The sequence below is a fragment of the Nonomuraea sp. PA05 genome (genome assembly GCF_008086045.1).
GTDB classification, from domain to species: Bacteria; Actinomycetota; Actinomycetes; order Streptosporangiales; family Streptosporangiaceae; genus Nonomuraea; species Nonomuraea monospora.
Map to the genome: position 1 here is coordinate 56,378 of NZ_VSEY01000016.1, position 113,477 is coordinate 169,854.

106 protein-coding genes, 2 tRNA genes and 1 pseudogene (2 of these 109 running past the window's edge) are annotated in these 113,477 nt (G+C 71.2%); 45 read left to right on the forward strand and 64 right to left on the reverse strand.

Going from position 1 to position 113,477, the window contains the following annotated elements; translation table 11 throughout:
- Nucleotides 1-1,320, forward strand: the 3' portion of a protein-coding gene (locus tag FXF51_RS24920) for a serine/threonine-protein kinase (RefSeq protein ID WP_148437081.1). It extends 516 nt beyond the left edge of the window; only the last 1,320 of its 1,836 coding nucleotides appear in the window; the start codon falls outside the window, past its left edge; its stop codon occupies nt 1,318-1,320.
- 55 nt (nt 1,321-1,375) lie between these two features.
- Nucleotides 1,376-2,761 (forward strand): class II fumarate hydratase, encoded by a 1,386-nt coding sequence (locus FXF51_RS24925; protein WP_148437082.1) that lies wholly within the window; start codon nt 1,376-1,378, stop codon nt 2,759-2,761.
- 1 nt (nt 2,762) lies between these two features.
- Here the strand turns inward: FXF51_RS24925 and trpD are convergent, their stop codons facing one another.
- Nucleotides 2,763-3,809 carry an anthranilate phosphoribosyltransferase gene (trpD, locus tag FXF51_RS24930; protein ID WP_148437083.1) on the reverse strand — a complete coding sequence of 349 codons (1,047 nt, stop codon included), beginning with the start codon at nt 3,807-3,809 and terminating at the stop codon, nt 2,763-2,765.
- Between the two features lie 240 nt (nt 3,810-4,049).
- Between trpD and FXF51_RS24935 the strand changes: the two genes are divergently transcribed.
- From FXF51_RS24935 to FXF51_RS24955, 5 genes are read left to right on the forward strand one after another with little or no spacing between them, the layout of a single operon-like run.
- On the forward strand, nt 4,050-4,802 hold the full coding sequence (locus tag FXF51_RS24935) for a 3-hydroxybutyrate dehydrogenase (RefSeq protein WP_148437084.1): 753 nt from the start codon (nt 4,050-4,052) through the stop codon (nt 4,800-4,802).
- Entirely contained in the window at nt 4,802-6,742 is a 1,941-nt protein-coding gene (locus FXF51_RS24940; RefSeq protein WP_262379810.1) for a helix-turn-helix domain-containing protein, read from the forward strand. Before FXF51_RS24935 ends, FXF51_RS24940 begins: the two co-directional genes overlap by 1 nt.
- A gap of 31 nt (nt 6,743-6,773) precedes the next feature.
- Nucleotides 6,774-8,048 carry an MFS transporter gene (locus FXF51_RS24945; protein WP_148437085.1) on the forward strand — a complete coding sequence of 425 codons (1,275 nt, stop codon included), beginning with the start codon at nt 6,774-6,776 and terminating at the stop codon, nt 8,046-8,048.
- Nucleotides 8,045-9,046, forward strand: a complete 1,002-nt coding sequence (locus FXF51_RS24950; protein ID WP_148437086.1) for an alpha/beta fold hydrolase — start codon at nt 8,045-8,047, stop codon at nt 9,044-9,046. Before FXF51_RS24945 ends, FXF51_RS24950 begins: the two co-directional genes overlap by 4 nt.
- Nucleotides 9,047-10,198, forward strand: a complete 1,152-nt coding sequence (locus tag FXF51_RS24955; protein ID WP_148437087.1) for a tannase/feruloyl esterase family alpha/beta hydrolase — start codon at nt 9,047-9,049, stop codon at nt 10,196-10,198.
- On the opposite strand, the gene FXF51_RS24960 is transcribed toward FXF51_RS24955, so the two are convergent.
- On the reverse strand, nt 10,183-12,180 hold the full coding sequence (locus tag FXF51_RS24960; protein ID WP_148437088.1) for a glycosyltransferase family 2 protein: 1,998 nt from the start codon (nt 12,178-12,180) through the stop codon (nt 10,183-10,185). The genes FXF51_RS24955 and FXF51_RS24960 overlap by 16 nt on opposite strands.
- 114 nt (nt 12,181-12,294) lie before the next feature.
- Nucleotides 12,295-12,990, reverse strand: a complete 696-nt coding sequence (locus tag FXF51_RS24965; RefSeq protein ID WP_262379811.1) for a lytic transglycosylase domain-containing protein — start codon at nt 12,988-12,990, stop codon at nt 12,295-12,297.
- Nucleotides 12,991-13,274: 284 nt separating this feature from the next.
- Between FXF51_RS24965 and FXF51_RS24970 the strand changes: the two genes are divergently transcribed.
- From FXF51_RS24970 to FXF51_RS24980, 3 genes are read left to right on the forward strand one after another with little or no spacing between them, the layout of a single operon-like run.
- The gene (locus FXF51_RS24970) at nt 13,275-13,949 is read left to right on the forward strand and encodes a response regulator transcription factor (protein ID WP_148437089.1); all 675 of its coding nucleotides are present in this window, start codon (nt 13,275-13,277) and stop codon (nt 13,947-13,949) included.
- Nucleotides 13,946-15,361, forward strand: coding sequence for a sensor histidine kinase (locus FXF51_RS24975; protein WP_262379812.1), 1,416 nt, complete (start codon nt 13,946-13,948; stop codon nt 15,359-15,361). The genes FXF51_RS24970 and FXF51_RS24975 overlap by 4 nt, the downstream gene beginning before the upstream one ends.
- Before the next feature lie 8 nt (nt 15,362-15,369).
- Entirely contained in the window at nt 15,370-15,858 is a 489-nt protein-coding gene (locus tag FXF51_RS24980; RefSeq protein WP_148437090.1) for a hypothetical protein, read from the forward strand.
- Between the two features lie 3 nt (nt 15,859-15,861).
- Here the strand turns inward: FXF51_RS24980 and FXF51_RS24985 are convergent, their stop codons facing one another.
- The 13 genes from FXF51_RS24985 to FXF51_RS25045 all read right to left on the reverse strand — a co-directional run bounded on the left by FXF51_RS24985 (nt 15,862) and on the right by FXF51_RS25045 (nt 27,949).
- Nucleotides 15,862-17,130, reverse strand: coding sequence for a PhoH family protein (locus FXF51_RS24985; RefSeq protein WP_148437238.1), 1,269 nt, complete (start codon nt 17,128-17,130; stop codon nt 15,862-15,864).
- A gap of 257 nt (nt 17,131-17,387) precedes the next feature.
- Nucleotides 17,388-18,149: an isoprenyl transferase gene (locus tag FXF51_RS24990; RefSeq protein WP_148437091.1), complete on the reverse strand. Its 762-nt coding sequence runs from the start codon at nt 18,147-18,149 to the stop codon at nt 17,388-17,390.
- 59 nt (nt 18,150-18,208) lie between these two features.
- Nucleotides 18,209-18,706 carry a hypothetical protein gene (locus tag FXF51_RS24995; protein ID WP_262379814.1) on the reverse strand — a complete coding sequence of 166 codons (498 nt, stop codon included), beginning with the start codon at nt 18,704-18,706 and terminating at the stop codon, nt 18,209-18,211.
- A 67-nt stretch (nt 18,707-18,773) separates the two neighbouring features.
- Nucleotides 18,774-19,655 (reverse strand): hypothetical protein, encoded by an 882-nt coding sequence (locus FXF51_RS25000; protein WP_148437093.1) that lies wholly within the window; start codon nt 19,653-19,655, stop codon nt 18,774-18,776.
- A gap of 25 nt (nt 19,656-19,680) precedes the next feature.
- Nucleotides 19,681-20,130: a hypothetical protein gene (locus FXF51_RS25005; protein WP_222871445.1), complete on the reverse strand. Its 450-nt coding sequence runs from the start codon at nt 20,128-20,130 to the stop codon at nt 19,681-19,683.
- On the reverse strand, nt 20,127-20,942 hold the full coding sequence (locus FXF51_RS25010) for a DUF692 family multinuclear iron-containing protein (protein WP_148437094.1): 816 nt from the start codon (nt 20,940-20,942) through the stop codon (nt 20,127-20,129). Before FXF51_RS25010 ends, FXF51_RS25005 begins: the two co-directional genes overlap by 4 nt.
- Before the next feature lie 2 nt (nt 20,943-20,944).
- Nucleotides 20,945-21,850: a TIGR04222 domain-containing membrane protein gene (locus FXF51_RS25015; protein WP_148437095.1), complete on the reverse strand. Its 906-nt coding sequence runs from the start codon at nt 21,848-21,850 to the stop codon at nt 20,945-20,947.
- A gap of 100 nt (nt 21,851-21,950) precedes the next feature.
- Nucleotides 21,951-22,916, reverse strand: a complete 966-nt coding sequence (locus tag FXF51_RS25020) for a TIGR04222 domain-containing membrane protein (RefSeq protein ID WP_148437096.1) — start codon at nt 22,914-22,916, stop codon at nt 21,951-21,953.
- Between the two features lie 75 nt (nt 22,917-22,991).
- Nucleotides 22,992-24,785 (reverse strand): phosphoenolpyruvate carboxykinase (GTP), encoded by a 1,794-nt coding sequence (locus tag FXF51_RS25025; protein WP_148437097.1) that lies wholly within the window; start codon nt 24,783-24,785, stop codon nt 22,992-22,994.
- 261 nt (nt 24,786-25,046) lie between these two features.
- Nucleotides 25,047-25,568: a hypothetical protein gene (locus FXF51_RS25030; protein ID WP_148437098.1), complete on the reverse strand. Its 522-nt coding sequence runs from the start codon at nt 25,566-25,568 to the stop codon at nt 25,047-25,049.
- Between the two features lie 69 nt (nt 25,569-25,637).
- Entirely contained in the window at nt 25,638-26,783 is a 1,146-nt protein-coding gene (locus FXF51_RS25035; RefSeq protein ID WP_262379815.1) for a C40 family peptidase, read from the reverse strand.
- A gap of 137 nt (nt 26,784-26,920) precedes the next feature.
- Nucleotides 26,921-27,421: a transcription elongation factor GreA gene (greA, locus tag FXF51_RS25040; protein WP_148437100.1), complete on the reverse strand. Its 501-nt coding sequence runs from the start codon at nt 27,419-27,421 to the stop codon at nt 26,921-26,923.
- A gap of 108 nt (nt 27,422-27,529) precedes the next feature.
- Nucleotides 27,530-27,949, reverse strand: a complete 420-nt coding sequence (locus tag FXF51_RS25045) for a DUF4307 domain-containing protein (protein WP_148437101.1) — start codon at nt 27,947-27,949, stop codon at nt 27,530-27,532.
- Nucleotides 27,950-28,083: 134 nt separating this feature from the next.
- Here FXF51_RS25045 and mca point away from each other — a divergent pair, with 134 nt between their 5' ends.
- The 3 genes from mca to FXF51_RS25060 are packed head-to-tail and all read left to right on the forward strand — an operon-like array spanning nt 28,084 to nt 29,479.
- Entirely contained in the window at nt 28,084-28,968 is an 885-nt protein-coding gene (gene mca, locus FXF51_RS25050; RefSeq protein ID WP_148437102.1) for a mycothiol conjugate amidase Mca, read from the forward strand.
- A gap of 52 nt (nt 28,969-29,020) precedes the next feature.
- Nucleotides 29,021-29,200, forward strand: a complete 180-nt coding sequence (locus FXF51_RS25055; RefSeq protein WP_148437103.1) for a hypothetical protein — start codon at nt 29,021-29,023, stop codon at nt 29,198-29,200.
- The gene (locus tag FXF51_RS25060) at nt 29,201-29,479 is read left to right on the forward strand and encodes a GNAT family N-acetyltransferase (protein WP_148437104.1); all 279 of its coding nucleotides are present in this window, start codon (nt 29,201-29,203) and stop codon (nt 29,477-29,479) included.
- Nucleotides 29,480-29,483: 4 nt separating this feature from the next.
- On the opposite strand, the gene FXF51_RS25065 is transcribed toward FXF51_RS25060, so the two are convergent.
- Nucleotides 29,484-30,575 (reverse strand): hypothetical protein, encoded by a 1,092-nt coding sequence (locus tag FXF51_RS25065; protein WP_262379816.1) that lies wholly within the window; start codon nt 30,573-30,575, stop codon nt 29,484-29,486.
- Between the two features lie 176 nt (nt 30,576-30,751).
- On the opposite strand from FXF51_RS25065, the gene FXF51_RS25070 reads away from it, so the two are divergent.
- Nucleotides 30,752-32,755, forward strand: coding sequence for a thioredoxin domain-containing protein (locus tag FXF51_RS25070; protein WP_222871446.1), 2,004 nt, complete (start codon nt 30,752-30,754; stop codon nt 32,753-32,755).
- A gap of 11 nt (nt 32,756-32,766) precedes the next feature.
- Here the strand turns inward: FXF51_RS25070 and FXF51_RS25075 are convergent, their stop codons facing one another.
- Nucleotides 32,767-34,740 (reverse strand): transglycosylase domain-containing protein, encoded by a 1,974-nt coding sequence (locus FXF51_RS25075; protein WP_262379817.1) that lies wholly within the window; start codon nt 34,738-34,740, stop codon nt 32,767-32,769.
- 297 nt (nt 34,741-35,037) lie between these two features.
- Nucleotides 35,038-35,517 carry an Lrp/AsnC family transcriptional regulator gene (locus FXF51_RS25080; protein ID WP_148437106.1) on the reverse strand — a complete coding sequence of 160 codons (480 nt, stop codon included), beginning with the start codon at nt 35,515-35,517 and terminating at the stop codon, nt 35,038-35,040.
- A gap of 103 nt (nt 35,518-35,620) precedes the next feature.
- On the opposite strand from FXF51_RS25080, the gene hppD reads away from it, so the two are divergent.
- From hppD to FXF51_RS25105, 5 genes are all read left to right on the forward strand, one after another.
- On the forward strand, nt 35,621-36,730 hold the full coding sequence (gene hppD, locus FXF51_RS25085) for a 4-hydroxyphenylpyruvate dioxygenase (RefSeq protein WP_148437107.1): 1,110 nt from the start codon (nt 35,621-35,623) through the stop codon (nt 36,728-36,730).
- Nucleotides 36,731-36,764: 34 nt separating this feature from the next.
- Nucleotides 36,765-37,208, forward strand: coding sequence for an RDD family protein (locus FXF51_RS25090; protein ID WP_148437108.1), 444 nt, complete (start codon nt 36,765-36,767; stop codon nt 37,206-37,208).
- Nucleotides 37,209-37,254: 46 nt separating this feature from the next.
- Nucleotides 37,255-38,667 carry a M1 family metallopeptidase gene (locus FXF51_RS25095; protein ID WP_148437109.1) on the forward strand — a complete coding sequence of 471 codons (1,413 nt, stop codon included), beginning with the start codon at nt 37,255-37,257 and terminating at the stop codon, nt 38,665-38,667.
- Between the two features lie 74 nt (nt 38,668-38,741).
- Nucleotides 38,742-39,287, forward strand: a complete 546-nt coding sequence (locus FXF51_RS25100; protein ID WP_148437110.1) for an RNA polymerase sigma factor — start codon at nt 38,742-38,744, stop codon at nt 39,285-39,287.
- On the forward strand, nt 39,284-39,934 hold the full coding sequence (locus FXF51_RS25105) for a hypothetical protein (RefSeq protein WP_187414553.1): 651 nt from the start codon (nt 39,284-39,286) through the stop codon (nt 39,932-39,934). The genes FXF51_RS25100 and FXF51_RS25105 overlap by 4 nt, the downstream gene beginning before the upstream one ends.
- A gap of 50 nt (nt 39,935-39,984) precedes the next feature.
- Here the strand turns inward: FXF51_RS25105 and FXF51_RS25110 are convergent, their stop codons facing one another.
- Both FXF51_RS25110 and FXF51_RS25115 read right to left on the reverse strand, forming a co-directional pair.
- Complete coding sequence (locus FXF51_RS25110) at nt 39,985-41,094, reverse strand: ROK family protein (RefSeq protein WP_148437112.1); 1,110 nt, start codon at nt 41,092-41,094, stop codon at nt 39,985-39,987.
- Complete coding sequence (locus FXF51_RS25115; RefSeq protein ID WP_148437242.1) at nt 41,091-42,266, reverse strand: FIST N-terminal domain-containing protein; 1,176 nt, start codon at nt 42,264-42,266, stop codon at nt 41,091-41,093. The genes FXF51_RS25110 and FXF51_RS25115 overlap by 4 nt, the downstream gene beginning before the upstream one ends.
- Before the next feature lie 171 nt (nt 42,267-42,437).
- On the opposite strand from FXF51_RS25115, the gene FXF51_RS25120 reads away from it, so the two are divergent.
- The 5 genes from FXF51_RS25120 to FXF51_RS25140 all read left to right on the forward strand — a co-directional run bounded on the left by FXF51_RS25120 (nt 42,438) and on the right by FXF51_RS25140 (nt 47,551).
- Nucleotides 42,438-43,829 carry a sigma 54-interacting transcriptional regulator gene (locus FXF51_RS25120; RefSeq protein WP_222871448.1) on the forward strand — a complete coding sequence of 464 codons (1,392 nt, stop codon included), beginning with the start codon at nt 42,438-42,440 and terminating at the stop codon, nt 43,827-43,829.
- 63 nt (nt 43,830-43,892) lie between these two features.
- Nucleotides 43,893-44,621, forward strand: a complete 729-nt coding sequence (locus FXF51_RS25125; RefSeq protein ID WP_148437114.1) for a hypothetical protein — start codon at nt 43,893-43,895, stop codon at nt 44,619-44,621.
- A gap of 42 nt (nt 44,622-44,663) precedes the next feature.
- Complete coding sequence (locus FXF51_RS25130; protein ID WP_148437115.1) at nt 44,664-46,622, forward strand: vWA domain-containing protein; 1,959 nt, start codon at nt 44,664-44,666, stop codon at nt 46,620-46,622.
- 61 nt (nt 46,623-46,683) lie between these two features.
- Nucleotides 46,684-47,157: a GNAT family N-acetyltransferase gene (locus FXF51_RS25135; RefSeq protein WP_148437116.1), complete on the forward strand. Its 474-nt coding sequence runs from the start codon at nt 46,684-46,686 to the stop codon at nt 47,155-47,157.
- Between the two features lie 10 nt (nt 47,158-47,167).
- A complete protein-coding gene (locus FXF51_RS25140) occupies nt 47,168-47,551 on the forward strand; it encodes a nuclear transport factor 2 family protein (protein WP_187414554.1) in 384 nt (127 codons plus the stop codon).
- On the opposite strand, the gene FXF51_RS25145 is transcribed toward FXF51_RS25140, so the two are convergent.
- Genes FXF51_RS25145 through FXF51_RS25160 form a run of 4 tightly spaced genes read right to left on the reverse strand, consistent with a single transcriptional unit; the run spans nt 47,484 to nt 51,068 of the window.
- Nucleotides 47,484-48,350, reverse strand: coding sequence for a MerR family transcriptional regulator (locus FXF51_RS25145; RefSeq protein ID WP_148437118.1), 867 nt, complete (start codon nt 48,348-48,350; stop codon nt 47,484-47,486). The genes FXF51_RS25140 and FXF51_RS25145 overlap by 68 nt on opposite strands.
- Nucleotides 48,351-48,399: 49 nt before the next feature.
- Entirely contained in the window at nt 48,400-49,203 is an 804-nt protein-coding gene (locus FXF51_RS25150; RefSeq protein WP_262379818.1) for an alpha/beta fold hydrolase, read from the reverse strand.
- A 33-nt stretch (nt 49,204-49,236) separates the two neighbouring features.
- On the reverse strand, nt 49,237-50,193 hold the full coding sequence (locus tag FXF51_RS25155) for a zinc-binding alcohol dehydrogenase family protein (protein ID WP_187414555.1): 957 nt from the start codon (nt 50,191-50,193) through the stop codon (nt 49,237-49,239).
- Nucleotides 50,194-50,237: 44 nt separating this feature from the next.
- On the reverse strand, nt 50,238-51,068 hold the full coding sequence (locus FXF51_RS25160; RefSeq protein WP_316247637.1) for a helix-turn-helix transcriptional regulator: 831 nt from the start codon (nt 51,066-51,068) through the stop codon (nt 50,238-50,240).
- A 257-nt stretch (nt 51,069-51,325) separates the two neighbouring features.
- Between FXF51_RS25160 and FXF51_RS25165 the strand changes: the two genes are divergently transcribed.
- Nucleotides 51,326-52,702 carry an aspartate aminotransferase family protein gene (locus tag FXF51_RS25165; protein WP_148437121.1) on the forward strand — a complete coding sequence of 459 codons (1,377 nt, stop codon included), beginning with the start codon at nt 51,326-51,328 and terminating at the stop codon, nt 52,700-52,702.
- On the opposite strand, the gene FXF51_RS25170 is transcribed toward FXF51_RS25165, so the two are convergent.
- On the reverse strand, nt 52,687-53,100 hold the full coding sequence (locus FXF51_RS25170; protein WP_262379819.1) for a DUF6292 family protein: 414 nt from the start codon (nt 53,098-53,100) through the stop codon (nt 52,687-52,689). The two genes, FXF51_RS25165 and FXF51_RS25170, sit on opposite strands and share 16 nt — an antisense overlap.
- 139 nt (nt 53,101-53,239) lie before the next feature.
- Here FXF51_RS25170 and FXF51_RS62755 point away from each other — a divergent pair, with 139 nt between their 5' ends.
- Together FXF51_RS62755 and FXF51_RS25175 are read left to right on the forward strand one after the other, a co-directional pair.
- Entirely contained in the window at nt 53,240-53,365 is a 126-nt protein-coding gene (locus tag FXF51_RS62755) for a hypothetical protein (protein WP_262379820.1), read from the forward strand.
- Between the two features lie 10 nt (nt 53,366-53,375).
- Nucleotides 53,376-53,807 (forward strand): hypothetical protein, encoded by a 432-nt coding sequence (locus FXF51_RS25175; protein WP_148437123.1) that lies wholly within the window; start codon nt 53,376-53,378, stop codon nt 53,805-53,807.
- A 3-nt stretch (nt 53,808-53,810) separates the two neighbouring features.
- Here the strand turns inward: FXF51_RS25175 and FXF51_RS25180 are convergent, their stop codons facing one another.
- Nucleotides 53,811-54,950, reverse strand: a complete 1,140-nt coding sequence (locus FXF51_RS25180; RefSeq protein ID WP_148437124.1) for a cystathionine gamma-synthase — start codon at nt 54,948-54,950, stop codon at nt 53,811-53,813.
- A 139-nt stretch (nt 54,951-55,089) separates the two neighbouring features.
- Nucleotides 55,090-55,284, reverse strand: a complete 195-nt coding sequence (locus FXF51_RS25185; protein WP_148437125.1) for a hypothetical protein — start codon at nt 55,282-55,284, stop codon at nt 55,090-55,092.
- Between the two features lie 511 nt (nt 55,285-55,795).
- On the opposite strand from FXF51_RS25185, the pseudogene FXF51_RS63800 reads away from it, so the two are divergent.
- Nucleotides 55,796-56,497, forward strand: a pseudogene (locus FXF51_RS63800) (sensor histidine kinase); the annotation flags it as partial.
- Here the strand turns inward: FXF51_RS63800 and FXF51_RS25195 are convergent.
- Nucleotides 56,420-59,809, reverse strand: coding sequence for a BTAD domain-containing putative transcriptional regulator (locus tag FXF51_RS25195; protein WP_316247638.1), 3,390 nt, complete (start codon nt 59,807-59,809; stop codon nt 56,420-56,422). The pseudogene FXF51_RS63800 and the gene FXF51_RS25195 overlap by 78 nt on opposite strands.
- Before the next feature lie 63 nt (nt 59,810-59,872).
- Between FXF51_RS25195 and FXF51_RS25200 the strand changes: the two genes are divergently transcribed.
- Nucleotides 59,873-60,730, forward strand: coding sequence for an NAD(P)-dependent oxidoreductase (locus FXF51_RS25200; RefSeq protein ID WP_148437127.1), 858 nt, complete (start codon nt 59,873-59,875; stop codon nt 60,728-60,730).
- Here the strand turns inward: FXF51_RS25200 and FXF51_RS25205 are convergent.
- Nucleotides 60,727-62,097, reverse strand: a complete 1,371-nt coding sequence (locus FXF51_RS25205; protein WP_148437128.1) for a cystathionine beta-synthase — start codon at nt 62,095-62,097, stop codon at nt 60,727-60,729. The two genes, FXF51_RS25200 and FXF51_RS25205, sit on opposite strands and share 4 nt — an antisense overlap.
- 128 nt (nt 62,098-62,225) lie before the next feature.
- Here FXF51_RS25205 and FXF51_RS25210 point away from each other — a divergent pair, with 128 nt between their 5' ends.
- The 3 genes from FXF51_RS25210 (at nt 62,226) to FXF51_RS25220 (ending at nt 66,177) form a co-directional block, all read left to right on the forward strand.
- Nucleotides 62,226-63,209 carry an SGNH/GDSL hydrolase family protein gene (locus FXF51_RS25210; RefSeq protein ID WP_262379821.1) on the forward strand — a complete coding sequence of 328 codons (984 nt, stop codon included), beginning with the start codon at nt 62,226-62,228 and terminating at the stop codon, nt 63,207-63,209.
- Between the two features lie 75 nt (nt 63,210-63,284).
- A complete protein-coding gene (locus FXF51_RS25215) occupies nt 63,285-64,628 on the forward strand; it encodes a PQQ-binding-like beta-propeller repeat protein (RefSeq protein WP_148437129.1) in 1,344 nt (447 codons plus the stop codon).
- 331 nt (nt 64,629-64,959) lie between these two features.
- Nucleotides 64,960-66,177, forward strand: coding sequence for an acetyl-CoA C-acetyltransferase (locus tag FXF51_RS25220; RefSeq protein WP_148437130.1), 1,218 nt, complete (start codon nt 64,960-64,962; stop codon nt 66,175-66,177).
- Nucleotides 66,178-66,230: 53 nt separating this feature from the next.
- On the opposite strand, the gene FXF51_RS25225 is transcribed toward FXF51_RS25220, so the two are convergent.
- The 19 genes from FXF51_RS25225 to FXF51_RS25315 all read right to left on the reverse strand — a co-directional run bounded on the left by FXF51_RS25225 (nt 66,231) and on the right by FXF51_RS25315 (nt 84,691).
- On the reverse strand, nt 66,231-66,638 hold the full coding sequence (locus FXF51_RS25225) for a PPOX class F420-dependent oxidoreductase (RefSeq protein WP_148437131.1): 408 nt from the start codon (nt 66,636-66,638) through the stop codon (nt 66,231-66,233).
- A 53-nt stretch (nt 66,639-66,691) separates the two neighbouring features.
- Nucleotides 66,692-66,925: a DUF4287 domain-containing protein gene (locus FXF51_RS25230; RefSeq protein WP_148437132.1), complete on the reverse strand. Its 234-nt coding sequence runs from the start codon at nt 66,923-66,925 to the stop codon at nt 66,692-66,694.
- A gap of 211 nt (nt 66,926-67,136) precedes the next feature.
- The gene (locus FXF51_RS25235; RefSeq protein WP_148437133.1) at nt 67,137-67,931 is read right to left on the reverse strand and encodes a Bax inhibitor-1/YccA family protein; all 795 of its coding nucleotides are present in this window, start codon (nt 67,929-67,931) and stop codon (nt 67,137-67,139) included.
- A gap of 488 nt (nt 67,932-68,419) precedes the next feature.
- Nucleotides 68,420-68,492: transfer RNA gene (locus FXF51_RS25240), tRNA-Leu, on the reverse strand.
- A 49-nt stretch (nt 68,493-68,541) separates the two neighbouring features.
- A complete protein-coding gene (locus FXF51_RS25245) occupies nt 68,542-69,066 on the reverse strand; it encodes a peptide deformylase (protein ID WP_148437134.1) in 525 nt (174 codons plus the stop codon).
- On the reverse strand, nt 69,063-69,575 hold the full coding sequence (locus FXF51_RS25250) for a glycine cleavage system protein R (protein ID WP_148437135.1): 513 nt from the start codon (nt 69,573-69,575) through the stop codon (nt 69,063-69,065). The genes FXF51_RS25245 and FXF51_RS25250 overlap by 4 nt, the downstream gene beginning before the upstream one ends.
- An 80-nt stretch (nt 69,576-69,655) precedes the next feature.
- Complete coding sequence (locus FXF51_RS25255; RefSeq protein WP_148437136.1) at nt 69,656-70,972, reverse strand: NAD(P)/FAD-dependent oxidoreductase; 1,317 nt, start codon at nt 70,970-70,972, stop codon at nt 69,656-69,658.
- 95 nt (nt 70,973-71,067) lie between these two features.
- The gene (locus FXF51_RS25260; protein WP_148437137.1) at nt 71,068-71,862 is read right to left on the reverse strand and encodes a uracil-DNA glycosylase; all 795 of its coding nucleotides are present in this window, start codon (nt 71,860-71,862) and stop codon (nt 71,068-71,070) included.
- Nucleotides 71,863-72,161: 299 nt separating this feature from the next.
- The gene (locus FXF51_RS62760; RefSeq protein WP_262379823.1) at nt 72,162-72,479 is read right to left on the reverse strand and encodes a PadR family transcriptional regulator; all 318 of its coding nucleotides are present in this window, start codon (nt 72,477-72,479) and stop codon (nt 72,162-72,164) included.
- A gap of 83 nt (nt 72,480-72,562) precedes the next feature.
- Complete coding sequence (locus tag FXF51_RS25270) at nt 72,563-73,705, reverse strand: hypothetical protein (protein WP_148437138.1); 1,143 nt, start codon at nt 73,703-73,705, stop codon at nt 72,563-72,565.
- A gap of 168 nt (nt 73,706-73,873) precedes the next feature.
- Nucleotides 73,874-74,827, reverse strand: a complete 954-nt coding sequence (locus FXF51_RS25275) for a Ppx/GppA phosphatase family protein (protein ID WP_148437139.1) — start codon at nt 74,825-74,827, stop codon at nt 73,874-73,876.
- Nucleotides 74,818-75,306 carry a DUF501 domain-containing protein gene (locus tag FXF51_RS25280; RefSeq protein ID WP_148437245.1) on the reverse strand — a complete coding sequence of 163 codons (489 nt, stop codon included), beginning with the start codon at nt 75,304-75,306 and terminating at the stop codon, nt 74,818-74,820. Before FXF51_RS25280 ends, FXF51_RS25275 begins: the two co-directional genes overlap by 10 nt.
- Entirely contained in the window at nt 75,296-75,712 is a 417-nt protein-coding gene (locus tag FXF51_RS25285; protein WP_148437140.1) for an FtsB family cell division protein, read from the reverse strand. Before FXF51_RS25285 ends, FXF51_RS25280 begins: the two co-directional genes overlap by 11 nt.
- 66 nt (nt 75,713-75,778) lie before the next feature.
- Entirely contained in the window at nt 75,779-77,056 is a 1,278-nt protein-coding gene (gene eno, locus FXF51_RS25290) for a phosphopyruvate hydratase (protein ID WP_148437141.1), read from the reverse strand.
- 106 nt (nt 77,057-77,162) lie between these two features.
- Nucleotides 77,163-79,151 (reverse strand): WD40 repeat domain-containing serine/threonine protein kinase, encoded by a 1,989-nt coding sequence (locus FXF51_RS25295; RefSeq protein ID WP_148437142.1) that lies wholly within the window; start codon nt 79,149-79,151, stop codon nt 77,163-77,165.
- A gap of 25 nt (nt 79,152-79,176) precedes the next feature.
- A complete protein-coding gene (locus FXF51_RS25300) occupies nt 79,177-80,112 on the reverse strand; it encodes a MazG family protein (RefSeq protein WP_148437143.1) in 936 nt (311 codons plus the stop codon).
- Nucleotides 80,113-80,114: 2 nt separating this feature from the next.
- The gene (locus FXF51_RS25305) at nt 80,115-80,717 is read right to left on the reverse strand and encodes a SurA N-terminal domain-containing protein (RefSeq protein ID WP_148437144.1); all 603 of its coding nucleotides are present in this window, start codon (nt 80,715-80,717) and stop codon (nt 80,115-80,117) included.
- Nucleotides 80,718-80,747: 30 nt separating this feature from the next.
- Entirely contained in the window at nt 80,748-84,236 is a 3,489-nt protein-coding gene (gene mfd, locus FXF51_RS25310) for a transcription-repair coupling factor (protein ID WP_148437145.1), read from the reverse strand.
- A gap of 92 nt (nt 84,237-84,328) precedes the next feature.
- Nucleotides 84,329-84,691: a signal peptidase I gene (locus FXF51_RS25315; protein ID WP_148437146.1), complete on the reverse strand. Its 363-nt coding sequence runs from the start codon at nt 84,689-84,691 to the stop codon at nt 84,329-84,331.
- Between the two features lie 62 nt (nt 84,692-84,753).
- On the opposite strand from FXF51_RS25315, the gene FXF51_RS25320 reads away from it, so the two are divergent.
- The 3 genes from FXF51_RS25320 (at nt 84,754) to FXF51_RS25330 (ending at nt 87,675) form a co-directional block, all read left to right on the forward strand.
- Nucleotides 84,754-85,473 carry a class I SAM-dependent methyltransferase gene (locus FXF51_RS25320; RefSeq protein ID WP_148437147.1) on the forward strand — a complete coding sequence of 240 codons (720 nt, stop codon included), beginning with the start codon at nt 84,754-84,756 and terminating at the stop codon, nt 85,471-85,473.
- Between the two features lie 109 nt (nt 85,474-85,582).
- Complete coding sequence (cysC, locus tag FXF51_RS25325; RefSeq protein WP_148437148.1) at nt 85,583-86,797, forward strand: adenylyl-sulfate kinase; 1,215 nt, start codon at nt 85,583-85,585, stop codon at nt 86,795-86,797.
- Complete coding sequence (locus FXF51_RS25330; RefSeq protein ID WP_148437149.1) at nt 86,785-87,675, forward strand: sulfite exporter TauE/SafE family protein; 891 nt, start codon at nt 86,785-86,787, stop codon at nt 87,673-87,675. The genes cysC and FXF51_RS25330 overlap by 13 nt, the downstream gene beginning before the upstream one ends.
- Here FXF51_RS25330 and FXF51_RS25335 read toward each other — a convergent pair.
- Entirely contained in the window at nt 87,620-88,648 is a 1,029-nt protein-coding gene (locus tag FXF51_RS25335; RefSeq protein WP_262379824.1) for a glycoside hydrolase family 26 protein, read from the reverse strand. The genes FXF51_RS25330 and FXF51_RS25335 overlap by 56 nt on opposite strands.
- A 281-nt stretch (nt 88,649-88,929) precedes the next feature.
- Here FXF51_RS25335 and FXF51_RS25340 point away from each other — a divergent pair, with 281 nt between their 5' ends.
- The 6 genes from FXF51_RS25340 to FXF51_RS25365 all read left to right on the forward strand — a co-directional run bounded on the left by FXF51_RS25340 (nt 88,930) and on the right by FXF51_RS25365 (nt 95,589).
- Nucleotides 88,930-90,225 (forward strand): Wzz/FepE/Etk N-terminal domain-containing protein, encoded by a 1,296-nt coding sequence (locus tag FXF51_RS25340; protein ID WP_148437150.1) that lies wholly within the window; start codon nt 88,930-88,932, stop codon nt 90,223-90,225.
- Nucleotides 90,226-90,370: 145 nt separating this feature from the next.
- A complete protein-coding gene (locus FXF51_RS25345) occupies nt 90,371-91,669 on the forward strand; it encodes a hypothetical protein (RefSeq protein WP_148437151.1) in 1,299 nt (432 codons plus the stop codon).
- Nucleotides 91,666-92,574: a hypothetical protein gene (locus FXF51_RS25350; protein WP_148437152.1), complete on the forward strand. Its 909-nt coding sequence runs from the start codon at nt 91,666-91,668 to the stop codon at nt 92,572-92,574. Before FXF51_RS25345 ends, FXF51_RS25350 begins: the two co-directional genes overlap by 4 nt.
- A gap of 5 nt (nt 92,575-92,579) precedes the next feature.
- Nucleotides 92,580-93,425: a sulfotransferase family protein gene (locus FXF51_RS25355; RefSeq protein WP_148437153.1), complete on the forward strand. Its 846-nt coding sequence runs from the start codon at nt 92,580-92,582 to the stop codon at nt 93,423-93,425.
- Complete coding sequence (locus tag FXF51_RS25360) at nt 93,413-94,660, forward strand: lipopolysaccharide biosynthesis protein (protein WP_262379825.1); 1,248 nt, start codon at nt 93,413-93,415, stop codon at nt 94,658-94,660. Before FXF51_RS25355 ends, FXF51_RS25360 begins: the two co-directional genes overlap by 13 nt.
- On the forward strand, nt 94,657-95,589 hold the full coding sequence (locus tag FXF51_RS25365) for a sulfotransferase (RefSeq protein WP_148437154.1): 933 nt from the start codon (nt 94,657-94,659) through the stop codon (nt 95,587-95,589). Before FXF51_RS25360 ends, FXF51_RS25365 begins: the two co-directional genes overlap by 4 nt.
- On the opposite strand, the gene FXF51_RS25370 is transcribed toward FXF51_RS25365, so the two are convergent.
- The 12 genes from FXF51_RS25370 to FXF51_RS25425 all read right to left on the reverse strand — a co-directional run bounded on the left by FXF51_RS25370 (nt 95,543) and on the right by FXF51_RS25425 (nt 107,030).
- A complete protein-coding gene (locus tag FXF51_RS25370; RefSeq protein WP_262379826.1) occupies nt 95,543-96,421 on the reverse strand; it encodes a WecB/TagA/CpsF family glycosyltransferase in 879 nt (292 codons plus the stop codon). The genes FXF51_RS25365 and FXF51_RS25370 overlap by 47 nt on opposite strands.
- A 172-nt stretch (nt 96,422-96,593) precedes the next feature.
- Nucleotides 96,594-97,472, reverse strand: a complete 879-nt coding sequence (locus tag FXF51_RS25375; protein WP_148437155.1) for a glycosyltransferase family 2 protein — start codon at nt 97,470-97,472, stop codon at nt 96,594-96,596.
- Nucleotides 97,469-98,365: a sulfotransferase gene (locus tag FXF51_RS25380; RefSeq protein ID WP_187414557.1), complete on the reverse strand. Its 897-nt coding sequence runs from the start codon at nt 98,363-98,365 to the stop codon at nt 97,469-97,471. Before FXF51_RS25380 ends, FXF51_RS25375 begins: the two co-directional genes overlap by 4 nt.
- 86 nt (nt 98,366-98,451) lie before the next feature.
- Nucleotides 98,452-99,714 (reverse strand): sulfate adenylyltransferase subunit CysN, encoded by a 1,263-nt coding sequence (cysN, locus tag FXF51_RS25385; RefSeq protein ID WP_148437156.1) that lies wholly within the window; start codon nt 99,712-99,714, stop codon nt 98,452-98,454.
- A gap of 2 nt (nt 99,715-99,716) precedes the next feature.
- On the reverse strand, nt 99,717-100,631 hold the full coding sequence (cysD, locus tag FXF51_RS25390) for a sulfate adenylyltransferase subunit CysD (RefSeq protein ID WP_148437157.1): 915 nt from the start codon (nt 100,629-100,631) through the stop codon (nt 99,717-99,719).
- A 19-nt stretch (nt 100,632-100,650) separates the two neighbouring features.
- Nucleotides 100,651-101,415: a 3'(2'),5'-bisphosphate nucleotidase CysQ gene (locus FXF51_RS25395; RefSeq protein ID WP_187414558.1), complete on the reverse strand. Its 765-nt coding sequence runs from the start codon at nt 101,413-101,415 to the stop codon at nt 100,651-100,653.
- Nucleotides 101,415-102,854, reverse strand: coding sequence for a sugar transferase (locus tag FXF51_RS25400; protein WP_148437159.1), 1,440 nt, complete (start codon nt 102,852-102,854; stop codon nt 101,415-101,417). Before FXF51_RS25400 ends, FXF51_RS25395 begins: the two co-directional genes overlap by 1 nt.
- A 113-nt stretch (nt 102,855-102,967) precedes the next feature.
- The gene (gene pth / locus FXF51_RS25405) at nt 102,968-103,552 is read right to left on the reverse strand and encodes an aminoacyl-tRNA hydrolase (protein WP_148437160.1); all 585 of its coding nucleotides are present in this window, start codon (nt 103,550-103,552) and stop codon (nt 102,968-102,970) included.
- A gap of 108 nt (nt 103,553-103,660) precedes the next feature.
- Complete coding sequence (locus FXF51_RS25410) at nt 103,661-104,290, reverse strand: 50S ribosomal protein L25/general stress protein Ctc (protein ID WP_148437161.1); 630 nt, start codon at nt 104,288-104,290, stop codon at nt 103,661-103,663.
- Nucleotides 104,291-104,387: 97 nt separating this feature from the next.
- Nucleotides 104,388-105,365 (reverse strand): ribose-phosphate diphosphokinase, encoded by a 978-nt coding sequence (locus tag FXF51_RS25415; protein ID WP_148437162.1) that lies wholly within the window; start codon nt 105,363-105,365, stop codon nt 104,388-104,390.
- A complete protein-coding gene (glmU, locus tag FXF51_RS25420) occupies nt 105,362-106,810 on the reverse strand; it encodes a bifunctional UDP-N-acetylglucosamine diphosphorylase/glucosamine-1-phosphate N-acetyltransferase GlmU (RefSeq protein WP_148437163.1) in 1,449 nt (482 codons plus the stop codon). Before glmU ends, FXF51_RS25415 begins: the two co-directional genes overlap by 4 nt.
- Nucleotides 106,811-106,955: 145 nt before the next feature.
- Nucleotides 106,956-107,030: transfer RNA gene (locus FXF51_RS25425), tRNA-Gln, on the reverse strand.
- A gap of 267 nt (nt 107,031-107,297) precedes the next feature.
- Here FXF51_RS25425 and FXF51_RS25430 point away from each other — a divergent pair.
- From FXF51_RS25430 to FXF51_RS25445, 4 genes are all read left to right on the forward strand, one after another.
- Nucleotides 107,298-108,236: an acyl-CoA desaturase gene (locus tag FXF51_RS25430; protein WP_148437164.1), complete on the forward strand. Its 939-nt coding sequence runs from the start codon at nt 107,298-107,300 to the stop codon at nt 108,234-108,236.
- 67 nt (nt 108,237-108,303) lie between these two features.
- Nucleotides 108,304-109,218, forward strand: coding sequence for a TetR/AcrR family transcriptional regulator (locus FXF51_RS25435; protein WP_262379827.1), 915 nt, complete (start codon nt 108,304-108,306; stop codon nt 109,216-109,218).
- A 118-nt stretch (nt 109,219-109,336) separates the two neighbouring features.
- The gene (locus tag FXF51_RS25440; protein ID WP_148437165.1) at nt 109,337-111,397 is read left to right on the forward strand and encodes an RNA degradosome polyphosphate kinase; all 2,061 of its coding nucleotides are present in this window, start codon (nt 109,337-109,339) and stop codon (nt 111,395-111,397) included.
- The gene (locus FXF51_RS25445; RefSeq protein ID WP_262379828.1) at nt 111,390-112,232 is read left to right on the forward strand and encodes an NUDIX hydrolase; all 843 of its coding nucleotides are present in this window, start codon (nt 111,390-111,392) and stop codon (nt 112,230-112,232) included. Before FXF51_RS25440 ends, FXF51_RS25445 begins: the two co-directional genes overlap by 8 nt.
- A 6-nt stretch (nt 112,233-112,238) precedes the next feature.
- Here FXF51_RS25445 and FXF51_RS25450 read toward each other — a convergent pair whose 3' ends face one another.
- Nucleotides 112,239-113,414 (reverse strand): cytochrome P450, encoded by a 1,176-nt coding sequence (locus FXF51_RS25450; RefSeq protein ID WP_148437166.1) that lies wholly within the window; start codon nt 113,412-113,414, stop codon nt 112,239-112,241.
- On the reverse strand, nt 113,411-113,477 hold the end of the coding sequence (locus tag FXF51_RS25455; RefSeq protein WP_148437167.1) for a CYTH and CHAD domain-containing protein. Its footprint extends 1,412 nt past the window's final position; the window shows 67 of its 1,479 coding nt (coding positions 1,413-1,479); the start codon falls outside the window, past its right edge; it ends in the stop codon at nt 113,411-113,413. The genes FXF51_RS25450 and FXF51_RS25455 overlap by 4 nt, the downstream gene beginning before the upstream one ends.

A 113,477-nucleotide genomic window follows, 5' to 3' on the forward strand; every position in this document is an offset into this window, starting at 1 on the left:
ACCGGCATGGTGATCGGCTCGCCCGGGTACACCGCGCCGGAACGTGCCAGGGGTGAGTACACCGGCCCCGAGTCCGACCTCTGGTCACTCGGCGCCACGCTCTACTTCGCCGTCGAGGGGCGGCCCGCGTACGAGCGGTCCACGATCGCCGAGACGCTGGCGGCGCTGCTCACCGAGAACGCCGACCCGCCCACGCAGGCGGGCCAGCTGCGGCCGGTGCTGAACGGGCTGCTGAACAAGGACTACCGGCAGCGGCTCAGCGCTGCCAAGGCGGAGACCCTGCTGCGCATGGTCGCCGACACCCCGACGAGCGAGATGCCGGTGCTGACGGCCGAGGCTCTTATGGCGCAGGAGGCCGCAATGCCCGATCCGTTCGCCGCTCCGCAGAACCCTGAGCCTGGTGGGCCCGGGGGGCGCGGTCCGGTGGGGCAGCCGCCTTACGGCGCTCCCACGCAGGGGCCCGGCGCTCCCGGCCAGGGTCCTGGTGCTCCGGCGGTGGGTCACGCGATGCAGGGCGTGAGCGGCCCTCAGTCGCCCACCGGCCCGAACGCCTTCAACGGCCCGCCCGCCGCCTACGGCCCGCCCGGACAGCGACCGCCCGCCGCGCAGGGCCCCACGCCGGGACCGGGCGCTCCCTCGGAACAGCAGCCTGGATCGGGCGCTCCCACAGGCCCGCAGCCTCGGCCGGGTGCCCCCGCAGGACCGCAGTCTGGACCGGGCGCCCCCACAGGACCGCAGCCTCAACCTGGCCCGCGGCCCCGACCGGGCGCTCCCACAGGCCCGCAGCCTCGACCGGGCGCTCCCATAGGACCGCAGGCCGCACCCGGCCAGCAGGGCCAGGCGCACGGGCCGAACGCCCCCACGGTGCCGCAGACCGCCGGCGGCGGCTACGCGCAGGGCCGTCCCACCGGGCCGAACGCCCCGGAAGGCGACTACGACCCGGAACGCACGGTGAGCATCGCCCGCCCCAAGGGCCCGTTCCCCGCGACCCAGGAACCTCAGCAGCGCCTCGCCGACGAGGGCTCGAACGCGACGACCCGCATCCCGAAGGGCTCCCCCGGCCAGCAGGTCTACCCGGTCCCCGCGCCTCCGGCGGGCCAGCCCCAGCAGCAGCAACCCCCGTCGGGCCCACCCCGGCAGGGCGCTCAGAACGGCCCGCAGATGGGCGGGCACGGCCTGGGCACGGATCTGTTCGCGATCGCGGGCCAGCCGGAGAAGCCCCCGGCGGGCAACCGCAACGGCATGCTGGTGCTCATGGCGGTGGCCGCCGCGGCCGCCGTGGTGATCGCGGTGCTCATCGTGGCCCTGTTCTCGAGCTGACGCGGCAGGGGGTGCCTCCCGGCCGGAGCGCGCGCCGTGGGTCAGACTGGAAGTCATGAGTGAGTTCCGGATCGAACATGACTCGATGGGCGAGGTACGCGTGCCGGCCGGCGCCAAGTGGCGTGCGCAGACCCAGCGGGCAGTGGAGAATTTCCCGATCTCGGGCCGGCCGCTGGAGCCGTCGCACATCGCCGCGCTGGGTCTGATCAAGGCGGTGGCGGCCGAGGTCAACGGCGAGCTGGGCGTGATCGACAAGGACATGGCCGAGGCGATCGCGCAGGCCGCCGCCGACGTCGCGGAGAACGAGCACGACGGCGACTTCCCGATCGACGTCTTCCAGACCGGCTCGGGCACCTCGTCCAACATGAACGCCAACGAGGTGATCGCGACGCTGGCGGAGGAGCGGCTGGGCAGCCCCGTGCATCCGAACGACCACGTGAACGCCTCGCAGTCGTCCAACGACGTGTTCCCGACCTCGATCCACGTGGCGGCGGCCACCGAGGTGACCTTCCACCTGCTGCCCTCGCTGCGGCATCTGGCGGAGGCGCTGCGGGAGAAGGCGATCGAGTTCGACGGCGTGGTGAAGTCGGGGCGCACGCACCTCATGGACGCGACGCCGGTGACACTGGGCCAGGAGTTCGGCGGGTACGCCACGCAGGTCGAGCACGGCGTGGTGCGCGTCTCGGCGGCTCTGGAGCACGTGCTGGAGCTGCCGCTGGGCGGCACGGCCGTGGGCACGGGCATCAACACGCCGCCGGGCTTCGCCCAGGAGGCGATCGCCAAGCTGCGTGAGGCGACCGGCATCGCGTTCCAGGAGGCGGCCGACCACTTCGAGGCGCAGGGCGCGCAGGACTCCATCGTGGAGCTGTCGGGGCAGCTCAAGGTGGTCGCGGTGTCGCTCATGAAGATCGCCAACGACCTGCGGTGGATGGGGTCGGGGCCGCGCGCGGGGCTCGGCGAGATCAACCTGCCGGACCTGCAGCCGGGCTCGTCGATCATGCCGGGCAAGGTCAACCCGGTGATCCCCGAGGCCACGGCCATGGTCGCGGCCCAGGTGATCGGGAACGACGCGGCGATCACGTTCGCCGGCGCGTCGGGCACCTTCGAGCTGAACGTGCAGCTCCCGGTGATCGCGCGCAACATCCTGGAGTCGATCAGGCTGCTGGCGAACGTCTCGCGCCTGCTCGCCGACCGCTGTGTCTCCGGCATCACGGCGAACGTCGAGCGCCTGCGTGAGTACGCCGAGTCGTCCCCGTCGATCGTCACCCCGCTCAACAAGTACGTCGGCTACGAGGAGGCGGCGAAGATCGCCAAGCAGGCCCTGGCGGAGCGCAAGACGATCAGGGAGGTGGTCATCGAGCGCGGCCACGTGGCCGACGGCAAGCTCACCGAGGAGCAGCTCGACGCGGCTCTCGACGTCCTGTCCATGACCCGGCCTTGATCTACTGGGCCCTGACCGTCCGCGTGGCGTGGGCCCAGCGAGTGAGCAGGGACAGCGCCGCGCCGGAGTCGACGGCGTCGGCGGCCCGCTTGTAGCCGGCGCTCAGCGCGGGCACCAGCTCGGCCGCCGGCGGCGTCCCGTCGGCGGCCACCAGGGCGGCGGCGGCGTTCAGCAGGACGATCTCGCGCACGGGCCCCTGCTCGCCGGAGAGCACGGCGCGGGCCACGGCGGCGTTGTGCCGGGCGTCGCCGCCGCGCAGGTCCTCAGGCGTGGCGCGGGGGATCGACAGGTCGAGCGGGTCGAATCCGGTCTGCGTGACCCGTCCCCTGCGTACCACCCAGATCGTGGAGGGGCCGCAGGTCGTCAGCTCGTCGAGCCCGTCGTCGCCCCTGAAGACGAGCGCGGAGCAGCCGCGCTCGGCCAGCACGCCCGCCATGATCGGCGCCATGGTCGGGTGGTAGACGCCGACGGCCTGTGCGGGCGGCAGGGCGGGGTTGGTGAGCGGGCCGAGGAAGTTGAAGACGGTGGGGACGCCCAGCTCGCGGCGCGGCTGCGAGGTGCGTCTCAGCGCCGGGTTGAAGGTGGCGGCGAAGCAGAACGTGATCCCGACCTCGTCGGCGACGCGCACCACGTCGGCGGGCGGCAGGTCGATGACCACGCCGAGCTCCTCCAGCACGTCGGCGGAGCCCGCCATGGAGGAGGCGGCCCGGCTGCCGTGCTTGACCACCTTGGCTCCGGCTGCGGCGGTCACGACGGCGGCCATGGTGGAGACGTTCACGGTGTTGGCGCGGTCGCCGCCGGTGCCGACCAGGTCGACCGGGTCGCCTGGCACCCGGATCGCCGAGGCCTTGGCCAGCATGCCGTCGGCGAGCCCCGCCACCTCCGCCACGGTCTCGCCCTTGGCGCGCAGCGCGACGGCGAAGGCGGCGATCTGGGCGTCGGTGGCCAGGCCGGACATGATCTGGTCCATCGCCCAGCCGGCCTCACGCGCGGTGAGCGAGGCGCCGTCGAGCAGCGTGGTGAGGATCCGTGGCCAGGTGGTGGTCATGAGTGCCCCTTCTGTCGTCTGTGCTCGACGGGGGGCACCCACTGCAACGGTGACGGCCGCCTCGTCGAGGCGGCCGTGCGCGTATCGCCAGAGGTCCGCCTAGGAGGCGGGCCACCACTGGGACGAGTACGCGATCATGCCCTCACCTTAGCAGACGCCCTTGATCCACATAGGGAGCCATCCAGCTATGTCGCCCGCACCCATGCTTGGCGCGGCACACACCGCATAACCTGTCGAAGTATGGCGAAGGAGCTGACGGGGCGCACCGCGCTGGTGACGGGGGCCGGGGCCGGCATCGGGGCCGCGTGCGCCCGGCGGCTGGCCGCGGCGGGGGCCAGGGTGCTGGTCGTGGACCTGCGGGCGGAGTCCGCGGAGAAGGTGGCCGCCGAGGTGGGCGGCACCGCCGTGGTGGCCGACCTGAGCGATCCCGGCTTCGTGGCGGCGCTGCCCGACGAGCCGGTGGACATCGTGGTGAACAACGCCGGGTTCCAGCACGTGGCGCCGATCGAGGAGTTCCCGCCCGAGGTGTTCGCCACCATGCTCAGGGTGATGGTCGAGGCGCCGTTCCTGATCGCGCGCCGGGTGCTGCCCGGCATGTACGCCAGGGGCTGGGGCCGGTTCGTGAACATCTCCTCGGTGCACGGGCTGCGGGCCTCGCCGTACAAGTCGGCGTACACGACGGCCAAGCACGGGCTGGAGGGCTTGTCCAAGGTGGTGGCGCTCGAAGGGGCGCCGCACGGGGTGACCTCTGTCTGCGTCTGCCCCGCGTACGTGCGCACCGGGCTGGTCGAGGCGCAGATCGCCGACCAGGCCAAGGTGCACGGCATCGCAGCGGAGGAGGTCGTGCGTGACATCATGCTGGCGCCTGCCGCGATCAAACGGCTGATCGAGCCCGAGGAGGTGGCCGAGCTGGTCGCGTACCTGTGCGGGCCCGCCGGATCGTTCGTCACGGGCGTGTCGTTGCCGGTGGACGGCGGCTGGACGGCCCGATAGTGAGCACCCGCTTCCTCGAACTGCTGGCACGGGAGGCCTCCGCCGTCGAGTTCGAGGGGCCGATCATCCAGGCCAGGGCCGCCGGGGCGGACGCGGCGGCGATCGAGGAGCTGGAGCGCGCCAAGGTCGAGGCGCTGAAGGTGCGCGACCTGCTGAAACGGCGGGCCAGGCGCGAGGCGGAGCTGTCGGCGCTGTACGACACGGCCGGCGACCTGGCGGCGCTGCGCGACCTCGACGCCGTGCTGGAGGCCATCGTGCACCGGGCCAGGCAGCTCCTGGCCACCGACGTGGCGTACATGACGTTGCACGACCCCGAGCGGGGCGACACGTACATGCGGGTCACCGACGGGTCCATCTCGGCCAAGTTCCGGGCGTTGCGGCTGGCCATGGGGCACGGGCTGGGCGGGCTGGTGGCGCAGACGGCGGTGCCGTACGCGACGGCCGACTACTTCGCCGACGCCAGGTTCCGGCACCGCGAGCACATCGACGACGCGGTCAAGGAGGAGGGCCTGGTCGCCATCCTCGGCGTGCCGCTGCGGCTGGGGCAGCGGGTGATCGGCGTGCTGATGGCGGCCAACCGCAGCGCCAGGCCGTTCCACCAGGAGGAGGTGTCGCTGCTGGCGAGCCTGGCGGCGCACGCCGCCGTCGCGATCGACAACGCCAGGCTGTTGCAGGAGACCAGGAACGCGCTGGAGGAGCTGTCGCAGGCGCACAGGACGGCCAGGGAGCACGGCGAGGCCGTGGAGCGGGCCGCCATGGCGCACGACAGGATGACCTCGCTGGTGCTGCGCGGTGGCGGGATCGAGGACGTGGCGGCCGTGGTGACCGACGTGCTGGGCGGCTCGCTGGCCGTGCTGGACGACCTCGGCCGGGCCATCAGCGGCGACGTGGGCGAGCTGGACGCCGGGGTGTTCGAGGCGGCGCAGGCGTCCAGGGCGCTGGGGCGCACCGTGCGCAGGGGGGATCTGCTGATCGCGTCGGTGGACGTGGGCGGCGAGCCGCTGTGCACGCTGATCCTGCGCAGCGACGACGCCGACGAGCGCATCCTGGAGCGGGCGGCGCTGGTGTGCGCGTTGCTGCTGCTGTTCCGCAGAAGCGTGGCGGAGGCGGAGGGGCGGGTCAGGGGCGAGCTGCTCGACGACCTGATCTATCGGCCTGGCTCGCCGGGGCTGGCCGACCGGGCGCGGCGGCTGGGCATGGACCTGGGCGCGCCGCACGTGGTGGTGGTCGCCAAGCACGGGGGGCAGCGCGAGCGGGCGGCGTTCTGGGCGTCGTCGCAGGCGACTCTCCGGCACGGGCTGGCGGCCGGGCGGGGTGACGAGGTCGTGCTGCTGCTGCCCGGCGACGACCCTGGAGGGCTGGCGCAGCGGGTGGCTCGCGAGCTGACGTCGTCGCTGCACAGCCCAGCGACGGCGGGCGCGTCATGCGTGGCGCTGCCCGCCGCGGGGCCGCCTCCGCCGGGCTCGGCCGGGCGCGGGGCGCAAGACCAGAGCGCGGCCGGGCAGGTGGCGCACGACGTGGCCGCCGCCTACCAGGACGCGCGGCGGTGCGCCGAGGCGCTGATCGCGCTGGGGCGGGCCGGTGACGGCGCGAGCGCGGCCGAGCTGGGCTTCGTGGGCCTGCTCGTCGGCGACGGCCGCGACGTGCACGGCTTCGTCGGCAGGACGCTCGGCGCGGTCATCGACTACGACGCCCGCAGGGGCACCGCCCTGACGGACACGCTGGCCGCCTACTTCGGCACCGGCGGCTCACCGTCGCGCACGGCCGAGACCATGCACATCCACGTCAACACCGTCACGCAGCGGCTGGACCGCATCGGGAAGCTGCTCGGCGAGGGCTGGCTGGAGCCTGAGCGGGCGCTGGAGATCCAGCTCGCCCTGCGCCTGCACCGGCTCGGCCACACATCCTCCCCTGACACTATGGGACCCGACGCCATATGAGTGACCCCGGTCACAACCTACGGTGACCGGCATGGCCACTTCCATCAAGAAGATCGTCGCCGCGAGCCTGATCGGCACCACCATCGAGTGGTACGACTTCTTCCTGTACGGCTCGGCAGCCGCCCTGGTGTTCAACAAGCTCTTCTTCCCCGAGTCCGACCCGCTGACCGGCACGCTGCTGTCGTTCCTCACCTACGCCGTCGGATTCGTCGCCCGCCCGCTCGGCGGCCTGGTCTTCGGCCACTTCGGCGACCGGATCGGCCGCAAGACGCTGCTGGTCGTCAGCCTGCTGCTGATGGGCGCGGCGACGTTCCTGATCGGCTGCCTGCCGACGTACGAGACGCTGGGCCCGGCGGCGGCGCTGCTGCTGACGTCGCTGCGGCTGGTGCAGGGCTTCGCGCTCGGCGGCGAGTGGGGCGGCGCGGTGCTGATCGTCTCCGAGCACGGCGACACGGCGCGGCGCGGCTTCTGGGCGTCCTGGCCGCAGGCCGGCGCCCCCGGCGGGAACCTGCTGGCCACCGGCGTGCTGGCGGCGCTGGCCGCCTGGCAGTCGGACGAGGCGTTCCTGGCGTGGGGGTGGCGGGTGCCGTTCCTGCTGTCGGGCGTGCTGGTGCTGATCGGCCTGTGGATCCGGCTGTCGATCAGCGAGTCGCCGGTCTTCAAGCAGGCCCCGCCGGAGCTGCGGCCCCCGATCGTCGTGGTGCTGCGGCACCACTCCAAGGACGTGCTCGTCGCGATCGGCGCCCGCCTGGCGGAGAACATCTCGTTCTACCTGCTGACCGTCTTCGTGATCACCTACGCCAAGCAGACCGGCATCGACAACTCGACCGTGCTGACCGCGGTGCTGATCTCCTCGGGCATCCACTTCGTGACGATCCCGCTGTGGGGCGCGCTGTCCGACCGGCTCGGCCGCCGCCCGATCTACCTGGCGGGCGCCGCCGGCATCGGTGTGTGGATCTTCGCGTTCTTCCCGCTGGTGGACACCGGCAACTTCCTGGCGATCACCCTGGCGGTCACGGTCGGCCTGCTGTTCCACGGCATGATGTACGGCCCGCAGGCGGCCTTCTTCTCCGAGCTGTTCGGCACCAGGTCGCGCTACACCGGGGTCTCCATCGGCGCGCAGCTCTCGGCGATCGTGGCGGGCGCGCTGGCGCCGATCATCGCGGTGGCCCTGCTCCAGCAGTTCGGCAGCAGCGTGCCCATCTCCGCCTACCTCGGGGTGGCGGCGCTGCTGACCCTGTTCTCCGTCTACTCCGCGCGCGAGACTCGGGGCAGCGACCTGGCCGAGAGGATCCACGCGCGATGAAGGTCACCACGCCGAGACTCACCCAGCACGTCCTGACCGCCGAGGGCAGGACCACCGGCGAGCCCGTGCTGTTCGTGCACGGCAACGTCTCCTCCGCCGCCTTCTGGCGGGACGCCATGGCCGCGCTGCCCGACGGGTTCCGGCCGCTGGCGGTGGACCTGCGCGGGTTCGGCGGCACGGACCCGGCCCCTGTGGACGCCACGAGGGGCCTGCGCGACTACTCCGACGACCTGATCGAGCTGGTCGAGGCGCTCGGTTTGGACCGGGTGCACCTGGTGGGCTGGAGCCTGGGCGGCGGCATCGTGCTGCAGTTCCTGCGCGACCGCCCGGCCGCCGTCGGGAGCGTCACGCTGGTCAACCCGATCTCCCCGTACGGCTTCGGCGGCACGGAGGGGCTCGGCGGCCGGCTCACGCACCCCGACGGCGCGGGGGCGGGCGCCGGAGCGGCGAACCCGGATTTCGTGGCCCGGCTCCAGGCGGGCGACCTGTCGGATGAGTCGCCCACGTCGCCGCGCAGCGTCTTCCGCTCGGCCTACGTCAACAACCGGCCCGTCCCGGACGAGGACTTCTACGTCCGCGCCATGCTCACCACCCGCGTCGGCGAGTCCCACTACCCGGGCGAGGCCGCCGGCTCGGACGCCTGGCCCCATGTGGCGCCCGGCAAGACCGGCGTGCTCAACGCCATCGCGCCCACCCACTTCCACCTCGGCGACCTGCACGAGATCGACCCCAAGCCGCCCGTCCTGTGGATCAGGGGCGCCGACGACGTGATCGTCTCGGACACCTCGCTGTTCGACCTGGCGCACCTGGGCGCGCTCGGCGTCGTGCCCGGCTCACCCGGCACGCCCGCCCAGCCCATGGTGAGCCAGACCAGGGCCGTGCTGGAGCGCTACGGCCCGTACCGCGAGGCCGTGCTGGACGACTGCGGCCACAGCCCGCACCTGGAGCACCCGGAACAGTTCGCCCGCCTGCTGGCCGAGCACCTGAAGGAGGCGTAGATGCTGGTCGCGCTCACGCTCGTGGCGAGCTTGCTGACACCCGCGAGCGGGCTCACGGTCCCCGGCGCCGAGCACGCCGAGATCGCCGCGCTCGACGACCTGACCACGGCCGGCACCGCGAAGACCGGCCACACCGACCCCGCCGACTGGGCCGGGCTGCACTCGGCCGCCACGGTCAACCCCACCGGCGTGCCCGGCCTCCAGATCGACGGCTACTTCCCCGACACCTCCACCGGCAACGCCACGCACGGCTGGAACCACGACTCCCAGTTCGTCATCAGGCTGCCGGAGAAGTGGAACGGCGGCCTGGTCGTCGCCGGCACCCCCGGCAACAGGGAGCAGTACGCCAACGACTTCACGATCTCCGACTGGGTGCTGTCGAAGGGGTACGCGTTCGCCTCCACCGACAAGGGCAACGTGGGCGTGAACTTCCACGAGGACGGCCGCCGCCCCGGCGACGCCATCGCCGAGTGGAACCACCGCGTCACCCAGCTCACCGTCGCCGCCAAGGCCGTGGTCAGGCAGCGGTACGGCAGGAAGCCCGAGCGCACGTTCGCCGCGGGCATCTCCAACGGCGGCTACCTGGTGCGGTGGCAGCTGGAGAACCGCGGCGGCCTGTACGACGGCGGCGTGGACTGGGAGGGCACCCTCTGGCGGGTCAAGGGCGACAACCTGCTGAACTTCCTGCCGCCCGCGCTGAAGGCGTACCCGGACGAGGCCGGGGTGCGGGCGGCCGGGTTCGCGGCGGGCTCGGAGTTCCTGTGGCCGTTCCACCGGCAGTACTACTGGGAGCTCACCCAGCAGCTCTACCAGAAGGAGCTGGACCCGTCCTACCAGGGCGCCGCGGCGGACTACGACTACGACGAGCGCAAGCCGTACGCCGCCGTCGCGAAGATCGCGCTGACCGGCAGGATCACCAAGCCGCTGATCACCCTGCACGGCACGCTCGACACGCTGCTGCCGATCTCCCGCGACTCCGACGTGTACGCCAAGATGGTCGGCCCGCACCGCCCGTTCCGCTACCACCGGATCGAGGGCGGCAACCACCTCGACAGCCTCGTGGACCTCTACCCCGACAAGCTCAAGCCCGTCCTCCCGGCCTTCAGGAGCGCTTTTGCGGAGCTGGAGGGCTGGGTTCAGTCCAGGAGATAGCGGTGCCTGCCCGCGCGCGCCAGACGCACGATGTGCCGCGCGCCGGGCAGCCTGCGGCCGAGCCGGTGCAGCGCGGTGTCGCGGCCCATGGGTGAGCGGCGCTCGGGATCGACGGCGGCGGCCGGCCGCGTCTCGATCCTGCCCCTGCGCATGTCCAGTGCGAACCGCAGCCCCACCTCCTCGTCGGGTGAGCGCAGTGAGCACAGCCAGCCGCCAGGCCCGAGGTGCTCGGCGCTGGGCAGCACGCGCTTGATCGGCACCTTGGCCACGAGCTGGCCGGCGAGCCTGCCCGGCACCCCGGCCTCGACCAGGGCGGGCGCGCTCACCTCGCGGGCGCGCCTGCCGGTGCTGCGCATGACCAGCTCCAGCGGCGGGCCGCCGCTCGGCGGCACGTACGGGACGGGCAGCACGACGTACAGGTACCGGCCGAGATGCTTGATCACCACGCCGGGCGACACCAGCTTGATCGACTCGGAGAACGAGCGCGGCTCCACGGCCAGCCCCAGCTCGCCGGAGTCGCTCCAGCACGGCACCACCAGCCGCATCCTGGGCCGCTGGGCCAGCACGCCGAGGCAGTTGAGCGGGCCGTCGGGGTGGCTGACGCGGATCCTGGCCTGGTTGGCGCCGCTGAACATGCGCACGTGCACCTCCCAGTGGCCGGGCCGCAGCGGCTCGCCCAGGGCCGCCTTGGTGATGTCCAGCCGGGTCTCGGCCTGGATGCGCACCCGGACCCGGCGGCGGCCCGCCGGGACGCGCTCGACGTGCTGGGTGAGCGGCAGGAAGTGCACGACGCCCGTCTCGGTGTGGCGCACGTACAGCTCCAGGCGGGCCCGCTCGACGTCCTTGGTGATGTCGGTGACGTCGGCGGGCAGCTTCCTGGTCTCCAGCGAGCGCGGCGGGATCCAGTGCAGGCTGTCGCCGTCCACCTGGTACCTGTCGGGCGAGCCGTCGCCCGCCAGCACCTCGGCGGTCAGCCCGAGCACCAGGACGTGCGCGTCCCAGCGCACCTCGGTCAGGTCGGCGCGCAGGCCCGCGCGCCTGGAGGAGTTCGACATGAGCACGATCTGGTCGAGCCTGCCCATCCGGACGTAGGCGGCCACGACGCGCAGGTGCACCGGCAGGTGGGTGTCGAGGTGCTCGGGGAAGCGCTGCTCCACGAGCTTCTGCACGACGCGGAAGTGCATGCCGCGGTCGACGGACGAGTCGGCGAACTTGCTGGTCAGCAGGGGCCGCAGGACGGCGTACCGCAGCCAGTACGCGTACATGCGGTCGCGCTGGCGCCCCTCGCCCACGTAGGTGTCGATGTCGTCGAGCAGCTTGTGCAGCTCCTTGACGATCGCCCGCGGCTCCTCCTCGGCGCCCGGACGCTCCCCGAGGTGGCAGCAGACGTGCTCGGCCAGCACCGCGATGACCTTGGCGTGCAGGTAGGCGCGCAGCACGAACGCCTGCTCCCCCATCCTCCCGCCTGGCACGGCGAAGCCCAGCTCGTGCTCCTCCAGGAAGGCGCGCCGGTAGAGCTGCTCCGGGTGGAGCAGGGTGAGCAGCCGGTCGCGCAGGATGTCGGCGCGGCCGGTGCTGCGCCCGAAGGCGGTCATCGGCGGGCCGTAGTCGCGGATCAGGCGGCCGACCAGCACGTCCGCGTCGGCCTCCACGGCCCTGTCGTGCATGCGCTCGACGGCGTCGCGCTCCAGGCGGTCTCCCGGCTCCAGGAAGTACACGTAATCGCCGGCGGCTGCGGCCAGGCCGACGTTGCGGGCGCGCGAGGGTGAGCCCGTGTACGGCAGGTGCAGCGCGCGGACGTTCTCGCGAACGGCCGCGATGGTGTCCAGGCGCTCGGCGATGCCATCCGTGGAGCCGTCGTCCACGACGATCACTTCGTACTCGTCCGGGGGCATCGACTGGTCCAGCGCGGAGCGAATGCACCCGTCGGCTGTGTCACCCGGATTGTGGACATTGATGATCACACTGACCTTCACACCCATGCGGCCAGCGTGCGCCCGTATACAGGATCGGGCGCGACGGCTTGCCGATTGGGGAAGGAAAGTTGACCCGCTGCGAACTCAGGACTTAAGACCAGCCGACGGACTGCGAGCGGCTCAGTACCAGCCGACGCGCTGCGAGTGGCCCCAGGCGGAGCAGGGAGTGCCGTAGCGGCCCTTGATGTAGCCCAGGCCCCACTTGATCTGGGTGGCGGCGTTGGTCTGCCAGTCGGCGCCCGCGCTGGCCATCTTGCTGCCGGGCAGCGACTGCGGGATGCCGTACGCGCCGGAGTAGCGGTTCATGGCCCGCTCGTTCCAGCCGCTCTCCTTGTGCCAGAGGCTCTCCAGGCAGCCCCACTGGTCGGCGCCGAAGCCGAACGAGGCCAGCATCGCCTTGGCGGTGGCCTTGTTGCTGCCGGGCGAGGGGTCGCTGCCCGGCGGGAAGTTCATGGCGGGGAAGCCGTCGCCGCCGGGGGCCTTCTTGGGCACGACCCAGTCGAGGCCCTTGCCCGCCGCGCCCGAGCGGTCCTTCTTGAGCTTGTCGGCGCGGGCGGCCTGCTCGGCCTCGGCCTTGAGCAGGTCGGCCTCGGGGTCGGGGGCGTAGAGGTCGCCGCTGGCGAGCTTGCCGAGGTCGTCCAGCCCGAACGCCGGCTGCTTCGGCTCGTTGGCGTTCTGGACGGCGCGGTAGGCGACGAAGCCGCCGCCACCGAAGACGATCACCAGCGACAGCGCGGTGACGATGATGCGCTTGGGAGTGAAGCGCGAAGGCCGGCGCGCCGAGGGGAGATCTTCCTTCGGGGGGCGCTCACTCAACTGCGGACCGGGGCTCACGATGCATGAGCTTGCCCTGTCCTGGGGGGTGGTCCGCAACCGAAACGCGGGAATCGCTTGGCGTAAATTTCACCAAGCACCAGGTTAGCCCCGCGTTTCCGAAAAATTGTGACATTGGTCACATTGAGGAGGGCTCCCCTTCAGGCGCCCGTCACCGAAGGGAAGCCGATTCCAGGGTCCCGGGCCATCTTCCAGATCTCATCTGCGGCATGTCACAGTTTGGAGACACATACCGGGTATTCGAGACATGGAATAATAATGTGCGCGTGGCTGGCATCCTCCTCGTAGAAGACGACCCCTCCGTCCGCACGGCTCTGGAGCTGGCGTTGACCCGGCAGGGGCACTCCGTCACGTCGTACGCGACGGGTGAGGAGGCCCTCGACCACATCCGGGCCCGCCGGCCGGAGATCGCCATCCTCGACGTGATGCTCCCCGGCATCGACGGCATCGAGGTGTGCCGCCGCGTGCGCAAGCTCGACCAGCTCCCCGTCATCCTGCTCACCGCGCGCGGCGACGACCTGGACATCGTGGTCGGGCTGGAGGCGGGCGCCGACGACTACGTGGTCAAGCCGGTCGAGCCGCGCGTCCTGGACGCCCGCATCCGCGCCGTGCTGCGCCGCGCCGAGTCCGCCTCCTCCGACCGCATCACGTTCGGCGACCTCGTGATCGACCGGGGCGCGCTCAAGGTCACGCTGGCCGGCAAGGAGATCCACCTGACCCCGACGGAGCTGCGGCTGCTGCTGGAGCTCGTCAGGCACCCCGGCCAGGTGCTCAACCGCCGCTACCTGCTGCGCGCCGTCTGGGACCACACGCACATCGCCGACTCCCGGCTCGTGGACGCCTGCGTGCAGCGCATCCGCGCCAAGATCGAGCCCCGGCCGGCCGAGCCCGTCTTCATCCACACCGTGCGCGGCTTCGGCTACCGGTTCAGCCCCCCGTGATCATCCCCCGTCCCCTGGGGCTGCGCGGCCGCCTGGTCATCACCTTCACCCTCGTCGCCGTCACCGCGTCCCTGCTGGTCGCCACCATCGGGTACGAGCTGGCCAAGACCGCGCTCATCACCAGGACCGAGACGACCTCCATGGAGATCGTGACCAGGGAGCTCGGCAGCATCGGCTTCCCGATCGGCAAGCTGCGGCCTGGCGAGGCCGCGCCCTCCTCCAGGGAGCTGGAGCGGGTGGCCCACGCGCTGGCGGGGCCGGGCCGCAGCGCGCTGGTCGAGTACGGCACCGTCGTCGCCTCCGAGGGCCCCATGTCGCTCAGCGACGTGCCCAACGAGCTGCACGGCAGGGCCAAGCAGAGCCTCGTCACCCAACGCAAGATCATCGACGGCGAGCTGTACCTCATCGTCGGCGCGGAGGTCTACCGCGAGGGCTCCGCCGGGCCCGAGGCGACCGGGCTGCAGGCGTTCGTCTTCTTCCCGATGCGCGACGACGAGCGCCAGCTCGACACGCTCCGGACCACCCTGGCCCAGACCGGCCTGGTCATCGTGCTGATCGCCCTGGTCGTGGCCCTGCTGTCGGCCCGGCAGGTGCTGCTGCCGGTGCGCAGGCTGAGCGCCGCCGCCCAGGCGCTCGGCCAGGGCAGGCTGGACACCCGCCTGCCCGTGCACGGCCAGGACGAGCTGGCGGGGCTCACCGCCCGCTTCAACGACGCCGCGGCGGCCCTGGAGCTGAGCGTGTCGGAGCTGCGCTCCCTGGAGGCCATGTCCCGCAGGTTCGTGGCCGACGTCTCGCACGAGCTGCGCACGCCGCTGACCGCCATGACGGCTGTGGCCGACATGCTCTCCGACGAGGCCGACCACCTGCCCGAGGCGCCCGCGCAGGCCGTGCGGCTGGTGCTCAAGGAGATCGAGCGGCTGCGCGAGCTGGTCGAGCACCTCATCGAGATCAGCCGCTTCGACGCGGGCACCGCCACGCTCAACCTGGAGCCGGTCAACGTCGCCGACTCCATCCAGGACTGCCTGGAGGTGCGCGGCTGGAGCGACCGCGTGACGGTGACCGCCTCCCAGGGCCTGACCGCCAACCTCGACCCCAGCCGGTTCGACGTCATCGTGGCCAACCTGGTCGGCAACGCGCTCAAGCACGGCCTGCCGCCGGTCGTGGTGGCCGCCAGGACCACGGAGAACGGCCTGGAGGTGAAGGTGCGCGACCACGGCAAGGGCATCCCGCGCGAGGCGCTCCCGCACGTCTTCGACCGCTTCTTCAAGGCCGGCGCCGGACGGGCCCGCAGCACGGGCAGCGGCCTGGGCCTGGCCATCGCCCGCGCCAACGTCCAGCTCCACGGGGGCACGATCTCCGTGCGCACCCAGGAGCCCGGCACCCTCTTCACGGTCTGGCTGCCCCACGTATGAAGACCCTCATGAGCGCCGCCGCCCTCCTGCTGGCCCTCACGTCCTGCGGCATCTCGCCCACCGACGTGCAGGACAGGGGCGAGGCCCCCACCGTCAGGATCCCGCCGCCCACCAAGACGATCTACCTGGTCAGGGACGGCAAGCTGACGCGGGAGCCGGCCGACGTCGAGGACGACACCGTGGACAGCGTGCTGGGCGCGCTGTTCGACGCCTCGTCCAAGCCGCTCGGCGACCGGGACACCGCGCTGCGCGGGTTCACGTACCTGCGGACCAGGAACTCGATCAACCCGCCGCAGCGGGACGAGATCCAGCTCCCCCGCACCTCGACGCTGACCGTCTACATCAGCGGCGACGGAACGCTGACCAAGCTCGGCAAGGCGCAGATCGTCTGCACGGCGCAGCAGGACGCGGCGTTCGAGGTGGTGAAGATCGTCCGGGAGAACGAGGGCCGCCCCTCGGTGGACGAGGGGCGGCACACGTGCGGTGAGCTCAAGTGAGCGTCACATGGTGATGTCCTCCAGCATCTCCGTCACCAGCGCGGCGATCGGAGAACGCTCGGACCTGGTGAGCGTGACGTGGGCGAACAGGGGGTGCCCCTTCAGCTTCTCCACCACCGCGACCACGCCGTCGTGCCTGCCGACGCGCAGGTTGTCGCGCTGGGCCACGTCGTGGGTGAGCACGACCCGCGAGTTGGCGCCGATCCGGCTCAGCACCGTCAGCAGCACGCCGCGTTCCAGCGACTGGGCCTCGTCCACGATCACGAACGCGTCGTGCAGTGAACGGCCGCGGATGTGCGTCAGCGGGAGCACCTCCAGCATGCCCCGGTCGAGCACCTCCTCGATCACCTCGGGCGAGGTGACCGCGCCGAGCGTGTCGAAGACCGCCTGGGCCCACGGGCCCATCTTCTCGCCTTCGGAGCCGGGCAGGTAGCCGAGCTCCTGGCCGCCGACGGCGTAGATCGGGCGGAAGACGATCACCTTGCGGTGCTGGCGGCGCTCCAGGACGGCCTCCAGGCCCGCGCAGAGCGCCAGCGCCGACTTGCCCGTGCCGGCCCGGCCGCCGAGCGAGACGATGCCGATCTCCGGGTCCATCAGCAGGTCGAGCGCGATGCGCTGCTCCGCGGAGCGGCCGTGCAGGCCGAAGATCTCGCGGTCGCCGCGCACCAGGCGCACCGACTTGTCGGGCTGCACCCGGCCGAGCGCGGAGCCCTTGGCCGACAGCAGCCGCAGGCCCGTGTGCGTCGGCAGGTCTCTGGCCTCCTCCAGGTCGACGGTGCCCTTGTCGAAGAGCGTCTCGACGTCCTCCGTGGTCACCTGGACCTCGGCCATCCCTGTCCAGCCCGACTCGTGCACCAGCTCGGCGCGGTACTCCTCGGCCGCCAGACCGATCGAGGCGGCCTTGACCCGCATCGGCAGGTCCTTGGAGACAAGGACGACGTCGCAGCCCTCGCTGGCCAGCGAGCGGGCCACCGTCAGGATGCGCGTGTCGTTGTCGCCCAGGCGGAAGCCCACGGGCAGGATGGACGGATCACTGTGGTTGAGCTCTACCCTGATCGTGCCGTCCCCCGTCGGCATCGCCTCGTCCAGCCTGCCGTACTGGACGCGTAGGTCGTCCAGGTAGCGCAGAGCCTTACGGGCGAAGTAGCCGAGCTCCGGATGGTGCCGCTTTCCTTCCAGCTCCGTGATGACCACGATGGGAAGGACCACGTCGTGCTCGGCGAACCGGGTCATCGCCGCCGGGTCGGCCAGCAGGACCGAGGTGTCCAGCACGTACGTGCGCTTGGCCGACTGGTGAGTAGGGTTGCTCGAGGACACTGCCACACGTTCTCCCCCGGGTGCCCCTTGGTGCGGGCACCCTGCAGACGAGGTGGGAATCGGACCGGACCCGCGTCCCCGACCGCGTCGTGCCGTCGGCGCCGGAGTCCGGCCCCCCTCGGCAGATTTGGTGCAAAGGCGGGCCCTCTCCGAAATGTCCGACCTGTGATCGGACACTTCCAACGTTACGTCCTGGATACCCGAATGTCGCGTCAGGAACCGTAACGCCGGTGTCTCGCAGCGTAATCACGCAACGCCCGCAGGAAGTCCACCCTGCGGAAGTCCGGCCAGTACGCCTCGTGGAAGTAGAACTCGGAGTGAGCACTCTGCCAGAGCATGAAACCGGACAAGCGCTGCTCGCCCGAGGTCCGGATGAGGAGGTCCGGATCGGGCTGGCCGCGAGTGTAGAGATGCTCCGCGATGTGCTCGACATCGAGCACCTCGACGAGGTCCTCGATGCTCGCTCCCCTGCTCGCGTGCTCCTGGAGCAGTGAGCGCACCGCATCGGCAATCTCACGTCTTCCTCCATACCCAACTGCAACGTTCACAATCAGGCCCGGACGGTGTGATGACGCTTCTTTTGCATTCTTTAGGACATTAGCCGTGCGGTCGGGTAGCAGATCGAGCGCGCCGACCGGGCTGATCCGCCATCCCTCGGCCACCAGCTCCCGCGTCACGTCCTCGATGATGCGCAGCAGCGGCTCCAGCTCCTCGCGCGGCCGGTTGAGGTTGTCGTTGGACAACATCCACACCGTGACCACCTCGACGCCGGTCTCACGGCACCAGCCGAGCAGCTCGGAGATCTTGTCCGCGCCCTTGCGGTGGCCCGTGGACACGTCGCGGATGCCCATGGCACGCGCCCAGCGGCGGTTGCCGTCGATGATGACCCCGACATGCCGGGGGACGCCGTCCTTCGACAGCTTGGCCTCCAGCCGGTGTTCGTACAGCCGGTAGACCAGATCGCGCAGGCCCACGGAGTGCCTCCCCAGCGGTGCTTATGCCCCATTGGTCGTTTTGCCCCAACAGGCAATTATCACCGGGAATCGCCGTGCCCGCTCCCTCTACACTGTTTCTGCGCCGAGTCTCTACCTTTCAGACACCCTTCCGCCTCATCCACGAGCTGCCGGACGAACACCGACAGCTCCGCCGAGGTCAGCACCGCCCGCATGCCCACGCCCGTGGCGCCCCAGGCCTCCACGTAGGCCCTCCTGGTCAGCCGCCACTCGCCGGGGCCCGGCTGCCACACGGGGATGGTGCGGAGCTGACAGCGCAGCTCACCGCCGCCCAGCCCCGCCCTGGTGCGGTAGCGGAAGGAGAACAGCTCGCTGTCCGGCTCGTCGCAGGGGAAGCGGTCGTCGGGGTCGGCCCAGCGCCGGGAGCCCCGGCGGGCCTCGTCGACCCCGCGCGCCAGGCGCGCCAGCAGGTGCCCGCAGCGCTCCCCGACGCTGCCGTACGGGGCGCCGTCGCGGTGCAGCTCCAAGGTGATCTCGTACGGCGCGCCGACGCTGTCCGTGCACGCGACAGGCGTCACGGTCAGATACGACCCATCGACGCAGCGTAGACCTCCCACGACCCTCCCGTATCCCGCCTTATCGCCGCTAAACCCCCGGCCCCCAGGCGTGCTCCCGCCAGCCCGGCGGCTGGTGCCACTCCGTCCAGCCGTGGCCGGTGCGCCCGTCCTCCGTCTCGTACGCGCACAACGCCCTCGGGAACTCGGCCACCGCGCCCTCGGGCGAGGTCAGCGTCACCGGGGCGAACGCGATCGGGCGCACGGTCGTGGCGCAGCCGGGGAAGTGCAGCACGCTCTCCACCGGCCGGTCCCCGTCGAAGGCGGTGGCCGCCAGGAAGCCCTCGACGTGCGCCAGGTCCCCCTTGCCCGCCAGGAACGCCGGCCAGGGCAGCTCCATGCCCAGGTTGGCGCGCATGCCGTGCAGGTACGTGCCGTCCTCCAGGCGGGCGCTGCTCCACAACCACGAGATCGACCACCAGTCGCGCACGCCCCAGCTGTGGTCACGCTCTCCGTGGCCCTGGAAGGACACCCCGTTCACCGTGCCGGTGACCTCGCAGGGGATCTCGTAGCGCGGGGTGATCGCGTAGCCGTAGACGCCGGCCGCCGAGCGGAACTCCAGGTCCATGGTGAGCTCCGCGGAGCTCAGGTGGATCCGCGCGCGCTCGAAGGGGTCGATGGTGCTGTGACCGGCCGTGTAGCCGGGGCCCGCCACCGCGAGGTCCTGACCGGGCAGCGCCGCCTCGTGGTCGAGCACCGCGGCCCGGTGGCCGTCGGCGGTGACCAGGCAGGCCCAGTACCAGGCGCGGTTCCAGCCGGGGTAGAGGCCGAGACGGACGTAGCCGCCCGTCCGGCCGTCCTCGGAGACGAAGTCGAAGTACCAGGACTCGTTCCACAGCGGCTCGCCGCCGGGCTCGTGCCGCTGCTCGTCCTCCTGGCCCAGGGGCCATTCACCCATGTTGACGATCCGCATGCCGCCTCCCAAGCGCTTGCTGCGATCATCGTATGCCAGGGAGGCGGGACCACCAGCGGCGCCTCGGGGCCTGATCCTCGGGCATCCGGCCGCGCTCGCGCAGCCAGGCGGCGAAGTCGTCGGCGTCCGTGCGGTAGTTCTGCGGGGGTGCGGGGCGGGCGGCGGCGTACGCGGCGAACTCGGCGGCCAGGTCGGGGCCCGCGGCCATCGCGGTGTCCGGGCGGATCCTGGCCACGATGGCGCGGCGCTTGGACAGGAGGCTCGCGGCCTGGGCGCGCATCCGGGCCGGGTCGAAGCCCTCCGGCACCTCCGCCCCCGCGACCAGAGCCGCCACGACCCGGCCCTGCGCCTCGGCCAGCCGCCCGCGCCGCTCCTCGCCCTCGGCCTCCGGGGCGTGCGCGGCTCGCGGGGGCTGCGGCGGCTGCGCCGGCGGCCCCTGTGCGCCGGCCGGCCGCCGCGCCTCCCCCGGGCTCATCCGTCCTCTCCGGCCATCGCCATCGCGGCCCTGATCCTGGACAGCTCGTTCGCCAGCACGGCGTCGCTCGGGTACTCGTCGTCCCACTCCAGCAGCACCCCGGGCGGGCTGACCCGGGAGCACAGCTCGGTGAGCAGGTCGAGCACGACCTGGGGCGCCTCCTTGGTGTGCGTGTCGTGCCAGATGCCGTCGTGCTCGTAGCCGCCGGCCACGTGCACGTAGGCCAGGTGCTCCAGCGGCAGCGTGTCCAGCGCCGCCACCGCCGGCAGCCCGAGGTTGAACTGGTTGGTGTACAGGTTGGCCACGTCGATCAGCAGCCCCACCCCGGTGGCCGCCACCAGCTCGGCCAGGAACTGCGCCTCGGTCAGCTCGTCCTCCGGCCAGCCGAAGAGGGCCGCCACGTTCTCCAGGGCCAGCGGCACGGGCAGCGCGTCCTGGGCCTGCCGCACGTTCTCGACGACGACCTTGAGCGACTCGCGGGTGCGGGGCACGGGCAGCAGGTGCCCGGCCTCCACGCCGCCGCCGCGTACGAACGCCAGATGCTCGCTGACCAGCGGCGCGTCCAGTGCCTGCGCGCACGCGGCCAGGTGGGCCAGCCGGGCCGGGGAGGGCGGCTCGGCGCCGCCGACCCCGAGCGACACCCCGTGCGGGATGACCGGCAGGCCCCTGGACCGCAGCACGCGCAGGGACTCGGGCAGGTGGGCGGGCCTGATGTTCTCGGCGACCACTTCGAGGAAGTCGACGCCCGCCATGCGCTCGATGGTCAGGTCCAGCTCGGACCGCCAGCCGATGCCCACTCCCAGCCCTGCCATGGTCAGCTTCCTCCTCCGCAGCCACCGCCGCCGCAGCCGCTGCTCCCGCCGCAGCTCGACGATCCGCTTCCACAGCCCGAGCCGCCGTACGCTCCGCCGCCGCAGGAGCCCGATCCCACACCGTACGAGGTCCTGCCGGACCGCACGCGCGAGCTCTTCTGCCTGGCGAGCTCGGCACGCAGGCCGGAGTCGCGCACCTCACTCACACCGTAGAGCGCGAGCGGGACGGGCCCTCCCGAGCCCCGGCTCCTGGCCTGCCTGGCCGCGTCCAGGGCCTGCCTGCCGGACGGCGTCAGCTTCGCCCGCAGGCCGCCCCGATGGCCGGCGAGCACCACCTCCGCGCCGATCACCGTGCCGAGGAAGACCAGCGTGGCGAGCAGGGCGTGCAGGCTCGGGGTCAGGGCGAGGGTCAGCCCCTCGATCGCGAAGCCCGCGTACGCCGGCACGGACAGCACCCGCAGCCGCAGGCTCAGCCTTCGGACCTGGACGAACTCGCTGTCCGGCAGCAGCAGCCCCTCTGCCGTGAGGTGCTCCCCCATCCGCTGCATCGTGAGGCTCCGCATGACCTCGGCCCTGAGCGACGCCACCGGCAGGCCCGAGTGCTCGGCCACCCGGCCGAGCACGCTCTGCTCGATGGGCTTGTCCGCGAGCGTGCTGGTGGCGACTTTGTGCACCTGGCCGCCGCGTGAGACGCGGATGTCGCTCCGGGCGGCGAGGACGGCGATGGCGGTGTCGGCGACCCGTCGCGGCCCGCCGACCAGATAGGCCAGTTCGTAGTGATCGAGATCCCGGTAGCGCGTACCGGTGGCGCTGTCGCGGATCGCGATGTGCGCCCGTTGGATCGCCGAGGTGGTGACGGCGGCGTAAGCCGCGACGACCACCGAAACGATGAGCAGGAACAGGTCCATGTGCGGCCTCCCCTCGTGCGGCCGATCAGCCTGCGTGCCGGAAAGAGACACTTGTTCGCACGGTAGAGGCCGGGCCCGCGCCGGCGCCGGTTTTGCTCGTTTAGCTCCCGCTGGATCCGCCCCCGCAGCTCGACCCGCCGCCACAACTGGACCCTCCGCCACTCGAACCACCACAGCTCGACGAGCCGCCGCCGAAGTCGGAGCCGCCGTAGGAGTCGCCGAACGTCGTCCCGTCGCCTGCGTGCGAGCCGCAGGAGCCCGCGCAGTCCCCGTTCGGGTCGCCCGCCGACAGGCCGTCGCAGAGGGTCCGGTCGCCGAGGTCGGACAGCCCGTACAGGGCGACGGGGATGCCCACGGCGGTGACCAGCGTGCTGTGGTCGCGCACGCCCCTGCGGTGGTAGGCGCGGGCGGAGACCAGGACGTCGCGGCCCTCGCGGGTGACGACGTTGCGCAGCCGCCGCTTCTGCCGGTGCAGCGCGGACAGGCCGGTGAACACGGCGAAGGCGGAGATCAGGAACGCGCCGACGAGGTAGCTCTCCTTGCCCGCCACACCGGTCGCGGCCAGCACGAACAGCAGCACCAGGTATCCCACGGCGGCGGCCACGGCCAGCCGGACCCGGTCCAGGCGCTGCCAGGCCATGACGAACGCGTTCTCCCGCACTATCAGCCCGCGCGCTTCGAGCCCTCCGGCCAGCGACAGGAGCGCGGGATGCGGCTCCAGCGCCCGGCGCAGCTCGCCCGCCCGGCAGCCGCCAGGCCTGGCGGCCAGCGCGTCGAGCACGGCCTGCTCGATCGGCTCGGCCGAGGGCCGCGCCCCGTGCACCGGCGTGACCTGCGAGGTGCGCGACACACGGACGGCGCCGGCCGTCGCGAGGACGGCCAGCGCCGTGTTGACGGCCCGTCGCGGGCCGCCGGACAGATAGGCCAGCTCGTAGTGGGAGAGCTGGTGCCCCGTGCCGCTCGGCGTGGTCTCGCTGATCCGCCTGCGCACCCGCTCGACGCGCTGCTCAGCGGCGCTCACCAGGAAGAAGACTCCAAAGGCTGCGATGAGCAGGACGAGATCCAAGGCGGCCCTCCCGAGCGGCGGTACGGCGTCCGGCCAAGTTAGACGGCGGCGCCGTACCGCACAAGGGAGTTCCGCTCAGCCGAGGCGGTCGAGCAGCGCGTTGTACTCGTCCCACAGCTCCTTCGGCAGGTGGCTGCCGAACGTGTCGAAGTGGCCCGGGATCAGCGCGGCCTCCTCGCGCCAGACCTCACGGTCGACGGTCAGCAGCATGCGCAGGTCGTCGTCGGACAGGTCGAGGCCCTGGGTGTCGAGGTCGGCGGGCAGCAGGCCGATCGGCGTGGGCACGGCCTTGGCCTCGCCGTTGAGCCGGTCCACGATCCACTTGAGCACGCGGCTGTTCTCGCCGAAGCCGGGCCAGACGAACTTGCCCTCGTCGTTCTTCCTGAACCAGTTGACGTAGTAGATCCTGGGCAGCCGGGCGCCCTCGCGGCGGCCGATGTCCAGCCAGTGGCCGAAGTAGTCGCCCATGTTGTAGCCGCAGAACGGCAGCATGGCGAACGGGTCGTGGCGCAGCTCGCCGACCTTGCCCTCGGCGGCGGCGGTCTTCTCGGAGGCGACGTTGGCTCCGAGGAAGACGCCGTGCTGCCAGCTCAGCGACTCTGTGACCAGAGGCACGGCGGTGGCGCGGCGACCGCCGAACAAGATCGCTGAGATGGGCACGCCCTTGGGGTCCTGCCATTCGGGTGCGATGGTCGGGCACTGCGCGGCTGGCGTGGTGAAGCGCGCGTTCGGGTGGGCGGCGGGCTCGTCGCTGCCGGGCGTCCAGGAGCGGCCCTTCCAGTCGGTCAGGTGCGCCGGTGGCTCCTCGGTGAGGCCCTCCCACCACACGTCGCCGTCGTCGGTGAGCGCGACGTTGGTGAAGATGCTGTTGCCCCACAGCGTCTTGATCGCGTTGGCGTTGGTGACCTGGCCGGTGCCGGGGGCCACGCCGAAGAAGCCGGCCTCCGGGTTGATCGCGTAGAGGCGGCCGTCCTCGCCGAACCGCATCCAGGCGATGTCGTCGCCGATCGTCTCGACCTTCCAGCCCGGGATCGTGGGCTTGAGCATGGCGAGGTTGGTCTTGCCGCACGCGCTGGGGAAGGCGGCGGCGATGTAGCGGGTCTCGCCGGAGGGCGGCGTGAGCTTGAGAATCAGCATGTGCTCGGCCAGCCAGCCCTCGTCGCGGGCCATCACGCTGGCGATGCGCAGCGCGTAGCACTTCTTGCCGAGCAGCGCGTTGCCGCCGTAGCCGGAGCCGTAGGACCAGATCTCGCGGGTCTCGGGGAAGTGGCTGATGTACTTGGTGGAGCTGCACGGCCACGGCACGTCCGCCTGGCCGGGCTCCAGCGGGGCGCCGACGGAGTGGACCGCCTTGACGAAGTCGCCCCTTTGCTCGATCAGCCGCAGCGCCCGCTCTCCCATGCGCGTCATCACGCGCATGGAGACGGCGACGTACGGCGAGTCGGTGATCTCCACCCCGAGCTGGGAGATCTCGCCGCCCAGCGGCCCCATGCAGAACGGCACCACGTACATGGTGCGACCGCGCATGCAGCCCTTGAACAGCTCGCCGAACGTCTGGCGCATCTCGCCGGGCGCGATCCAGTTGTTGGTGGGCCCGGCGTCCTCGCGGCGCTCGGAGCAGATGAAGGTGCGGTCCTCGACCCGGGCCACGTCGGTGGGGTCGGACTTGGCGTAGAAGCTGTTGGGCCGGGCAGCCAGCCGGGTGAGAGTGCCCTGCTCCACGAGGAGGTTGGTCAGCCGAGTCCACTCCTCCTCCGACCCGTCGCACCATTCGACACGGTCCGGCTGGGTGAGGGCTGCGATCTCGTTCACCCACGCGGCCAATTCACGATTGCTGGTGGGCGCTTCTACTTCCACGGAAACGGACACGACTTGACTCCTCCACTCTCTCAGGGCCCAGTCATCATTAACGACGAAGCACCCCGAAAGCCAATTGGCGTAGACCTATTGACTGGGTGTGTCGCCGCAGGCAGCGGCCCTGACGATTGGGGGAGCCTACCCAGGCCGAGAGGATTTAAAAGAGGAATTTCTCACCCCTCCGGAGGCCAGTGGTTTAGTCCAATTACGCTGGTCTAAACCAATTCCCGAAGTGGTTTAGTCCTTTCCCGGAGCCGTTTCCGCTGGCCGCTCTCAGGTATTGACGTCCGGCCCCGCGGAGCGAACGCGGTCGACGTGCCGCAAGGCGTCGCGCAACTCCCCCAGCCATTCGTCGGTGTTCTTGCCGACCAGGCGCACGCACCAGGCGAGCGCGTCGCTGCGGCTCCTGGCCACGCCGGCGGCCACGAGCGTGTCGAGCACCTGGCGCTCCGCCTGGCGCAGGCGCGTCATCACCGGCACGGACAGTGTGGTGAACATCACAGTCTCGCCGCCGCACACCACGCCCCACGACACCTTCTGCCGGAACCGGTGCTCGGCCTCCCTGGCGATCTCGATCCGCCGCTCGCGGGTCTCCTCCCTGAACCGCCGGGCCAGGCCCTCGATCAGCGCCTGCCGCTCGGCCTCGGGCGTGTCGGCGGGCGGGTCGGGCAGCGTGCCGAGGACCGCGATCTCCTCGCGGTCCCTGAAGATCTCGGGCGCGCCGGTGAACCATCCCTCGGGCAGCCGCCCGGTGAACCAGCCGCGTACCTGCGCGGTCTCGTCGTCTGTTGCCATGTAATCAACATTACATTCTTGCGCCCGAAAAGCACGTGCAGGCAGAAGGACCTGTCGGTCTGGAGAGGGTCAGCGAACCTTGGCCGCCGCGATGGGGCTCACCCGGACGACGCCCGCCAGGTTCCTGGTGCTCACCGGGGCGATCTTCACCACGTCACCGGTGCGCGGCGCGTGCAGCATCTTCCCGTTGCCCCAGTAGATCGCCACGTGCGAGATGTAGTCGGGGTTCGTCGGATCGTTGCGCCAGAAGAGCAGGTCACCCGGCTGCGCCTGCGAGTACGGCACCTGCGGCCCCGTCACCCACTGCTGGTGCGTCACCCGCGGCATCCGCACTCCCGCCTGCCCGTAGGCCCACTGGACGAGGCCGGAGCAGTCGAAGGTCTCGGGGCCTTCCGCGCCCCACACGTACGGGCGGCCCAGCTTGGAGACGGCCGCCTTGAGCGCGACCGTGAGCTGGTCGCCGGTCATGAACGAGCCCGCCGGCCAGTTCTGCTGGGTCACCTTCTGCTGCGGTTGCGGCAGCACCGGGTTGACCATCGCCACCTGGGTGCCCTTGCCCAGCGCCTTGATGATCTTCTTGCGCAGCTTGTCGGAGTTGGCCTTCGGGGCGCTGACGATGAGCGCGTTGTCGTGGGGCAGCCCCAGCGAGCGGCCGGTCTGCTTGGACACGACGGCGTCCACGGCGCCGAAGCCGGTGGTGGCGTACGCGCCGATGCGCAGTTGCCCGGCCGAGCCCGCCGACACCCGGCTGTGCAGCGCCAGGCCGCCGTCACTGCCGAGCACGAACGAGACCGCCACGTCGCCGGCCGCGACGTTCTGCCACAGCGCGTCGGACGAGGCGGTCACCTTGGGGGTGTACGAGCGGAACGTCGAGGGGTTGACGGCCAGCGTCTGCACGCGCTTGCCGTCGAGCGTGACCGAGGCAGCGTCGGCCAGCTCCAGCGCCCGCACGCCGGACAGCTTGGCGACCTTCTGCAGCATCTCGTTCGTGAACGGCGTGCGCGTGAGCACGAACAGGTTGGGCTTGTGCAGCTTGCTCAGCGGCGCCACCGGCTGCGTGGTCGCGGCCGGTCCGGCGGACGGCTGCTGGAGGGGCCGCTTCTGCGCCAGGGGTGTCTGCCGGGGGGTGGCCCGCACGACCTCGGCGGGCCCGAGAGTGGCCTCCGGCTGCGTCAGTAACAGCACATCGGCGGTCAGCACCGCTACCAGAGTCACGACGATGAACGGCACCAGTTTGTAGGTATTACGCCGTTTACGGGTCTTGACTAAGAAACTGAGGTCTTGCCGGATTCCGGACCCATGCGAAAACTCCGCCGGGCCGACGTGGGCCCGGCGGTCGTGGTCCAGGGGGGTCAGTTGCCGATGTACGGCACAGCCTCAAGGATCTCGACGGTGTTCTGCCGTCCGTTGGGCATGGAGTAGGTGGCCTTCTCTCCGATCTTCTTCCCGTTGATCGCCGCCCCGAGCGGGGACTTGGGCGAGTAGACGTCGATCGGCGCTCCGCTCTCCTCGCGGGAGGCGAGCAGGAAGGTGACCTCGTCGTCGTCACCGACGAACCGGATGGTCACGGTCATGCCGGGGCCCACCACGCCCTCGGCCTTGGGGGCCTCTCCCACCTGGGCGTTGTCGAGAATCTGCCGGAGGTGGAAGATCCGGGCCTCCATCTTGCCCTGCTCGTCCTTGGCGGCGTGGTATCCGCCGTTCTCGCGCAGGTCGCCCTCTTCACGGGCGGCCTCGATCTTCTTGGCGATGTCGACGCGCCCGGGGCCAGAGAGATACTCGTACTCCGCCTTCAGGCGGTCGTACGCCTCCTGCGTCAGCCATGTGACGTTCTCATCGCGAGAGTCGGCCACGGGTTCTCCTTGCTTGCCTAGGGGGCCCTGAGATCACTTGAGGTTGCGTACGGTTGAATTGCGAAAGGCTAACAAGTTAACCGCTCGAACGCTTCCCCAAATGTCTCACTATACGAGATTGCAGTACTGGATGTGGACGGAAGTCGCCTGGCCACTCGTGTCCAGGCTTTCCTTGAGCTGCTTACTACCCCCACCAGGCGGGATTCTTACTTCCTTGCTGCCCACTTCCGCATGATTGACGTCCAGAGCCCTGATCCGGCAGACGGCCACCCTATCGTCTGGCTTGTATACCTCGAAAGTGATCTCGGCCCGCGTGGGGCTGTTGACCTTGAACGTCACGACCTGCGCCGGCGCCTCCGAACCTCCGGCCGTCATCGACCACATCACGTAGCCCCAGCCACCTGCGATGATGGCCACGAGCACGCCGATCACCACGTGGACGACCAGCCGGCCACCTCGTCTGGGTCGGTCTGGAAAGTCGTCGGGCGTGCCGAGAACGGGCCCGTTCCCGGCATCTCTGGTGACCATGGCGGAATCTCCCTGCACTCCCTCAGCGTTATCCGAGACAATTGTCGCCCGCGGGGGGTGTGCCCTCGCGACCGCCCAGCAGAAACTAACCTCTCTGGGCGACTGACTGGTCCCGACTGAGGAGCATCGAGCCCGTGAGTGCACCGCTGAGGCTGATGGCCGTCCACGCCCACCCCGACGACGAGTCGAGCAAGGGCGCCGCCACGATGGCGCGTTACGTGCGCGAAGGCGTGGAAGTGCTGGTTTGTACCCTCACGGGCGGTGAGCGCGGTTCCGTGCTCAACCCCAAGATGGACCGGCCTGAGATCGTCGCCAACATCGCGGAGGTCCGCAGGGCCGAGATGGACAGGGCGCGCGAGATCCTCGGCGTCGAGCAGCGTTTCATGGGCTTCGTGGACTCCGGGCTGCCGGAGAACGAGGACGAGCAGTTGCCCGAGGGCTGCTTCGGCCTGCAGAAGCTGGAGGACGCCTCGGCGCCGCTGGTGGCCGCCGTCCGCGAGTTCAGGCCGCATGTGATCATCACCTATGACGACGACGGCGGCTACCCGCACCCCGACCACATCATGACCAACAAGGTCTCGGTGGAGGCGTTCGAGGCGGCCGGCGACCCCGACCGCTACCCGGGCACCGGCGACCCGTGGCAGCCGCTCAAGCTCTACTACCAGATGGGCTTCACCAAGGAGCGCTTCGAGGCGCTGCACGAGGCGATGACCGAGCGCGGCCTCGGCTCCCCGTACGCCGACTGGATCTCCCGCTGGGAGGACCGCCCCGCCAAGTGGCCGGTCACCACGCGCGTGCCGTGCGGCGACTACTTCGAGATCCGCGACGAGGCGCTCAAGGCGCACGCCACCCAGGTCGACCCCGACAGCTGGTGGTTCGTCTGCCCGCGCGAGCTGCAGCAGGAGATCTGGCCGACCGAGGACTACCACCTGGCGCGCTCGCTGGTCGACACCGAGCTGCCCGAGGACGACCTGTTCGCCGGCATCCACGCCGACGAGGTCGAGCCCGCCTGCCACTGACCGGCTGACCAGTGGCGGGACCACGGCCCCCCGATGGCAGACTGGAGGGGTGATGATTCTAGCAGCAGGTGAAGTGAGCCCGGGGCTGCTCGGGTTCGTCGTCGTGGCCCTGATCGGGCTCGCCCTGTACATCCTGATCAAGTCGATGAACAAGCAGATCTCGAAGATTCAGGTGCCGCGCGAGGGCGAGGCCGAGGGCGAGACCCGCGACGACGAGAAGGCCAAGAAGTAGATGGCCGTCGAGATCGTCGACAACACGACGGAAAGCCGGTTCGAGATCCTCGTGGACGGCAAGGTCGCCGGGTTCGCCGACTACCTGCTGCTGCCCACGAAGATCGTCTTTACGCATACCGAGGTGCTGCCCGCCTACGAGGGGCAGGGGCTGGCGGGCAAGCTGGTCGCGCACGCCCTCCAGGCGAGCGCCGACACCGGCCTGCGCGTGGTGCCGCGCTGCCCGTACGTCGCCAAGTACATCCAGCGCCACCCGGAGTTCCAGAACCTGGTCGACTGACGGGTCACTCGGGGGCTGGCGACCAGGCCCGTTCGAGCGCCTTGGGCAGCCCCCACCAGCCCAGCGGCGTGAGCACCTCGTCCTCGTTCACCACGCCCAGCTCCCGCCACAGGCTCACCACCGACTCGAACAGCCCCTCCGTCGCGTCCAGGTCGTCGTCGTCCTGATCGTCGATGTCGATGTCCTCCGACTCGGCGATGAGCCGCGCCATCCGCTCGGGCGAGGCCAGCACCCCCGGCCCCAGCCGCACCAGCGCCGCCACCCCGGCCAGCCAGTCGGCGTGCTGGATCGCGCAGAGGTTGGCCAGCGCCGTGTCCTCGTCGCTCAGGTCCCCGTCGAGGTCGGCGAACTCCTCCAGCACGTCCTCACCGTCGGACAGGTCCGCGATCGGCCCGGCCACCCCCGCCGCCACCGCCAGCCACAGCTCCGTGTCGTCGTCAGGCAGCGGCCTGTCGCCGAACCCGGCGCAGGCCCGCAGCACGTTGGCGGGATAGCCGGGCAGGGCGAGCAGCGCGCGCAGCCGCGCCGCGGCCGCGTCCAGCTCCGCGACGGGCATTTCGGGCTGCTTGGGCAGCTCCGCCATGATCCGCCGCAGCTCCGACAGCGCGAACGCCTCCTCCTCGTCCCACGCCGCGAACAGCTCTTCGTCCTGCTCGTCGCTGACCGCGAACCCGGGCACCCGCCCGTCCGGCAGCGGCGTGCCCAGCCAGCGCTCCTGCAGCTCCTCGTAAGCCGTGCGGGCGTCGGAGTCACCGGCGGCCAGCGCGTCGGGATCGACCTCGCCGCCCGCCACCCGCTCCTCCAGGTACGCCACGAGCCGCGCGAACATCTCCGTGGCCACGGGCCCGCGCTCGTCCTCCTCCGGCCAGACGAAGTAGCTGGGCGTCATCAGGATCGGCTCCGTGCCCGTGGACTCCACCCACCGCTGCACGTCACCCACCGTGGCCACACCCGCCTCGATCGAGCTCAGCGTCGCCTTGGCGGAGTCCCAGAACGCGAGCGAGAGCGGGTTGCCCGCCGCCATCATGGCCCGCCGCAGGTCGGGCAGCGCCACGAGCGCCACGCCCGACGGCACGGCGAGCAGGGCCCGTGCCACGTCCCTCCGGGTGAGAGCCGATGCCGGACGACCGGCCTGGGCGCAGACGAAGTCCATATCCACGCCCGTAACCTACGCCGTAACGGCCCGTCCAGTCATCGCCGCGCTCATGACCGCCAGCCCCGGCTGCCGGGACGGCCTGCCGCCGCCGTCTAGGGTGGGCGGTGGAGGTCCTGATGAACCGCTTGAAAGACGCGACGAGCCCCTACCTGCTCCAGCACGCGGACAACCCCGTCGACTGGCACCCGTGGGGCGAGGAGGCCTTCGCGGAGGCGCGCCGCCGTGACGTGCCGCTGCTGATCAGCGTGGGCTACTCGGCGTGCCACTGGTGCCACGTCATGGCCCACGAGAGCTTCGAGGACGCCGAGACGGCGCGCCTGATGAACGAGCACTTCGTCAACATCAAGGTCGACCGCGAGGAGCGGCCCGACGTGGACGCCGTCTACATGGGCGCCACGCAGGCCATGACCCACCAGGGCGGCTGGCCGATGACGGTGTTCGCGACGCCGGAGGGCCACCCGTTCTACTGCGGCACCTACTTCCCGCGCCCCAACTTCCAGCGCCTGCTCACCGAGGTCCACAACGTGTGGACGGGCGACAGGGAGTCGGTGCTGAAGCAGGGCGCGAAGGTGGTGGAGGCGCTCAACACGCACACCACGCTGCCCAGCGGCCCGCTGCCGGGCGAGGAGACGCTGCTGGAGGCCGCGCGCAACCTGCGGGAGTCGTTCGACGCGGCGAACGGCGGGTTCGGCGGGGCGCCCAAGTTCCCGCCGTCGATGGTGCTGGAGTTCCTGCTGCGTTCCGGCGAGCGCGAGATGAGCGGCAGGACGCTGGAGGCCATGGCCCGCGGCGGCATGTACGACCAGCTCGGCGGTGGCTTCGCGCGCTACAGCGTGGACGCGCGGTGGGTCGTGCCGCACTTCGAGAAGATGCTCTACGACAACGCCCTGCTGCTGCGCGTCTACACGCACTGGTGGAAGGCGGGCGGCGGCGAGCTTGCCCGGCGGGTGGCGCTGGAGACGGCCGGCTGGCTGCTGCGCGAGCTGCGCACGCCCGAGGGCGGCTTCGCCTCGGCGCTCGACGCCGACAGCGAGGGCGTGGAGGGCAAGTTCTACGTCTGGACGCCCGCGGAGCTGCGCGAGGTGCTCGGCGAGGACGACGGCCGGTGGGCCGCCGGGCTGTTCGAGGCGACCCCCGGGGGCACGTTCGAGCACGGCGCCTCCGTGCTGCAGCTCCTGCGCGACCCCGAGGACCCGGAGCGCTACGCGGACGTGCGGTCGCGGCTGCTGGCCGCCAGGGAGCACCGGGTGCGCCCCGGGCGCGACGACAAGGTCGTGGCCTCGTGGAACGGCCTGGCCATCGCCGCGCTGGCGGAGACCGGCGTCGTGTTCGAGCGCCCCGACCTGGTGACGGCGGCCACGCAGGCGGCCGAGCTGCTGGCCGGCACGCACCTGACCGACGGCAGGCTGCTGCGCACGTCCAGGGACGGCAGGGCGGGCGCCAACGCCGGCGTGCTGGAGGACTACGCCAACCTGGCCGAGGGCCTCATCTCCCTGTACGGCGTGACGGGCGTGGCGCGCTGGCTGCGGCTGGCGGGCTCGCTGCTCGACACCGTGCTCGACCGCTTCTCCGACGGGGCCGGCGGCTTCTACGACACCGCCGACGACGCCGAGCGGCTCTTCCAGCGCCCGCAGGACCCCACCGACAACGCCACCCCCTCCGGCCAGTACGCGGCCGCGGGCGCGCTGCTGTCGTACGGCGCCCTGACCGGCTCCACGCGCCACCGGGAGGCCGCGCACGCCGCGCTGGGCACCGTGTCGGTGCTGGCCGCCGGGCACGCCAGGTTCGCGGGGTGGGGGCTGGCCGTGGCGCGGGCGGCGCTGTCCGGGCCCGTGGAGGTGGCCGTCGTCGGGCCCGCCGACGATCCGCGCACCGCGGCGCTGCACCGGGAGGCGTTGCTCGCGGACGCGCCGGGGCTGGTGGTGGCGCTCGGCCGGGGTGACACCGGCGAGCGGGGCAGCGGTGATCCGCTGGTGCCGCGCGAGAGCGTCTTTCCTGCCCTGCTGGAGGGGCGCGGGCCGGTCGGTGAGGCGCCGGCCGCGTACGTGTGCAGGGGGTTCACCTGCCGGATGCCGGTGACCACGGTCGAGGAGCTGCGCGCCGAGCTGGCCTCCGGCTGAGGGCTCGGGGCTCAGCGGCCCGTCTGGCCCGTCTGGCCCGCCTGCTGCGTGCGGCCGTTCCTGCCGTCCTCATCCCCCGTCTCCTGCACCGACGGCTGGTCGGGGACCTCCGTGTCCGGCGGAGACGGCTGCTCGGGCTGCTCGTCGGGCCCGCCGTCCTCCGGCCCCTCCGTCTCGGGCGGGCCGGTGAACGGCGGCTGGCTGAGGTCGGGCTCGGGCTGGTCCCAGTCGTCCTGGCTGGGCGGCGGGCTGTACTGCCGGCCGGGCCCGTCGCTGTCACGCTCCGGCTCGGAGTAGTCGGACGACCAGCCGTACTCCGACGGCTCGGGGAACTCCTCGACGGGCTTGCCCTCCATCGCCTCGGTCATGAACGCCCGCCAGATCTGCGCGGGGAGCTGCCCGCCGAACTGCGTGCCGTAGCCGGGGATGGAGACGGTGGCGTTGTCGTCGCGGAACATGTCCACCGCCACCGCGAGCTGCGGCGTGAAGCCGTTGAACCAGACGGACCTGGAGTCGTCGGTGGTGCCCGTCTTGCCGGCCACGGGGCGGTCGTAGAGGCGGGCGGCGGTCCCGGTGCCGTACTTGACGACCTGCTGCATCGCGTAGATCGTGTCGGCGGCGGCCTGCTCGCCGACCACCTCGGTCCTGACGGCCTTGATCACCTCCTTGCGGCCTTCCGCGTCGGTGACCGACCTGACCACGTGCGCCTCCACGTGCACGCCCTTGTTGGCGAAGGTGGAGAAGCCGGAGGCGTTCTGGACGGCGCTGACGGAGGAGACGCCGAGCGGGAAGGAGGCGGCCTCCTTCTGCTTGTCGAGCTGGGCGGCGGGGATGCCGGCCGCCTCGGCGGTGGCGGCGACCTTGTCGAGGCCGACCTTCTGGCCGAGGTCGACGAAGGCGGTGTTGACGGAGTTCTGGGTGGCGCTGATCAGGTTGATCTGGCCGTAGGAGCGGTCGCCGTCGTTGGGGATGGCCTGGGACGCCGACGCCACGCGCAGCGGCGAGTTGCCGTCGACCCTGGTGGACAGGTCGAAGCCGTTGTTCAGCGCGGCGGCCAGCGTGTACGGCTTGAACGTCGATCCGGCCATCACCTTGGCCGAGAACGCGCTGTCGTAGTACTTGGACTGCGACGGCTTGCCCCCGTAGAAGGCGACGACCTCGCCCGTGGCGGGATCGACGGCGGCCAGGCCGGTGCGCACCTTCTTGGGCGTGCTGTCCGGCAGGGTGTCCTCCACCGCCCGCTGGGCGGCCTGCATGAGCTTCTTGTCGAACGTCGTGACGATCTTGAGGCCGCCGCTGTTGATGTCCTCGTCGGTGTAGCCGCGCCGGTTCAGCTCGGCGGTGACCTGCTCCAGCATGTACTGGGCCTGGCCCTTGAGCTCGAACGGCTTCTTCGGCGTCTCCAGCGAGGGGAACTGCTGGGCGGCCACCTGCTCGGTCGTCAGCACGCCGGTCTGGGCCATGGCGGTGATGATGGACTGCCAGCGCTCCCTGGCCGCGGCGAGGTCGGTGCCCTTGGGGTCGGCGAAGCGGCTGGGCTGCTGGATGACCGCCGCCAGGTACGCGCCCTCGGACACGCTCAGGTCCTCGACGTCCTTGCCGAAGTAGGCGCGGGCGGCCGACTGGATGCCGTTGGCGCCGCGGCCGAAGTAGATCGTGTTCAGGTACTGCTCCAGCACCCAGTCCTTGGACTTGGACTGGTCGACCTTCATCGCGATGAGGATCTCTTTGAACTTCCTGGTGACGGAGCGTTCCTGGCTCAGCCCGCTGTAGTAGTTGCGGACGAGCTGCTGGGTGATGGTGGAGCCGCCCTGGAGCTGCTGCCCGGTGAGGGTGGACCAGACGGCGCGCCCGGTGCCCTTCAGCGAGACGCCGGCGTCCTCGTAGAACGAGCGGTTCTCGGCGGCGATGACGGCGTCGCGTACGTGCTTGGGCACCCTGGCCAGCTCGACCTTCCTGCGGTCGATGCCCTGCCGGGCGAGCACGCTTTTACCGTCGCGATAATAGATCACCGAGCCCTGCGCGGTGGCCTGCTTCTGTGTCGTATCCGGAATGGGAGTCAAAGCCCAGGCAATGGCGAAAAGCCCGGCCAGTACGACGATTCCCGTGCCGATTGAAACCAGGAGCACCCGGAGAATCCGCCGTCGCTTCCGCATTCCGTTACCACCGCCGCTCCGCACCCTCGACCCCCCTCGTCAAGCCTCGCCCAACCCCCGCAAGCTGGGCGAATGGTAAGGGTAAACGATCGACAATAGTGCCTCGTCCACTCTGCGATGGTACGTCTAACGCGACTCCCGGCGCGGAACATCGGCGACCAAAGGCAACACTCGGTAGGGAACCGGCGTGTCGAGCGCGATGATCGAATTTGTCCGGAGTACGCCCTGAACATCGACGATCCGGTCGATCACCCGCTGCAAATCGGCGTTCGTTCTGGCGACCACGCGGCACAAAAGATCACTGTCACCGGTGATCGTGTGCACTTCCAGCACCTCGGGAATGCGGGCCAGGCTGTCGGCCACCGGGTCGTGCCCGGCCACCTGCCTGATCTCCATGCTGACGAACGCGGTCACGTCGTAGCCGAGCGCGGCCGGCGACACGTCGGGCCCGAAGCCCGTGATCACCCCCCTGTCCACGAGCCGGTCGAGCCGGGCCTGGACCGTGCCGCGTGCCACGCCGAGCCGCCGTGAGCACTCCAGCACGCCCAGCCGGGGCTCGGCGGTCAGCAGGGCGATCAGCCGGGAGTCGAGCTCGTCGATCGTCATGCTGTACAGAGATACCCGAGTGGCCAGCAGAAGAGTAGGCAGATTGTGCACTCAATGAAGTAACTGTTGCGCAACTCGTCCAGGTAAATCGACAGTTGAGGGTATGAGTGATGTCTTTCCGGTCAACGGCATGGACGCCGTGGTGTTCGCCGTGGGCAACGCCAGGCAGGCGGCCCACTACTACTCGACCGCGTTCGGGATGCGGCTCGTGGCCTACAGGGGCCCGGAGAACGGCAGCCCCGACCTGGCCGCGTACGTGCTGACCTCGGGCAGCGCCACCTTCGAGCTGCGGGCCTCGATCAGGCCCGGCACGGACCTGGCGCGGCACGTGGCGGAGCACGGTGACGGGGTCATCGACCTGGCCATCGAGGTGCCCGACGTGGAGGCCGGCTACGCCTACGCCGTCGCCCACGGGGCCAGGGGGCTGGCGGAGCCGTACACGGTGGAGGACGAGCACGGCAAGGTGGTGCTCGCGGCCATCGCCACGTACGGCGAGACCCGGCACACCCTGGTCGACAGATCCAACTACGGCGGCCCCTACCTGCCCGGCTACACGGCGGCCGAGCCGCTGGTCGCGCCGCCGGCGACGAAGCACGGGCGGCTCTTCCAGGCCGTGGACCACTGCGTCGGCAACGTCGAGCTGGGCAAGATGGACGAGTGGGTGGAGTTCTACCGCGAGGTGATGGGCTTCACGAACATGGCCGAGTTCATCGGCGACGACATCGCCACCGAGTACTCCGCGCTCATGTCGAAGGTCGTGGCCGACGGCACGCGCAAGGTCAAGTTCCCGCTCAACGAGCCGGCCGTCAGCCGCAAGAAGTCGCAGATCGACGAGTACCTGGAGTTCTACCGCGGCCCCGGCGTGCAGCACATCGCGCTGGCCACCAACGACATCCTGACCACGGTGGACCACATGCGGGCCGCCGGGGTGAGCTTCCTCCAGACGCCCGACTCGTACTACGACGACCCCGAGTTGCGCGCGCGCATCGGGCAGGTGCGGGCCCCCATCGAGGAGCTGAAGAGGCGCGGCATCCTCGTGGACCGCGACGAGGACGGCTACCTGCTGCAGATCTTCACCCAGCCCGTGCAGGACCGGCCCACGGTCTTCTTCGAGCTGATCGAGCGGCACGGCTCGCTCGGGTTCGGCAAGGGCAACTTCAAGGCGCTGTTCGAGGCGATCGAGCGGGAGCAGGAACGCAGGGGCAACCTTTAGTTTGTCCCGACTTAGTGGTGGTCATCCAGACATCATGGGACTGCCGCCACCGGGGTTGGCGGGACGCTGGCGGCGGTTGTTCGCCGGCGTCCTCGACTGGCTCATCATCAACGTCGCCACCGCCCCGTTCAACTGGACGGGCTTCGAGTACGCCTGGAACGAGAGCAGGGGCGGCTGGGAGCGCTATCCCGTCGAGCACACCTTCCTCGCCGGCCTGGTGGCGTTTCTCTACTTCTGGCTGCTGCACGCCTTCTGGAATGGTCAGACTCTGGGCAAGAAGCTGTTCGGTCTCCGTGTCGTGTCCGAATACGGCGGGAGGATAGGGGTGGGGCAGGCAGCCGTCAGGCAGGCCGTCTTCACCGTGCTCGGATGGCTGTGCTGTGTCGGCCCCCTGGTGGATCTCGGCTGGATCCTCTTCGACCCCCGCAAACAGGCCGTACACGACAAGGCTGCCAGGACGGTCGTCGTCAACGCCTGACTCAGCGTAATATTGCGGTCACGAAGTGAAGGGGGCTCGTACGCTCATGCGTGTCAACAGGCGCGGGGTGGCCATGCTCGCGACGCTCATCAGCGTGCTGGCCTGCTCACCCGCCGACGAGCCGACCCCTCCCGCCGCCGGGCAGAGCGCCGCCGACCGCCGCGCGGGCGCTCCAGGCATCGGCGACCCCGACTTCCCGCGCGACGGCAACGGCGGCTACGACGTCTCCCACTACGACCTGGTGGTCGACTACACGCCCGCCACCAAGCGGCTCGACGGCGTGGCCACGATCAGCGCGTCCGCCACCCAGGAGCTGTCCAGCTTCAACCTCGACCTCACCGGGCTCGACGTGCGCGAGGTGGCCGTGAACGACGCGCCCGCCACGTTCACCAGGAAAGGCGAAGAGCTGACCGTGCGGCCCGCGCGGGCGATCGCCGACGAGGCCCCCTTCACCGTCAAGGTCACCTACACCGGGCAGCCCAAGCCGGCCAGCGACAACGCCAACCTGGGCACCTACGGCTTCATCCCCACCCCCGACGGCGCCTTCGTGGCCTCCGAGCCCAACGGCTCCAAGACCTGGTTCCCCGGCAACGACCACCCCGCCGACAAGGCCACGTTCGACTTCACGATCACCGTGCCCGCCGGGGTGACCGCCCTGGCCAACGGCGAGATGACCGGGCAGCCCACCACCTCGGGCGGAAAGACCACCTACCGCTGGCGCGAGCGCCACCCCATGGCCACCTACCTGGCCACGGCCACGCTCGGCAAATTCGACCTGCGCCAGGGCAGCACCGCCGCCGGCATCCCGAACCTGGCCGCCGCCGACCCACGCTTCAAGAGCTCGCTCGACTCGCTCCACACCCTGTCCGGGCAGATCACCGACTACTGGGCGACGGTGTTCGGCCCCTACCCGTTCTCCTCCACCGGCGGCGTCGTCGACGACTACTCCGCCGGCTACGCGCTGGAGAACCAGACCAAGCCGCTGTACGGCGGCTTCCAGCCCGACGAGACGATCATCGCGCACGAGCTGGCGCACCAGTGGTTCGGCAACAGCCTGACCATCAGGCGCTGGAAGGACCTCTGGCTGAACGAGGGCTTCGCCACCTACGCGGAGTGGCTGTGGGCCGAGCACAAGGGCACCAAGACCGCCGAGGCCACGTTCAAGGAGCTGCAGAGCCGGCCCGCCACCGATCCGATGTGGAAGTACCCCCCGGGCCGCGCCAGGCCCGACGACCTGTTCAACCAGTCCGTCTACACGCGCGGCGGCATGACCCTGCACGCCCTGCGCAGGGCCATCGGCGACCCGGCGTTCTTCACCCTGCTCAAGACGTGGACCGCCGAGCACCGCTACGGTCACGTGACGACCGGGCAGTTCGTCGCGCTCGCCGAGCGGCTGTCCGGCAAGAACCTCGACGCGCTCTTCGACGCCTGGCTCCTCCAGCCGCGCAAGCCTTCCTGACCCGCGCGGAAACGCTTCTCGTCGCCCGATCCAAGTACGGGATGTAAGGGCGAACGACGAAGGGAGCGAGGCCGGTGCGCCTCAACGAAGACCCTGTGGCCTTTGAGGCCTTCTATCGCCGCCATGTCGATGCCGTGCTGAAGTTCGTGGTCCGGCGGGTGAGCGACCCTCACCTCGCCGCCGACCTCACGGCGGACATCTTCCTGGCGGTTCTGGACTCGGCGGACACCTACCGGCCCGGGCGGGGCAGCGAGATCGCCTGGCTGTACGGCGTCGCGCGCAACGTCGTGTCGGCCCAGTACCGCAGGGCCGCGCGGGAGGCGCGGGCGACCGGCCGCCTGGCCGGACGCCGCCTGATGGACGACGACGACCTGGCTCGGATGGAGGAGCGGATCGACGCCGAGCGCCAGATGCGCAGCGCCCTGGAGGCCATGCTGGGCCTGCCGGAGGGCGAGCGCGCGGTGCTGGAGCTCGTGGCGATCGACCAGCTCACCGTCACCGAGGCGGCCACGGCGCTGGGCATCAGGCAGGTCACCGCGCGAGTCCGGCTGCACAGGGCCAGGCGTGCCCTCGAACACTTCACCTCGCCCTCGGCCGTGTATCTGGAAGGACAGGCATGAGCGACTTCGAAGATCGCCTTCTCGGTGCACTCAAGGAAGAGATCGCGACGAGGAAGGCGGAGGACACGATGACGACAGTGACACCGGCTCGCAGGCGCCGTTCCGCAGGACTGGCCGCCGCGGTGGCGGGGGTCGCGGCGGCCGCCACCGCCGTGGTGGTGGCGACGGGCGTGCTGGGCGGCCCGGCGTACGCGGTGACCAAGGGCGCCGACGGCGGGGTGGGCGTGCTGATCCACGCGTTCACCGACCCGGAGGGGCTGGAGGCGGAGCTGGCCGGGGCCGGGGTTCCCGCGGTGGTGGACTACCTGCCGCAGGGGCAGACCTGCCGGGCGCCGCGCGGGGCGCACGGAGACGGCGCCGGGCAGTTCGCGGGGAGCATCGGGCGTGAAGGGGACGGGATCGCCTTCCGCATCGAGAAGGGGCAGGTGCCGGCGGGCTCCACGCTGGTGCTGACCGTCTCCAAGAGTGCGGACGGTGACGACCAGCCGCCGTTCGCCACCTCGCTGGAGATCGTGCAGGGGGCTGTGGCGCCCTGTGAGCCGACCTCCATGCCTCTGCCGGGGCAGGGTGACACCTCGCAGCAGGAGGGTGAGGGCTTCGACACCGGTACGGAGCAGGGGCCGAGTCTGGACAGCAAGACCGGCTGACGTCCGCCCGGCGGCCCTGCCCGAGCAGGAGGGGCCGCCGGGCTTCCGCGTCAGTCGTCCTGAGCGGGCCAGTACGTGTCACCCGCCAGGTGCAGGGCGGCGGCGCCGACCAGGCCGGCCTCCTGGCCGAGGGCGGCGGGCAGGACCTTGACACGGCGGGCGAAACCCATCCTGGCGTGCTCGCGCAGGGCCTCCTCCAGGGGGCCGAACAGGGGCTCGCCCGCCTGGGACAGGCCGCCGCCCAGGGTGATGACGTCCAGGTCGCACAGGTGGGTGGCGGAGGCGAGCGCGATGCCCAGGGCCCGGCCGGCGCGGTGCATGGCCAGGGTCGCGACGGGGTCGCCCGCGCGGGCGTCCACCGCCAACTGGCGCGCTGTAACGGGCCGATCCTCCCGATAAGCGCCGCTCTCCGCCACATCACGCACGGCCGCCGCAGGCGCGCCCGCATCACGCACGGCCGCCGCAGGCGCGCCGGCATCACGCGCCACCGCATCAGGCACGCCCCCACCGGGCACGCTCGCGCCCGGCGCGCCCGCATCACGCACCGCCGTGCCTCCCGCCGCCCCGGCCGCGCCAGGCGTCCAGCCTTGGCGCAGCGCCCAGGCGACCACCGCGGGACCCCGGGCGACGGCCTCCAGGCACCCGTGCCCGCCACACCCGCACCGGGGCCCGCCCACGGGCTCGACCACGACGTGCCCGATGTGCCCCGCGTTCCCGGTACGCCCGTGATGCAGCCGCCCGCCGAGGATCAACCCCCCGCCGACCCCCGTGGACACCACCATCCCGAGCATGTCGTCACTCCCCTGCCCGGCCCCCGCCCAGTGCTCGGCCACGGCCAGGCAGACGGCGTCGTTGTGCAGCCGTACCGGCGACGACGGGAACAGCGCGGCCAGCCGGGCGCGCAGCGGGAAGCCCCGCCAGCCCGGGATGTTGAGCGGCGACACCTCCCCGTCAGGCCAGCTCAGCGGCCCGCCGCAGCCCATCCCCACCGCGTCGAAGCGGCCGGCGAGCGGCGTGAGGAGGCCGGCGAGCGTCCGCCACAGGGTCTCGGGGTCCGCGCCCTGCGGCGTGGCGGCGCGCCTGACGTCCGTCACCGTGCCGTCGCGGCCGACGAGGCCGGCCGCCATCTTGGTGCCGCCGACGTCGACGGCCAGGATCACGGGCCGCCGGAGGCGCTGGAGAAGACCAGCACGGACGCCGTGAACCCGTGCACGTGGTTGTGCCCCGCCACCGGCCCCACCTCCCCGGCCGCGAAGAAGCCGGCCACACCGATGGGCCCCAGCGTGTCGCGCAGGGCGACAGGGTCGTGGTCGGCCGTGCCGAACATCGCCGACCCCCGCCCGTTGCAGGAGAACAGCAGCGCACCGTCCACCTTGCCGAGCTCCTCGCGGTGGGCGTCGAGCAGGTCGTAAAGGTCCTCGTCGGCGGTGGCGGCGTCGCGCACCTGGAAGCGCACGGTCCTGCCGACCTCGACGATGTCGCCGATGGCCACGGCCTCGCGGTCGGGGTCGATGCCGATGACCCCCCTGATGAGGAAGTCGCCGCGTTCGTGGCGCTCTGCGTACTCGTCCATGGCCAGCCCGATCTGCAGCCCGGACGCGACCAGCTCGCGGTCGTCCTCGTCCAGCTCGCTGACGATGTCCTCCAGCCGGGCCAGCGCCGGTTGCCCGGCCAGCTCCAGCAGCAGGTTGTCCTCGGACGCGGTGACCACCATGCTCGGCCCGATCGGCCGGCAGCCCTGGCTGACCACGGTGCTGACCTTGACGGGCCCGCTCAGCAGCACGCCGATGGCGCCCTCGGTGTAGATCTCGCCGTCGGCGAACAACCGTACGGATCCCCGTCCCTGCAGCCCGTTGGCCAGCCCGCCGATCAGCGGCAGCTCGCCCAGCACGTCGACCGAGCGCTCCACGAACGCGTCCGTCGGAAAGCTGTACGGGTCGGCCAGCAGGATCGCCACGTGATCGTCGCCGCCGCGTTCCGGCAGCCCGACGACCACGAAGCGGTCCTCCGCCGCCAGCGTCTCCAACGCGAACGTGGTCAGCCGCGCCCCCTCCAGGGTCGCCGCCCACGCGCTCACGGCGGGCGTCAGCTCCACCCCTTGGCCGTCGCCGATCACCCCGGTGGCGCTGCAGCCGATCACGTGCGCCTCGGGCGCGAGTTTCATGGCTGCCTGCCCGGCCCTGGCGACGTCGTCGGGATCGTCGCCGCAGATGAAGAAGCAGACCAGGTCGGCCTGGCCGCTGAGCCTCGACAGTGCCTGGCCGACGGCGTGTTCTGCCGCCTCCACCAGGTCGGATCCCACGGCGAGGCCGTCGGCGAAGCGGCTCGTCATCAAGGCCACGGATCTCGCCTCCCTCGACATGTCCAAGTTCCCTAGGCCCGATTCTCCCCACTAAAGGGACAAGCACGCACACGAACCGTCACGCAATAGTCAAGATCCGAAATCTCCGCCAGATGCGAAAGTCTCTGCCACATTCCTCTCAGGGGACGTAGTCTCGATCCCGTGCATCAGCCACGTATTCTCCGCGAGTTGCGAGAGAGCGGCCACGTTCATCGCACCGTCAAGGCCGAGATCCGGGAGAACCTGCTGGCCAGGCTGCGCGCGAACGAGCCGCGCTTCCCCGGCATCATCGGCTTCGACGACTCCGTCCTGCCGCATCTGGAGCGGGCCCTGCTCGCCGGGCACGACCTGGTCCTTCTCGGCGAGCGCGGCCAGGGCAAGACCCGGCTCATCCGCACCGTCACCGGTCTGCTCGACGAATGGACGCCGGTGGTCGACGGCTGCGAGATCAACGACCACCCGTACGCTCCGGTCTGCACGCGCTGCCAGAAGCTGGCGCGCGAGCTGGGCGACGAGCTGCCTGTGGCGTGGAAGCACCGGGACGAGCGCTACGGCGAGAAGCTCGCCACGCCCGACACCTCCGTGGGCGACCTGATCGGTGACGTCGATCCCATCAAGATCGCCGAGGGGCGCACGCTGGGCGACCCCGAGACGGTCCACTACGGCCTGGTGCCGCGCACCAACCGGGGCGTCTTCTCCGTCAACGAGCTGCCCGACCTGGCCGAACGCATCCAGGTGTCGCTGCTCAACGTGCTGGAGGAGCGCGACATCCAGGTACGCGGCTACAACCTGCGGCTGCCTCTCGACATCCTGCTCATCGCCAGCGCCAACCCCGAGGACTACACCAACCGCGGCCGGATCATCACGCCGCTGAAGGACCGCTTCGGCGCCGAGATCCGCACCCACTACCCGCTGACCGTCGAGCACGAGCTCGCGCTCATCCGCCAGGAGTCCGTGCCGGACATCGGCGCCGACGTGCCCGAGCACCTGGTCGAGGTGATCGCCCGCTTCACCCGGCTGGTCCGCGAGTCGACCGCCGTGGACGCCCGTTCCGGCGTGTCGGCCCGCTTCGCCATCGCCGCGGCCGAGACCGCGGCCGCCTCGGCCGTGCGCCGGGCGGCGATCACCGCCGAGGAGCAGGCGGTCACGCGCGTGGTCGACCTGGCGTGCGTGGTGCACAGCCTGCGGGGCAAGGTGGAGTTCGAGGTCAGCGAGGAGGGCAGGGAGACCGAGATCCTGGCCCACCTGCTGCGCCGGGCCACGGCCGAGACGTTCAGGAGCCGGCTGGGCGGCATGGACCTGTCGGCGCTGACCGACAAGTTCGCCGAGGGCAACCAGGTGGAGTCCGGCGAGCTGGTGCCCGCCGGAGAGCTGCTGCACCGCATCGGCCCCGTTCCCGGGCTGGCCAAGGTGATGTCGCGGCTGGGCATGGGCGCGGGCGAGGAGTCGCCCGGCCACGCGGCGGCGGCCCTGGAGTTCGCGCTGGAGGGGCTTTACCTGATGCGGCGGCTGTCCAAGGAAGACCTTGACGGCGTAACCGTTTATCGCACGTGAACAAGTGGGCGGTCTCCCGCGTCATAGTGGTGAACTCATCACTTTGTTCGGGGGAGACCGTTCATGCGCCTGCTCGTCGCCTTCGCCACCGCCGCCGCCTCCGTTTCCCTGAGCGTTCCCGCTGAGGCCGCCACCGCCGTGTACGGCTTCGCCTGGTCCGACGGTAAGGGGCACCTGCGGATCGAGCCCAGGACCGCCAAGCGGGCGACCCGGACGACGTTCACGCTCAAGACCCTGCCCAAGGCCAAGGAACTGCGGCTCGACTACACCAAGGCCGCCTACGGGCGGGTCACGGTGGCGTGCGACCTGAAGGAGACCGAGGGCCGCGTCGCGGTGGACGCCAAGGGCCTGGGACGGACGAAGTGCAAGCCCGCCCACCTGGCCGAAACGCTGGGCCGGGGCCCGGTGGCCGTGCGCGTCGAGCACGCGGGCGGCAAGGCGACCAGGGTCAACGAGATCCTGGTCGGCGACTGGGGCACCCCGCGCACGGCCCGCGGCACGATCAAGCGCGTCAACGACACCACCGTGCTGTTCGCCACCGGCGGTAAGACGATCAAGCTCGGCTACACGTACACGACGGCCTTCCACCGCACGACGGCCAGGTGCGGCGACGGCTGGCTGACCGGCAGGCCGGTCAACGCCGACAGGAACGGCCTCGGCAAGAAGCAGTGCGTGTGGACGGACCTCACCAAGGCGCTCAAGGGCGTCCGCTACCCCGTCCTGGTCAAGGTCGACTACACCCCGGGCGTGAACTCGCTGAACGAGGTGTGGGAGGTCTTCGGCGACGCCTGAAACGGCCCGCTGGGGGGTTTCTCGGGTTAGCGTGGGTTTGTGATGGCCTTTCGCTATGGCGAGTACCACGACGGCCCCGACCCCCTGGCTCCTCCGTACGACGTCAGGGCGGCGCTCGACGAGATGGGCGACGCCATCCTGTCGGGCTCGACGCCGGTCCACGCCCTGCGCGACCTGCTCAAGCGCGGCCTGCCCGGCACGCAAGAGCGGCGCGGGCTCGACGACATGCTCAGGGAGGTCCGCAAGCGCCGTCGCGACCTGCGCGAGCGCGGGCGGCTCGACGGCACGCTGGAGCGCGCCAGGGCCCTGCTGGACAAGGCGATCGGGCAGGAGCGGGCCGAGCTGTTCCCCGACCCGTCGGACGACGCGCGGCTGCGGGAGGCGGGGCTCGACGCGCTGCCGGAGGACACGGCCAGCGCGATCCAGGAGCTGAGCACGTACGACTGGCGCTCGGCCGCAGCCCGCCAGACCTTCGAGGAGCTGCGGGACCTGCTGCGCAGGGAGGTCCTGGACAGCCAGTTCAAGGGCCTGCGCGACGCGCTGGCCAACCCCGACCCGCAGGCGATGGAACGCATCCGGCAGATGATGTCGGATTTGAACGACATGCTCGACAAGGACGCCAGGGGCGAGCACACCCAGGCCGACTTCGACGCCTTCATGGACAAGCACGGCGACCTGTTCCCCGAGAAGCCGCGCAACCTGGAGGAGCTCGTCGACATCCTGGCCCGCCGCGCCGCCGCCACGCAGCGCATGCTGGCCTCGATGACGCCGCGCCAGCGCGAGGAGCTGAGCAACCTCATCAACCAGACCCTCGACCAGGCGGGCCTGTCCGACCAGATGCGCCGGCTCGGCGAGGCCCTCTACTCCCGCCGCCCCGACCTGGCCTGGAATGCCCCGGAACGGCTCACCGGCGAAGAGCCGCTGGGCATGGGCGACGCCGTGACGGCGCTGGAGGAGCTGGCCGACCTCACCCAGCTGGAGACCGCCCTGCGCCAGGACTACCCGGGCGCGCGGCTCGACGACATCGACGAGGCCGCCGTACGGCGTGCGCTCGGCCGCTCCGCGGTGGACGACCTGGAGGCGCTCAAGCGCATCGAGCGCGAGCTGGAGGAGCAGGGCTACCTGCTGCGCCGCCGCGGCAAGCTGGAGCTCACCCCGAAGGCCGTGCGCCGCCTGGGCGAGACCGCGCTGCGCAGGGTGTTCTCCTCGCTGGACGCGGGCCGGCGCGGCGACCACGACCAGCACGACGCGGGCTCGGCGGGCGAGCTGACCGGCTCGTCGCGGCCGTGGCGCTTCGGCGACGAGCAGCCGATCGACGTGGTGCGCACGCTGGTGAACGGCGTCCGCAGCGGCGGCATCATGCTGGGCGACCGCGTCGGGGTGCGGCTGTCGGTCGACGACTTCGAGGTGGCCGAGACGGAGCGGCGCAGCGCCGCGGCCGTCTGCCTGCTGGTGGACCTGTCGTACTCGATGGCGCTGCGCGGCACCTGGGCCGCCGCCAAGCAGACGGCGCTGGCCCTGCAAGCCCTGGTGGCCTCCAAGTTCCCGCAGGACGCCGTGCAGATCATCGGCTTCTCCAACTACGCCAGGGTGTTGCAGCCCGACGAGCTGGCGGGCCTCGACTGGGACATGGTCCAGGGCACGAACCTGCACCACGCCCTGCTCATCGCCGGCCGCCACCTCGACCGCCACCCCGACTTCGAGCCGGTGGTGCTGGTGGTCACCGACGGCGAGCCCACAGCTCACCTCATGCGCAACGGCCGGTCGGCGTTCGAGTGGCCGCCGTCGCACGAGACGCTGGAGCTGACGCTGGCCGAGGTGGACAAGATGACCCGGCGGCGCGCGACGATCAACGTCTTCATGCTGGCGGCGGACGACCGGCTCAAGGAGTTCGTGGACGAGGTGGCCCGCAGGAACGGCGGCCGGGTCTTCTCGCCGAGCGCGGATCGGCTCGGCGAGTACGTGGTCAGCGACTTCCTGCGGCTGCGCCGAGCCCGCTGAGCCGGGACTCCTCCGCCTCGCCCGCCCAACTTGTCGGTGCCGGCTGGCAGACTCGCCCCTCATGGACGACAACGTGCTGCTCAGAGACGTGACGGAGGCCGACCTGGAGGTGCTCCTGGAGCACGAGCAGGATCAGGAGGCCGCGCGGCGCTCCCGGTTCCGCCCGCGCGAGCGGGAGGCGTTCATGCACCACTGGAAGACCCGCGTCCTCGGCGACCCGACCGTGTTCGTGCAGGCCGTCATGGTGGAAGACGAGCTGGCGGGCAACGTGGTGGCCTGGTGGGAGGGCGACCGTCGCTTCATCGGCTACTGGTTCGGCAGGGCGTTCTGGGGCCGCGGGATCGGCACCCGGGCCCTGGGGCTCTTCCTCGGTCAGGAGCGGAACAGGCCGCTGTACGCCGATCCCTTCCACGGCAACCTGGCGTCGGTGCGGCTGCTGGAGAAGCACGGGTTCGAGCGGTCGGGCACGGTGACACACGGCGAGGACGAGCACATCCTGCTGGTGCTGCGCCAGGCTGTCGGTGCCCGTCTGTAAGGTCCGCGGCATGGACGAGACCTCCAGAACCCGGCAGAGCGCGCACGCCTACGTCGAGAGCGCCGAGCGGCGCGACTGGGAGGCCTTCGCCGCCCTGCTCGCCGAGGACGTCGTGTACGAGATGCCACAGACCCGGGAGCGCATCAGCGGCAGGTCCGCCTTCCTCCGGTTCAACATGGACTATCCCGGCGACTGGCATCTGGCGGTCCGGCGGATCGTCGCGGACGGCCGGCACGCCGCGGCCTGGCTCGACACCCGCGTCGGCGACGAGCGCCAGGACGCCTGTGTGTGGTTCGAGTTCTCCGGGGAGGGGCTGATCAGCCGGGTCACCGATTTCTGGCCCGAGCCGTACGAACCGCCGGCCGGTCGCGAGCACCTCGTGGAGCGCTGGTAGGCGGGGGCTCAGCCTCCGCCCGGGAGGCCAGATCGATGCCCGCGACCGAGCGCAGCCGCTCCTCGAACAGCACCCTCAGCCGGGCCCAGGCCGGTCGCTCCTCCTCGCCGTGGTGGCTGAGCAGGTCGTACCGGACGGCGGCGTCGGCGCGGGACCGCAGCCCGGCCGGAACCGGCAGCAGGTCGGGGTGGGCGACGAAGTAGTCGGCCATGGCGGTGGCCAGCTCATCCACCCGGGGGTCGTCCGGCTTCCACTCGGCGGCCTGCCACAGGAGCTTGACCAGGCGGACGTACGCGGGGTCCCGCAGGGCGCGCCCGACCTTGCCGACGTAGTCGTCGAAGCCCTCCGGCACCAGGGCCCTGACCAGCACCAGGCCCTCCCTGGCCATGGTCACGTCGGCCTCGGTGAAGCCGAACTCGGCGGCCACCTCGTCCAGCGCCTCGACCACGCGGGCGGGCAGCAGGGCGCGGTCGCCGGTGGCGAGCCTGCGCAGGGTGTCGCGGCGGGCGATCAGCTCGTCGATGCGGTCGTCGAGGCGTCGTTCCGCGTCGGTGAGCGCGGCGGCGAACCGGTCGGGGGCGGCGTCGAGCATCGTCCCGATCTCGGCCAGCGGGACGCCTGCGGCGGCCAGCGTCCTGATCTGGACCAGCCGCAGCAGGTCCGCCGGGCCGTAGCGGCGGTAGCCGGAGGTGTCGCGGCGGGGCTCGTCGATGAGGCCGTGCTTGTGGTAGTGCCGCACGGCCTTCACCGTGACGCCGGCGAACGCCGCCGCCTGGCCGATGGTGACGCCGACCGTCATGATCGCCGGATCATCAGGTGCCTCACCGGCCCGATGTTGGCGCGGGTCATCACGAGCACCACCGGCCTGAAGATCGCGTGGTTCCCGCCAGCTCGCGGACCGCGTCGGCGACCGCGCGGAAGTCCTTGCGCAGCAGGTTGCCGTGGTTGGCGGCGACCTTCGCGCTGACTCGCACGTTCGGGTTGCGGGCCAGCACCGGCCCGAGGCTGGCCCGCATGTCCTCCATCTCGGCCCGCCCGCCCCCGAGGTTCGCGCCCGTGGCGACCACGTACCGGACCGGGCACCTCACACTGTCGAGAACGGGGTCGAGCGCGGCGTAAACCCCGATCAGCTCGATGTTGCTCGCGGCATGCTCGGAGGCGGACATCTTGCCGGCCATGCCCATCGTGGACAGCAACGGCAGCAGCCAGCGCGACCGCCGCCACAGCCGCCGGATCCGCTCCTCCGCGTAGGAGAAGTCATACGGGTAGGCGCCGTCCACGGACACCACCCCCGCGACCCCGTCCGGGTTCCGGCAGGCCCAGTGCAACGCGACCGGCGCGCCGTACGACCAGCCCACCAGGATCGGCCGCGCCACGTCCCTCGCCGCCAGGACGACCCCCACGTCGTGGACGTGCGTCTCGAACGAGGCGGCCGCGGCCGAACGCCTCGACCGGCCGCGGGCCCGCATGTCGTAGGTGATGTGCCGGTAGCCGCCGCCGAGTTCGGCGATGACGCGTCGCCAGTACCGCCGGCTCGCGAACTGGCCGTTGAGGTAGAGCACGCACGGGCCTGGGCCGCCGGTGTCGGTCACGGCCAGCGCGGTGTCGTCGACCGGCACCATGCCGGTCCAGGTGGCGTTGGAAGCGGTCACCTGTTCAGCGTGCGCCCTGACCTCGGGTCAGGGTCAACCGACTTCGAGCACCAGCTTGCCGGTGGTGCGCCCCGACTCGATGCGGCGGTGCGCCTCGGCGGCCTCCTCCAGCCGCAGCGTCTCCACCCCCACCCGCAGCTCCCCGCTCGCGCCCCCGGCCACCGCCCTGCGCAACGCCTGCCCGGCGACCTCGGGAAAGGCGGCGGAGAACGCGGCCAGGTTGAACCCGGACACCGTCTTGTTGGTCAGCCACAGCTCGTTGGCCGGGATGCCGACGTCCTCGGCGCCGGAGGCGTTGCCCAGCACCACCATCCGGCCCATCGGCGCGAGCAGGTCCAGGCTGCCGCGCCGGGTCGCGCCGCCGACCATGTCCACGACCACGTCGAACCGCCCGGCCCCGGCCGCCTGCTCGCGCAGCACCACCTCGTCGTAGCCGTACCCGAGAGCTGTCCCGATCTTGGCGGCGCTGCCCACGGTGCCGGCCACGCGGCCCGCGCCCAGCAGGCGGGCGGCCTGGCCGAGCTGGCTGCCCAGGCCTCCGGCGGCGGCGTGCACGAGCACGCTCTCCCCCGGCTCGATGCGGGCCACCCGGTCGAGCACCAGGAACGCCGTGGTGCTGTTGGACGGCAGCGCCGCCGCCAGGCCCAGCTCCAGGTCGTACCCGTCCAGCGGGGCCACCAGGTCGGCGGAGGTGACCGCCACCTCGGCGTACCCGCCGCTGTCCACGATCGTCAGCGCGGCGACCGGCTGCCCCACCCGCAGCCCCTCCACGCCTGGGCCGAGCGCCCGGACGCGGCCGGACACCTCGATCCCGGGCACGAACGGCAGCGGCACGTCCGCGAGCCCCTGCCGGTAGAGGATCTCGGCGAAGTTGGCGCCCGCGTACGCCACGTCGATGGCGACCTGCCCGGGCCCTGGCTCGGGCACCTCGACCTCGTCGAGCCTGAGAACGTCCGCGTCGCCGAAGCGGGGAATGGTGATTGCCTTCATGCCGTCCATCGTGCTGGGACGGCTCCAGGACAGGCAGTGTCAGCTCATCCTGGGTGTACGGCCACCAGGCTCTCCACCTTCTCCTTGGTGCCGGTGTCGGGGTGCGGCGTGTGCAGCACCACGTTAAGGTCCGCCCGGTCCGGCAGCCGGAACAGCGAGTACTCGAAGACGAGCTCCCCCACCTCGGGATGGGTGATCTCCTTCATCCCCTGCGAGCGGGAGCGCACCTCGGGCCGCGCCCACAGCCCGGCGAAGTCCGCGCTGGTCGCGAGCAGTTCCTCGACGATCCGGCCGAAGACCGGATCGTCCGGGTACCTGGCCGCTCCGGCGCGGAAGTCGGCCACCATGTCGGGCGCGAACTCGTGCCACGAGGTGAACCGGCCCCGGTAGATCGGATGGGTGAAGAACGCGACCATGCAGTTGCTCACGTCGTCGTCGTAGCCGAACACCCAGCGGGACGCGTCGTTCATGGCCACCAGGTTGTAGTGCCGGTCGAGCACGTGCGCCGGGTTGGGCATCCACGCGTCCAGCACGGCCCGGAGCTGGTCGTTCACCGGCGTGCCCGGCTGCCCGGCGGGGTCGGGCGGGTTCAGCCCGGCGAGCACGTACAGGTGCGTGCGCTCCGCCTCGCCGAGCAGCAGCGCGCGGGCGACCGCGTCGAGCACGGCGTCGGAGACCTTGATGTCGCGCCCCTGCTCCAGCCATGTGTACCAGGACACCCCGACCCCGGCGAGCACGGCCACCTCCTCCCGCCGCAGCCCGGGCGTGCGCCGGCGGCCCGCGGCGGGCATGCCGACGTCGGCCGGGGTGAGCGCTTCGCGTTTGGCTCGCAGGAATTCCTTGAGCTGGTCGCGGCGGCGTTGACTGGAAGTCACAAAACACACCATAAGCGACATGCAATCCTCGACGTTTCAGGTGATCGTCAAGCGGTCGCGGGCGGCCCGCGCGGCAGCATCCTGTGGTTCCATCTCATCTGGGCGCTCGGACGCCTGCCGGACCCAGTGCCCCGCCCCGGCGAACGCCACTGGAGCGCCCCTCCAGCCGGCCGGCTCCTGGGCCTGCTCCGCTTCTTCGCCTCGGCCCCGCCCGCCCCCTGGCCCGATCTGACCTGACCCGCACGAGGAGGATCGCGATGGACAGCACGTTCTTCGACGAGGCGGACCGGCTCCTGGTCCGCTACGGCACCGGCTTCACCCCGCGTCTCATCGAACGTGCCTCCGGCGCGTACGTCTACGACCGCGACGGCACCCCGATACTCGACTTCACCTCCGGCCAGATGAGCGCCATCCTCGGCCACGCCCACCCGGACATCGTGGCCACGGTCTCGTCCGCCGTGGCGTCGCTGGACCACCTCTACAGCGGCATGCTCAGCACCCCGCTCCTGCGGCTCGCCGACAGGCTCACCGCCTCCCTGCCCCCTTCGCTGAGCAAGATGCTGCTGCTCACCACGGGCGCCGAGGCGAACGAGGCCGCGATCAAGATGGCCAAGCTCGCCACCGGCCGTTACGAGATCGTCTCCTTCGACCGTTCCTGGCACGGCATGACCCAGGGGGCGGCCTCGGCCACGTTCTCGGCCGGCCGGCGCGGCTACGGCCCGCCGACGCCCGGCAACCTCGCGCTGCCCGCCCCGAACGCCTACCGCTCGCCGTTCCGCTCCCCCGACGGCTCGCACGACTGGGAGAGCGAGCTGACCTACGGCTTCGCCCTGGTGGACCAGCAGTCGTCCGGCAGCCTCGCCGCCTGCCTCATCGAGCCGATCCTGTCGTCGGGCGGCATCATCGACCTGCCGCCCGGCTACCTGCGCCGCCTCAAGGAGCTGTGCGACGAGCGCGGCATGCTGCTCATCCTGGACGAGGCGCAGACCGGCCTCGGCCGCACCGGCACCATGTACGCGTTCGAACGCGACGGCGTCACCCCCGACGTCCTCACCCTCTCGAAGACCCTCGGCGCGGGCCTCCCCGTCGCCGCCGTCGTCACCACCGCCACCATCGAGCAGACCTGCCACGAGCGCGGCTTCCTCTTCTACACCACCCACGTCTCCGACCCGCTCGCCGCCGCCGTCGGCCTGACCGTCCTCGACGTCATCGAACGCGACCGCCTCGTCGAACGCGCCGCCCTCCTCGGCGACCAGCTCACCACCCGCCTCCTGGCCCTGCGCGACGGTTACGAGGCCGTCGGCGACGTCCGCGGCCGTGGCCTGCTGCAGGGGCTCGAACTGGTGCGGGACAAGCACACCAAGGCCCCGGCGGACGCGCTGGGCCAGGCGGTCACCGCGGCCTGCCTCGAACGGGGCCTGCACATGAACATCGTTCAGCTAGCCGGGATGGGCGGCATCTTCCGCATCGCCCCGCCGCTCACGATCAGCGAGGACGAACTGCACACCGGCCTGGACATCCTGGAAGCCTCACTCAAGGCCGTCCTCGACGCCGCCGCGAGACCGAACCGTGCGGAACCCGGCCGGGTCCCGGAGAGCCGGGGGTCGGGCCATGCCGCTCAGGCGAGGGCGTAGAAGTCCAGAGCCACGTCGAACCCGTCACGGCAGTTGCGGTGCGACCGGTAGCAGGGCCGCCACGCCGAGCTGGCCCCCACCCCGGCCTGGGCGTCGCGCAGGGCCGCCGGAACGCGTTCCGGCCGGGGAAGCAGGCCGTGCCCCAGGTAGCGGACGCCGGTCAGCTCCGTGTGCCGGCCGCGGTCGCCGGAGACGAAGGTGCCCAGCCGCCAGCCGCTCTCCTCGTCCCACACCAGCGCGGTCTCGTCGGTGAGCCGCAGCGTGGCGTCCCTGGGATCGCACGGGCCTTCCCACCAATCCGCGACCTCAGCCCCGAGCAGGCCGACGACCTGCTGGACGTAGCTGATCGGCTGCTGCAGCCACTCGTCGGTGTACGGCTCGACGTGCCGGATGGCCACGGACGGCACCCCCTTGTGCCCAGACGGTAAGGAAAAAACGGCGACAAGAAACGATACCCGCGACGAACTTATTCCGTTGCACGTCCGTCTAGTCATTACGGACGATATTTACGTCCGACACGGGGAAGGAGGGGTGACCATGATTGCCGCGGTTCTCCTCATCGTGCTGATGGTCGTCGCGGTGGCGACCACGGAGCTTTGCATGCGCTGTTCTGCGGACGGCAAAGAGAGTGTCGAGTCCCCTACCGAGATCGTCGGGGACTAGTCTCTCTGCCATGCCGTCCCTGCTTCTCTGGCTGCACATCGGGTTCGCGATCTTCACGATCGGTCCGGTGACGGCCGCGACGATGTCCGCGCCGCGCGCCATCCGCGCCAAGAACGTGCCCGCGCTGCAGTTCATCCAGCGCATCACGAGGATCTACAGCCTCGGGAGCCTGGGCGTGTTCGTGTTCGGGCTGGTGCTCGGCATCGTGCTCGGTGACGGGCTGCTCGGGCGGTGGTACATGACGGCGTCGATGACGCTGTTCATCGTGGCCGCCGTTCTGCTCGTGATCATCGACCGTGATCTGCGCACCGCCGTCCAGGCGCTCTCCAGCGAGAGCGCCGACGACGACGCCAAGGTGCAGAACGGACGGATCGCCGCGATCAGCGGGCTGCTGTCCGTGATCTGGCTGGTGATCCTGTTCCTGATGGTCGTTCCGGAGTGACGATCAGCCCAGTGCCTGGGTGAGGTCGGCCAGCAGGTCGTCGACGGTCTCGATGCCGACCGAGAGCCGCACCAGGTCGGCGGGCACCTCCAGGGGTGATCCCGCCGCCGAGGCGTGCGTCATCCTGCCCGGGTGCTCGATCAGCGACTCGACCCCGCCGAGCGACTCGCCCAGTGTGAACAGCTCGGCCCTGTCGCACACCGCGACGGCCTCCGCCTCGCCCCCGGCCACGCGGAACGACACCATGCCGCCGAACCTGCGCATCTGCTTGGCCGCCACCTCGTGGCCGGCGTGCTCGGGCAGGCCCGGGTAGAGCACCTCGGTCACGCGCGGGTGGGCGAGCAGCAAGTCGACGACGCGCTCGGCGTTGTCGCAGTGCCGGTCCATGCGTACGCCGAGCGTCTTGAGCCCCCGCAGCGTCAGCCACGCGTCGAACGGCCCGGCCACCGCGCCCATCGCGTTCTGGTGGTAGGTCAGCTCCTCGCCTAGCCCGGCGCCGGCGGCCACCAGCGCGCCGCCCACCACGTCGGAGTGCCCGCCGACGTACTTGGTGGTGGAGTGCACGACCACGTCGGCGCCCAGGGCGAGCGGCTGTTGCAAGTACGGCGAGGCGAACGTGTTGTCCACGACCAGCAGCGAACCGTTGTCGTGGGCGAGCTGCGCCAGCGCGGCGATGTCGGCGATGCCGAGCAGCGGGTTGGTGGGCGTCTCGACCCAGACGACCTTGGTCTTCTGCGTCATGGCGGCGGCCACGGCGTCGAGGTCGTGCAGCGGGACGGGGTCGTAGTGCAGGCCCCAGCGCTCGTGCACCTTGGCGAACAGCCGGTAGGTGCCGCCGTACGCGTCGTTCGGGATGATCACGTGGTCCTGCGGCTTGCACACCGTACGCAGCAGCGTGTCCTCGGCGGCCAGCCCCGACGCGAACGCCAGCCCCCGCGCCCCGCCCTCCACGGCGGCCAGCGCGGACTCGAGCGCGGTCCTGGTGGGGTTCGCCGAGCGGCTGTACTCATATCCGGAACGCAGGCCGCCCACGCCGTCCTGCTTGTAGGTGGACGTGGCGTAGATCGGGGGCACGACCGCGCCTGTCAGAGGGTCAGGCTCCTGACCTGCGTGGATGGCCAGCGTCTCAAAACCGTTGCTCATACAGGCCACGTTACAGGCCCGTATTCGCACGGACGGCCCGCGATCCGGTCCCCACCGGATCGCGGGCCGCGCACGGGAACCCGTCCCCACGAGACCCCCGTGCTCAGCTCGCGCACCATGCCCGCGCGAGCCGGGTCGATCAGGCCGCCCTGGGCTCCTGACGGTCCCCGCCTGACCGGGGCGGGAGCCGTACCACGTCCGCCTTGACGAACCGGCCGCTGCCGCCCTCGGCCCGCTCCCCGTTGATCCGGGAGAGCAGCACCGGGTCGGCGAGCGCGAGCAGCACCCCCACGACCAGCCCGACCCCCAGCAGCGCGAACCCTATGGCAACCATGTCTCTCCCCTTCCGACACATCCAGCATCGGTGACACCCCCCGCCCGCCGCCTCCGCTGAAGGGCTGGTCTCCGCCGGGCCCGCTCGGCCGAACGGTTGATACGACATGTCCGACTTGCGGCTTAGGCTCGACGCCGTGGGGGACTCGAAGCGCATCCTGTACTGGCTACGCCGGCTGAGCGAGATCGCGATGTACGGCTGGCTCGCCATGCTCCTGCTGCTCGACCTCGCGCTCGCCATCACCGTCTCGGGCTTCCAGTGGCTCGTGCTGCTGTGCAGCGCGTGCGGCATCGCGGCCGTCGCGCTGCGGCGCAGGTACCGGGTGGAGGGGTTCAGCATCATGCTGGCCCTGTCGCTCGGCACCTCCCTGCTGATCGGCAGCAGCGGCTTCAACGGCGTGCCCGGCATGGCGGAGACGGGCTCGCTGCTCATCCTGACCATCGGGGTGCTGCGGCACGTCGAGCCGGTACGCCGGGCGGCCGTGCTGGCGTGCGTGGCGCTGGTCGTGCTGATGGCCGAGGCCAGCGGGCGCGACTACCAGAGCTCGGGGCTGGCGTTCGCGTTCCTGCTGTTCGCGAGCTGGTCCACGGCGGCCGGCGTCGGCGGCTACCTGCGCTTCCAGCAGGAGCGCCGTACGGAGGCCGTGCACTCGGTACGGCGGGCGGAACGCCTGGAACTGGCCAGGGAGCTGCACGACCTGGTCGCCCACCACATCACCGGCATCGTCGTGCAGGCTCAGGCCGCCCGCACGGTCGCCGAGACCAGGCCGGACGCGGTGGCCCCCGCGCTGGACGCGATCGCGACGGCCGGGTCCGAGGCGCTGACCTCGATGCGGCGCATGGTCGCCGTGCTGCGCACCGAGGACGACGCCGACCGCAGGCCGGGCACCGCGCTCGCCGACCTGCGGATGCTGGCCGACCGGTTCTCGGCGGACGGGCCCAAGGTGGCGTTCGAGATCGGGGCCGGGCTCGACGACCGCACGCTGCCGCCCGAGGTCATGACCACCCTGCACCGGGTGCTGCAGGAGGCGCTGACGAACATCCGCAAGCACGCCGCCCGCACGGCCTGGGTGGAGGCCGATCTGCGGCGTCACGAGCGGGTGGCGGTGCTTCGGGTGCGTAACTACGGGTCGGGGTCAGATCCGCGGGTGTCGCGGCTCGGCGGCGGGTTCGGGCTGGTCGGGATGGCCGAGCGGGTGGAGGCGCTGGGCGGCCGGCTCTACGCGGGACCGTCCGATCAGGGCGCCTGGGAGGTGATCGCCGAGTTCCCGCTTCCCTGACACCGGCGCCCACCCCAGAACCCCTTGCCCCGCCGCCGACGCCCCGCCCAAGCCCTCGTGCCCCGCCGCCAACGCCCCGCCCAAGCCCTCGTGCCCCGCCGCCAACGCCCGCCCGAGCGCGTCCTCCCCCGACGAGAGGGCCCGTCCAAGGGCATCCTCGCCCGAGGCCAGCGCCCGTCCAAGGGCATCCTCGCCCGAGGCCAGCGCCCGTCCAAGGGCGTCGTCTCCCGAGGTCAGCGCCCGCTCGAAGCGCTCCTCCCCGAGCGCCGCCCGCAGTCGCGCCGAGGCCCGTTCCACGTCCAGCCGCTCACCCGGCGGCAGCGGCGCCCCCACCGACCGCCGCAGCGCCGTCGCCGCCCCCAGCAGCCGCCCCGCCTCGACCGGCCACTCCCCGCCGCACAGCGACAGGGCCCCGGCCAGCCCTTCCAGCGCCAGCGCCACTGCCCGGGGGTCGCCGCTGGCCCGCGCGGCGGCGTACCCCTCCCGGTGCCGGGCCAGCGCCGTCTCCACGTCGCCGCGCTGCTCGGCGGCGAAGCCGAGCTCCGCCATGATGAACGCGATCCCGGGCGTCCCCCGCACCTGCCGCAGCCAGTCCAGCACGGGCAGCAGGTACGACTCCGCCTCCTCGTAGCGTCCCCGCCGCCGGGCGCTCATGGCCAGGCCGAGCAGCGCGTTCTCCTCGGCGGGCATGGACGACTGCTCGACCGCCAGCGCCCTGGCCCGCTCGTGGTAGTCGTCGGCCAGCTCGTAGTCCCCGCCGAGCAGCGCGATCCGGCCCAGGGCCGCCAGCTTGAACGACACCTCGAACCCCAGCTCCTCGGCCAGCCGCAGCCCCTCCTCCCGCAGCCGCGCGCACCTCGCGTAGTCGCCGCGCACCTCGGCCACCCGGTCCAGCACGTCCATGGCCTCGATCTGCCCCCACCCGTCGCCCAGCTCCCTGAACAGCGCCAGCCCCCGCTCCCCGTCGCGTTCCATCGCCGTCAGGTCGCCGCGTCCGACGGCGAGCTTGGCCCGCAGGCACAGGGCCGCCGCGACACCCCACCGGTCGCCCAGCGCCTCGAACGCCGCCAGCGCCCGGTCCGCGGCCGCCTCGTGCGCCCGCCGGTCGCCGTACGCCCAGCGCACGTGGCTCAGCAGCCAGTCGGCCAGCGCCGCCCCCGCGGGGTCGAGCTCGTCCCTGCGCACCGGCGTGCCGGGCCCGCCGATCAGCAACTCGACGGCCGCCAGCCAGACGGACGCCCTGGCGGCCTCGCCTCCCATGCCCGCCGCCCGGGCCGCCTCACCGCCCACGGCCGACGCCCCGACAGCCTCGCCTCCCGTCTGCACACCGAGAGCACCGCGCAGGGCGCGCCTGGCCTCCCGCAGCCGCCCCCGCAGGATCCAGTACCAGCTCAACGCGTTGACCAGCCGCAACGGCTCCGGCCCCGTCAGCGCGAGCCGCAGGTTGCCGCTCTCCGCGTCGAGCCGGGCCAGCCACTCCCGCTGCCGGGGCCCCTTCACCTCGGCACGCTCGGCCAGCGCCGTGTAGTACCGCGCGTGCCGCTCCTCGGCCAGCCCCCGCTCCCCCGCCTCGGCCAGCCGCTCCTGACAGTACGCGGCCACCGACTCCAGCAGCCGGTACCGCTGCGAGCCGTCCCCCGACGGCACCCGTACCACCAGCGACCGGTCCACCAGCCGGGCCAGCAGGTCGAGCACGTCCAGTCCAGGCTCGGCGCAGATCTCCTCCGCCGCCTCCAGCGTGCAGCCGCCGGCGTGCACGGCCAGCCGCCGCAGCACCACCCGCTCCTCGTCGGGCAGCAACTCCCAGCTCCAGTCGATCATCGCCCGGAGCGTGCGCTGCCGTGCGGGGGCGTCCCGCATCCCTGCGCTGAGCAGCCGGAAACGATCGTCGAGCCGGTCGGCCAGCTCCTCCACGCCGAGCGCCCGCACCCGGGTGGCGGCCAGCTCCAGCGCCAGGGGGATGCCGTCGAGCCGCCGGCAGATGGTGGCCACCGTCTCGCTGGGCTCGACGTTCGCGCGGGCCGTGAACAGCCGGACGGCGTCGGGCTCGGGCAGCGGCGGCACCACCCGTACGCGCTCGCCCGTCACCCCGAGCGGCTCCTGGCTGGTGGCCAGCACACGCAGCCCTGGAGCGGCCCGCAGCAGGCCCGGCACCAGCGCGGCCACCGCGCCGACCACGTGCTCGCAGTTGTCCAGCACGAGCAGCACGCGCTTGCCCGCCACCACCCCGGCCAGCCGGTCGGGCAGCGGGACGGTCGCGTCGTCGCGCACCCCGAGCACGGCCGCCACCGCCTCCGCCGGATCCACCGCCCCGGCCAGCTCGACCAGCCACACCCCATCACCCGCCCCACCACTCCCGGAGCCGCGCGCCACCTCGGCGGCTGCCGCCAGCGCGAGCCGCGTCTTGCCCACGCCACCCGGCCCCGTGAGCGTCACCAGCCGTGAGCCGCCCAGTTCCGCGCGCACCCCGGCCAGCTCGACCTCCCGCCCGATCAACGAGGTCACAGGCGCGGGCAGGTTGGTGGGCGGCGCGGCGGGCGGTCCGAGCCCAGGCTCCTGCCGCAGCAGCGCCTCGTACAGCGCCGCCGTCTCCGGCGCGGGATCCACCCCCAGCTCCTCGGCCAGCCGCTCCCGCAAGCCCTGGTAAGCCGCCAGCGCCTCCCCCTGCCGCCCGCCCCGGTACAGCGCCGTCATGTGCGCGGCCACGAGCCGCTCGCGCAGCGGGTGCCGGGCCACCAGGTCGCCCAGCTCCACGGGCTCGCCCAGCGCGAGCCGCACCTCGGCCTGCTCCTCCAGCGCAGAAAGCCGCAGGTCGGAGAGCCGGTCGGCCTCGGCGCGGGCGAAGCCGAAGCCGGTGAAGTCGGCGTAGGCGGCTCCGCGCCACAGCCCGAGCGCCTCCTCCAGTTCGGCCGCCCGCACGACGGGGTCGGGAGACCGCCGGGCGACGAGCGCGCGGAACCGCTCGGCGTCGCAGTCGAAGCCCGCCAGCCGGTATCCGGCCGGTTCGAGCAGGATCGTGCCGGGCCCGCCGAGCGCGCGGCGGAGCTGGGAGACGCGGGCCTGGAGGGTGCCGAGCGGGGTCGGCCGCCCCCACAGGTCCTCGATCAGCCGGTCGGCGGAGACGGGCCCGCCGCCGTACGCGAGCAGCGCGGCCAGCAGCCCCCGCACCTTGGCCTCGGCCACCCGTACGGGCGAGCCGTCGTCCGTACGGACCTCCAGCGGCCCGAGCACCCCGATAAGCACCACACCAGGAGCAACCCGCAGCGGACCCGAAGGATTTCCGAAGCGCCCCGCCCGAGGCTGGAGCACATGAGCGAAGTGACAGTTGTGGGGCTCGGCCCGATGGGCGCGAAGATGGCCGAGACGTTCCTGGCCGCAGGGCATCAGGTCAAGGTGTGGAACCGTACGGCGAGCAAGGCAGACCCCTTGGTCGCCCAGGGCGCGGGGCGGGCGGCGTCGGCCGCGGACGGCGATCTCCTGGTGGTCAGCCAGATCAGCTACCAGGCCATGTACGACAGCCTCGGCGACGCCGGGCTGGACGGGAAGGTGGTGGTCAACCTCAGCTCGGGCGCGCCCGACGAGCTGCGCGAGGCGGCGCGGTGGGTGGCGGAGCGCGGCGGCACGCTGATCACGGCGGGCATCATGGTGCCGCCGCCCGGGATCGGGCAGCCGGGCGCGTACAGCTTCTACAGCGGCCCCGAGGACGTGCTGGACCGGCACAGGGCGACGCTGGAGGCCCTCGGCGGCGTCACCTACGTGGGGACGGACGCCGGGCTGGCGATGATGTACTACCAGTCCCTGCTGCTGATCTTCTGGTCCAGCCTGACCAGCCACATGCACGCCATGGCCCTGATGGGCACGGCCGGGGTGTCGCCGATGGAGTTCCTGCCGTTCGCGCGGGAGACGTTCAGCCAGCTCGGCGGTGACGGGCCGATGGGCTACGCCAAGATCCTGGCGGAGGAGACGGCGGCGGGCGCCCACCCGGGCGGGGAGAACTCCCTGCACATGCAGGCCGTCGGCCTCGGCCACGCGGTGGAGGCGCTGGCGGCGGCGGGGGTGGAGACCACGGTGCCGGAGGCGCTGCTGCGGCTGTTCGAGCGCGCGGACGCCGAGGGCCGGGGCGGCGAGGGCCTCGGCACCGTGATCGAGAGCATCAAGAAGCCCTAATGATTGGCCAGGAAGGCGAGCAGGTCCTGCCGGGTGATCAGCCCGGCGGGCTTGCCGTCTTCCAGCACAACCGCCGCATCCGCCTTCTCCAGCGCTTCCACCGCACGCGCCACAGGTTCACCATTGCCGATCGTGGGTAGCGGCGCGGACATGTGATCGGAGATCGGATCGTCGGAGGAGAGCCTGCCGTGGTAGAGGGCTTCGAGGAGGTCGCGCTCGACGATGGAGCCGATCACCTCCGCCGCCATGACGGGCGGCTCCTCCTTCATGACCGGAAGCTGGGACACCGAGTACTCGCGCATGATCGCGATGGCGGTGCCGACCGACTCGTGCGGGTGCACGTGCACGAACTCCGGCAGCCCAGGCCCCTTGCGCGCCAGCACGTCGCCGACCAGCCCCTCGTCGGAACCGGTGGTCAGGAACCCGTAGTCGGCCATCCAGTCGTCGTTGAAGATCTTCGACAGGTAGCCGCGGCCGCCGTCGGGCAGCAGCACGACCACCAGGTCGTCGGGCGCCGCCTTGGCCGCGACCTGCAGCGCCGCCACGACCGCCATCCCGCACGAGCCGCCGACCAGCAGCCCCTCCTCGCGCGCCAGGCGGCGCGTCATGTTGAAGGAGTCCTTGTCGGACACCGCGATGATCTCGTCGCAGATCTCGGTGTCGTACGTGGCCGGCCAGATGTCCTCGCCGACGCCCTCCACGAGGTACGGGCGGCCGGACCCGCCGGAGTAGACCGAGCCCTCGGGGTCGGCTCCGATGATCTTCACGCGCCCGCCGGAGACCTCCTTGAGGTAGCGCCCGGTGCCGCTGATCGTGCCGCCGGTGCCGATGCCCGCCACGAAGTGCGTGATCCTGCCGTCGGTCTGCTCCCACAGCTCGGGGCCGGTGGAGTGGTAGTGCGAGTCGGGGTTGTTGACGTTGGAGTACTGGTCGGGCTTCCAGGCGCCGGGCACCTCGCGGGCCAGGCGGTCGGAGACCGAGTAGTAGGAGTCGGGGTGGTCGGGCGAGACGGCCGTCGGGCAGACCACGACCTCGGCGCCGTACGCCCGCAGCACCGCGATCTTGTCCTGGGCCACCTTGTCGGGCACCACGAACAGGCACCGGTAGCCCTTCCGCTGGGCCACGATGGCCAGCCCCACCCCGGTGTTGCCGGAGGTCGGCTCCACGATCACGCCACCGGGACGCAGCTCGCCGGACTTCTCCGCGGCCTCGATCATGCGAACCGCGATGCGGTCTTTGACCGATCCGCCCGGGTTGAAGTACTCGACCTTGGCCAGCAGCTGGCCCGACACTCCCGCGTTGACTTTGTGCAGCCGGACGAGCGGAGTGTTCCCCATGAGGTCGACGAGGGAATCGTAAACGCGCACCGAGGTTTTCACCTTCTTCACCGAAGCTTGGTCAGCTTGCCAACGGCCGAGATCCAGTGGGGGTGGCAGGCCCTCGGCTAGTTACTAGGAGAAACGCTACCGCCGAGTTGGACCGAGGAGGCACGTACGTGGTCTGGGCAGCTGGTATGGCGCGCGCGGCGCGGAGGATCGCGACAGCGGCGGCGCTCGGAGGCGGCGGGCTGACGGCTCTGGGAGCCACGGCCTACGGCCTGCTGATCGCGGAGGGACTGCTCGCCCGCAAGGCGATCGGCCAGCCACACGGCCTGGACGGGCCGCCCTCCGACGGCGTGTACGGCGAGTTCCCCGCAGAGCCGATCAAGATGGCCATGCTCGGCGACTCCACCTCCGTGGGACTGGGTGTCACCGACCCCGCCAAGACCCCCGCCGTGCTGCTGGCCAACGGCCTGGCCGCCGTCGCCGAGCGGCCGGTGCGCCTGGTGGTGGCGGGCAAGTCCGGCGCTCCATCGGCGGAGCTGGGCGAGCAGGTGGATGTGGCACTCGCCATGGAGCCCGACGTCGTGGTGATCTTCGTGGGGGCCAACGACATCATCACGCAGACGCCGCCCGCGATCGCCGTACGGCATCTGACCAAGGCCGTGCGGCGGCTGCGGGACGCCGGCGTGGAGGTGATCGTGGGCACCTGCCCCGACCTCGGCACGGTGCGGCCCATCGCGCAGCCGCTGCGCTGGGTGACGCGGCGATGGAGCCGGCAGCTCGCGGCGGCGCAGACGGTGGCGGTGGTGGACGCGGGCGGCCGTACGGTGGCGTTCGCCGACGTCCTGGGCCCGGAGTTCGACACAAATCCGACAGAAATGTTCGGACCCGATCGTTTCCATCCATCTGACCGAGGTTACGCGCAGGCTGCTTACGCGGTGCTACCGTCGGTGTGCGCTGCGTTGGGGCTGTGGCCTGAGCCGCGGCCCGCACGCGACGAAGCTCTGCAACCGATCTACCTCGCGGCGGCTACGGCCGCGGAGGAGCCCGGCACCGAGGTCACCGCGACCCGGGTCGACGGGCGGGCGACGGGCCTGCACGGGAAGTGGGCGACGTTGTTCCGCCGCCGACTCGGCGAGGCAGTCAACGACACCTGACGGCCGCACGCCTCAAGCCGGTCACTCTCCGCGCCGGAACCGTCACTCCCCCATCCTCTTTGGAGTGAATTGCCCGTGCTCCGGCCCCTCTGGAAAACGTCCATCGCTCTCGCCGGAACCCTCGCCGCCACCGCCTGCTCCGGCAGCGACGCGGCCACCTCGAAGTTCCCGACCTGGCACAACGCCCAGGTCAACGCCGTCAGCCGGACGGCGGTAGCCGGCGGGGTCGTCGCCGTCACCTCCATGAAGCCCGACGGCGCCCTGGAGACCGTCGCCGTCAGCCTGCGCGACGGCAAGCGGCTCTGGGCCCACCCCGCCGCCATGGCCGGCCGCCTGCCCGGCATGGGCGTCTCCGCCCCCGCGATCGTGGAGACCCCCGCCAAGCAGAGCGTGGTCGTCGCGCTCGACCCGGGTAAGAAGGGCCGCTGGAACGCCACGCTCATCGCCCGCGACGCCCGCTCGGGGGCGCAGAAGTGGGCGCGGCCGATCCACTCCACGTTCGGGCCCCAGCGCTGCGGGCCGTACGTCTGCCTGTCCGAGCACACCGCCCTGGCCAAGGCCCGCATGGTGGTGCTCGACCCCATGACCGGCAAGCAGTTGTGGCAGCTGCCCGGCATCTCCGAGGTTGAGTGGTCGGATCAGAGCCGGGTCGTGCTGCTCAGGATGGCCGCCAACCCCATGATCGAGTCATACGAGGTCAGGACCGGCAAGCTGCAGTGGCAGCAGCCCATCGAGCAGGCACTCGGGCCCGGCATCGACCTGTCGGGCGGGTGGGCGTTCGGCGCCTCGGGCGATGACCTGGTCGGGTACGTCGCGCCGTACACGAACCCGCGGAGCAAGAAGGTCTCCACCTTCGGGCTGTTCTCCGTGGGGGTCGCCGACGGGACGATCAACTGGATGCGGCCCTCCGTCGTACGCGTCTACCCGAGCGGCAACCCCGGCTTCGCCCCCGTCGTCCGGCCGGTCGACCAGCAGGGCGTCTACGGCGGGTTCGCCCGGCTCGACCCGGCCACCGGGCGCGTGGTCGGCCAGATCAGCTCCGCCGACGTGCCGGGCTCCGGCTGGTGGCTGGCCTTCCCCGACCGCATGGACAAGCTCGGCTTCCTCAAGCACAACGCCAAGGGCACGGCCTTCGACGTCCCCTCGGGCCGGTCGGTGCCGGTGGAGGAGGAGCGCGGCTGGTCCTTCTGCGTCACCGACCCCAAGCCGCTGCCGCTGCGCGGGCAGCCGCCCGGCTTCTACTCGACGGCCGCCCTGTGCGAGTACGAGCTGGGCACCGGCAAGCGGGTCTCGCCCGTGTCGGTGCCGCCGCCGTGGTTCACCGGCAGCCAGGACGGGTGGCGGCTGTGGCGGGACGACAAGGGCGGCCTGCACGCCATCAACGACCACACGGCCACGGCGCCGGGAATGTACGGGTAAGACGGTCGCGTCACGTCCGGCACGCACGCCTGTGACCGCGCCGGACGCATACCCCTGACGACCCGCACACACACCGCCTGCCCCGCGCCCACGCCGCCTGACGGCCCCGCGCCCTCACCCCGCCACCGCCTCGCGCGGACGCTGCGCCCGAGGCCGCCGCACGCACGTCCAAGGCTCGGGCCGCCGCCGCAGCCAGCGCTCCAGCATGGCACCCCGCAGAAGACCCCGCCGGAGTACGGCGGGTGAGCGGCGCCCCCAACCCCCGGGGCGGCGGGCCTTGCGCAAAGAACTGGAATATAGTTCTACTATTAGCGCCGACAAAGGAGGGGCCATGCCCGAGGCAGTCATCGTCGCAACCGCGCGTTCCCCCATCGGGCGAGCCTTCAAGGGCTCGCTCAAGGACATCCGCCCCGACGACCTGACCGTCCAGATGATCAAGGCGGCGCTGGCCAAGGTGCCCCAGCTAGACCCCGCCTCGATCGAGGACATCATGCTGGGCTGCGGCCTGCCCGGCGGCGAGCAGGGCTTCAACATGGCCAGGGTGGTGGCGGTGATGCTCGGGCTCGACAACGTCCCCGGCACCACCGTGACCCGCTACTGCTCCTCCTCGCTGCAGACCACGAGGATGGCCTTCCACGCCATCAAGGCCGGCGAGGGCGACGTCTTCATCTCGGCGGGCGTCGAGACCGTCTCGCGCTTCGCCAAGGGCAACTCCGACTCGCTGCCCGAGACCCACAACCCGCTCTTCCTCGAGGCCAGGGACCGCACCAAGGCCTACGCCGAGGGCGGCAGGACCTGGCACGACCCGCGCGACGACGACGCCGTCCCCGACGTCTACATCGCGATGGGCCAGACCGCCGAGAACCTGGCCCAGATCAAGGGCGTCTCGCGCCAGGAACAGGACGAGTTCGGCGTGCGCTCGCAGAACCTGGCGGAGAAGGCGCTGGCCGACGGCTTCTGGCAGAAGGACATCACGCCGGTGACGCTGCCCGACGGCAGCGTGGCCGGCAAGGACGACGGGCCGCGGGCGGGCACCACGTACGAGAAGGTCTCCACCCTGCAGCCGGTCTTCCGCCCGGACGGCACCGTCACGGCGGGCAACTGCTGCCCGCTGAACGACGGGGCGGCCGCGGTCGTGGTGATGAGCGACGTCAAGGCCGCGGAGCTGGGCATCACGCCGCTGGCCAGGATCGTCTCCACCGGCGTCTCCGGCCTGTCGCCCGAGATCATGGGGCTCGGCCCCGTGGAGGCGTCGAAGATGGCGCTGGCCAGGGCCGGGATGGCGATCGACGACATCGACCTGGTGGAGATCAACGAGGCGTTCGCCGCCCAGGTGATCCCCTCCTACAAGGAGTTGGGCATCGACCTCGACCGGCTGAACGTCAACGGCGGCGCCATCGCGGTCGGGCACCCGTTCGGCATGACCGGCGCCAGGATCACCTCGACGCTGATCAACAGCCTGCAGCACCACGACAAGAGCATCGGCCTGGAGACGATGTGCGTGGGCGGCGGCCAGGGCATGGCGATGGTCGTCGAGCGGCTGAGCTGATCACGTGCCGGTGAGCCGCGGCCGGGGTCCGCGCCGCGGCTCACCGAACCCCGCTACCCGTGCCGGGTCGGCCCCACACGGGTCGGCGTGATGCGCATGATGACGCGACGATCACTGACCATGGCGTCGCGGTATTCGTCCCAGTCGGGGTGCTCGCCCGAGATGTCGCGGTAGTAGGCCACGAGCAGGTCCATCGCCTCGGGCAGGTGGACGATCTCCGCCGTGCCGTCGACCTGGATCCACTGCCCGAAGAACCCGTCCGTGAACGCGCACAGCGACACGTGGGGGTCGCGCAGCGCGTTGCGGACCTTGGCCGCCGTCTCCCTGCTGCTGATGACCACGCGACCGTCCTGCACCCCCACCGTGATCGGGGACATCTGCGGACGCCCGTCGCGATGCCTGGTCAGCAGGACCGCGCGGTGATTGTCACGAAGAAAGCCGAGTGCCGTTTCGAGATCCATGCCCCCATGATGACGCGCCCGCGCTTGGGGCACGGGCGCGGGGACGGTTGGGCTTAGATGTAGCCCATGCGGTTACGGCGGTGCCGCTCGTGCTCGTGGACGATGGCGGCGGCGTAGCCGTGGGTCAGCCCGTGCTCGTCGGCGAGCCAGTTGGCCCGCTCGTCGCACCGTAGGAAAGCCGGGCCGTTGTCGATGGCTTGGAACCACTCGGGGAGTTCGCGTCCCGTGATCGTCGGGACCCTTGCGATGAGCTTCGTCTGCGTCTCCGGTGAGTGGTTCAAGGACATGGGCACCTCCGCGGATTAAGGTCCTTTGCTCGACACTGCAACACGGACACGCGAATGGCAAGCCCCAAGTCCGGCATCATTCTGTGACGGCAGGTAGATTTTCGGTCGCAGAGCGAGAGGGCCCCGCCTGAACGGCGAGGCCCTCCCTGATGTCACGGCGGTGTCGCGACTGGGTCGCGACAGTGTCGCAACGGGGTCGCGGTGAGCCGAACTAGTCGCTACTGCTGAAGTAGCTGACGAAGCGCAGCACCTCCAGGTAGATCCACACCAGGCTCAGCGTGAGGCCGAACGCGCACTGCCAGGCGAACTTGGCCGGGGCGCCCTGCTTGACGCCCTGCTCGATCGAGTCGAAGTCGAGCAGGAGGAAGAAGCAGCCGAGCAGGATCATCGCGATGCTGAAGATCCAGCCGAGCGGGGTGTCGGTGCGCAGGCCGAGACCGCCGTCGTTGAACAGGCCCACCAGCAGGTTGACGAGCATGAGCCCGACGGCCGCGATCGCGGCGGCGATCACGAACTTCACCAGCTTGGGTGTCACCCGGACGATGCGCAGGGCGTAGACGGTCAGCACCGCGCCGAAGGCGAAGGCTGTGCCCAGCACCGCCTGCATCACGATGCCGCTGACCATGCCCTCGAAAACGGAGCTGATCTTGCCGAGGAACACGCCCTCGGCGATCGCGTACCCCAGGATGAGCGCCGGGTTGGTGCTCATCGTGAAGGAGGCGATCAGGCCCAGCACCAGCGCGACCACGGCGGCGCCGATGGCCACCGCGGGCGGGACGTTGAGGTACCAGGCCGCGGCGGCGGCCAGGACGAGCGCCCCGAGGGTCATGAACCCTCGGACCACGACGTCGTCGAGCGTCATGGTCCGGTACGCCGGCCGGGACGGTGGTGCGTACGACGGCTGGTCGTACATGTTCTGCAGCTGGTCGGGGGACGGGGTGGGGCCGGCCCAGCCCGCCGCGGCCTGCTGCCGCGACCTGCTGAATACGGGGTTCTTGCTCTCCATCGCTGCCTCCTGTGCCGCTGAGCCTACGGGGCTCGCCGGCACCTTGGTCAACTGACGCTCAGATCGATGTTCATTCGGGACTTCGGCTCCGATCCCAACGAACGTGCCCGCCCCCGAGTTCCCCAGGTCACCGGGCGACACGGAAATCTTCGCACGGCTCGTCCCGGAGGGCCATGGGAGCGCGCCGGACGGCCCTCCGCCGGGCGCCCGGCCTTTCCGCTGACGAAAACCCGGTTGTAAAGCGTAGTCAGCCATTCACGGAAAGAAAACCGGCGACTTGTCAATATCAGTCATGGCACGAAAAGTTTTCGAGCGGGCGAACGGCGGCTCACGCATCGGGGTGCCCCGGCTCTCACCAGCAGTGAGCGTCCGATCACAGGACAACTCCATAACAACTCGATATCGGCCCAGAGTGCCCAGCTCGGGGCCATCCGGCAACCGCGGTAAAGCTCCAGGTCAGAGACCTAAATTGCCTATAAGTTGGCAAGTGCCCCCGGCGGGATTCGAACCCGCACGTCAACCCTTTTAAGGGGTTTGCCTCTGCCATTGGGCTACGGGGGCGCCGCAATCATACGAAACGGACCATGCTTCCGAGGAGCACAACTTCGCATCAGGCGTCACAAGTGTGAAGTCTGCGGTGAAGTGATAGCACTCCCGGGACTCTGTCCAAGAAGAGTAGACCGTCCAGATGGTCGAGTTGGTGCTGAATGCACCGAGCCTCGATGGCATCCGCTTCGATGGTGACGGCCTCGCCCGTGCCTGGCAAATGCCCATGTACGGTGATACGCGTCGCACGGCGTACGTCGGCGGTCAGTCCGGTGATGGACGCGCACCCCTCGCGGCCGTCGTCCCAGTGGGCCGCGCTGGCGAGCCGTGGATTGGCCACGACGAGCTCTCCGGCCCACGACCTACTCCGGGGGTGGCGCCGGGCGTCAAAGGCGATCAGCCGCAGGCTCAGGCCGATCTGGGGGGCCGCCAGCCCGGTCGTGGCGGGCGCGCGGCGCAGGGTCGCCAGCAGATCGGCCGCGGCGGCGACCACTTCCGGGGCGGTGGGGTCCACCGGCTCTGCCACGGCGGACAGGAGGGGGTGCGGGGCGCCGAGCACCTCGCGGGCCGTACCCCCTGGCCCGGTCACAGCAAGTCCGGTTCGACAGGCCGGAAGGTGATGTCCGAGTCGAGGGTCGCGCCGACGGCCGCCAGCCTGCGCATGAGCGCGGCCACGTCCACCTGCTTGGGCAGCTCGACGTCGGCGATCAGCACGTAGAGGCGGCCGGTGAGCCTGGTGCTCATGCCGGTGATGTTGCCGCCGTCCGCTGCGAGCACCGCGCTGATGGCGGAGATGATGCCCGGCCGGTCGGGGCCGTGCACGGTCAGCACGTAGCCGAGGCCGTCGCCCTCCCCGCAGAAGTGCCGGTGCGCCTCGATGGCCGAGGCCGTCACCACCAGGTCGGGCGTGCCCAGCCGCTTCATGAGCTCCGCGGAGTCCAGCTCGCCCGAGACGAGCAGCATCATCGCGACGTGGCCGCCGAGCAACGTCATGGTCGAGTCCTGGATGTTCGCCCCGCAGTCGGCGAGCGAACCGGTGACTGCGGCGATCACGCCGGGCCGGTCGACGCCGAGCACCGTCACCGCTGAAAGACCCACCCGTGGTACCCCTTCCGCTTGCGACCAGGGGCGCCGAGAACGCCCCGGCGAAGCTTCGCCGGGGCGCTGCCGTACCTGGGCTAGCGGCGAGTCGTCGCCACCGCGGCCCTGAAGCCCTCACGCGGGTGCTCCATCTCACCCAGGGAGATCGTCTCGCGCTTGAAGAACAGGGCCAGGGTCCAATCGACGACGACACGGACCTTGCGGTTCAGCGTCGGCACCCGCGACAGATGGTAGGTCCGGTGCATGAACCACGCAGGGAATCCGCGAAGCTTGACGCCATAGACATTGGCGACGCCCTGATGCAGGCCGAGACCGGCGACCGATCCGACGTACTTGTGGCGGTATTCGACCAGTTCCTGCCCGCGCAGGTGGCGGACGATGTTGTCGGCCAGCACCTTGGCCTGGCGCACCGCGTGCTGGGCGTTCGGCGCGCAGTACTGCCCGGGGTTCGTCACGTCCGGCACCCCGGCGGCGTCGCCGGCCGTGAAGGCGCCGGGCGTGCCCGCCACGGTGAGCATGGCGGTGGCCTTGATCCGCCCGCGCTCGTCCAGCGGCAGGTCGCTGTCGTTCACCACGGGGCTGGGCTTGACGCCCGCGGTCCACACGAGCGTCTCCGCGTCGAACTCCTCGCCGTCCGACAGCACCACGTGCCCGCCCTCGCAGGACTCCAGCCGGGTGTCGAGCCGGACGTCGATGCCGCGCTCACGGAGCTGCTCCAGCGTCCACTTGCCCATCTCGGGGCCGACCTCGGGCAGCACCCGGTTGGTGGCCTCCACCAGCACCCAGCGGATGTCCGACGGCTTGATGTTGCGGTAGTAGCGCGTCGAGTCCTTGGCCATGTCCTCCAGCTCGGCCAGCGCCTCGACGCCCGCGAAGCCGGCCCCGACCACCACGAACGTCAGCGCCCTGCGCCGCACCTCCGGGTCGTCGGTGGACTCGGCGACGTCGAGCAGGTGCAGCACGCGGTTGCGCAGCGCGATCGCCTCACCGACGGTCTTGAAGCCGATGCCGATGTCGGTCAGGCCGGGGATGGGCAGCGTGCGCGAGATCGAGCCGGCCGCCATGACGATCACGTCGTAGGCCACCTGCCGCGGCTCGCCCTCGGCGGGCTGGAAGGTGACGCTGCGGCCGGCGTGGTCGACCTTCGTCACCGTGCCGTTCAGGATGTGCACCTTGGGCAGCACCCGGCGCAGCGGGGCCACCATGTGGCGCGGCGACAGGTTGCCCGCGGCCGCCTCCGGCAGGAACGGCTGGTAGGTCATGTAGGACTGGGGGTCGATGATCGTGATGCGGGCTTCGCCGCCGCGCAGCTCACGGTGGAGCTTGCGCTGCAGCCGCAGCGCTGTGTAAAGGCCGACGTATCCGCCGCCGACGATCAAGATGTGCTTGTTCATCCTGAGGCCCCATCCCTCGTGGAGTGCTTGTGAAAGCATTCACAAGCCTACGTCAAGCGCCGTCGGCGAAGCCAATCCAGACGTGGTGGGACGCGTCACACAGCCAGTGACCTGGCCCTTTCGAAGATCTCGTCCAGCATGTGAGCGGTGACGCGGCCGGTGAAGGTGTTCTGCTGGCTCGGGTGGTAGCAGCCGATCAGCGTCACCGGCCGCTCGCCGTACGCGACCTCGACCTCCGCCCCGTGACCGAACGGCGGCCGGCTGCGCGGCAGCGCGTACCCCGCCTCCCTGAGCGCCGGCCACATCGCCTGCCAGGCGAACCCGCCGAGCGCCACGACCACCCGCACGTACGGCGCCACCAGGCTCACCTCCCGCGCCATCCACGGGAAGCACGCGGCCTTCTCCGCCGGCAGCGGCTTGTTCGCGGGCGGCGCGCACCGCACCGACGCCACCACCCGGGTGCCGAGCAGTTCCTGCCCGTCTCCCGCGTACGTGCTGGTCTCCTGCGCCGCCAGCCCGCAACGGTGCAGCGAGGCGAACAACCAGTCGCCGCTGCGGTCGCCCGTGAAGATCCGCCCCGTCCTGTTGCCCCCGTGCGCCGCCGGCGCCAGCCCCACCAGCAGGATCCGCGGCTCCTCCGCGCCCCAGCCGGGGACGGGACGCCCCCAGTACGTCTCGTCCGCGAACATGCGCCGCTTCACCTCGGCGACCTCCTCACGCCACTCCACCAGACGCGGACACGCCCGGCAGACCGACTGCCGCGCCGTCAGCTCCGCGAGGGTGCCGCTCCCGGCGGCCAGCCGCCTGACGTCGGCGGGGTCCAGCGCGACCGGGGTGTCAGGGGTCGCGGGGTCGTCGGGCCAGCCGGTGCCAGGAGGTACGAAGCTCATGACACCGATGGTGCCCGATCAGCGCCCGGGCTCCAGCGCGGGCATTCGGGTCACGGCGGACTCGGACGCCGGCTCGGGTGCGGGCGTGCGGCTGGCGACGGACGACTCCGACAGAAAGCGCGTGAAGCCCCTATAGGGCCCGTTTCCCGTCAGCCGGGCATGCACCCCCCAGGATCCACGCGCGAGGCCCCACACGGCGCTTCCCGGCGCTCCCAGGCCGCTCCCCGTAGGCGGAGGCCGGCTTCTCGGCGTACACCCCGGGCCAGACGATCACCCAACGGCGCCCCGGACTCCGCCCGTCAGGTGATCGTCGAGGTCCTCCAGCAGCTCCTCACGCTCGGGATGATGCGGACAGAGCATCCCGTACGGCCTGTGCGGGGGTCATGATCGTCCCTCCTTGAGCAGGGCCGCCATGGTGGCCGAGAAGGCACGTATGAGGTCAGGGCGCCTGCCTTGAACAGGCGGCGCAGCGTGCCGTAGACGGAGGCGTCGCCGACCTCTTGCAGGCCGGCTTCCCTGAGCCTGCGGACGACGTCGTAGCCGTAGCCGTCCCTGTCGTTGAGCACGGCCAGGACGGCCAGGTCCAGGACGCCTTTGAGTAGTTGGCTGCTGTCCACGCGAAGCGCAGCAATAGCGGCACAGGAAAAACCGGGTGGCGCCCGAAGGAGCCACCCGGTTCAGCCGATCAGTGTCGTGTCAATCAGGCACCGGCAGGAGCGGAAGCCGTCTGCGACGGCGCCGGCTCCGGAGCGGGCTTCTGACACGCGGGGTAGGACTGCGTCACCACGTCACCGTTGTTCGGACCGGTGATCGTGAGCGTGACGGTGCCACCCTTGGCGGCCTCTCCCTCGGCTGCCGCGAAGGTCAGCGCGGTGAGGCTCTTCTCGTGCTCGCCACGTCCGAAGACGACGGCGTCGCTCACCTTGGTCTGCCCGTTGACGGACCAGCTGTAGCTGACCCGGCCGGGGCCCGTCGAGGTGACCTTGCCGGCGGCGGTGACCACGCAGCTGGTGTCCATCGTCACCGAGGCGCTGGCGGACACCTTGCCGTGGTGCTCCGGCGGCTTGGGAGCGTCGTGCTCGTCCTTGCACCAGACCTTGTAGTAGGCCCTGTTGGAGGACGTGGAGTCCGGGCTCAGCACCTGGAGCTGCGCCCAGCCACGCTGGCTGTGACGCGGGGCGATGCCGAAGCCCACCTTGCGGGCGTCACGCACCTTGATCTTGCCGTAGTCCACCACGTCGCCGTTGAGGACCCAGCGGTAGCGCACCCACGACGGCCGGTCGACCTTGATCAGGCCAGTGAAGTCGATCTTGTCGTAGCGGGTGTCGCAAGAGCCCGCGTACGTGCTGGGGCTGGCCCAAGCACGAGCCGAAACCGACACGTCCAGATGCGTACGCACATCATCCTGCGGCTTCTTGCAGGAGACGGAGAAGTACCCCTTCTTGGAGGTGACCTTCTTCGGCCCGAGGACCTGAACGGCCTCCCAGCCCTTGACGTTCTCCTTGAAGGTGATGGCCTGCTTGACCGTCACCGTCTTGACGCCCTTGCCCTTGAGCTTGATCACGCTGACCTTGCTCTTGGACCCGTCGCCGTGGAGCCACCGGTACGCCAGCTCCGTCTTGCCCTTGACGGGCACCTTGATCTGGGCCGAGAAGTTGACCTTGGTCGGGCAGGAACCTTCATAGTCGCCCGGCGTGGCCTTCGGCGCGGACACCGAGACCTTGGGCGCCGCCTTGGTAGCCGCCTGGGCGGGGCTGGACATCAGACCCGCGGACAGGCCGGCCAGCACCACAGCCGACGCGCCGAACGCGGCCGCCCTACGTGCTAACCCAACAGACATCATGTGAGAGTGCTCCATTCCGTGAGGGAAGAGACGCGCTCGGGAACGGTCGCCACGCCGGCGCCTTTCGCGCACAGCGATATGGCAAAGCCCCCGTAATGCCCCTTTACCTAATCACAATACTGAATGCACGCTCAACACGACCCGCAGATCGGAAATGTCCGGATTTCTTCAGGTGGTGGATGCGAGGGACCAGGCGATTCCGTCGAGGATGTCGTGTTCGCTCACCACGACCTGGGAAAACGCGAAACGACGAACGATCCGGTCAAGAATTAGCGCACCCGCGCCAATCACGTCAACCCTGCCCGGATGCATCACCGGCACCTCGGCGCGCTCACCATGGGTCATCGCCAGCAGCCGCCGCGTCACCTCGTGCACCTGCTCGGCCGAGATCCGCGAGTGGTGGATGCGGTCCGAGTCGTACTCCGGCAGGTCGAGCGCGATGCCCGCGATCGTCGTCACCGAGCCCGCCAGGCCCACGAGCGTGTGCGCCTCGCGCACCGGGACCTCGGCCTCCACCCGATCGAGCGCCGCCTCGACGTCGGCCACCACAGCCTCCAGGGCCTGCGCCGGGGCCGGGTCGCCCACGTCGCGCAGGTGCCGCTCGGTCAGGCGCACGCAGCCGATGTCCACCGACAGCGCCGCCTGCGCGTGCTCGGCGCCGACCACGAACTCGGTGGAGCCGCCGCCGATGTCCACCACCAGGTACGGCGGCAGCGGGCCCTGCGGCACCTCCGTCTCGGGCGACAGGCGCAGCAGGCCCCTGGTCGCGCCGGTGAACGACAGCTCCGCCTCCTCGGCCCCCGACACCACCTCGGGATCCACGCCGAAGATCTCGCGCACCCCCGCCACGAACTCCTCCCGGTTCGCCGCGTCGCGCGTCGCGCTCGTGGCCACCACGCGCGTGGCGGCGGCGCCGTGCCGTTCGATCAGCTCCTGGTAGGAGCGCATGGCCTTGAACGTGCGCGCCAGGGCGTCCGGCGCGAGCCTGCCCGTCCTGTCGACGCCCTCACCCAGGCGGACGATCTCCATCCGCCGCTCGACGTCCGTCAGCTCGCTCTCGCCGACGTCGGCGATGAGCAGGCGTACGGAGTTGGTGCCGCAGTCGATGGCGGCTACACGCATGGTCCGTCACTCCACCAGTCGGGGAGGGCGTCGAGCGCCTCCCTGCCGAACGGGTTCGCCCCGGGGGCCGCCAGCTCGTGCGCCACGAGCGCGTGCAGGCACTTGACCCGCTCCGGCATGCCTCCCGTGCTCTGCATGTCACGCGGGAGCGGCGCCAGCCCCTCCTGCTCGGCGGCCTCGTCGCGCCTGGCGACGTAGTCGTCGTGCGCCTTGCGGTAGGCCGCCGCCAGCTCGGGGTCGGTGGCCAGCCTGGCCTGCATCTCCCGCATCAGGCCCGAGCCCTCCAGCGTGCCGATGGCCGAGGCGGCCTTCGGGCAGGTCAGGTAGTACAGGGTCGGGAAGGGCGAGCCGTCGGGCAGCCGGGGCGCGGTCTCCACCACGTCGGGGTTGCCGCACGGGCAGCGGTGCGCCACCCCGCGCAGCCCTCTGGGCGGCCGGCCGAGCTGCTTCTCGACGACCTCGACGTCCTTACTGTCCAACACTTTCCTTCCCTGTCACCGCCCGCCGCCCGGTGCCCTTGTCGGCGGCCTCCACCGACTCCCAGAGCGTCTCGTACCACGGCGGCACCGCGGCCGGCTGTTTCACGGCCGTCTGTTCCCTGCCCTGCTCGGGCTCCATCACCACATAGCACTTCTCGCCCGGACCGCAGTAGTGCAGCCGTTCCTTGGCCGTCTTCTTGATCCAGTTCGGATCGTCGCTCTGCCGGTCACGGGCCAGCAAGGCCTGCTTCTCCGCCTCGACCCTGGCCTTCTCCGCGCGCAGCTCGGAGATGCTGCGGCGCAGGCTGATGTACTCGCGCACAGGGTAGGCCAGGCTCATCGCGATCGCGCACACCACGACGGCCAGGATGGCGGCCCTCCCGGTGAGCTGCGGCCTTTTCGCCAATTGCTGCACACCCCCTCAAGTACGGCTCGCGGCCGGATTACGGGGCGCCGCGAGCCGTACTCGAAACTAGCGCCGGAAACGCGGGAAAGCCGCGCGACCCGCGTAGCGGGCGGCGTCATCGAGGAGCTCCTCGATGCGCAGAAGCTGGTTGTACTTGGCCACGCGGTCGGAACGGGCCGGCGCGCCGGTCTTGATCTGGCCGCAGTTGACCGCCACCGCGAGGTCGGCGATCGTCGTGTCCTCGGTCTCGCCGGAGCGGTGGCTCATCATGCAGCGGTAGCCGCTGCGGTGCGCCAGGTCGACCGCGTCGAGCGTCTCCGACAGGGTGCCGATCTGGTTGACCTTGACCAGCAGCGCGTTGGCCGCGCCCTGCTCGATGCCGCGCTCCAGCCGCTCGGGGTTGGTCACGAACAGGTCGTCGCCGACGAGCTGCACCTTGTCGCCGAGCGAGGCGGTGATGGCCTTCCAGCCCTCCCAGTCCTCCTCGTCGAGCGGGTCCTCGATGGAGACGAGCGGGTAGTTGGCGACCAGGTCCTCGTAGAACGCGATGAGCTCCTGCGCCGACAGGCCCTTGCCGTCGATCGTGTAGACGCCGTCCTTGTGGAACTCGGAGGCGGCCACGTCGAGCGCCAGCGCCACGTCCTCGCCCGGCACGTAGCCGGCCTTCTCGACGGCGACCAGGATCAGGTCGAGCGCGTCGCGGTTGGAGGGCAGGTTGGGCGCGAAGCCGCCCTCGTCGCCCAGGCCCGTGGCGTAGCCCTTCTCCTTCAGCACGGCCTTCAGCGCGTGGTAGACCTCGGTGCCCATGCGCACGGCCTCGCGGAACGACTCCGCGCCGATCGGCGCGATCATGAACTCCTGGATGTCCACGTTCGTGTCGGCGTGGGCGCCGCCGTTGAGGATGTTCATCATCGGTACGGGGAGCACGTGCGCGTTCGGGCCGCCCAGGTAGCGGAACAGCGGCAGGTCGGCGCTGTCGGCGGCGGCCTTGGCCACGGCCAGCGAGACGCCCAGGATGGCGTTGGCGCCGAGCTTGGCCTTGTTGGGCATGCGGTCCAGATCGATCATGATCTGGTCAATGATGCGCTGGTCCTCGGCCTCGATCCCGCTGATCTCCTCTTGGATCTCGTCGGTCACGGCGAGAACGGCCTTCTCCACGCCCTTGCCGCCGTAACGCTTGCCGCCGTCACGCAGCTCGACCGCCTCGAACTGGCCGGTGGACGCTCCGCTCGGCACGGCCGCGCGGCCGCTGCTGCCGTCGTCGAGCACGACCTCGACCTCAACCGTGGGGTTGCCCCGGGAGTCGAGGATCTCGCGAGCGTATACGACCTCGATGGTAGCCACGGGATGCGCTCCTAAATCGAAAGGTGATATGCCATCAGAGCCTATCGGTACGGCTGCGCGTGGGGTGGGTGTGGTCAGGTGCCGGGCTGGCCTCCGGGTGCCGCCGTCAGGCGCCGTCCGTCAGGCTCCAGGCTCTGAGGCGGCCGGCGGTCTGCGCGACGAGGAGGCCGTCGCCCACCGCCAGTGACGTCACGTCCGCGTCCGAGCCGAGCAGGCGGCCCAGCCGGGTGCCGGCGTCGGCGTTCCACACGCTGACGCCACCGGAACCGGCGGCGATCATCCTGCGTCCCCCGGCCGTGGTGCCGCCGACGGCCTTCCCTCCCGTGGCGAGCGAGCGGACGAGCTCTCCGGTGCTCAGGTCGTACAGGCCCGTGGTGGTGCCGGACGTGACGGCGGCCAGGTCGTTCCCCAACGTGGTCAGCGAGCTGACGCGGCCCTCGGCGACGACGCGCCGGCCGCCGCCGAGGACGCCGTCGTCGGTGCCGATGAGCGGCCGGCCGTTCCCCTCGTGCCACGCCACCGCGTTGACGGGGGCGGACACGTTCTGGACGTCGCCGACGAGGTCGTCCGTGACCAGGTCGACCGTCTCGACCTTGCCGTCGGGGCAGCCGACCACGGCGACCGCGTGGCCGCGCCAGGTGCCCAGGCCCATGACGGCGTCCGACGCGCAACCGCTGTGCCAGGCGCCCTGCTTCGGCCGGCCGATCTCCCAGCGCCGCAGGCGGCCGTCGGCGCCGGTCCAGACGACGGTCTGCTTGCCGCCGACCAGGGCCAGTCCCAGCGAGAGGACGGGCCCTTCGCCGGGGTCGGCCAGCCTGCCCAGCCGCTTGCCGCCCCTGGCGTCCCACACGTTGATCGAGTTGTCCTTGCGGTCGGCGTAGGCGACCACGGGGGTGCCGCGGTGGTGCCCGATCGCCATCGCCGCGATGTCCGCGCCCTCGGGCGGCCCGAACGCGAGGCCCAGCTCGACCCCGTACGTCGCGCTCGCCGACGCGCGCGGCGTTGTGTCGTCGCCGCCGGACGCCGCCCAGCCCCGCCACAGCAGGCCGATCGCCAGGCCGGCGGCCAGCAGGGCGCCGATGCCCGCGATGGCCAGCCGCCTGGTTCTCTCGGAGGGCGGGCCACTCACCATGGGGTCGCTCACCATGGGGTCGCTCACCATGGGATCGCTCACCCAGGGGTCGCTCACCATGGGGTCGCTCACCGGGGGCAGGGGCGCCGTGCCGACCGCGGGCATGGGGGCCGTGCTCGCCGGGACGGGCCCGGTGACGGCAGGCATGGGGGCGGTGGCGGCGTGGCGACCCAGCAGCCGCATCAGCACGTCGTCCGCCGTCGGCCGCGCCCCGGGCTCCTTGGCCAGGCAGGCCCGTAACACCGACCGCAGCGGCTCGGCCACCCCGTCCAGATCAGGCTCGGCGTTCAGGATGCGGTGCATCACGGCCGGGATCGAGTCGCGCCCGAACAGCGGCTCCCCCGTCCCCGCGAACCCCATCGTCGAGGCCCAGCTGAAGACGTCCGTCGCCGCCGTCACACTCTCCCCGGCGATCTGCTCGGGCGCCATGAACCCGGGCGTGCCGACCACGCTGCTGGACGTCGTCGAGGCGTCCATGCCCTTGGCGATCCCGAAGTCGATCACCCGCGGCCCGTCGGGCCCCATCAGGATGTTGCTGGGCTTGAAGTCGCGGTGCACGATCCCGGCGCCGTGGATGGCGGTCAGCGCGGTGACGGTCCCGACGGCCAGGCGTTCCAGCTCGCCCCCGGACAGCGCCCCGCCGCCCGCGACCTGGTCGTGCAGTGAGGGCCCTTCGATGAACTCGCTGACGATGTACGGGCGCCCTTCGACGACGCCGCTGTCCAGCACCCTGGCCGTGCAGAACCCGGCGACGCCCGCCGCGATGGCGCTCTCCCGCAGGAAGCGCCGCTCGGCCCTGGCGTTGCCCAGCAGCCGCGTGTGCAGCATCTTGACGGCCACGCGGGTGCCCGAGGAGTCGCGCGCGAGGAAGACGGAGCCCTGCCCGCCGTCGCCGAGCCCGCCGAGCAGGCGGTAGCCCGCCACGTGCCGCGGCTCCCCCGAGTGCAGCCGTCTCAGCTCCACCGAAAAGTCCCCCTGGGTAACAGCCTCAGCCGGTCGTGGACTCCCACGTACGGACCCGGTCGCGGTAGGTGCGCGCCGCGGCCCGCAGCTCCGCCTCCGCGTCCAGCCCGGCCTCGGCGGCCCGCCGGACCAGGTCGAACAGCTCCCGCGCGACCCCCTGCCCGATGGCGGCCGACAGCGACCCGGGCGCCCCTGCCCGCTCGGCCCTGCGCATGAGCTGCGCGGCCAGCGACAGCGCCGGCTGCCCCATGGGCACCCCGTCGAGCACCGACTCGCGGCCCTTGGCGGCCCGCTCGGCGGCCTTGATCGCTTCCCAGTTGTCGTTGACCTCGTCGGCGCTCTCGGCGCGCACCGAGCCGAACACGTGGGGATGGCGGCGGACGAGCTTCTCGACGATCCCGGCGGCCACGTCGTCCATGTCGAAGCCCTCGGCGACCCGCGCGTGGAAGACGACCTGCAGCAGCAGGTCGCCGAGCTCCTCGCGGAGCGCCGGGTAGTCGCCCTGCTCGATCGTCTCCAGTACCTCGTAGGCCTCTTCCAGCAGGTACGGCACGAGCGTCTCGTGCGTCTGCTTGCGGTCCCACGGGCATTCGGTGCGCAGCCGTTCCATCACCGCCACCAGGTCGAGCACCCGCGCCCCCGGCAGGTCGTACGACCCTGGCACGACCTCGATGAGCGGCGGCTCGTCGAGCGCGACGGCGGCGTGCCCGACGGCGCGCATGAAGTCCTCGCCGTCCTGCTCCGACAGCCAGACCACGGTCTCGCCCGCCGCGCGCACGGCCAGCGCCCGCGCGTCGGGCTCGACGACCTCGACCTCGACGCCGGCCTCGGCCAGGTAGGGAAGCTGCGGGTGCGAGCCTGAGCCGGTGAGGACGGGGCCGGAGCGCAGCGCCTGCCAGGCCTGGTGGCTCAGCAGGCCAGGCGCGACCCTGGGCGAGGTGGTGACGACGATCAGCGGCACGGTCAGCCCTGGGCCGGCTGCTGCGCCTGCTGCTGCGTGAGCTTGCCGAACCTGCCGGTGTCGACGAACAGGGCCGGGTTCTGCTCGGACCGCTGCGCGTTGAGCGTGCCGAAGCGCGGGTTGAAGACCGGCTTGATGGAGGTGAACTCCTGGATCAGCTTCTCCTGCCCGGCCTGGCCGCCGAACTGCTGCTGCAGCTTGGTCAGGCCGACCATGGCGCGCGCGTAGTCGCGGGCGTCGCCCGGCGCGACGCCGTTGGCCAGCAGGTTGATCTCGGCCGACTGGAACTGGCCGGGGTCCTTGAGCGCGGTGTCGACCTCGGTCTCGCTCACCTGCACCTTGTGGCGGTCCATGAGCTGCTTGGACACGCTCACGTTGACCAGGCGCTGCAGCACGGCCTGGTTGGCCGGCACGCCGAGCGCCGACTCGTCGAGCTGCGCCTTCTTCAGCGCGGCCAGGTAGGCCTGCGTGTCAGCGTTCAGCTTGCTCATCGAGATGCGCTCGTTCCCGACCACGGCCGCGGCCCCGGCCTGCATGGGAGAGGAGCAGGCGGTCAGCGCCGCGACCACCGCAGCGGCGGCCACGGCCACTCGTATCGATTTCACGTACGTCCCTTTCCGACCAGAAAACCGCCGCTAGCTTACCCGTGCGGGCTCGAGGAACATCGCCTCGACCAGGTCCCCGCACCATTTGAGCAGGTCGAGGTCGCGCAGCGGCTGCCCGCCGAGGGGCTTGGTCTTGGGGATCGGCACCAGCAGGGTCTCGGCGGCCTGCTTGTAGATCGCCTTCTTGTACAGGCGGTCCAGGCGTACCTGCTGCGACTCCCTGAGCCTGGCCGGGCCGAACTTGATGTTCTGACCTTGCAGGGTGACGTCGGTGAGCCCGGCGGCGCGGGCCCTGATCCGGAACCTGGCGACCTCCAGGAGGTTGTCCACCTCCATCGGCGGCTTGCCGTAGCGGTCGGTCAGCTCCTCGCGCACCTCCTCGATGTGCGTCTCGGAGGCGATGGCGGCGATCCGCTTGTACGCCTCCAGCCGCAGCCGCTCGGAGGTCACGTAGTCGTGCGGGATGTGCGCGTTGATCGGCAGCTCGACCTTGACGTCCTGCTGCTCCTCCTGCACCTCGGCGCCCGACAGCTTGGCCTTCTGCTCCTGCACGGCCTCGGCCATGAGCCGGACGTACAGGTCGAAGCCGACGCCCGCGATGAAGCCGGACTGCTCGGCGCCCAGCACGTTGCCGGCGCCGCGGATCTCCAGGTCCTTCATCGCGACGTACATGCCCGCGCCCATCTCGGTGTGCTGCGAGATGGTGGCGAGCCGCTCGTGCGCGGTCTCGGTCAGCGGCTTCTCCGGCGGGTAGAGGAAGTAGGCGTACCCGCGCTCCCTGCCTCGCCCGACCCGGCCGCGAAGCTGGTGGAGCTGCGACAGGCCGTAGTTGTCGGCCCGGTCGACGATGAGCGTGTTGGCGTTGGGCACGTCGAGGCCGGACTCGACGATCGTGGTGGAGACGAGCAGGTCGTACTCCCGCTCCCAGAACCCCACCATGATCTTTTCGAGCTGGTGCTCGTTCATCTGCCCGTGCGCCACCGCGATGCGCGCCTCCGGCACCAGCTCACGCAGCCGCGCGGCGACCTTGTTGATCGAGGCCACCCGGTTGTGCACGAAGAAGATCTGCCCGTCACGCATCAGCTCGCGCCGGATCGCCGCGCCGATCTGCTTCTCCTCGTACGGCCCGACGAACGTGAGGATCGGATGCCGTTCCTCCGGCGGCGTGAGGATCGTGGACATCTCGCGGATGCCGGTGAGACCCATCTCCAGCGTGCGCGGGATCGGCGTGGCCGACATGGCCAGCACGTCCACCTGCGTGCGCAGGTGCTTCATGGCCTCCTTGTGCTCGACGCCGAACCGCTGCTCCTCGTCGATGATGATCAGCCCCAGGTCCTTGAACCTGACCTCGGGGCTGAGCAGCCGGTGGGTGCCGATCACGACGTCCACCGCGCCGGAGCGCAGCCCTTCGAGGGTGCCCTTGACCTCGCCGTCGGTCTGGAACCGGGAGACCGGCTTGATCGCGACGGGGAAGCTGGAGAAGCGCTCGGCGAAGGTGGACATGTGCTGCTGCACCAGCAGCGTCGTGGGCACCAGCACCGCGACCTGCTTGCCGTCCTGCACCGCCTTGAACGCCGCCCGCACCGCGATCTCGGTCTTGCCGTAGCCCACGTCGCCGCAGATCAGCCTGTCCATCGGGACGCCGCGCTCCATGTCGCGCTTGACCTCGTCGATGGCTTCGAGCTGGTCGCCTGTCTCGGCGTAGGGGAAGGCGTCCTCCATCTCCCGCTGCCACGGCGTGTCGGCGCCGAAGGCGTGGCCGGGCGAGGCCATGCGGGCGGAGTAGAGCCTGATCAGCTCGCCCGCGATCTCCTTGACGGCCTTCTTGGCCCGCGACTTGGCCTTGGCCCAGTCGGCGCCGCCCATGCGGTTGAGCGTGGGCGCCTCGCCGCCGACGTAGCGGGTGACCTCGTCGAGCTGGTCGGTGGGCACGTAGAGGCGGTCGCCCTTGGCGTACTCGATGACCAGGTACTCGCGGGTGGCGCCCTGCACGGTGCGCTGCACCATCTCGATGTAGCGGCCGACGCCGTGCTGCTCGTGCACCACGTGGTCGCCGACCTTGAGCTGCAGCGGGTCGACCATGTTGCGGCGGCGGGAGGGCAGGCGCCGCATGTCCTTGGTGGAGGCCTTCTGGCCGACCAGGTCGAGGTGGGTGAGCACGGCCAGGCCGGGCGTGATGAAGCCGTGCTCGATCAGGCCGGTCGTGACGTGCACGACCTTGGGCTCCGGCGCCTTGTCCAGGTACTGCTGGAGCCTGGCCGGCACGTCGACGCCCTTGAGCAGCTCGACCATGCGCTCGGCCGGGCCGTGGCCCTCGCTGAGCAGCACGACGGCCTTGTCGTCGGCCAGCCAGCCCTTGATGTCGGCCAGCGCCTTGGCGGTGTCGCCGCGGTAGGCCTCGGAGTCCTGGGCGTCCAGCTCGACGCCGCCGCCGAACGGCGCCATCGTCCACCAGGGCTGGCCCAGCGCGTCGGCGTGCTCGCGGATCTCCTCCAGCGTGCGGAACGCGGCCGCGCCGAGGTCGATCGGCGCCTCGCCGCCGGCCGCCGCGTTGATCCAGGAGGCTTCGAGGAACTCCTGCGAGGTGCGTACGAGCTCCTCGGCCCTGCCCCTGATCCGCTCGGGGTCGCACACGAACACCGCGGACCTGATCGGCAGGTGGTCGAGCAGCAGGTCCATCTCCCCCGCCAGCACGGGCGCGAACGCCTCCATGCCCTCGACCGGCAGGCCCTCGGCGAGCTGGTCGAGCACCTCGGCCAGCGCCGGGTGCTCCTCAGCCAGCTCCCTGGCCCGCGCCCGCACCTCGCCGGTGAGCAGCAGCTCCCGGCACGGCGGCGCGAACAGCCCGTCCTCCGCCGCCTCCAGCGAGCGCTGGTCGCCCACCTTGAACCAGCGGATCTCCTCGACCGTGTCGCCCCAGAACTCCAGCCGCAGCGGGTGCTCCTCGGTGGGCGGGAACACGTCGAGCAGCCCGCCCCTGACGGCCACCTCGCCGCGCTTCTCCACCATGTCCACGCGGTGGTAGCCGTTGCCGACCAGGTTGTCCACGACGTCGTCGAGGTCGGCGTCGTCGCCGGCGCGCAGCCGGATGGGCTCCAGGTCGCCCAGCCCCTTGACGACCGGCTGCAGCAAGGCGCGCACGGGGGCCACGATCACGCTGAGCGGCCCGGCGGCGGTGTCGCCCTTGACCGGGTGCGCCAGCCTGCGCAGCACCGCCAGCCGCTGGCCGACGGTGTCGCTGCGCGGCGAGAGCCGCTCGTGCGGCAGCGTCTCCCAGGCCGGGAACACGGCCACGGAGCTGGGCTCGATCAGGCTCGTAAGCGCGGCGGCGAGGTCTTCGGCCTCGCGGCCTGTGGCGGTGACGGCGAGCACGGTGCGCTGGTCATGCGCGGTCAGCGCGGCCACGCCGAACGGGCGCAGCGCGGACGGCGCGATCAGCGAGACGTCGCCGCCCTCCTCCAGAGCGGCGGACAGTTTCGGGTCGGCGCGAACAAGGTCAAGTAGCCCGGAAAGACTCATCAGATACGCCCACAGCCCCACGACGGCAACACGATTACCCCCGGCCGTGTCAGGTCGCGGGGGTCTCTTCTCAGCCTACTCGCCGCAGCGGCTCAGCCAACTCGATAACCAGGCACGGAAGGCCAGCGCACGGTCAGCACCGTCGAAGCCTCCTCCGCCCGCCAGGAATGGTCGACGCCCTTGCCCCACACCACGTAGTCGCCAGGGACGGACAGCAACACGCTGCGTCCCGGCAGTTCCACCCGGAACCGGCCGCTGATCAGCACGAGCAACGCGGTGCGCGCCTCGCCCTTCACCCACTCCAGCCGCTCGTCGCCTGGCGGGTGCACACCCCACTTGATCTCGACGTCTTCACTGTGTCTTGGATCGCCAGGGGGTTTGAAATGCCCGAGCAGCCACCCGCGGTCGCCCGCGGCGTCCACGCCCGCGTTCCCCACGTAGATCCGATCGTTCACGGGGCAGGACGCTAGCAGGGAAATGCATTACGGAAGGGGAGCGGTTGACTACTGTAGGTCATATGTCTGAGGTGCGATCGGTCGCCCAGCGAGGCGACCTCTTCGGTCAGCGGGTCCGCGAGCACGTTGCCGGGCAACCGATGAGGCGGCTGGACGTGCTGGTCGCCGGGTGCGCCCACGACGAGCCGCTGGTGCTCGAGCACATCGAGACCAGGGCCACAGGGGCGGACGAGGATCATCCGGCGATCCGGCGGGTGCTGGAGGAAAGGGCGGACCTCGTCACATGGTCGCTGGGCGACCTGCGCTCGGTGCCGCTGCCGCCGCGCGGCTTCGACATCATCCAGCTGTCGTTCCTGCTGGAGCGGGTGCGCCACGCCGAGCTGGTCCTCGACCGGCTGCTGCAGTCGCTGCGGCCGGGCGGGCTGGTGCTGCTGCGGGTGCGCGACAGGAGGTCGGCGTACGGGCTGCTCGACCGGCTCACGCCTGGATGGCTGCGCCGCCTGCTGTGGCGCGGCCTGGTGCGTCCCGGCGTTCCCGGGCCGCTGCCCGCCGTGTACGAGCCGCTGGCCTCCAGCGACGGGCTGCACGCGTTCTGTCTGAGCCGCGGTCTGATGATCACCGATGACGAGCGGAACCTGAGCGGGCCCGCCCGTTCGCGCCGGATCGGCGCCGCGGCCGTGGCGCTGGTCTCCAAGCTGACCAGCGGATACTTCCCGGCCTCGCACGACGAGATCACCATGGTGATCAGGAAGCCGCAGCACCACTTCGCGCGGCGGCTGTGACGGGCTCCGGGGCCCCAGTGGCCCCAGGAGAGGGGCTGGCGACACACTGGTATCAGCCGGTAGACTCCTTTCCTACCAATTCAATCGGAATAGTTGGGATGCAGACAACGTGGAGTGGACCCCCGACCCGCGCGAGCTGGCCGACCTCGAACTGCTGCTGTCCGGCGCGTTCGAGCCACTGACGGGGTTCCTCGCCCACGACGACCTGCACACCGTGCACGAGCGCGGCACGCTCGCCGACGGCACCCCGTGGCCCGCGCCCGTGACCCTGCACGTCGGCGCCGATCTGAAGCCCGGCGACGAGGTCACGCTGCTCGACCCCGAGGGCCTGCCGCTGGCCGTGCTCACCGTTTCCGCGCACGAGCCCGACGGCCTCACGGCCGGCCCGCTCAGGGCGCTGAGCACGCCGGAGCACGGGCCGTTCGCGCGGCTCCGGCGTACCCCCGCCCAGGTCAAGGAGGAGCTCGGCGGGCGCGCCGCGCTCGCCGTCACCCTGCGCGGCCCGCTCGACGACCTCGGCGAGATCGTCGCCACCGCCAAGGAGCTGGACGCGACGATCCTGCTGCTGCCCCTCGCGTACGGCGAGGCGGGCCCGGCGGTCGTCCGCGCCGCGCTGCGCGCCAAGGAGCAGCTCCCGCCGGGCACGCTCGTCGTCCCCGTGCCCCTGGCCCCGCGCGAGGAGCCCGAGCTCGACCTGGAGCTGCGCGAGCACGTCGCCACCGCCTACGGCGCCGCAGAGCACCTGGCGGGCCCCGAGCCCGTGCGCATCCCCGGCCCGCCGCACCGCCGCGGCCTGGTGGTGTTCTTCACCGGCCTGTCGGGCTCCGGCAAGTCCACGATCGCCCGCGGCCTGCGCGACGCGCTGCTGGAGCTGGGCAGCCGCACAGTGACCTACCTCGACGGCGACGTGGTGCGCCACCTGCTGTCCAAGGGCCTGACCTTCTCCAAGCAGGACCGCGACCTGAACATCCGCCGCATCGGCTTCGTCGCCGCCGAGACCGCCCGCCACGGCGCCCTGGCGATCTGCGCGCCGATCGCGCCGTACGCGGCGACCCGCGAGGAGGTGCGCGAGATGGTCGAGTCCGTCGGGGCCGACTTCCTGCTCGTGCACGTCGCCACGCCGCTGGAGGAGTGCGAGCGGCGCGACCGCAAGGGCCTGTACGCCAAGGCGCGCGCCGGCCTGATCCCCGAGTTCACCGGCATCTCCGACCCCTACGAGGAGCCGGACGACGCCGACCTGGTCATCGACACCACGCACATCTCGATCGAGGCGGCCGTGTCCAGGGTGCTGGACACGCTCAGGAGCGGAGGATGGGTCCGTTGATCGACTGGGCGCTGATCGCGGGGTCCTTCGTCGTCGCCATCGTGGTCGGGCTGACCGGGATGGGCGGCGGCGCGCTCATGACCCCGATGATGATGTTGTTCTTCAACGTGCCGCCGCTGGCCGCCGTCTCCAGCGACCTGGTCGCCTCGGCCGTGATGAAGCCGGTCGGCAGCGTCGTGCACCTGCGCCGGGGCACCGTCAACCTGCGCCTGGTCGGCTGGTTGTGCGTGGGCTCGGTGCCGGCGGCGTTCTGCGGGGTCTTCCTGGCCAGGGCGTTCGCGGTGAGCGACGCGGTCAAGTACGCGCTCGGCGTCGCGCTGCTGCTGGCCGTGGCGGGCATGGCGCTGAAGAGCTGGCTCGGCGGGCGGGGCGGCTCGTCGGACGCGAACGACATCGTCGTGCGCCCAATCCCTACCCTACTGGTCGGTACGGTCGGCGGCCTGGTGGTCGGCGTCTCCTCCGTCGGCTCGGGATCGCTGATCATCGTGGCGCTGCTCGTCCTCTACCCGGCGCTCAAGGCCAACCAGCTCGTCGGCACCGACCTGGTGCAGGCCGTGCCCCTGGTCACCGCCGCCGCGCTCGGCCACCTCCTGTTCGGCGACTTCCAGCTCGACCTCACGCTGTCGCTGCTCATCGGCTCGATCCCGGGCGTCTACCTCGGCGCCAGGATCTCCTCGCGCGCTCCGGGCGGCCTGATCAGGGCCATGCTGGCGATCGTCCTGCTGGCCTCCGCGCTCAAGCTGCTCGACGTGAACAACACGCTCACCGTCTGGGCGCTGCTCGCCGCCACCGCGGTCACCGTCGTCGGCTGGCGGCTGCGGGTCAGGGCCGCGGCACGGGCGTCGAGCGGAAGTACGGATCTCGAGCCAGTTCGGTGAAGGCCCGGTCAGCGCCGGGATCGGAGTCGAAGCTCGTGTCGCCGCGCGGCGCCTGCGGCGAGTCGAAGTAGAGCAGCGCCTTGATCTGCGGGTATCGCTTGATCTGCTTGAGCACCGACTCGAAGAAACGCCGCTTGAACGAACGGTCCTTCGGCCGCTCGAACACGCCCCACTCGGCCACCATGACCGGCTTGCCGGGGAAGCGCGCCTGCATCCACCGGTAGAAGCCCGGCCAGTCGGGATACTCCTTGCGCGTCTTGTTCACCAGCCCGTCGAAGTCGGCCACCCGGTCGTCGGCGTACGGGTCCATCGCCACCCAGTCGACCACGTCGTCACCGGGGTACAGCTCCTCGAACCAGGACTTGGCCGCCCAGTTGGGCGCGCCCATGTAGGTCATCACCACGATCGCGTTCCTGACGCCCTTCTCCCGCAGCCTGAGCACGACGTGCCGGAACATGGCCGCGTAGTCGGTGGCCGCCATGCCGGAGCCCGAGCCGGGGTCGACGTCGTTCTCCGGCTCGTGGTGCAGGGTGAGGAAGAACCGCTCGGGAAAGGTCTGTCTCAGATGGCCGGCCAGCCGGTCGATCCTGGCGTCGAGCGCGCCCTCGGCGATCTCCGCCCACGTGCGGTCGAACGACGGCTTCCAGTTGATCATGAGCAGCCGCGGCCTGGCCGGATCGCGGGCCAGCCGGATCTCCGCTTCCGTGGGGAACAGCTCGCTGCCCCGGTGATAGACGTGCAGCACGTCGGCCGGCGCGCCCATGCGCGACTCCGCCCCGTGCAGCGCCTGCTCCACCGAGGCGCCGGTGAAGACCTCCGGCGCCATGCCCCACCACGCGCCGCAGGACGGGATGAGCCTGCTCGTGACCGTGCACGCGGGCGCGCCCGCCTGCTTGGCCACGGGAGCCTGGACCGGCACCGCCCGGACGCCGGAGCCCTCGGCTGTGGAGCAGGCGGCCAGCAGCACGGCCACGGCCAGAATCGCACCGGTGAATGTTGTTTCATGGGAAATGCCCCGTAGCCGCAAAGCCTTCCAACCCCCTCGTCGAACGACCCCGCCTGTCACACCCTGAACCTTGCCATGTCATTCCTGGAACTTCAGCCAGTAGGGAAGTCTCTCCAGTTCATAGCGGTGAGGTGACGTTCCCAATTTCCCGATATTTCGCTTTTTGTGTTTGCTTCTTTATGGCCTTACCGGAGAAAATCTTGAGTATTCAACCTGGGTGCTGACCGTCCCTCCTATAGTGGGCGCACATGAGCTCCGGCACCGACCTGGACGAGCATCTCTCGCTGCTGCGCAGGCGGTGGCTGCTCCTCGTGGGCTGCGTCGTGTTCGGCGGCACCGCGGGGCTGGCGCTGATGCGGCTGACCCCGCCGGCCTACACCGCCACCACGCAGGTGCTCGTCATGCCGGTCGGCCCGCAGGAGCAGGCCAACCAGGTGACCAGCCGCCAGCGCGAGTCGCTCAACCTCGACACCGAGGCCCAGGTCGCCCAGTCGGCCGTGGTCGCCGCGCGCGCCGCCAGGGCGCTCGGGCTCGACCGCGCGGAACCGGCCCAGGTCACCGTCCCGCCCAACTCCGCCGTGCTGTGGATCTCGGTCACCGCCGCCCACCCCGCCACCGCGTCCGCGCAGGCGGGCGCGTACGCCGAGGCGTACCTGGCCCACCGCCGCGAGAGCGCGCTGACCGCCATGGCCCAGCAGCAGGAGGCCGTGCTCAGCAAGCTCAAGCAGGTCAACGCCGGCATCGACCAGGTCATCAAGCAGCTCGGCACCCTGCCCAGAGGCGGCGCCGCGCACGCGATCGCCGCCCAGCGGCAGGGCGTGCTCAACCGGCAGGCCGCCAGCCTGGCGCTGAAGTACGACGCGCTCAGGACGGTCGCGATCACCCCCGGCACCGTCATCAGCCAGGCCACGCCACCCGAGACGCCCAGCTCCCCCAGCCTGCCCCTCTACCTGGGCACCGGGCTGATGGCGGGGCTGCTGCTCGGCTCGGCCGCCGTCTACGCCCGCGACCGTCTCGACCGGCGCCTGCGCACCCCCGCCGACGTCGAACGGCTCACCGGCCTGCCCGTCCTCAGCGACCTGTCCAGCCCGCGCGAGCACGGCGTGCTGCACGACCTGGCCTGCGCCGTCGTCTCCGCCTGCCCCGGCAAACGGCTGCTGATCAGGGCGCTGCCCGCCGACCTGTACGCCTCCTCGCTGGCCGAGCCGCTCGCCGTGAGCGCGCCGCTCGTCGTGCTCGACGGCTCCGACGTGCGCGACCTGTCCAGGGCGGACGCCGCCGTCCTGCTGATCGGCCTCGGCCTGGTCACCTCCGAGGAGGTCGCGGCCGTCGCCCGGCAGCTCGCCAGGCACGACGTGCCGATCATCGGCGTGGTGACGGCCACCGACGCGGTGCCGTCGTTCGTGCCGCTGCTGGAGCCACGGCCGCACACCTCGCTCGGCAAGCTCGTCGCGACCGGCGAGCTGGAGCCTGGCACGTCCGCGGAGACCACCCCCATGCCGGCGCTCCACCACCACCCTCGGCGGCCGGGCAAGCAGCCGTGACAGCACCGCACTCGACAGCACCGCACTCGGTAAGGCCCCGTCCGACGTGCCCGCATGCCACCGGGCCACATTCCACCGGCTCGCATCCCACCGGGCCCTATCTCACCGGGCCCTCTCTCACCGGACCGCGATCGACGGGGCCGCGATGACGGGGGCCGCGTGGCCCATCGCGGCGTTGCTGGTCGGCTATCCGGTCTGGTGGGCGCTGGGCTTCGGCGGGCTGTCGGTGATCGTGCTGGCCGTCCCGATGGCGGTGCTGCTGTGGCGCCGACGGCCGATCCGGGTGCCCCACGGGTTCGGCCTGTGGCTGCTGCTGCTGGCCGGATACCTGGTCAGCGGCCTGATGCTGGCCGAGTCACCCCCCGGCACGTACGGCGAGCTGGGCGCGGGCCGGCTCCTCGGCTACGGCATGCGCCTGGCGCTCTACGGCTCCGTCCTGATCATGGTCCTCTACCTGGGCAACCTCACCGAACGGGAGCTGCCGCAGCTCCGCCTGGTCCGCATGCTCGGCGTGCTCTTCGTCAGCACGGTCGCGGGCGGCCTGCTCGGCGTGTTCTTCCCCGGCTTCGCCTTCACCTCGCCGGTCGAGCTGCTGCTGCCCGAGTGGATCAGCGGCAACTCGTTCGTGCAGAACCTCATCCACCCCACGGCCGCCCAGACGCAGAAGGTGCTCGGCTTCGCCTCCCCCAGGCCGGAGGCGCCGTACGAGTGGGCCAACGCCTGGGGCAGCAACGCCTCGGTGCTGCTGGTCTGGTTCGTCGTGGGCTGGTGGGTGCACGGCGGGACGCGGCACAGGCTCCTCGTGGCCGTGGTGCTCGCCCTCGCCGCCATCCCCATCGTGTACTCGCTCAACCGCGGCCTGTGGATCGGGCTCGGCCTGGCCGTCCTGTACGTGATCGTCCGGGTGCGCGGGCGTACCAGGGCCGCGCTCTGCGGCGCGCTCGCGGCAGGGGCGCTGGCGTTCGCGCTCAGCCCGCTCGCCTCGCTGGTCGCGCAGCGCCTGGACAAACCGCACTCCAACGACATCCGCGCCTTCACCGTCAGCGCCACCCTCACCGCCGCCGGACACTCCCCCGTGATCGGGTACGGCAACACGCGCAACGCCACGGGCAACCACCGCACGATCACCACCGGCAAGACCGACTGGTGCGACACCTGCGGACATCCGCCGCTGGGGAGCGACGGGCAGCTCTGGCTGCTGATCATCACGCAGGGGTTCACCGGGGCCGTGCTCTACATGGCGTTCTTCGCGGGCGCGATCCTGCGCCACTGGCGCGACCGCAGCCCCGTCGGGCTGGCCGGGGTGCTCGTGATGGGGCTGGTGCTGCTCTACATGTTCATCTACGACGGCCTGGTCACGCCGCTCACGCTCTACCTCGTCTCCTTCGCCCTCCTGTGGAGGAACGCGCAAGAGGGCGGACGAGCGGCGAAGGAGGACGGATGAGGGACGCCGCCGTCCGGCTCGGGTATCTCGCGGAGACCGTGCGGCTGCTGTATCCGGGGCCGGGCGCGCCCCGGCCGTACACGCTGCTGCCGCACGCCGCCGTGCCGCGCAGGCTGGCGCCGCGCCGCTGGTGGCATCTGGGCTCCCCGGTCGAGGTGCCCGTCGAGGGGTCGATCGCGGCGCACCTCAGCGACGTCTTCCACCGTCCGGTGGAGACCGTTCTCCACGTACGTCCGGCGCTGCGGGCCAACCGCAAGCCCATCCTGGAGGCCCGCTCGGGCGGGCGGCGGCTGGCGTTCGTGAAGATCGGCGACAGTGAGCGGGCCCGCGCCCTGATCGCCGCCGAGGCGGCCGCGCTGCGCAGGCTGGCCGGGCTGTCCCTGCGCACGGTCGCCGCCCCCGCCGTGCTGCACCACGGCGACTGGCGGGGCCTGTCCGTGCTGGCGCTGTCGCCGCTGCCGGTGCCCGGACGGCTGCGGCGCGGCCGAGTGCCCCGCCCGCTGCTGCTGGACGCGGTCAAGGAGATCGCCCTCACCGGCGGCGCCCGCCCCGCCTGGCACGGCGACCTCGCGCCCTGGAACCTGTGCCGCTCCCGCGACGGGCGGCTGCTGGTGTGGGACTGGGAGCGGTACGAGGTCGGCGTGCCCTACGGCTTCGACGCCGTCCACCACTTCTTCCAGCGGGCACTGCGCAGGACGGCGCCGCCGGTCGCGGCGCGGGCCTGCGTGGCGCGCGCCGCGCGGCTGCTGGCCCCACTCGGCGTGTCGCCGCCGGCGGCCAGGCAGACCGCGCAGCGCTACCTCATCGCGCTGGCCGAGCGGCACGCCGCCGACGGCCACGCGCCGCTCGGCCCGCCGGAGTCCTGGCTCAACCCGGCCGTCGACCACGAGGAGCTGTTGATTTGAGGACGATGAAGCGATCGGTCCTGTCACTGTCGCGGGCCACCGGACGGTTCACGTCGGGGGCACGCGTGCTGCCGTCGTTCCTGCTCACGGGCGCGCAGCGGTGCGGCACCACCTCCCTGTACCGGGCGCTGGCCCAGCATCCGCTGCTGCTCAAACCCGTGCTGCACAAGGGCGTGCACTACTTCGACGTCGCCTACTGGCGCGGGATGGCCTGGTACCAGGCGCACTTCCCGCTGCGGGTGGGCGCCGCGCTGCTGCACCACCGGTACGGCACCCGCGCCCAGGCCTACGAGTCCTCCCCCTACTACCTGTTCCATCCGCTGGCCGGAGAGCGCATCGCCGCCGACCTGCCGGGGGTCAAGCTGATCGTGCTGGTCCGCGACCCGGTGGAGCGGGCCGTCTCCGCGCACGCCCACGAGCTGGCCCGCGGGTTCGAGACGGAGTCGCACTTCGAGCACGCCGTGGAGCTGGAGGCCCAGCGCCTGGCAGGCGCCGAGGAGCTGCTGCGCGAGTCGCCGCTCGCGCTGCACCACTCGCACCGCCACCACGCCTACCTCGCCAGGGGCCGCTACGCCGACCAGCTCGACCGGCTGGAGCCGCTGATCGGCCGCGAACGCATCCTCGTCCTCGACAGCCACCGCTTCTTCGCCGAGCCCGAGTCCGCCTACGACCGGGTGCTGGACTTCCTGGGCCTGCCGCACCTGGGCTATCCGGCGTTCGAGCGGCACAACGGGCGGGTGCCGCCGCGCCGGGTGCCGCAGGTGCTGGGGCGGGCGTTGCGCGACCACTTCGAGGCGTACGACGCGCGGCTGCCGCGCTGGCTGGGCCAGGAGCCGTCGTGGCGGCGGTGATCGGGCGCAAGGGGCTGGCCGGGCTCGGCGGGGCGGCGCTGGGGGCGCTGGCGCAGTTCGTCCTCGTGGTGGTGGTGACCAGGGCGTTCCCGGCGGCCGAGGCGGGGGCGTTCTTCACCGCGACGGCGCTGATGCTCATGGTGGCGGGCATCGCGAAACTGGACGCGGGCAACGGGCTGATCTACTTCATCGCCCGCGCCAAGACCTACAGCTACCTCGGCATTTCCGGATATGTCCGGGCAGCATTGGTGCCCTGCGCCATCGTCGCCGCGGGCGCGGCGATACTGCTCTACCCCCGCCTCGGCCCGCCCGTCCTGGTCCTGCCCGTCATGGTCGTGGCGGACGTCCTGCTGGCCGCCACCCGCGGCTTCGGCCTCATGCGGCCCACCGTGCTGCTCGACGGGGTGGCCGTACCGGTCGGGCAGGTCCTGCTCGTCGGCGGGGCGGCGCTGGCGGGCGTCTCCGGGCAGGGGCTGACGCTGGCGTGGGCGGCGCCGTACCTGCCGGTCCTGATCCTGGCGGCGGCCGGGCTGCGCGGACGGGTGCCGCGCACGCCGTACCTGCCGGGCACGGGGCGCGACCTGTGGCGCTACACCGCGCCGCGGTCGCTCGCCGGCGCCATCCAGGCCGTGTTCCAGCGCGTGGACATCGTCATCGTCGCCGCGCTCGCCGGCCCCGCGCAGGCGGCCGTCTACACGGCGGCCACCCGGTTCAAGGTCGTCGGGCAGCTCGCCAACCAGGGGCTCTCGCAGTCGGTGCAGGCCGGGCTGGTCAGGGCGCTGGCCGACGGCGAACGGGAACGGGCCCGCGAGCTGTACCAGGCCGCGACGGCCTGGCTGGTGCTGCTGACGTGGCCGGTCTGGCTGGCGTACGCGGTGCTGGCGCCGTGGGTGCTGCGGCTGTTCGGGCCGTCGTACGCGGTCGCGGCACCCGTCGCGCTGGTGCTCGCCGGAACCATGATGGTGGCGACGGCCTGCGGGATGGTGGACGTGGTGCTGACGGCCGCCGGGCACACCGGCGCCAGCCTGGCCAACCTGCTGGCCGCCGTCGCCTGCACCGTGCTGCTCGACCTGGCGCTCATCCCGGCCCACGGGGCGCTCGGGGCCGTCGCCGGGTGGTCGGGCGGTGTGATCGTCAAGAACCTGCTGCCCCTCTGGCAGCTCCACCGCCGTTACGGACTGCACCCCTTCGGCCGCCACACCCTCGCCGCGCTGCGGCGGACGGCGGTCGCATGAAGCGGCAGGCCGGTGGCGGGACCGCTGATCGCAGGAGCCCCGTACTCGTCACCGGACTGCCCCGGAGCGGGACGAGCTGGGTCGGCAAGATGCTCACCGCCGGAGGCGACCTCGTCTACGTCAACGAGCCTCTCAACCCCCAGCACCCGCCAGGCCACTGCCCCGGAGTGCTCAACGCCCGGGTCACCCACCGCTTCCAGTACATCTGCGACGACAACTCCGCCGACTGGCTGCCCGCCTTCCGCGACACCGTGCGCCTGCGCTACCGCTGGCCGGCCGAACTGCGCGCGAACCGCTCCCCGTACGACCTGGCCCGCATGCTCCGCTACGGCACCGCCTTCACCCTTGGCCGCCTCACGGGCCGGCGGGCGCTGCTGGACGACCCGTTCGCCGTGCTGAGCGCCGCATGGTTCGCGCGGCGGCTGGGGTGCCGGGTGATCGCGCTGGTGCGGGATCCGGTGTCGTTCGTGGCGAGCTGGCAGCGGCTGGGGTGGACGGTGCACCCGCGCGAGCTGCTGGAGCAGCCGCTGCTGGTCAGGGACCATCCCGAGGTGCTGGAGCTGCGGGCGCTCGCCGGGTCTCCCGACCGGGTGGCCACGGCGGCGGCGCTGTGGCGGGTGACTCGGGCTGTGCTGGAGCGCACGCCTGGGATCCTCCTCACACCGTACGAGTCGCTGGCCGCCGACCCGGTGACGGGCTTCCGGGGGCTGTACGCGTACGCGGGGCTGCGCTGGACACCGGCCGCCGAACGGCGGATCGTACGAGCCTGCTGCGCCTCCTCGGCCGGTGGTACGTCGGGCGGCTTCGCGTGGTCGGGGTTGTCGCGAACGGCGTACCGGCGGATGGACTCGCGCCAGGCGATCGCGCGCGGGCCGCAGGGGCTCAGCGAGCAGGAGGCAGCCCGCGTCCGTGCCCTGACGGGGACCTGAGCCGGGCGGCCAGGCACCCCCCGAGCAGCCGCACCGCGAACGGCAGGTCGTCGACCAGGTAGCGGCGCGCCAGCCGCCCCGGCTCGGCGGCCAGCCGGAACGCCCACTCCAGCCCGGCGCGCCCGGCCCACGCGGGCGCCCTGGCGACCGTGCCGGCGGCGAACGCGATGGCCGACCCGCACCCCACGAACCAGGCCCCCGGCAGTTCCTCCCGCAGCCGGGCGATGAGCCGGTCCTGCCGGGGGAACCCGAGCCCGACGAACACCAGCCGTGGCCGCGCCGCCACCACCGTCGCGCGCACCCGGGCCGAACCCTCGGCGGTGGCGTCGAACGCGTACGGCGGCGTGTGCACCCCGCAGACCTTCAGCTCGGGATGGCGGCCCCTGAGCTCGGCCGCCGCCCTGCGCGCCACCACGGGCGGGCCGCCACCGAGCAGGTAGACCGGCCAGCCGCGGCGGGCGGCGAGCGCGCTGAGCGACCAGATCAGGTCGGCGCCCGTCACCCGCTCGGGCACGGGGGTGCCGAGCAGCCGCGCCGCCCACACCAGCGGCATGCCGTCGGGGACGACGAGGTCGGCGGAGGTGATCAGGTCGCGGAGCGCGGGGTCGGCGGCGGCTGCGCGGCAGATGTCCACGTTCGGGGTGATGATCCGGCCGCCTCTTCCGGCCTCCAAGGCCTGGGCGACTCGGTGCACGACCTCGCTCCCGGTCAGCGCGTCCACCCCGACCCCGGCCACCTGCACGCGCGCAGCCCTGCCGTCCGTCCTCACGCTCTCACCCGACACGGGCCCGATCACCGCTCCCTCGCCTGCCACCGGCACAACCGCCGTCACCACACCTCCCGTCGCCGCAGTCACGGCGCTAACCGGTGACGGGCCAGGGGCGATGCGGCGTCGCGCGAGGCGGGCCCAGCAGCGGGCCCAGCACTGGCCGGCACGGCGGGCGCGGTGGCGGGCGCGGGCATGGCGGTGGCCGCGACGGGCATCCCCGCCCCTGGAGGCACGCTCAAATGCCGTGGCCCCGCTGCTGCAAGGCGGCCACCACGGTAGGCGCCGTCACGACCCCGGCCGCCACAGCGAGCGCGATCGGCACCCGAGGCTCGAAGAGCCGAGCCTTCAAGGCCGCCACAGCCCACCGCACAGCCGCCCGCCGCTCCCCCAGCGCCGCGTGGCAGAAGGCGAGCTGGCCGCGGATCCGCGCCGCACCACGCGGGTCCGCGGCCAGCTCAGGGTGCCGGGCGAGCATCCACTCGAGCCCGGCGATGCGGTCCGTCCACCGGACCGCATAGTGGGATCCGGCCCACCGCACCAGCACCAGCGGCTGGTCGACGTGGACGAGCGGCCTCCGCTTGGCGGCGCGCAGGACCAGATCCCAGTCCTCGTTCTGCCCTCCGGGCGCGCTCTCGTCGGGCCAGAGCAGCCCGCGCGAGAACAGGAACGTCGATGAGTGCACCATCATCATCCGCGAGCGCACCAGGTCGGCGGCGGTGATGGAGGAGGTGCCCGCGAGGCGGGTGACGCGGCGGCGGCCGTGTTCGACCTCGATGGCGCAGCTGGCGAACTCGCCGCCGGCTTCGGTGAGGGCGCGCACCTGGGTGGCGAGTTTGCCGGGCAGCCACATGTCGTCGTCGTCGCAGAAGGCGATGAGGTCGGTGTCGCAGGCGGCGATGCCGGTGTTGCGGGCGCCCGGCAGGCCCGGGGTGAGCGTGTTGGGCAGGACGCGCACCGGGACGCCGGTCACGTCGTGCGGGGAGCGGCCGTCGGCGACGACGACCACGTGCAGCTTTCCCGGGTAGTCCTGGCGCAGCACGGCGTCGACGGCCTGGCGGAGCAGGGCGGGGCGGTCGCCGCGGGTGGGGATGACGACCCCTACGGATGGGCTCACGTCACCACACCCCAGTAGCCGTAGCGGGCCCTGAGCGGCCAGGTGAGGGCGTTGACGACGCGCCGGTGCGCCTGGGGCAGGCCGGAGCGCCAGGAGTCGTCGCGCCGCAGCTCGACCCGCCCGACGTGGAAGCGCATGGGGTTGCCTGAGGCGGTGTGGGAGGGCCCCAGCCAGGCGGTGCGGCCTTCGAGGAACGGCAGCTCCGGCTCGGGCAGGCCGAGTTGCCGCGCCAGGGTGAGCAGGGTCTCGCCGGGGGCGGCGAGCAGGTCTTCGTAGCGGACCCGGGTCACGCGGGCGCCGCGGCCGGGCAGCAGCTCCAGGGCGGTGTTCTGAGCCGACCAATGCAGGGCGGTGCGGGCGGGGCCCCACCGGGTCATCGGCCGGCCGTCCTCGGGCCTGTGCACCGTCCGGCCCCAGGAGTGGGCGACCGCGCGCGGGTCTCTGACGACGTGCACGACGCGGACGTCCACGCCGCCCGCCAGCAGGCAGCAGGCCAGCGACGCGTGCTTGCTGGAGTCGATGACGACGGGCGCGCCCGCCGCGTCGTACAGCAGCCGGTAGGCCCGCGCGTACTCGGCCAGGTCGGGGTGGGCGATCCGCGCGATCCTGCGGGTGCGGTCGATCCTGCCGCGCAGCAGGACGATCCGTTCGGCCAGTTCGCGACGCCAGCCGCCGAACGCCCGCTCCCCCACCTGCCGCCAGAACGGGCAGTCGGGGAAGGGGGAACCACACCCGCAGAGCTCCTCCGCCAGAACCCCCCGGTCCCACAGATGCACCACCTCGCCCAGCGGCACCACACCCGGAAGCTCGCCGAGGAGCCTCTCGAGCAGCGTGGTGCCGCTTCGGCCAAGGCCGCCCAGGTAGATCACCCGGGCGGACGCGCTATCAGTCAACGGAGGAGAGCCTTCGCGTCGCAGCAACGGAACGCGACGACTCTACTGCGGAGAGTAAAGAGCAAGTAATCCGAACGCGAAAAGATCTACCTTGCGTCGATGACCATGCCGGCGCCGACGGTGGCGTTCGTGGACTCGTCCACGAGGATGAAGCCGCCGGTGGAGCGGTTGCGCGCGTAGTCGTCGACGAACAGGGGCTGCGTGACGCGCAGCGACACCCGGCCGATCTCGTTGAGGCCGAGCGAGGTGGCCTCCTCGTCGCGGTGCAGGGTGTTGACGTCGAGCCGGTAGTGCAGGTCGCGGACGAGCGCGCGGGCCGTACGGGTGGTGTGCTTGATCGTCAGCTTGGACCGCGGCCCCAGCTTGACGCCGTCGGCCATCCAGCAGACCATCGCCTCCAGCTCCTGCGCGACCTGGGGCTGGTTGTTGGGCCTGGCGATCATGTCGCCGCGCGAGACGTCGATGTCGTCCTCGAAGCGCAGCGTCACCGACATGGGCGGGAACGCCTCCTCGATCGGCCCGTCGAAGGTGTCGATGGAGGCGATGCGCGTGGTCAGCCCGGACGGCAGGTGCACCACCTCGTCACCGGGCTTGAGCACGCCGCCCGCCACCTGTCCGGCGTAGCCGCGGTAGTCGTGGAAGGCCGGGTCGGTGGCCCGCTGCGGGCGGATGACGTACTGCACGGGGAAGCGCACGTCGGTGAGGTTGCGGTCGGAGGCGATGTGCACGTTCTCCAGGTGGTGCAGGAGGGACGTGCCGAGGTACCACGGCATGTTCTCGCTGCGCGAGACCACGTTGTCGCCGTTGAGCGCGGAGATGGGGATGAAGGTGAGGTCGCCGATGTTCAGCTTGGACGCGAACGCCGTGAACTCGTCCTTGATCTCCTCGAAGCGTTCCTGGGAGTAGTCGACGAGGTCCATCTTGTTGACGGCGAGCACCAGGTGCGGGACACGCAGCAGCGAGGTCAGGAACGCGTGCCGCCGCGACTGCTCCAGCACGCCCTTGCGGGCGTCGATGAGCACGATGGCCAGGTCGGCCGTGGAGGCGCCGGTGACCATGTTCCTGGTGTACTGGATGTGCCCGGGGGTGTCGGCGATGATGAACTTGCGGCGCGGGGTGGCGAAGTAGCGGTAGGCCACGTCGATCGTGATGCCCTGCTCCCGCTCGGCGCGCAGGCCGTCGGTCAGCAGCGACAGGTCGGTGTACTCGGTGCCGCGGTCGCGCGAGGTGCGCTCGACGGCTTCGAGCTGGTCCTCGAAGATCGCCTTGGAGTCGAAGAGCAACCGTCCGATGAGGGTGGACTTGCCGTCGTCGACGCTTCCCGCCGTGGCAAAGCGCAGAATGTCCATCGTTAGAAGTAGCCCTCTCGCTTGCGATCTTCCATCGCGGCCTCGGACGAGCGGTCGTCGGCCCTGGTGGCCCCGCGCTCGGTGATCCGGGTGGCGGCGATCTCCTCGATGATCTCCTCGACCGTCGCGGCCGTGGACTGCACGGCGCCGGTGCAGGTCATGTCGCCCACGGTGCGGTAGCGCACCACGGCCTCGAACAGCGGCTCGTCGTCGCCGCGCTGGACGACGTCGCCGTCGGGCAGCAGCATGCCGTCGCGCTCGAAGACCTTGCGGGTGTGGGCGAAGTAGATGGAGGGGATCTCGATGCCCTCGCGCCTGATGTAGTCCCAGACGTCGAGCTCGGTCCAGTTGGACAGCGGGAAGACGCGGATGTGCTCACCCTTGCGGATGCGCGAGTTGTACAGGCTCCACAGCTCGGGGCGCTGGTTCTTCGGGTCCCACTGGCCGAAGTCGTCGCGGAAGGAGAACACCCGCTCCTTGGCGCGGGCCTTCTCCTCGTCGCGCCTGGCGCCGCCGAAGACGGCGTCGAACTCGTGCTCCTCGATCGCGTCGAGCAGCGTGGTGGTCTGCAGGCGGTTGCGCGAGGCGCGCCGCCCGGTCTCCTCCACGACGCGGCCCTGGTCGATGGAGTCCTGCACGCTGGCGACGATCAGCCGCGCGCCCAGCTCGGCGGAGCGGCGGTCGCGGAACTCGATGACCTCGTCGAAGTTGTGGCCCGTGTCGACGTGCATGAGCGGGAACGGGATCGCGGCGGGCCAGAACGCCTTCTCCGCGATGCGGAGCATGACGATCGAGTCCTTGCCTCCGGAGAAGAGCAGACAGGGACGTTCGAACTCGGCCGCCACCTCGCGCATGATGTGAATGGCCTCTGCTTCGAGCACGTCGAGCTGCGACGTCGTGTAGTCGCGCTGCAGCATGGAGCTTCCTCCGGCGGGTTCAGCGGTGCAGGTCCCGGATACCGGCGAGCAGGGATGTCGCCAGCTCCGGTAGGGAAACCAGGATATCGGGTAGTGACGGGTCGGCTTGGTTGTAGGTCAGCTCGGAGCCGTCGATGCGGCTCGCGTGGACCCCCGCGGCCAGCGCGACGGCGACCGGCGCGGCGGAGTCCCACTCGTACTGGCCGCCGGCGTGGACGTACGCCTCCACCTCGCCGGTGAGCACCGCGGAGATCTTCGCCCCGGCCGAGCCGATCGGCACGAGGTCGGCGCCGACGAGGTAGGCCAGCTTCTGCACGAACTCGGGCGGCCGCGTGCGGCTCACCGCGATGCGGAACCGGCCCTTCTCGTACGAGGGCGGCTTCGGCGGCTCGGCGGTCGTCAGCGTGCGCCCCTGGGCGGGCAGTGCCACGGCCCCGGCGCTCAGCTCCCCGCGCTCCCACAACGCCACGTGCACGGCCCAGTCGGCCCTGCCCTCCTCGGCGAACTCCCTGGTGCCGTCGAGCGGATCGACGATCCACACCCGCTCGGCCTTCAACCGTTTGGGGTCGAGGCGCTCCTCACGGGTGGCCTCCTCCGACAGCACGCTGTCGCTGGGCCGCAACCGGGCCAGCGACTCCATGAGGTAGAGGTGGGAGGACCTGTCGCCCTCGGCGCGCAGCGCGGCCGAGTCGGCGAACCCGGTGCGCTCCCGGGTGCGCAGCAGTCTCTCACCTGCCTCGGTCGCCAGGTCGGCGGCGAGAGCGTGGTCGTCGCGAATCGTCATCAATATGCTCCTTGCCCGCGGGCGACGGCCGACCAAGTCTTCCACAGGATCTGGAGGTCCAGAGTGAGGGACCAGTTCTCCACGTAACGCAGGTCGAGGCGCACGGATTCCTCCCAAGATAGGTCAGATCTACCACTGACCTGCCACAGCCCGGTCAGCCCAGGGCGTACGAGGAGTCGTCTGCGCACGTCGTCACCGTAGCGTGCCACCTCTTCCGGCAGCGGCGGCCGGGGGCCGACAAGCGACATGTGGCCGCGTACGACGTTGATGAGCTGGGGCAGCTCGTCCAGCGAGTGGCGGCGCATGAGGGTGCCGAGCGGCGTGACCCGCGGATCGTTGCGGATCTTGAACAGCACCCCCTCCCTGTCGCTGACCAGCGTGATCTTCTGCTCCTCGGAGCCGCGCCGCATCGTGCGGAACTTCACCATGGTGAACAGCCGCCCGTCTCTGCCCACCCTGGTCTGGCGGAAGAGCGCGGGCCCAGGGCTGGTCGCGCGGACGGCCATCGCCAGCCCCGCCAGCAGCGGGGACAGCAGCACCAGCAGGGCGGCGGCCACCAGCCGGTCGAAGACGTTCTTGATGAGCTGCCTGGCCCCGGCCAGCTCGGGATGCTCGACGTGCAGCAGCGGCATCCCGGCGACGGGCCTGATCGTGGTGCGCGGGCCGGCCACGTCCATCAGCGCGGGGGCCACGACCAGCTCGGTCTGGGTGCGCTCCAGCCGCCAGGCCAGCCGCCGCAGCGCCTGCCCGTCCATCTCGGGGCAGGCCAGCACGGCCACCGTGTCGGCCTCGTAGTGCTCCACGACGAGCGGCACGTCGCTCAGATCGCCCGCGACGGGCACCGCCTCCAGCCGCTCGCCGGCGTGCCCGCCGGGCAGGCAGGCGGCCACGACGTCCATGCCGTGGTGGCGCTCCTCGCGGAACAGGCGCACCAGCTCGGCGATCGAGGTCGCGTGGCCGACGGCGACGACCTTGCGCATGCACGCGCCCGCCGCTCTGCGGCGGTACAGGGAACAGCGCAGGGCGTGCCTGAAGATCAGCGTCAGCAGCGTGACGAGCGGCAGGGCCAGCACCACGTAGCCGCGCGCGACGTCGGTCTTGGTGACGTAGGAGCCGATGGCCGTGCCCGCGGTCAGCGCCACGCCGGCCTGGACGATGCGGCGGAACTCCTCGGAGCCGACGCCGAGCATGCGCGGCTCGTACGCCCTGCTGAGCGCCACCGCGCAACACCACACCAGCGGCAGCGCCAGGCTGACCAGCAGGTACGGCAGCACGTACGCCGTGAGGCCGCCGAACCTGACCGTGAACGCCGCCCCGGCCCCGAGCCAGGCCCCGCACAGGTCGCCCAGCACGGCCCTGAGCCGGTACGAGCGGACCCAGGAGGGCGTGCGCGGCCCGTTTCCCCAGGTGACCCCTTGACCCGACCAGACAACGGTCAAGAGCTCGTTACCGCGCACGCGACTGCCTCCAGGTATGACCAGCTCCTGAACGGACAGTCACAGATCGTAGCCGCGCGCACGCCGGTCAACCGGCGAACGGCCCTATGCGGTGATCAGCGAGGAGGGCCGGAAATGTGCAGATCAGCCCGGTGGAACTCGTTCTGCGTGACTTCCAGGCCGCGGCTCATCAGCGACTCCACCACGTCGGCCGCCCGGTCCACCAGGAAGGGCAGGTCCTTGCGCTCCATGGTGGCGAAGTCGCGCAGCACGAAGGAGGCCGGATCCATGCGGCCGGGCGGGCGCCCGATGCCGAACCGGACCCGCAAGTAGTCGCGGGTGCCGAGGACCTTGGTGATCGACTTGAGGCCGTTGTGGCCGTTGTCGCCGCCTCCCAGCTTGGCGCGCAGCGCGCCGTAGGGCACGTCCAGCTCGTCGTGCACGACGATCAGCCGCTCCGGGCCGATCTTGTAGAAGTCGGCGAGCGCCTTGACGGGCCCGCCGGACAGGTTCATGTACGTCAGCGGCTTGGCCAGGATGGCGGCGCTCGTCTCGCACACCTCGGCCCTGCTCTTGTGCGCCTTGAACCGCCCGCTCGCCCTGGCGGCCAGCTCGTCGAGCACCATGAAGCCCGCGTTGTGCCGGTTGCCCGCGTATTCGGCGCCCGGGTTGCCCAGTCCGGCGATCAGCCAGCGATCCATGCTCACAGCCTTCCACAGCCTCATGCGGAGACTCCGCGGAGCGGCCCCGCACAGCGGAACGGGACGGCTCGAGTCCGGCCGCCCCGTTCACGAATGAACCCGTCGCGCTTACTCGGCGGCGGGAGCCTCGGCGGTCTCGCCCTCGGGAGCCTCGGCGGTCTCGCCCTCGGCGGCCTCCCCGGCCTCCTCCTCGACAGCCTCGGTCGGCTTGTTGATGACCTGGAGGATGACGGTCTCGGCGTCGGCGACCAGCGTGGCGCCCTGCGGGAGCTTGAGGTCGGCCGCGGTGATCACGGTGCCGATCTCCAGACCCTCGACGTCGACCTCGACGCCCGTCGGGATGTGGGTGGCCTCGGCCTCCACGGCGACGGAGACGAGCTGCTGGTCGAGCAGGCCCTCGGAGTTGACGTCGCCGACCGTGGTGACCGGGATCTCGACCGTGACCTTCTCGCCGCGCTTGACCAGGAGCAGGTCGACGTGCTCGACGAAGCCCTTGATCGGGTCGCGCTGCACGCCCTTGGGCAGGGCGAGCTCGTCGACGCCCTCACCCTTGAGGTGGATCAGCACGTTGGGGGTGCGCAGCGCGAGCAGCACCTCGTGGCCCGGCAGGGTCAGGTGCTTGGGGTCGATGCCGTGGCCGTAGAGGACGGCGGGCACCTTGTCGGAGCGGCGGATCTTGCGAGCGGCGCCCTTGCCGAACGTGGTGCGGGGCTCGGCTGCGATACGTACTTCGGACACGACATCTCCTAGGGATGCGGTAGACGGAGGTTCGCGCGCTCACCCTCACCCGCCCTAGCGGAAGGCGTTACGAGCGCAACCCTCACAGTGTAATAGGTCAGGTGTCGCCCTCGAACAAACTCGTGACCGAGCCGTCCTGGAAGACCTCCGTGATGGCGCGGGCGATGAGCGGCGCGATCGACAGCACGGTGAGCTTGTCGAAGCGGGCGCCCTCCGGCAGCGGCAGCGTGTTGGTGACGATCACCTCGGAGATCCGGGAGTTCTTGAGGCGATCGACGGCGGGGTCGGAGAAGACCGCGTGGGTGGCGGCCACGATGACGTTGGTGGCGCCCTGCTCGTAGAGGGCGTCGGAGGCCTTGCAGATCGTGCCCGCGGTGTCGATCATGTCGTCGATCAGCACGCAGGTGCGGCCCCGCACCTTGCCGACGACCTCGCTGACCTTCACCGAGTTGGCCACGTCGAGGTCGCGGCGCTTGTGGATGAACGCCAGCGGCGTGCCGAGCGTGTCGGCCCAGCGCTCCGACAGCCGCACGCGGCCGGTGTCGGGCGAGACGACGGTGGTGTTCTCCAGGTCGAGCTTGTTCTTGAGGTAGCTCTCCAGGACGGGCATGGCGAACAGGTGGTCGACCGGGCCGTCGAAGAAGCCCTGGATCTGCGAGGTGTGCAGGTCGATCGACATCAGCCGGTCGGCGCCCGCGGTCTTGAACATGTCGGCGATGAGCCTGGCGGTGATGGGCTCGCGGCCGCGGCCCTTCTTGTCCTGGCGGGCGTAGCCGTAGAACGGCATGACCACGGTGATGCGCTTGGCGGAGGCCCGCTTCAGCGCGTCGACCATGATGAGCTGTTCCATGATCCACTTGTTGATGGGCCCGGTGTGGCTCTGGATGACGAAGGCGTCGCAGCCGCGTACGGACTCCAGGTAGCGGGCGTAGATCTCGCCGTTGGCGAAATCGATGAGTTTGGTGGGGGTGAGGGAGACGCCGACGTGCTCGGCGACCTCCGCGGCCAGCTCCGGGTGGGCTCGCCCGGAGAAGAGCATGAGGTTCTTCTCTCCGGGCTGCTTGATGCTGGTCACTGCTTCTTCTCCTGCTCTTGCGCGGCCAGCGCCCGCTCGGCGTGCGCGGCCGACTTCGTGCCCGCGCGCCTGCGCAGAACCCATTTCTCGATGTTGCGCTGTCGCGCCCGTGCCACACCCATCGCGCCCGGAGGCACCTCGTCGGTGATGGTCGAGCCCGCCGCCGTGTAGGCGCCTTCGCCGACCGTCAGAGGGGCGACGAGCATGGTGTCGCAGCCCACGAAGGCGCCGTCGCGCACGGTGGTGTGGTGCTTGTTGACCCCGTCGTAGTTGACGAAGACGGTGGATGCGCCGATGTTGACGTCCTCGCCGAGCGTGGCGTCGCCGGCGTAGGTCAGGTGCGGCACCTTGGAGCGGTCGCCGACCTTGGCGTTCTTCATCTCGACGAACGTGCCGGCCTTGGACTTGCGGCCGAGCACGGTGCCGGGCCGCAGGTAGGCGTAGGGGCCGACGCTGGCCTCCGGGCCGATCTCGGCGTGGTCGGCGACGGCGTTGCGGACCACCGCGCCCTCGCCGACGAGGGTGTCGGTCAGCGTGGTGGCGGGGCCGACCTCGGCGCCCTGCTCGATGACGGTGGCGCCGTGGAGCTGGGTGCCGGGGTGGATGACGGCGTCGGCGCCGATGCGCACGCCGACGTCGATCCAGGTGCTGGCCGGGTCGATGATCGTGACGCCGGCGCGCATGTGCCGCTCCAGCAGGCGCAGGTTGAGCACCTTGCGGGCGGCGGCGAGCTGGACGCGGTCGTTGACGCCCTCGACCTCGACGAAGTCGCCCGCGACGCAGGCGCCGACGCGGTGGCCGTCGCGGCGCAGGATGGCCAGGACGTCGGTGAGGTACTCCTCGCCCTGGGCGTTGTCGGTGGACACGCGCTTGACGGCGTCGGCGAGGAGCAGGCCGTCGAAGGCGTAGATGCCGGAGTTCATCTCCTTGATGGCGCGCTGCCCGGGGCTGGCGTCCTTCTCCTCGACGATCTCCAGCACGGCGCCGGCCTCGTCGCGGATGATCCGCCCGTAACCGGTCGGGTCGGGCACCTCGGCCGTCAGCACGGTGACCGCGTTGCCCTCGGTGGCGTGCCGTTCGAGCAGGTCGGTCAGGGTCTGGGTGCGCAGGAGCGGCACGTCGCCGTAGGTGACGAGGACGGTGCCGGAGATCGTGCCGACCTCTTCGAGCACGGTGCGCACGGCGTGGCCGGTGCCGCGCTGCTCGCGCTGCACGACGGCGCGCGCGTCGGGGCTGGTGGCGGCCAGATGCCCGCCGACCCGCTCCAGGGCGTGGCCGATGACGACGATGAGCTGCTCGGGATCGAGATCGCGGGCGGCGGCGAGCATGTGGTCGACCAGCGCGCGGCCGCACACCTCATGCAGGACTTTCGGGGTCTGGCTCTTCATCCGGGTGCCCTCGCCGGCGGCGAGGACGATCACGGCTGCCGGGCGCGGCACACTCACGGGCTGAGGCTCCCTGTGACTGGACGGATCGGGCTTCGGTTCGTCAACTACTCAGGGTCTTCGGTACGTCAACCGCACCGCTACCCTCCCGACACCGTGAGGATACCTGGCCTCCCCCGGAACATTCTCTGGGGGCGGTGCTTCATGGCTCCCGGAAGAGGACTCGAACCCCTACAAAGTGGACCAAAACCACTTGTCCTGCCGATTAGACGATCCGGGACAGATCGGACAGGTGATGTCCGACACCTCTCCTACGATACCGACCCCGCACAGGCACGCGCGCCCGTATTACCCCTCCCGCACGCACCGCGCGTCGCACGCGTAACAGACCACCCGAAAAGTCGCAAGACACGAAACCCACTCACCTTGGCCCGCCTCGCGTCACCTTCTCCACATTCCACCCTTAGGTCTTCCTTACTTACGCTGGCGTAGGTTACGGTTGCGTAGCCCGGACATTCAATCGCATACCTGTCGTTGGAGGTCGCCCATGACCGTTCTCACCGAGCGCTCCACCCCTGCCCCTAAGCCCGACTTCGAAGCCGAACCGAAAGCGAAATCCGAACTCATCACCTTCGGCCTGGTCGTCGGGCTGCCGCTGGTCGCGATCGCGGCCGCGGTGCCGTTCGCGTGGGGTTGGGGGCTCGGCTGGACGGACATCGCCATCGCCTTCGTCTTCTACGTGGTCTCCGGCCTGGGCGTCACCGTCGGCCTGCACCGCTACTTCACGCACGGCTCGTTCAAGGCCAAGCGTCCGCTGAAGATCGCGATGGGCATCGCGGGCAGCCTCTCCCTGGAGATGTCCGTGCTCGACTGGGTGGCCACCCACCGCAAGCACCACAAGTTCTCCGACAAGGAGGGCGACCCGCACTCGCCGTGGCGCTTCGGCCCTGGCTTCAAGAACATGGCCAAGGGCCTGCTCTACGCGCACATGGGCTGGCTGTTCGAGAGCGAGCGCACCAACAGGGAGAAGTACGCCCCTGACCTGTGCAAGGACCAGGACGTGCTCAAGCTGCACAAGTGGTTCGGCGCGATCGCGCTCACCTCGATCCTGCTGCCCGGCGTGCTGGGCCTGCTGTTCACCTGGTCCTGGCAGGGCGGCCTGACCGCGCTGTTCTGGGGCTCGCTGGTGCGCATCGGCCTGCTGCACCACGTGACCTGGTCGATCAACTCGATCTGCCACGTGTTCGGCGAGGAGGACTTCCAGGTCCGCGACAAGTCCCGCAACGTGTGGTGGCTGGCCATCCCGTCCTTCGGCGAGTCGTGGCACAACCTGCACCACTCCGACCCCACCTGCGCCAGGCACGGCGCGCTCAAGGGCCAGATCGACCTGAGCGCCGGCCTGATCAGGATCTTCGAGAAGCTGGGCTGGGTGTACGACGTGCGCTGGCCGACGCCGGAGCGGCTGGCGGCCAAGCGCATTGCCTAGCGCATCACCCAGCGCGGCGCCCGGCGCCTTTCAGCCGGTGAGCGGTCGTGGAAGCATGGCGGTCATTATGGAAACCGTGACCGAACCCCGATCTCGCAGGCGCATGTCCGGTAGCGAGCGAAGAGAGCAGCTGATCCAGATCAGCCGCACCCTCTTCGCGGAGAAGGGGTTCGACGGGACCTCTATCGAGGAGATCGCAGCTACCGCGCAGGTGTCGAAGCCCGTGGTGTACGAGCACTTCGGCGGCAAGGAGGGCGTCTACGCGGTCGTCGTGGACCGCGAGATGCAGAAGCTGCTCGGCATGATCACCGAGGCCCTCGCCGCCTCCCATTCCCTGGTCAAGCTGGAGCGGGCCGCGCTGGCCCTGCTCCGCTACATCGAGGAGAGCAGCGAGGGCTTCCGCATCCTGGTGCGCGACTCCCACGCCGCGTCCGGCACCGGCACGTTCGCCAGCCTGATCAGCGAGATCGCGAGTCAGGTGGAGGACGTGCTGGCCGACGAGTTCGCGGCCCGCGGCTACGACCCCAAGCTGGCCCCGATGTACGCCCAGATGCTGGTCGGCATGGTCGCCCTGACCGGCCAGTGGTGGCTGGACGTGCGCAAGCCGGGCCGCGAGGAGGTCGCCGCCCACCTGGTCAACCTGGCCTGGAACGGCCTGACCGGGCTCAACCCGAACCCGAGGATCACGGCCACCAGCCGGGCCCAGACGGCCGCGGCCAAGCCGCCGCAGCCGCGCGGCACCAGCGAGAAGGAGCTGCGCGAGCTGGAGAAGGCCCGCGACAAGGAGCTCAAGGAGGCGGAGAAGGTCCGCCAGCGGGAGCTCAAGGAGGCCGAGAAGGCGCGCGTACGGGAGCTGAAGGAGCGCGAGCGGCTGCTGAAGGAGGCGGAGAAGGCCCGCGAGCGCGAGGAGAAGATCCGCCAGCGGGAGGCGAGGCTGGCCGAGCGGGCCGCCCGTCTCGAACAGGTAGATCATCCGGAGTGACCCTTGTCCGGAACGGGCACTTGGAGTGACGATTAGGTTGAGCTGGGCTGACCATTACGGGTGAGCCGTTGCGGCAACGTTAACGTTCTGTTCAACCAAACGGGGCAATATACGCCATATGTCCGCGGAACCGTTCGAGCCAGCCAATGACCTGCCCCTGCCACAGGAGCGCTTTCTCAACCGCGAGGAGAGCTGGCTCCAGTTCAACCTACGCGTGCTCGAACTGGCCGAGGATCCCTCGCTGCCGCTCCTCGAACGGGTGCGCTTCCTGGCCATCTTCGCCAGCAACCTCGACGAGTTCTTCCGCGTCAGGGTCGCCGGGCTCAAGCGCCGGATGGCCACCGGCCTGCTCCTGCGCACCAAGAGCGGGCTCAAGCCGCGCGAGGAGCTGATCCGGATCGCCGGGATCGCCGACGAGCTGGCCCGGCGGCACGCCGCGGTCTTCCACCGGCAGATCTGCCCGCAGCTCGCCACCAACGGCATCGAGATCGTCCGCTGGGACGACCTGGGCCGCGAGGAGCGCACGGAGCTGCGCAAGCTGTTCAGGGAGCGGATAAGGCCCGTCCTGACGCCGCTGGCGGTGGACCCCGCCCACCCGTTCCCGTACATCTCGGGGCTCAGCCTCAACCTGGCGGTGCTGGTGCGCAACCCGGCGACCGACCACACGGTGTTCGCCAGGGTCAAGGTGCCCTCGCAGCTCCCCAGGTTCGTGCAGGCGTCCAAGGACCGCTTCGTCCCCCTTGAGGATGTCATCGCCGCCCACCTGGGGCAGCTCTTCAAGGGCATGGAGATCCTCCAGCACCACGTCTTCCGCGTCACCAGGAACGAGGATCTCGACGTCGACGAGGACGTCACGGAGAACCTCATGCAAGCACTGGAGAAGGAGCTGCTCAAGCGGCGATTCGGGCCGCCCGTGCGGCTGGAGGTCGAGGAGACGATCACGCCCGAGGTGCTGGCGCCGCTGGTGGAGGAGCTGGAGCTGGCGCCGCACGAGATCTACCGGCTGCCCGGGCCGCTCGACCTGACGGGCCTGCACGCCATCGCCGACCTCGACAGGGGCGAGCTGAGCTACCGGCCGTTCGTGCCCGCCGAGGTGATCAACGCCGAGGACGACGTCTTCTCCACGCTGCGCGAGCGCGACATCCTCCTGCACCACCCGTACGACTCGTTCGCCACCAGCGTGCAGCGCTTCATCGAGGTCGCCGCGAACGACCCCCGCGTGCTGGCGATCAAGCAGACCCTCTACCGCACCAGCGGCGACTCCCCCATCGTGGACGCGCTCATCGACGCGGCCGAGGCGGGCAAGCAGGTCGTGGTGGTCGTGGAGATCAAGGCCCGCTTCGACGAGCACGCCAACATCTCCTGGGCCCGCAAGCTGGAGCGGGCCGGCTGCCACGTCGTCTACGGCGTGGTCGGGCTGAAGACCCACTGCAAGCTCGCCCTCGTCGTACGCCAGGAGCCCTCCGGCGAGCTGCGCCGCTACTGCCACATCGGCACCGGCAACTACAACCCCAAGACCGCCCGCCAGTACGAGGACTTCGGCCTGCTCACGGCCGACCCGCTGGTCGGCGAGGACGTGACGGACCTGTTCATCCACCTGACCGGCTACTCCCACCACTCGGCCTACCGGCGGCTGCTGGTCGCCCCGCACTCGATGCGCAGCGGCCTGGTGGCCAGGATCGAGCGGGAGATCGCCCACCAGCAGGCCGGGCGGCCCGCGCGGATCAGGATCAAGACCAACTCCCTGGTGGACGAGCCGATCATCGACGCGCTCTATCGGGCGTCCAGGGCGGGCGTCCCCGTCGACCTGTGGGTGCGCGGGATCTGCATCCTGCGCCCCGGCATTCCCGACCTGTCGGAGAACATCCGGGTGCGTTCGGTTCTCGGGCGGTTCCTGGAGCACTCCAGGGTGTACGAGTTCGGCCTCGGCCGGCGGCCCGAGGTGTGGATCGGCAGCGCCGACCTGATGCGCAGGAACCTGGACCGTCGCGTCGAAGCCCTGGTCAAGGTGACGTCCCAGCAGCACAAGGCCTACCTGATCGAGCTGATGGACCAGGCCATGGCCGACACCACGACCACGTGGTGGCTCAACTCCGACGGCACGTGGGTGCGTCACCAGGGTGAAGATATGCAGAGCCGTCTCATCGGTACGCGTCGATGGAGGACCGTTGATGACTGACCTGCTCCGCGCCGCCGGAGCCGTGGTCTGGAGGGGCGAGGAGAGCAGCCCGGAGGTGGCCGTCATCCACCGCCCGCACTACGACGACTGGACCTTCCCCAAGGGCAAGCTGAAGTCCGGCGAACACGTGATCGCCGCCGGGCTGCGCGAGGTGCGCGAGGAGACCGGCCTGACCGTGCTGCTCGGCCGCGCGCTGCCGCCCGTGCACTACCTCAGCGCCGGCCAGCTCAAGCGGGTCGACTACTGGGTGGCTCGGGCCGCCGGGGACGACGGCTTCGAGCCCGGCGAGGAGGTGGACGAGCTGCGCTGGCTGCCCGTGGCGCAGGCCAGGCGGCTGCTGACGTACGAGTGGGACGCCGGGCTGCTGCGGGCGCTCGGCGCGGCGCCGCTCGACACGGTGCCGCTGGTGCTGGTCCGGCACGGCTCGGCCGGCTCCAGGAGCGAGTGGGAGGGCGACGACGCCGCGCGCCCCCTCGACACCGACGGGGTGTCGCAGGCGCAGACGCTGGCCACCGCGTTGCCCGCCTACCGGCCCGAGTCGCTGATCAGCTCGCCCAGCGCCCGCTGCGTGCAGACGCTGGAGCCGTACGCGGCGCTGACGGGGGCGGAGATCAAGACCGAGCCGCTGCTCAGCGAGGAGAGCCAGGACCCGCAGAAGACCCCCGCCCTGGTCGGGAAGTTGCCGGGGCCCGCCGCCGTGTGCAGCCACGGCAAGGTGCTGCCCGGCCTGATCGAGGCCCTCAGCGGCAAGGACGTGCACCTGCGCAAGGGCTCGTTCGGGGTGCTGCACCAGGCCGGCGGGCAGGTCGTCAGCGTGGAGCGCTATCCGACCTGAGCATGCTCACCAGGTGACGGGCAGCTTCGCGAACCCGTCGGCGATCCTCCCCTCGGTTCTCGGCAGCTCGGCCTCGGGGACGGCCAGCCGCAGCGTGGGGAAGCGCTGGAACAGCCGGCTGAACACCGCCTCCAGCTCGACCCTGGCCAGGCTGGCGCCGACGCAGAAGCGCGGGCCGTACCCGAAGCTGAGGTGCGGGTCGGTGAGCGGGCGGCGCAGGTCGAACGCGTCCGGCTCCGGGTAGACGCGCTCGTCCCTGTTGGCCGCCCCCGGGGTGATCACCACGGCCTCTCCCCTGCGGATCGTCAGGCCGCCGATCTCGATGTCGTCGTGCGCGTACCTGACCAGGCCGTGCAGGCTGGGCGAGGCCAGGCGCAGGATCTCCTCGACCGCCGCCGGCGCCAGCCCGGGATCGGCCTTGAGCTGGTCGAGCTGGCCCGGGTTGGCCAGCAGGAGCAGCACGCCGAAGTCGATGCGGTTGACGGTGGTCTCGTGCCCGGCGAACAGCAGCGAGCCGGCCAGCTCGGCGATCATGCCGTCGTCGTCGAGCTCCTTGGCCAGGTCCGACAGGACGTCCTCGGCGGGTTCGTGCCGTTTGGCGTCGATCAGGCCCGCCGTGTAGGCGGTCATCTCGTCCATGGCGGCCTGCGCCCGGTCGCGGTCGCGCATGTCGCCCATGCGGGACGACAGGCCGCTGAAGTACTCCCTGTCCTCGTACGGGACGCCCAGGAGCTGGCAGATGACCAGCACGGGGAGCGGGAAGGACAGCTCGGCGTGCAGGTCCGCGGGCGGCGTGAGCTTGGCGAGATGCTCCAGCCGCTCCTCCACCAGCGAGCCGACGTGCCCGCTGAGCCGCTTCATGCGCCGTGCGGAGAAGGCCGGCGTGAACAACCGGCGCATGCGGTCGTGCTCGGCCTTCTCCGTCTCGATCTCGCCGCGGGGGCCGCCGAGCAGCGGCGATCCCGACAGGCGTGGCGCGTTGTCCGGGTCGGGGTGAGAGCGTCCGAGCCGGCCGTCGTTGAACAGCGTGCGGGCGTCCTCGTACCCGCTGACCAGCCAGACCTCGTCGCCCGCCGGAGTGCGTACCTTCGCGATGCCCTTCTCCGCCCGCAGTTCCCGGTACGCCTCGGGCACCTCGAGCAGACTGCTGCGTTCGAAGGGGATGGTAGGAAGGCTCCTCATAGAACCTTACTAACCGCTTTGACGGTCTCCTTCCAGACTCGGGGGAATTCGGCGTGGGCCCGC

Excerpts from the sequence above, each read along its gene's own strand:
- FXF51_RS24925 (WP_148437082.1), top strand. The coding sequence starts at position 1,376 with ATGAGTGAGTTCCGGATCGAACATGACTCGATGGGCGAGGTACGCGTG.
- trpD (WP_148437083.1), bottom strand. The coding sequence starts at position 3,809 with ATGACCACCACCTGGCCACGGATCCTCACCACGCTGCTCGACGGCGCC.
- FXF51_RS24935 (WP_148437084.1), top strand. The coding sequence starts at position 4,050 with ATGGCGAAGGAGCTGACGGGGCGCACCGCGCTGGTGACGGGGGCCGGG.
- FXF51_RS24945 (WP_148437085.1), top strand. The coding sequence starts at position 6,774 with ATGGCCACTTCCATCAAGAAGATCGTCGCCGCGAGCCTGATCGGCACC.
- FXF51_RS24950 (WP_148437086.1), top strand. The coding sequence starts at position 8,045 with ATGAAGGTCACCACGCCGAGACTCACCCAGCACGTCCTGACCGCCGAG.
- FXF51_RS24955 (WP_148437087.1), top strand. The coding sequence starts at position 9,047 with ATGCTGGTCGCGCTCACGCTCGTGGCGAGCTTGCTGACACCCGCGAGC.
- FXF51_RS24960 (WP_148437088.1), bottom strand. The coding sequence starts at position 12,180 with ATGGGTGTGAAGGTCAGTGTGATCATCAATGTCCACAATCCGGGTGAC.
- FXF51_RS24980 (WP_148437090.1), top strand. The coding sequence starts at position 15,370 with ATGAGCGCCGCCGCCCTCCTGCTGGCCCTCACGTCCTGCGGCATCTCG.
- FXF51_RS25000 (WP_148437093.1), bottom strand. The coding sequence starts at position 19,655 with ATGCGGATCGTCAACATGGGTGAATGGCCCCTGGGCCAGGAGGACGAG.
- FXF51_RS25005 (WP_222871445.1), bottom strand. The coding sequence starts at position 20,130 with ATGAGCCCGGGGGAGGCGCGGCGGCCGGCCGGCGCACAGGGGCCGCCG.
- FXF51_RS25010 (WP_148437094.1), bottom strand. The coding sequence starts at position 20,942 with ATGGCAGGGCTGGGAGTGGGCATCGGCTGGCGGTCCGAGCTGGACCTG.
- FXF51_RS25015 (WP_148437095.1), bottom strand. The coding sequence starts at position 21,850 with ATGGACCTGTTCCTGCTCATCGTTTCGGTGGTCGTCGCGGCTTACGCC.
- FXF51_RS25030 (WP_148437098.1), bottom strand. The coding sequence starts at position 25,568 with ATGGCAACAGACGACGAGACCGCGCAGGTACGCGGCTGGTTCACCGGG.
- FXF51_RS25045 (WP_148437101.1), bottom strand. The coding sequence starts at position 27,949 with ATGGTCACCAGAGATGCCGGGAACGGGCCCGTTCTCGGCACGCCCGAC.
- FXF51_RS25055 (WP_148437103.1), top strand. The coding sequence starts at position 29,021 with ATGATTCTAGCAGCAGGTGAAGTGAGCCCGGGGCTGCTCGGGTTCGTC.
- FXF51_RS25060 (WP_148437104.1), top strand. The coding sequence starts at position 29,201 with ATGGCCGTCGAGATCGTCGACAACACGACGGAAAGCCGGTTCGAGATC.
- FXF51_RS25070 (WP_222871446.1), top strand. The coding sequence starts at position 30,752 with ATGAACCGCTTGAAAGACGCGACGAGCCCCTACCTGCTCCAGCACGCG.
- FXF51_RS25080 (WP_148437106.1), bottom strand. The coding sequence starts at position 35,517 with ATGACGATCGACGAGCTCGACTCCCGGCTGATCGCCCTGCTGACCGCC.
- hppD (WP_148437107.1), top strand. The coding sequence starts at position 35,621 with ATGAGTGATGTCTTTCCGGTCAACGGCATGGACGCCGTGGTGTTCGCC.
- FXF51_RS25090 (WP_148437108.1), top strand. The coding sequence starts at position 36,765 with ATGGGACTGCCGCCACCGGGGTTGGCGGGACGCTGGCGGCGGTTGTTC.
- FXF51_RS25095 (WP_148437109.1), top strand. The coding sequence starts at position 37,255 with ATGCGTGTCAACAGGCGCGGGGTGGCCATGCTCGCGACGCTCATCAGC.
- FXF51_RS25105 (WP_187414553.1), top strand. The coding sequence starts at position 39,284 with ATGAGCGACTTCGAAGATCGCCTTCTCGGTGCACTCAAGGAAGAGATC.
- FXF51_RS25115 (WP_148437242.1), bottom strand. The coding sequence starts at position 42,266 with ATGACGAGCCGCTTCGCCGACGGCCTCGCCGTGGGATCCGACCTGGTG.
- FXF51_RS25125 (WP_148437114.1), top strand. The coding sequence starts at position 43,893 with ATGCGCCTGCTCGTCGCCTTCGCCACCGCCGCCGCCTCCGTTTCCCTG.
- FXF51_RS25130 (WP_148437115.1), top strand. The coding sequence starts at position 44,664 with ATGGCCTTTCGCTATGGCGAGTACCACGACGGCCCCGACCCCCTGGCT.
- FXF51_RS25135 (WP_148437116.1), top strand. The coding sequence starts at position 46,684 with ATGGACGACAACGTGCTGCTCAGAGACGTGACGGAGGCCGACCTGGAG.
- FXF51_RS25140 (WP_187414554.1), top strand. The coding sequence starts at position 47,168 with ATGGACGAGACCTCCAGAACCCGGCAGAGCGCGCACGCCTACGTCGAG.
- FXF51_RS25145 (WP_148437118.1), bottom strand. The coding sequence starts at position 48,350 with ATGACGGTCGGCGTCACCATCGGCCAGGCGGCGGCGTTCGCCGGCGTC.
- FXF51_RS25155 (WP_187414555.1), bottom strand. The coding sequence starts at position 50,193 with ATGAAGGCAATCACCATTCCCCGCTTCGGCGACGCGGACGTTCTCAGG.
- FXF51_RS25165 (WP_148437121.1), top strand. The coding sequence starts at position 51,326 with ATGGACAGCACGTTCTTCGACGAGGCGGACCGGCTCCTGGTCCGCTAC.
- FXF51_RS62755 (WP_262379820.1), top strand. The coding sequence starts at position 53,240 with ATGATTGCCGCGGTTCTCCTCATCGTGCTGATGGTCGTCGCGGTGGCG.
- FXF51_RS25175 (WP_148437123.1), top strand. The coding sequence starts at position 53,376 with ATGCCGTCCCTGCTTCTCTGGCTGCACATCGGGTTCGCGATCTTCACG.
- FXF51_RS25180 (WP_148437124.1), bottom strand. The coding sequence starts at position 54,950 with ATGAGCAACGGTTTTGAGACGCTGGCCATCCACGCAGGTCAGGAGCCT.
- FXF51_RS25185 (WP_148437125.1), bottom strand. The coding sequence starts at position 55,284 with ATGGTTGCCATAGGGTTCGCGCTGCTGGGGGTCGGGCTGGTCGTGGGG.
- FXF51_RS25200 (WP_148437127.1), top strand. The coding sequence starts at position 59,873 with ATGAGCGAAGTGACAGTTGTGGGGCTCGGCCCGATGGGCGCGAAGATG.
- FXF51_RS25220 (WP_148437130.1), top strand. The coding sequence starts at position 64,960 with ATGCCCGAGGCAGTCATCGTCGCAACCGCGCGTTCCCCCATCGGGCGA.
- FXF51_RS25225 (WP_148437131.1), bottom strand. The coding sequence starts at position 66,638 with ATGGATCTCGAAACGGCACTCGGCTTTCTTCGTGACAATCACCGCGCG.
- FXF51_RS25230 (WP_148437132.1), bottom strand. The coding sequence starts at position 66,925 with ATGTCCTTGAACCACTCACCGGAGACGCAGACGAAGCTCATCGCAAGG.
- FXF51_RS25235 (WP_148437133.1), bottom strand. The coding sequence starts at position 67,931 with ATGGAGAGCAAGAACCCCGTATTCAGCAGGTCGCGGCAGCAGGCCGCG.
- FXF51_RS25255 (WP_148437136.1), bottom strand. The coding sequence starts at position 70,972 with ATGAACAAGCACATCTTGATCGTCGGCGGCGGATACGTCGGCCTTTAC.
- FXF51_RS25260 (WP_148437137.1), bottom strand. The coding sequence starts at position 71,862 with ATGAGCTTCGTACCTCCTGGCACCGGCTGGCCCGACGACCCCGCGACC.
- FXF51_RS25270 (WP_148437138.1), bottom strand. The coding sequence starts at position 73,705 with ATGATGTCTGTTGGGTTAGCACGTAGGGCGGCCGCGTTCGGCGCGTCG.
- FXF51_RS25275 (WP_148437139.1), bottom strand. The coding sequence starts at position 74,827 with ATGCGTGTAGCCGCCATCGACTGCGGCACCAACTCCGTACGCCTGCTC.
- mfd (WP_148437145.1), bottom strand. The coding sequence starts at position 84,236 with ATGAGTCTTTCCGGGCTACTTGACCTTGTTCGCGCCGACCCGAAACTG.
- FXF51_RS25320 (WP_148437147.1), top strand. The coding sequence starts at position 84,754 with ATGTCTGAGGTGCGATCGGTCGCCCAGCGAGGCGACCTCTTCGGTCAG.
- FXF51_RS25330 (WP_148437149.1), top strand. The coding sequence starts at position 86,785 with ATGGGTCCGTTGATCGACTGGGCGCTGATCGCGGGGTCCTTCGTCGTC.
- FXF51_RS25340 (WP_148437150.1), top strand. The coding sequence starts at position 88,930 with ATGAGCTCCGGCACCGACCTGGACGAGCATCTCTCGCTGCTGCGCAGG.
- FXF51_RS25345 (WP_148437151.1), top strand. The coding sequence starts at position 90,371 with ATGACGGGGGCCGCGTGGCCCATCGCGGCGTTGCTGGTCGGCTATCCG.
- FXF51_RS25350 (WP_148437152.1), top strand. The coding sequence starts at position 91,666 with ATGAGGGACGCCGCCGTCCGGCTCGGGTATCTCGCGGAGACCGTGCGG.
- FXF51_RS25355 (WP_148437153.1), top strand. The coding sequence starts at position 92,580 with ATGAAGCGATCGGTCCTGTCACTGTCGCGGGCCACCGGACGGTTCACG.
- FXF51_RS25365 (WP_148437154.1), top strand. The coding sequence starts at position 94,657 with ATGAAGCGGCAGGCCGGTGGCGGGACCGCTGATCGCAGGAGCCCCGTA.
- cysN (WP_148437156.1), bottom strand. The coding sequence starts at position 99,714 with ATGGACATTCTGCGCTTTGCCACGGCGGGAAGCGTCGACGACGGCAAG.
- cysD (WP_148437157.1), bottom strand. The coding sequence starts at position 100,631 with ATGCTGCAGCGCGACTACACGACGTCGCAGCTCGACGTGCTCGAAGCA.
- FXF51_RS25395 (WP_187414558.1), bottom strand. The coding sequence starts at position 101,415 with ATGACGATTCGCGACGACCACGCTCTCGCCGCCGACCTGGCGACCGAG.
- pth (WP_148437160.1), bottom strand. The coding sequence starts at position 103,552 with ATGGATCGCTGGCTGATCGCCGGACTGGGCAACCCGGGCGCCGAATAC.
- FXF51_RS25430 (WP_148437164.1), top strand. The coding sequence starts at position 107,298 with ATGACCGTTCTCACCGAGCGCTCCACCCCTGCCCCTAAGCCCGACTTC.
- FXF51_RS25435 (WP_262379827.1), top strand. The coding sequence starts at position 108,304 with ATGGAAACCGTGACCGAACCCCGATCTCGCAGGCGCATGTCCGGTAGC.
- FXF51_RS25440 (WP_148437165.1), top strand. The coding sequence starts at position 109,337 with ATGTCCGCGGAACCGTTCGAGCCAGCCAATGACCTGCCCCTGCCACAG.
- FXF51_RS25445 (WP_262379828.1), top strand. The coding sequence starts at position 111,390 with ATGACTGACCTGCTCCGCGCCGCCGGAGCCGTGGTCTGGAGGGGCGAG.
- FXF51_RS25450 (WP_148437166.1), bottom strand. The coding sequence starts at position 113,414 with ATGAGGAGCCTTCCTACCATCCCCTTCGAACGCAGCAGTCTGCTCGAG.